Here is a 115,343-nt window from a genome sequence, read left to right on the forward strand (position 1 = left end):
GGTGACGGTGGTGCGTGAGCGGGGGGACGGCAGCGTGCAGCGAGAGGAGTTCTCGCGTGCCGGCGCATGACGCGTCCCCCACTTACGGGGGAAAGACGTCCCGTTCCTTGTGAGCGGAGGGACTACCGGCAACCCTAGAGAAGCGGTTCGTCCGCCACGAGGTGACTCTCCTCCCCAGAGTCCCTCTCAAGCTGCGGGGGCGACGTCACCCCCGCAGCTGTACTGCAGCGTGAAACGGGGTGTCGGCGCATCTACTGGGGACTCGCGCCGAGGAAAGTGGTGTGAATTAGTGGGGACCGGAGTGAACTCGATCGTTCGCGTGGGGATTGTGGACGATCATCGGGTCATGCAGCTCGGAACGACGGCGATCATCAACGGGCATCCGGGCCTGCACGTGGTCGCGGTGGGGACGACCGTGGCCGAGCTGCTGGCGCTCCAGCAGCGCATGGACGTCATCCTGCTCGACCTCACGCTGTCAGACGGGTCGACGCCGTCGCAGAACATGGCGGCGCTGTCGCGCACGGGAGCGCGGATCCTGGCCTTCGTCGCCGAGGAGCCGCCGCCGATGCTGAGACAGGCGGCGCGTGCGGGCGCCGTCGGGCTGATCAGGAAGTCGGCCGACGCCCCGCAGATCATCGCCACGATCCGCGCGGCCGCCCGCGGGCAGGTCGTCGCCGGGGCCGAGTGGTTGGCGGAGATGAGCCGCGCGGTGCCCGAGGTGGCCGACGCCGGTCTCTCCGTGCGAGAGGCCGAGGTGCTCGCGCTCTACGCGGCGGGCAACACGGCCGAGAGCGTCGCCCAGGGTCTCTACGTCTCGCGCGCCACCGTGCTCGACCATATCCGCCGGATTCGTGCGAAGTACGCCGCGGCAGGACGTCCCGCGCCGACGAAGGTCGACCTCTTCCGCCGCGCGGTGGAAGACGGGCTCGTCCAGTCCGAGTCCTGACCCGCGCCGTGGCGGCCATCGCGGGGAGAGAATGGAGCCATGAGCACGCGCAGCGAAGCCGTCCTGATCGATGTCGTCCGCACTCCCGTCGGCCGGGGCAAGCCAGGGGGAGCGCTCTCGGGCGTGCACCCGGTCGACCTCGCCGCCGGCGTCCTCTCCGCGCTCCTGGAGCGCACCGGGCTGGAGTCCGCGCAGATCGACGATGTGCTGCTCGGCTGCGTGAGTCAGGTCGGAGATCAGTCGTCGAACATCGCGCGCCAGGCTCTCCTCGCCGCCGGATTCGATGAGTCGGTACCAGGGGCCACCATCGATCGGCAGTGCGGATCCAGTCAGCAGGCGGTGCACTTCGCGGCGCAGGGCGTGATGGCGGGGGCCTACGACGCCGTGATCGTCGGCGGGGTCGAGTCGATGAGCCGAGTGCCGCTCGGCGCCGCACTCGCCGGAGGATCGCCGATGTCGCCGCGGTTGCGCGCACGCTACCCGGAGGGTCTGGTCAACCAGGGCGTGAGCGCCGAGCTCATCGCACAGCGCTGGGGCCTCGACCGCGACACGCTCGACGCCTATGCCGCGGAGTCGCATCGGCGTGCGGCATCCGCCTGGTCGGAGGGCTTCTTCGACAGGACGATCGTCGCGGTCGACGAGGTGCCGGATGCGGTGACCGATGAGACCGTCCGGCCGGGGACGACGGCCGAGGGGCTGGCCGGCCTGAATCCGGCGTTCCGCACGAACGCGCTCGCCGCGCGCTTCCCCGAGCTCGGGTGGCGGATCACACCGGGCAACTCGTCCCCCCTGACCGACGGCGCCTCCGCCGCGCTGATCATGAGCGCCGACCGCGCCGCCGCGCTCGGGCTGACGCCGCGCGCACGGTTCCATGCGTTCGCCGCTGTCGGCGACGACCCGCTCCTCATGCTCACCGGGCCCATCCCGGCCACCCGTCGCATCCTCGAACGGTCGGGCCTCGGCATCGACGACCTCGACGCCTACGAGGTCAACGAAGCATTCGCCTCGGTGCCGCTCGCCTGGGCCGCCGAGGTCGGGGCGGATGCCGCCAGGCTCAACCCGCGCGGCGGGGCGATCGCCCTCGGGCACGCGCTCGGCTCGTCCGGCACGAGGCTGCTCGGCACCCTCGTCGATCATCTCGACGCCGTCGGCGGGCGCTACGGACTGCAGACGATGTGCGAGGGCGGCGGCATGGCCAACGCCACGATCATCGAGAGGCTGTAGCCGCGGCGACCCGTTCCGGAGCGCGCCGCAGAACGGAGAAGACCCCCGCCGACCCGATTCGGCGGGGGTCTTTCGCGGTGTGGGCACCGCGACGGGAGCAGACGCTCACCGTTGGCGCGGAAGCTGTGACTACCCGATCCGGTCTGAGTCTCTGTCCGCGCATCTGCAGTTGTAGCCGGTGGAGGTGACCGGACGGTGAACGAGGGGAGAACTCGCGGATCGGGGGAGGGGCGTCTCCTGAAAGCGCTTGCGTTATCGGCTTATTCGGCCGGACGAGGCTGGAATATTACGCGACAGAAGTGCTGGAAGCGCTTGCAGTTTCTCCCAGCGGACTGATAGCTTCGCACGCACAGCATCCGGGCACGCCGTCGTGTCCTCTCCATCCCCAGGGAGCATCCGTGTCGAAGACGACCACCGCACGCCGTACCGCACTCCTCGCCGTCACCGCGCTCATCACCGCGGGGCTCGCGGCCGTGGCCGCACCCGCGGCATCCGCCGCAGAGCGCACCGCGGCGCTCGTGGGTGACCTGCAGTCCGAGCTCGGCTGCGCCGCCGACTGGGCGCCCGACTGCGCCGCGACCGAGCTCACCCCCACGGGTGCGCCGGGCATCTACAGCGCCGAGTTCGAGGTGCCCGCCGGCAGTTACGAGTACAAGGTCGCTCTCAACGACGGGTGGGATGAGGCGTACGGACTCGACGGCGGAGCGGACAACATCCCGCTGACGGTCGCGGGCCCGGCGACCCTCCGGTTCACCTACGACGACATCCGCCACCGCATCGGCGTCGAGGTCGAAGACCTTCGCGGCGGCTACACGAGCGACGACGATGCGCTCATCGCGGCACCGGTGCGGCAGCCGGGCGCGGGGGAGCAGTTCTACTTCGTGATGACGGACCGCTTCGCGAACGGCGATCCGTCGAACGACAGGGGCGGTCTGGACGGCGACCGGCTCACGACCGGATTCGACCCCACCGATAAGGGCTTCTACCAGGGCGGCGACATCGCCGGCATCCGGAACGAGCTCGACTACATCGAGGGACTGGGGACCACCGCGATCTGGCTCACCCCCAGCTTCGCGAACAAGCCCGTGCAGGGCGAGGGGGCGAACGCGAGCGCCGGCTATCACGGCTACTGGGTCACCGACTTCACCCGCATCGATCCGCATCTCGGCACGAACGAGGAGTTGCAGGCGCTGATCGCCGAGGCGCACGATCGCGGCATAAAGGTCTACTTCGACATCATCACCAACCACACCGCCGACGTCATCGACTACACGCAGCAGAAGTACGACTACATCGACCAGGCGACGAGCCCGTACCGGGACGCCGACGGAAAGGCGTTCGACCCCGGCGACTATGCCGGCACCGGCGACTTCCCCGCCCTGGACCCCGCCACGAGCTTCCCGTACACGCCCGTGGTGGCGGATGCCGAGAAGGACGTGAAGGTCCCGTCCTGGCTCAACGACCCCACGCTGTACCACAACCGCGGAGACTCGACCTGGTCCGGGGAGTCCGTGACCTACGGGGACTTCAGCGGCCTCGACGACCTCATGACCGAGCATCCGACCGTCGTCAACGGCTTCGTGCAGGTCTACGACAAGTGGATCGACCTCGGCATCGACGGATTCCGCATCGACACCGTCAAGCACGTGAACTTCGAGTTCTGGCAGCGGTTCACGACGGACGTGCTCGACTACGCCCATGCGAAGGGCAAGAAGGACTTCTTCATGTTCGGCGAGGTCTACGACGCCGATCCGGTGAAGCTCGCCCCCTACGTGCGCGACACCGACATGAACTCGATCCTCGACTTCACATTCCAGTCCTCGGCCGTCAGCTACGCCTCGGGCAACTCCGCGAAGGGGCTGCAGTCGCTGTTCGCTGGCGATGACCGCTACACGACCTCCGACTCCTCGGCCACGGCACTGCCGACCTTCCTCGGCAACCACGACATGGGCCGGGTGGGGAGCTTCCTGCGGAACACGGACTCCGCGGTGCAGCGCGACGAGCTCGCGCACGAGCTGATGTTCCTCACCCGCGGGCAGCCCGTCGTCTACTACGGCGACGAGCAGGGCTTCGCCGGCACCGGCGGCGACAAGGACGCACGCCAGTCGCTCTTCGCCACGCAGGTGGCGGAGTACGCAAACCAGAACCTCATCACGGGAGAGCAGGTCGGCTCCACGGACCGCTACGGCACCGACGGCGAGCTGTACCGCAGCATCGCGGCGCTGTCCGATCTCCGCGGGGCCCACCCCGCGCTCGTCGACGGCGCGCAGATCGAGCGGTACACGGCATCCGGTGCGGGCGTGTACGCGTTCTCCCGGGTGGATGCCGACGACAGGGTCGAGTACCTCGTCGCCGTCAACAACGCCTCCTCGGCGCAGACCGTCGACCTGAAGACGCTCACCGCCGACGCCGGCTACAGCGCCGTCTACGGCGACGGCGCGGCGCTGACGACGGATGCCGGTGCGGCGACGAGCATCACGGTGCCCGCACTGTCTGCGGTGGTGTGGAAGGCGGATCGCAAGGTCACCGCTCCCGCCGAGGCCGCGCCGGTCACCCTGAGCGTTCCCGCCGCGGGCGCCGGCCTCGCCGGGCAGTCCGCCGTGCAGGCGACCATCGCCGACCAGTGGGCGCAGACGAGCTTCGCGTACCGCGTCGTCGGGTCCGACGAGTGGCACGCGCTCGGCACGGCGGAGGACACCGATCCCCGCGTCTTCCACGACATCCGGGGCCTGGCGAAGGGAACGCTGGTCGAGTACCGGGCGGTGACGACGGATGCCGCAGGCCACCACTCCGCGGCATCCACCTACGCCTCGGTCGGCAACGCCGTGACGCTCGAGCAGGCCGAGGAGCCGGAGTCCCCGATCGACATGGTGACCGTCCCCGGCAGCCTCAACTCCGAGATGGGATGCGCGGGCGACTGGGATCCGGCGTGCGAGAAGGCCGCGCTCACGCTCCGTGCAGACGGGGTGTGGGCCGGTACGTTCGACCTCCCCGCCGGCGACTACGAGTACAAGGCGGCGATCAACGGCAGCTGGGCGATCAACTACGGCGCCAACGGCGCACCCGACGGCTCGAACATCGCCGTGCACCACGCGGGCGGACCGATCACGTTCTACTTCGATCCGCGCACGAACATCGTGCAGTCCACGTCGGAGGGCCCCATCGTCACGCTCCCCGGCTCGCAGCAGTCGGAGCTCGGCTGTGCGGCCGACTGGTCGCCCGACTGCCTCGCGACCCTCATGGCCGACGGCGACCGCGACGGCGTCTACGAGTTCGCGACGGACGAGCTGCCGACCGGCGCCTATGAGCTGAAGGTCGCGCACGGCCTGAGCTGGACGGAGAACTACGGAGCGGACGGAGCGCCTGGAGGGGCGAACATCTCGTTCAGCGCCACCGAGGGCAAGGTCACGACCTTCCGCTACACGCTCGCCACGCACATCCTCGAGGTCGTGAGCGTCGACCCGCCGCTCCCCGGCACGGGCGAACTGCGTGCGTACTGGATCGACGCCACGACCATCGCGTGGCCCGCGACGCTCGGGAAGACCGACAGGGCCGCGTACCAGCTGTACTCGGCATCCGACGCCGCGCTCGTCGTGGCCGACGGCGATGTCTCGGGCGCGGATCCGATCGCCCTGACCGTGATCGACGGCGGTCTCACCGACGCTCAGCTCGCGCGCTTCCCCGCTCTCCAGGGCTACCTCGCGCTGAGGGTGAAGGATGCGGATGCCGCGGCGCTCGTGCGCACGCAGCTCGCCGTCGCCCAGCGCGACACGGCAGGCGCCCTCACCGCTTTCACGGGCGTGCAGATCCCCGGGGTGCTCGACGACCTCTACGCCGCAGCACTCGACGAGGTCGACCTCGGTGTCACCTTCAGCGGCAAGAAGCCGACCTTCCGGCTGTGGGCGCCGACGGCGCAGAGCGCGGCCCTCCTGACCTGGAACGCCGGGGCGAGCGGCGATCCCGTGCGTCACGACGCGGCATGGGACGCGGCATCCGGCACCTGGACCGTGAAGGGCGGCAAAGACCTCAAGGGCGATGAATTCCTGTGGGAGGTGAAGGTCTACGCGCCGACCACGGGGAAGATCGAGACCAACCTGGTCACCGATCCGTACTCGACGGCCCTCACACTGAACTCGGAGCGCTCCGTCGCGATCGACCTCGACGACAAGGCATGGCAGCCCAAGATCTGGCAGAAGACGAAGTCCCCCGTCGTGGAGAAGTCGGTCGATCGCGCGATCTACGAGCTGCACATCCGCGACTTCTCGATCAGCGACGAGACCGTGCCCGCGGAAGAACGGGGCACCTACCTCGCCTTCGACGAGAAGAGCGCGGGCACCGATCAGCTCCGCCAGCTCGCGGATGCCGGCATCAACACCGTGCACCTGCTGCCGTCGTTCGATCTCGCCACGATCGAGGAGGACCGCGCGGCCCAGGCCGTGCCGGACTGCGACCTCGTATCCTTCGGCCCCGCGTCCGATCAGCAGCAGGCGTGCGTGCAGGCCGTGGCCGATGCGGACGGCTTCAACTGGGGCTATGACCCGTACCACTTCTCGACGCCCGAGGGCTCGTACGCGGTCGATGCGAACGGCGGGGCGCGCGTGGGCGAGTTCCGCACCATGGTCGGCTCGCTGCACGACATGGGGCTGCAGGTCGTGCTCGACCAGGTGTTCAACCACACCGCGGCATCCGGTCAGGCGGGCACATCGGTGCTCGATCAGGTCGTGCCCGGCTACTACCAGCGGCTGAACGCGGCGGGAGCGGTCGAGACCTCGACCTGCTGCCAGAACGTCGCGACCGAGCATCTCGCCGCGCAGAAGCTCATGGTCGACTCGATCGTGACGTGGGCGCGCGACTACAGGGTCGACGGCTTCCGGTTCGACCTGATGGGGCACCACTCCACGACCAACATGCGGGCGATCCGCGATGCGCTCGACGCGCTGACCCTCAAGAAGGACGGCGTCGACGGCACGGCGATCTACCTCTACGGCGAGGGCTGGAACTTCGGCGAGGTCGCGAACAACGCGCTGTTCGAGCAGGCGACGCAGGGCCAGCTCGGCGGCACCGGCATCGGCACGTTCAACGACAGGCTGCGGGATGCCGTGCACGGCGGCAGCCCGGTCGACGGCTCCTCGACGTTCCGTCAGGGCTTCGGCACCGGTCTCGGCACGGACCCGAACGGGAACCCGATCAACGGCACGACCGAGCAGGCGCTCGCCGACCTCGGCCATGAGACGGATCTCGTCAAGCTGGGGCTCGCGGGCAACCTGCGCGACTTCACGTTCGTGACGAGCGACGGGAAGGTCACCGCCGGTTCCGGCATCGACTACCGCGGCTCGGCCGCAGGCTATGCCCAGGAGCCCGACGAGGTCATCAACTACGTCGACGCCCACGACAACGAGACGCTGTACGACCTGTCGGTGTTCAAGCTGCCGGTGGGCACGTCGATGGCCGACCGGGTGCGCATGAACACGCTCGAACTGGCGACCGTGACGCTCTCGCAGTCGCCGTCGTTCTGGCACGCGGGCACCGAGCTGCTGCGCTCCAAGTCGCTCGACCGCAACAGCTACAACTCGGGCGACTGGTTCAACCGCATCGACTGGACCGGCCAGGAGTCGACCTTCGGCTCCGGCCTGCCGACCGCCGCGGACAACCAGGAGAAGTGGCCGATCATGGCGCCGCTGCTGGAGAACCCGGCGCTCAAGCCCGGAGCCTCGGACATGGCGTCGGCCGAGGCATCGGCCCTCGATCTGCTGCGGGTGCGCGACGAGGTCGACCTGCTGCGGCTCGGCTCGGCGGATCTCATCGAGCAGAAGGTGACGTTCCCGAACAGCGGAGCGGAGGCCGCGCCCGGCGTGATCCTCATGCAGATCGACGATCTGGTGGGGGCCGACGTCGACCCCGAGCTCGACGGAGCCCTGGTGGTGTTCAACGCGTCGCCCGCACCCGTCACGCAGACGGTGGCGGGGCTCGCCGGTCGCTCGTTCGCTCTGACGCCCGCGCAGGCGAACGGAGCGGATGCGGTGGTCAAGGGCACGACGTGGGATGCCGCGAGCGGCACGGTGACGGTGCCAGCGCGGTCGGTCGCCGTGCTGGTCGACGACCAGGTGCAGCCGATCGACACGTCCGTGCGGCTGAGCTCGTCCGACGTCGTCGTGAAGGCGGGCCGGAACGCGATCGTGAAGGTTACGGTCACCGCCAACGACCGCAGCGCCGCCGTCGGCACCGTCACGGTGCGCGACAACGGCAAGGTCGTCGCGACGGTCGAGCTGACCGCCGCCGATCGGGGCAAGGTCGCGGTGACCGTGCCCCGGGTGACCCGCGGCATCCACCTGATCACGGCGCGGTTCGAGGGAACAGAGCCGTACACGGACTCACGTTCCTGGCTCCCGCTCCCCGTGATCGCCTACTGAGTCCTGACGGCCCGCCCCGCCGCCGAGTGCACGGGTTGCCGCCGAGTGCACGGGTCGTCCACGTCGACGACCCGTGCACTCGGCGCGATGCGGTGCACTCGGCGGCCGGCCCTCTGTTCGTCCCCAGGGGGTGGTGGGGGAGAAGTTGTCCACGGTGCCGCGGAAGTCCGGGGGATGCCGCGGAACGAGGGGTGGCGATCGCGCCAGTATCAGGGGCATGACCGATCAGAACACCCCCAAGAACGACCGCCCGCTGCGCGATGACGACGACCTCCGCGCCCTCCTCGAAAGAACGCTCGAACGCGCCAGTCGGCGCCAGGTGTGGCTCATGTTCATCGATGCGCGCGGATGCCTCGGTGAGCCCCTCATCCCGATGGAGGGGTATCCCGAAGATCCGAACGCGCTGACGCGCACGGAGGATCTCGGCGAGCTCACCGAGGCCCAGCTGCTCGTGCAGCGCGCGGACCTCCTGCGCGAGGTGACCTCCAGCGAGTCCGTCGTCATCGTCTGGGAGCGCATCGGCCCGCCGGTCGTTGGCGTCGACGACCGCGAGTGGGCGCGGGCGATGCGCGATGCGGCGTTCGCGCTCAGGGTGCCGCTGCGTGCGCAGTTCATCCTGCACGACCGGGGAGTGCGTCTGCTCCACCTCGACGACATCCTGTGAGCGACAGTTACAAGGACGTCCTAGTAAATATCCGGAGACCCGAGTAACATCGACAATGTGCCAACGAAGGCGCGAAGGGATGTCACACAATGACTCGTACCATTCCGCATTTTGTAGGCGGATCGCTTCTCACCCCTGAAGACGGGCGCTTCGCCGACGTGTTCGATCCGAGCACGGGAGCAGTGCAGGCCAGGGTGCCGCTCGCCTCCACCGACGAGGTGCGCAACGTGATCGCCGATGCTGAGGCTGCTCAGGTCGGATGGGCGGCGACGAATCCGCAGAAGCGCGCCCGTGTGCTGCTGCGCTTCCTCGACCTCGTGCAGCGCGAGATGCAGTCGCTCGCGGAGCTGCTCGCCAGAGAGCACGGCAAGACGGTCGACGACGCGAAGGGCGACATCCAGCGCGGACTCGAGGTCATCGAGTTCGCCGCAGGGGCGCCGCACCTCCTGAAGGGCGAGTACTCCACGGGCGCCGGCGCGGGGATCGACGTGTACTCGATGCGCCAGCCCCTCGGCGTCGTGGCTGCGATCACTCCGTTCAACTTCCCCGCGATGATCCCGCTGTGGAAGGCGGGTCCCGCCCTCGCCGCAGGCAACGCCGTCGTCCTCAAGCCCAGCGAGCGCGACCCGTCCGTGCCGGTGCGTCTCGCCGAGCTGTTCCTGGAGGCGGGTCTCCCCGCCGGAGTCCTCAACGTCGTCCACGGCGACAAGGAGGCGGTCGACACGCTGCTGACCGATGACCGCATCCGTGCCGTCGGCTTCGTCGGCTCGACGCCGATCGCCGAGTACATCTACGCGACCGCCGCCGCCCACGGCAAGAGGGCCCAGTGCTTCGGCGGAGCGAAGAACCACATGATCGTGATGCCGGATGCCGACCTCGATCAGGCCGTCGACGCGCTGATCGGCGCAGGATACGGCTCCGCGGGCGAGCGCTGCATGGCGATCTCCGTCGCGGTGCCTGTGGGGCAGGAGACGGCGGATGCTCTCGCCGCGAAGCTCACCGAACGCGTCGCACAGCTCCGCATCGGCCCCTCCCTCGCAGCCGACGTCGACTACGGCCCGCTTGTCACGCGGGCCGCGGTCGAGCGAGTCGCGGGCTACATCCAGCAGGGCGTCGACGAGGGCGCCACGCTCCTCGCCGACGGTCGCGGCTTCACGGTCCCCGGCCACGAGGAGGGCTTCTACCTCGGTCCGACCCTGTTCGACCACGTCACGACCGACATGGCGATCTACCGCGAGGAGATCTTCGGCCCCGTGCTCGTGATCGCCCGTGCGGCGGACTATGAGGAGGCGCTCCGCATGGCGAACGAGCACGAGTACGGCAACGGCGTCGCGATCTTCACGCGCGACGGCGACTCCGCGCGTGACTTCGCGGCGCGAGTCGACGTCGGCATGGTCGGCGTCAACGTGCCGATCCCCGTGCCGATCGCCTACTTCACGTTCGGCGGCTGGAAGCGCAGCGGTTTCGGAGACCTCAACCAGCACGGTGCCGATGCGTTCCGCTTCTACACGAAGACCAAGACGGTGACGAGCCGCTGGCCCAGCGGGATCCGCCAGTCGGGCGCCGAGCAACCAGCAGAGGGTGCGAGCTTCGTCATCCCGACCATGCACTGAGCAGCGACTGCCCCACCATGCGCTGAGCAGCGACTGCCCCCATCCCACAAGGAGTCCCCATGACACTCACCACCGTCACCACCACCGCCGAGGAGCGCGAGGCGATCCTCGACGCCGTCCGCGAGTTCGCCGACACCGAGCTGGCCCCATACGCCCTCGAGCGGGACGAGAAGCACCTGTTCCCGCGTGAGAGCCTCGGCCGCGCCGGCGAGCTCGGACTCGGCGGCATCTACGTGCGCGAGGAGTTCGGCGGCACGGGGCTCAGCCGCACCGACACCGTCGCGATCTTCGAAGAGCTCGCGAAGGCCGATCCCGCGGTCGCGGCCTACATCTCGATCCACAACATGGTCGTCTGGATGATCGACACCTACGGCGACGACGCCCAGAGGGGCGAGTGGCTTCCCGCGCTCACCGCGATGGAGCAGTTCGGCGGGTACTGCCTCACCGAGCCGGGAGCGGGATCGGATGCCGCGAACATCGCCACCAGCGCGGTCCGCGACGGCGACGCCTACGTGCTCACCGGCGTCAAGCAGTTCATCTCCGGAGCAGGCGAGGCGGGCGTGTACGTCGTCATGGCGCGCACCGGCGAACCCGGGGCCCGCGGCATCAGCGCCTTCCTCGTGGCGGGCGACGCCGAAGGACTGAGCTTCGGCGCACCCGAGAAGAAGATGGGCTGGCACGCGCAGCCCACGCGCCAGGTCATCTTCGACGGGGTGCGGGTGCCGGCCTCGGCCATGCTGGGCGACGAGGGCAAGGGCTTCGCGATCGCGATGTCCGCCCTCAACGGAGGTCGGCTGAACATCGCCGCCTGCTCCCTCGGCGGAGCGCAGTGGGCGCTCGACCGGGCTGTGCAGTACGTGCACGAGCGTGTGGCGTTCGGCGAGCCGCTCGCCGAGAAGCAGTCGATCCTCTTCGCCATCGCCGACATGCGCACCGACCTGCAGGCCGCGCGGCTCATGGTCCGCGACGGAGCTCAGGCCGTCGACGAGCACGCGCCCGACGCCACGATGCGCTGCGCCATGGCCAAGCGCTTCGCCACCGACGCCGGCTTCGACGTCGCCAACAGGGCCCTTCAACTGCACGGCGGGTACGGGTACCTTCAGGACTACGGGATCGAGAAGGTCGTCCGTGATCTGCGGGTGCACCAGATCCTGGAAGGGACGAACGAGATCATGAGACTCATCGTCGGGCGGGAGATGCTGCGCCCCGCAGGGTCGGCCTCGCTTCAGCGCAGCGGCGGAAGCCAGACGCGGAGCGCGTCATGAGCAGGGTCGCCTTCCTCGGGCTGGGGCACATGGGCCTCCCGATGGCCGTCAACCTCGTGAAGGCCGGGCACGAGGTGCACGGCTTCGACCTGGTGCCTGCGGCCATCGACGCCGCGCGGGCCGCCGGCATCCCGGTCGCCGCGAGCGGATCGGATGCCGTCGCCGATGCGGATGTCGTCATCACGATGTTCCCCGCCGGACGCCACGTGATCTCCGCCTACCAGGACGAGCTGCTGGCCGCGGCGCGCCCCGGCACACTGTTCATCGAGTCCTCGACGATCGCGGTCGACGAGGCTCGCACGGCCCACGAGCTCGCGATCGCCGCGGGGCACCGCAACGTCGACGCGCCCGTGTCGGGCGGAGTGGTCGGCGCGGAGAACGGCACCCTCGCCTTCATGGTGGGAGGGGCCGACGAGGACTTCGCTGCGGCGCTCCCTCTGCTCGAGGCGATGGGCAGGCGGATCGTGCACTGCGGAGGGCCGGGACTCGGCCAGGCCGCGAAGGTGTGCAACAACATGGTCCTCGCGGTCTCGCAGATCGCCGTGGCGGAGGCCTTCGTGCTGGGCGAGCGGCTGGGCCTCGAGCATCAGGCCCTGTTCGACGTGGTCTCCCAGGCCTCCGGCCAGTGCTGGTCGATCACGACCAACTGCCCCGTGCCGGGCCCGGTTCCGACGAGCCCCGCCAACCGCGACTATCAGCCGGGGTTCGCGGGGGCGCTCATGGCCAAGGACCTCGGGCTCGCGCTGCAGGCCATCGAGCAGACATCCACCGACGCGAAGATGGGCAGGCTCGCGCAGCAGCTGTACGCGGCCTTCGCCGAGGGAGACGGCGCGACGCGCGACTTCTCCGGCATCATCACCGACATCCGCGACGATCGCGTCTGAGGACGCGGGACATACTGAGAAGACCACGACGGAGAGGGCCTTCACGATGACCGAGTACGAGACGATCCTGGTCGAGCAGCGCGGAAGGGTCGGCTGGATCACGCTGAACCGCCCGCAGGCGCTCAACGCTCTGAACAGCCGCCTCGCCGAGGAGGTCACGGCGGCGGCCGTCGCCTTCGACGCCGACGAGGGCGTGGGCACCATCGTCCTGACCGGCTCCGAGAAGGCGTTCGCCGCCGGAGCCGACATCAAGGAGATGGAGGCGATGTCGGCCGCCGAGATGCTCGAGACCGACCACTTCGGCATCTGGTACGACTTCGCCGCGGTGCGCACCCCGGTGATCGCCGCGGTGTCCGGCTTCGCCCTCGGCGGGGGCTGCGAGCTGGCGATGATGTGCGACATCATCCTCGCCGCCGACACCGCGAAGTTCGGTCAGCCCGAGATCAATCTCGGCGTCATCCCCGGCATGGGCGGCACGCAGCGGCTGATCCGCGCGGTCGGCTACTACAAGGCGGCGGAGCTCGTGCTCACCGGGCGCTTCATGGGCGCCGAGGAGGCGGAGCGCTCCGGTCTCGTGTCGCGCGTCGTGCCGGCATCCGACCTGCTCACCGAGGCCGAGAAGCTGGCCGAGACCATCGCGTCGAAGTCGCTGCCATCGGTCTACGCCGCGAAGGCCGCCCTGGACGCCGCGATGGAGACGACACTCGCCGAAGGACTCGCGCACGAGAAGGCCGCGTTCGCCGCGCTGTTCGACACGGAGGACCAGAAGGAGGGCATGTCGGCCTTCCGGGAGAAGCGTGCGCCCGACTTCCGGAACAGGTGAGCTCTCAGCCGCGCATCGCCTCGACGACCTTGGCGATGCGGCGGTCGCGCGTGGCCTCCTGCTTCGCCTCGGCGACGGAGCGGGCATGCTCCTTGCGGTGCGTGTAGGGGAGCTTCTCGAAGGCGGCGCGCAGGGCGGGCTCCGCGTCGAGGGCGGCCGTGAGCTCGGGAGGCTCTTCGACCGTGCGCTCGGCGGTGTCCACGGCGATGACGGCGTCGACCTCCTGGTCGATCTCGACGCCGAGCTCGGCGCGCGTGGCCTTGCTGAAGCCGATCATGTTCTTCCCGCCCATGCGGGAGAGACGCAGACGGGCGGTCCGCCCGCCGATCGTGACGGCGACGGGGAAAGCCTTGCCCGCGCCGAAGGCGGCGACCTGCTCATCGGTGAGCACGATGGCAGCCGCGGGCCCGGACCCCGCGAGGACGGTGTGCAGGTGCAGTTCGGTCATCCCGACAGCGTACGCCCGGGCGGTGCGCGCGGTCACGCCGAGGCAGCCCCGGTGCGGGGTCGTCCGGACCTCGGCATCGGATGCACCGCGCCCCGTGCCCCGGGCGGCCGTCACTCCGGCGGCGTCGCCTCGATCTCGGAGGCGGGCAGGTCGTTGCGCTCGGAGATCAGCCGCCGCATGTACTCGCGCATGAACAGGCGGTCGACGATCCGGCCGATCGGGCCGAACGGGGAGCGGAACGTGATCGTGTCGCGCATCAGCGTGCCCCGCGGATGCTCCTCGAACACATGCTCGTGGAGGAAGTCCCTGAAGGGCCCCGACAGCTGTCGGTCGCTGAAGCCATGCGGAGGGTCGATGTCGAACACGACGGATCGCAGCCGGAAAGGGATGCCGAAGTGCCGCGCCCGCCAGGTGACCGTCGATCCCTCGGTGAAGGCTCCGCCCGCGGGCGCCTCGACCATCGTCTCCCCGTATCGCGCCATCGAGCGCACGTGCAGGCCGGGGTCGAGGGAGGCCGCGAACACGGCAGACGGCGGCGCCGCGATCACCCGTTCGAGCACGAACGCCGCCATGTCAGAGCGGTTCGGGCTGGGGGCGCGGGTCGGTGAAGTCGCCCGCGGCCTTGCGCATGCGCGCGACGATCGCGACGAGCTCCGCGGCGTCGTCGGCGCTGAGGCCGGGGTTCGCGAACACGTCGGCGTTCAGGGCAGTGGTCGCGCGATCGACGAGGTCGCGCCCGGCCGGCGTGAGCGCGAGGAGCGCGGCCCTGCCGTCGTGCGGATGCGGCTCGCGGATCACGAGACCGTCGCGGACCAGACGCTCGGACGTGCTCGTGATCGTCGTCGCGTGCACCTGGAGACGGGCCACCACGCTCGACAGCGGCAGACGCCCTGCGCGGCTGAACGCGAGCAGCCGCAGCACCTCGTAGCGCGCGAAGGACAGCGAGAAGGGCTTGAGCGCGGCGTCGACGCGGGCGAGCAGCAACTGCTGCGCACGCATCACCGAGGTGACGACGGTCATCCCGTCTGCGGCATCCGACCACCCGTGCGCGAGCCACTGCCGCTTCGCCTCGGCGAGCGGATCCACGGGCAACGGGCGGGACGGGGTCACAGGTTCTACGGTAGGCCATCGGATGCTCTGAGTCTCAGTTGCAGAAAAGTTGGCACTCAGTTTCAAGGGACTAGAATCGAGCCAGTCGTGAGGAGCAATCGATGAAGATCTTCGTCCTGGTCAAAGAGGTGCCGGACACCTATGGCGATCGCAAGCTGAATCTCGAGACGGGTCTGGCCGACCGCGCCGCCGGAGACGTGGTGCTCGATGAGATCACGGAGCGCGCGCTCGAGGTCGCACTGAGCTACGCCGACAAGAACGAGGGCACCGAGGTGGTCGCCCTCTCGATGGCGCCCGAGGGGTCCACGGCATCCGTCCGTCGCGCGCTCGCGATCGGTGCCGCATCCGCCGTGCACGTCGCCGACGAGCAGCTCGCCGGCGCCGACCTCACCTTGACCGCCGAGGTGCTGGCCGCCGCGATCCGTCGCGGAGAGCCCGACCTCGTCATCACCGGCAACCTCTCGACCGACGGCTCGGGCGGTGTGATCCCGGCGATGCTCGCGGAGCACCTGGGCTGGGCGCAGGCGACCGCGCTCTCCTCGGTGGAGATCAGCGCGGATGCCGTCGCGGGCACGCGGGCGGCCGACGCGGGATCCCAGCCGGTGTCGGCGAGCCTGCCGGCGGTGATCTCGATCACGGAAGCACTGCCGGATGCGCGCTTCCCGAACTTCAAGGGCATCATGGCGGCGAAGAAGAAGCCGCTCGAGGTGCTCTCCCTCGCAGACCTCGGCGTCTCCGCCGACCCGTCCCTCGCGCCGCGGACCATCATGACGACGGTCGCGGAGAAGCCCCCGCGCGCAGCGGGCGTGAAGATCGTCGATGAGGGAGACGCCGCCGACAAGCTGGTGGAGTACCTCGTGCAGAACAGGCTGGTGTGAGATGAGCTCGTCCGAGAACCCGATCCTCGTCCTCGTGGACGTCGACCCCGCAGGAGACGTCGCGTCCAGCACCGCTGCGCTGATCGGCGCGGCATCGACCATCGGCAGGCCGGTCGCGCTGATCGTCGGCGGCTCTGCGGATGCCGCGGAGCAGGCCGCCCAGGCCGGCGCGGCGGAGATCATCTCCGAGGAGGGCGACGCCGCGCTGCTCACCGTGCCGATCGTCGACGCGCTCCAGCGGGCATACGAGCGGGTGCGGCCGGATGCCGTGCTCATCTCGAACTCGATCGCCGGCCGCGATGTCGCCGGCCGTTTCGCCGTGCGTGCGAAGCTCGCGCTCTCAGTCGACGCGGTCGGCGTCTCCCGTGACGACGAGGGCATCGTCGCACACCACTCCGTCTACGGCGGCGCCTACCTGACCGACTCCGCCCCGACCTTCGGGACTCCTGTCATCACCGTGCGGCAGGGCGCGATCGACGCACGCGCGGAGCGCATCGACGACGCCGTGTTCACGGGGGCCACCGGAGCATTCCCGGTGAGCGGAGTCGCCGCGACCGCCGGGACGATCGACGCCGTCGAGCAGGCGTCCTCGCGCCCGGAGCTCCGCGGCGCCGCACGCGTCGTGTCGGGCGGACGCGGGCTCGCGTCGAAGGAGAAGTTCGTGCTCGTCGAAGAGCTCGCCGATGCGCTCGGTGCAGCCGTGGGCGCATCCAGGGCCGCCGTCGATGCGGGGTACATCCCGCAGTCGCACCAGGTCGGCCAGACCGGCGTCTCGGTGTCGCCGCAGCTCTACGTCGCGCTCGGCATCTCCGGCGCCATCCAGCACCGCGCGGGCATGCAGACCTCGAAGACGATCGTCGCGATCAACAAGGACGCCGAGGCTCCCATCTTCGACGTCGCCGACTTCGGCATCGTGGGCGACCTGTTCACCATCGTGCCGCAGGTCATCGCCGCTCTCGAGGCGCGGAAGAAGTAGGCATGGCCACGCTGCGACGCGGACTCCCGCGGGTACCGGGCGGAGAGCCCTGGCCTCCCGCGGGTGTGAGCGACGGCGCCGATGCGGAGGCGATGGCGGATGCTGCGACGGATCCGGGTGCGGAGTCCGGAGCTGCGGCGCAGGCGAGTGTTTCGGGCGCCGCCGCGGGCGCATCGGGAGACGCGGCGGCCGCTTCGGGAGATGCGGCTGTCGGTTCCGGTGTTTCGGCTGTTGCGTCGGTCGAGTGGGCAGAACGAGACGAGGCGCGCGCTGCCAATTCGGCCGCCGCTGCCTCTGTCGCCGCTGCTGCCTCCGCCGCTGCGGTTCGCATCCGTCGCGGACTCCCGCGTGTGCCGGGCGGTGAGCCGTGGCCCCCGGCGGATGTCGCGCCGAACACTTCGTCTACCGCCTCAACCGTCGCGCCGATGGACTCCTCGTCTGTCGCGCCGTCGTCCGTCTCGTCCGTCGCGCCGACCACCGTCCCGAGCGCGGTCGCAGCACCGGAGCGGGCGCAGTCGTCCGAGTCGGCGCCCGACGGAGCGCGCGCATCGACGGGGCCGTCCGCGCAGAGCGAGGGCGCGACTGCCGACGGCGTCATGCGCCGAGGACTTCCGAGAACCGCGGGTGGCGAGCCCTGGCCGCCGGCGGGACTCGTGCCGGCAGCCGTGTCGCCGGTCGGAGCGACGACTCAGGCCGGGGCGCCATCCTCGCCCGATGACCGGGCGACCGCCGCGCCGTCTGCCCCCGGCGGTCTGGGCGTCGACTCCGCATCTGCGGCGGCATCCGTCTCTGCGGCATCCGCCCTCGGCGACGGGGGCACCGTCTCCGCGGCATCCGCTGTCGCTCCGTTCGCGGCATCCGCCGTCGTGCCTGGCGCCGACCTCAGCGTCCCCCTGCGGGGCGCGCGCACGGTGTGGAACGGCAGTGCGCCCCGGCATCTCCCTGCCGCACCGGCATCCGACCGCCGTCGTCCGACGTGGACGCAGGGGATCGCCGCGCTCATGGCCGCCGCCGGTCTCGGAGTGCTGGCCGGTGCCGCCGTCGCTCTCGTCCGGACGCTGTTGAGCCTGGATCCGCTGCAGGACTTCCTCGCGGCCTTCCCCGGGGAGTATGCGCCGGCGGTGCACGTGGAGCCGGGCTTCGCGCCGTGGATCGGATGGCAGCACTTCTTCAACATGTTCCTGATGGTGCTGATCATCCGATCGGGGCTCACCATCCGGCGCGAGAAGCGGCCGACCGCGTTCTGGACACCCAAGAACAACCCGAAGGGCAAGGTCAGCCTGACGATCTGGTTCCACCAGGCCCTCGACATCCTGTGGCTCGTCAACGGCGTGATCTTCGTCGTCCTGCTGTTCGTCACCGGGCACTGGGCGCGGATCGTGCCGACGAGCTGGGAGGTCTTCCCGAACGCGCTGTCGGCGGCTCTGCAGTACGTCTCGTTCAACTGGCCGCACGAGAACGGCTGGAACAACTACAACAGCCTGCAGCAGCTGGCCTACTTCGTCACCGTTTTCCTCGCGGCGCCGCTGGCCGCGGTCACTGGGTTCCGGATGTCGGGGCTGTGGCCGAAGAAGGCGGAGCGGCTGTCGAAGGCCTACCCGATCGAGTGGGCCCGCGCCGTGCACTTCCCGGTGATGCTGTACTTCGTGCTGTTCATCATCGCGCACGTCGCACTGGTGTTCCTCACCGGCTTCCTCGCGAACCTCAACCACATGTTCGCGTCTTCTGACGCGGTCACGTGGACGGGTTTCTGGGTGTTCGTCGCGGCCGTCGCCGTGATCGCCGCCGGCTGGGCAGCCGCCCGCCCGCTGGTGATCGCCCCGATCGCCAAGCTCTTCGGGACCGTCTCCGGCCGCTGAGTCGCGCGGGCTCCGCATCGCCCGCTGAGTCGCGCGGGTTCTGCGCCGCCCCTGGGCCGTGCGGGTTACGCGCTACCTCCTGGTCGCGCGGGTTCCGCGCTGTCCCTGGGGCGTGCGGGCTCCGCGCCGCCGAACCCTGAGGCGAGGGTTCTACGTTCACAACTCCTCATGAACCGGGTGATCCGGCGCAGATCCGGCCGTGTGGGCGGCTCGCGGGCCGATCTGTGCGGAGTTGTGAACGCGGTGCTGCTCGGCCGTGCTCCAGAACCCCGGAGATCTGCCGCGTGCGGATGCAGAAGAGGCCGCCATCCGTGGATGGCGACCTCTTCTCCGGAGTTCTGGAGCCGACGGAGCGGCTCAGCTCGAGCAGGTCAGCCCGAGAGAGCGGCTCAGCCGAAGAGGGCTCAGCGCGTGAAGCGGACCTCGGTCAGCGTCTCGCCGAGGAACGGCTCGGTGTGGCTGGCGCCGTCGAGGGTGAAGCCGTTGCGGGTGTAGAAGCGGTGCGCGCGGGGGTTGTCCTCGGCGACCCAGAGGTACAGCGGCTCGTCCTTCTCGACGGCGGCGTCGAACAGCTTCTGTCCGATGCCGGTGCCGTGGTACGCGTCGAGCAGGTAGATGAAGTAGAGCTCGCGGAACGCCGGAGCATCCTTGTCGCGGGCGGGACCCGAACCGACGAAGCCGACGATCTCGCCATCGACGAGGGCCGCGTTCATCTTGAACTCCGGCCCCTGCGAGGCCCAGTGCGTCCACAGCTCGGCCATGCGGCGGGGCGACACCTTCTCGAGGGCGGCCTTGCTGATCAGGTGGTCGTAGGTCTCGTGCCAGCACTGCGCGTGCACGCGGCCTAGGGCTTCCGCATCCACGTCGCGGACCGGACGAACGGAGATCTGGGGCTGGGCTTCGGCGCTCATGCCGCGACTCTACGCGCGGCGTCGGCGAACCGGAAATCGAGTGGATGTCGTCAACAGGGCATCCGACGCCGATGGAGGATCCGTACAACGATGTTCGCGGATCGTTCGCGAATGGCTACGATCGGACATCGTGAACGTGATCTGGCGCACCCTCCTCGTGATCCTCGGCGCCCGCCGCCGCGTGCGGCAGGGCAAGACCCTCGAACCGTCTGCCGTCGGCACCATCCGTCTGACGACGCTGCCGACCGACATCGACATCCTCCGCCACATGAACAACGGCCGTTACCTGTCGCTGTTCGACCTCGGACGCTGGGACCAGCTGATCCGCACCGGCCTCTTCGACGCCATGAAGGAGCGCGGCTGGTACGCCGTCGTGTCGAGCGAGACGATCACCTTCCGCAAGTCGCTGCAGTTGTGGCAGCGGTTCGAGGTGCAGTCGCGCTTCATCGGCCACGACGACAAGGCCGTGTTCATGGAGCACCGCGCCGTCGTCGACGGCGAGATCTACGCGAGGGCGATCGTGAGGGCCCGGATGCTGCGTCGCACCGGCGGCACGGTCAGCAACGAGGAGCTGTTCGCCGCGGTCGGCAAGCCCGAGGGCGTGCCGGAGATCGACGAGTGGGTGCACGACTGGGCCGCGGCATCCGCTCTCCCGCCGGTGCGCAAGAGCGCGCCGAGCCTCTGGACCTGAGAACGGATCGCTCGGCCCGGAGGGGGATGCAGCGACGCGACCTCGCCCGGTGTCGGTGCGACGCGCTATTTTGGGGGCGTGGGGGACATTCTGACGACCGCCGGCCGGGTGCTGTGGCGGCACTGGCCGGCGATGCTCGCGTGGTATCTCGGCGGCATCCTCGTGCATTACGTCATCCTCCAGTTCGCCGGTTTCGTCGGCGCCTACACGGCGACCGTCGGGTTCCTCGTGCTGCCCGTCGCGATTCTCGCGAAGCTCATCAGCTACGTCGCCATGTTCCTCGTGCTGCGCGACGGCCTGCGCAATCTGCAGGAGGTCGCTCCTCTGCCGGAGTCCCCGGCCGAGCGGCGGCGCACGTTCCTCTCGGCGCTGCTCGCCGGCATCCTCCCCTTCTTCGCGGTGTACTGGGCGCAGAAGCTCCTGCGGGACGACGTGATCGACTACTCGGCTCGCGCGCTGCAGGTGCGCGACGGTCTTCGATGGGTGGCCGCGGCGAACGGCGACGGGCCGCTGAGCAGCGAGGACTCCGTGCAGAACCTCCCGTTCAACGTGTGGACCGTCTCGATCATCGTGCTCGCCTTCGCCGGCCGCTGGGCGTGGTCGAAGTGGTCGGACCGGCTCGCCGCGTGGCTCTCGCCGGTCGCGGTGTACTTCGAGGTCGTCTGGGTCTTCTTCTCGGTGATCCTGCTCGGCGATCTCTTCGAGTCCGTCCGCGCGTGGGTGGACGGCCGCGCCGTGATGGTGCTCCTCGACGACATGCGCGAGCAGATCCTCGCCGCGGTCGCGCCGCTGCGCTGGCTGTGGGACGGCATCGGCTGGGTGCTCTCGGAGGCAGGGCCGGTGCTGCTCGCGCCGCTCGCGTGGCTGACCATCGCCGGCGTCGTGTTCGGCCAGGCGATCGTCGCGGAGAAGCTGCGCGTGGAGAGCGAGCTGATCACCCGCATCCGCGAGCACGCGAAGGCCATCCCCAACCCGCTGGTGCGTCGGCTGAAGGATCTGGGCGATGAGCTCGGCGCCCGGTTCCGCCCCATCGGCCGCGCTCTCCTGTTGATGTGGCGGGCGGGCCCCGTGCTCGTGGCCTCCTATGCGCTTCTCTTCGTGGCGGTGAAGGCGCTGGGCTCCTACCTCGACCTGGGCGTCACCCGTCTGATCGGACCGCACGAGTTCGATTTCTGGTCGATCGCGCTGCCGGTGGCCACGCTCATCCCGATGCTGATCGTCGAGCCGCTGCGGATCGCGGTGATCAGCGGGGCCTACGACGCCACGCTGGGCCGGCTGCGCCGCAGGCAGCAGGACCTCCGGTCGGAAGGGACCACGTCGGAGGAGGCGGAGATCCGTGCGGTGGCGGATGCGGCGGGTCTTCTGCCGAGTTCTGCGGATGCCGTCGCCGCGGCGGTCGTGTCGGCATCCGACCGCGACGTCCTCGGGGGTCAGGGGTCGATCGAGAACCTCAGGAACGTCCCGCCGGAGTCCTGAGGCCAGACGTCCAGCCAGAACGGGCCCTCCACGTCATCGGGGAGGACGAACGGCGCGATGAGCTCGTAGTCGCCGAGCTCGTCCGACGAGCAGAACTCGGGTTCGTCGGCGTTGTCGGGGACGCCGATCTCCGATCTCTGCAGCGCCCACTGCCGCCCCGACGACTGCTGCGTCAGAGTGGGGCGCCGACACGACACCCCCTCCGGACCGGGCTCGACGGGGACCGCTGCGGCGATGACCCGCGTGCCGTCGGGGACGTCCAGACCGCTGAGATCTTCGATGACCGCGCTGCGCACGGGGCCGAAGGACGCGCCCGCCAGCTCGGCGCTGTCATCCTCCGCCACGATGATCGGGTCGACGGGGCGCGCGCCGAAGTCGTAGATCAGGTGCCAGTGCTGCCATCCGACGGCGAACAGCGTCGCGGGCAGGAGCACCGCGGTCGCGGCGAGGCCCAGTCGGTTGCGCCGCCACCACGAGGGCGACGCCGCCGATACGGGGCGAGCCGCATCGCCTGCGGGATCCGCGGATGGCGTGGGGACCGGGGGAATGCCCGACGGTGCGGGAGCCCCGGAGTTCGCGGAGGAGGAAGAAGGTCGGGGCGGTTCGGGGATCGTCATCGCGCCCAGCCGTTCTCTTCGAAGGAGACCTCGGGCTCGAAGGGCAGGTCGGAGAGGTCGATGCCCATCTCGATCACACCGTCGAGAACGGGGGTCCCCAGCCCGAGCCGGAGCGTCGCGTGCTCCGTCCATGCGTCGTCGGGGAGCTGGAAGGCGAGGCTCCCCGAGCGCGGTACCCCGGTCACGAGAGCCTGGTTGAGGAACGTCGTCCCGCGCTCGGTCGCGGTGAACGTGCGGTCCCCGACGACCAGCGTCGCGGTGCGGAGCGACGCCGCCTCCTGGGTCACCTGCGCCGCGGCCTCGAGGTCGATCACGAGCCAGTCGCCGTCTGCCGACCAGCCCGTGGCATCGGTCACGGAGCGTGCGGCGTGCACATCTGTCACCGTGGTGACGAGGTTGCGGGCGGATGCCGCCTCGCCGAGCGTCGCCGTGGTCACGAACGGCTCCTGAGCGGCGTCGACCGGGAGGGTGGCCTTCACGATCACCCAGGCGCCGGCCAGCAGCACCGCGGTGAGCAGCCACGGCAGGATCTTCGACCCCACGGCATCCGACCTCACGGCGCGCTCACCTGCTCGACGGTCGCGGTCATCGTCGCGCCGACGCGGGGGTCCTCCCAGAGGTCCGTTCCGCGCAGCACGTTGTCGCCGACCCGGTGCGTCGACGCCGGCAGCGTCAGCGTCACGGCGTCGCCGTCGTGGAAGTCATCGGGGCCGACGCTCCAGGCCAGCAGCAGCCGAACGGGGACGTCGGGCTGCAGCGTCGTGGCCGTGCCGCCGTCGTCGGCGTAGGTGAGGAACGGGGCGTCCTCCAGCTCGCCGACCCGGATGGCGCCCGCAGACCCCTCGTCGAACTCGCTGCCCGAGGCCAAGCGCGGCTTCTCGAACCTGTTCGTGACATCGACCGTCACGACCAGGACCTTCTCGCCGCTCTCCGGATCGGGATAGATGGCGGTATTGCCCTGGTCATCGCGCAGCTCGACACCGACGACCGACAGCTCGAGATCCGAGCCGGTGTAGAGGTCTCCCACGGCGAGTTCGGGAACGGGGGCGACGGGTGCGGTCGCGAGCCCTCCGAACGCGGCGGTCGTGGTGAGCAGCACGGCGCCGGCGCCCGTGATCAGCCATCCGGTGGGGATGAGGTCGACGGTGCGCCGCGCCCACCCAAGCACCTTCGCCCTGGCGCTCGCGTTCGCGCGCGCCTCGGCGGCTCCTGACGCCTTCTCTTCCCCCACGCAGACAGCATAGAACGGTCATCGGCGCTCGATCGTGGCCCCTTTGCGGAGACCGCGCGGTTTATCGCCTCGACGCGGCCGGACCGTCCGGGAAACGCGCCACCGTCCGACCGGGTTGCCGCCCCTGCCGCGCCTAGGCTGAAGCCATGCCAGAGCCGTTGTCGTCCGATTCCCCCACGCTCGCCGAGCGGGCGGTGGAGCTCGCGCGGCGATGGGTGTCCGAAGCCGCGGCGGCGGACGTCGATCCCGCGGCCGAGCGCCTCGCCGGCGTCCTGCAGGACGCGAACGGGCTCCCGTTCACCCTCGGCTTCGTCGACGGCGTGATGAGGCCGGAGAGCCTCGGCGCCGCGGCTTCCCGACTGCACCGGATCGCGCCCCTCGTGCCCGAGTTCCTGCCCTGGTATCTGCGCGGAGCCGTGCGCGTCGGCGGCGGCGTCGCTCCGATCCTCCCGTCGCCGGTGGTGCCGATCGCCCGGCGGATGCTGCGCGACATGGTGGGTCATCTCGTGGTGGACGCCCGGCCGGCGAGACTCGGGGCCGCGGTCGCGCGCATCCGCGAGACCGGCGCGAGGCTCAACCTCAACCTGCTCGGCGAGGCGGTGCTCGGCGAGACGGAGGCGAAGCGGCGGCTCGACGGCATCCACGAGCTGATCCGCCGTGATGATGTGGACTACGTCTCGGTGAAGGTGTCGTCGATCATCAGCCACATCTCCATGTGGGCGTTCGACGAGGTCGTCGACAGCGTGGTCGAGCGTCTGCTGCCCCTCTACCTCACGGCGTCCGCCGACGGCACGTTCATCAACCTCGACATGGAGGAGTACCGCGACCTCGACCTCACCATCGCGGTGTTCACGCGCATCCTGGAGGAGCCGCGCTTGAAGGGGCTGCAGGCCGGGATCGTCCTGCAGACCTATCTGCCCGATGCCCTCCCCGCTCTGCAGGAGCTCAGCGCCTGGGCGCAGGACAGGGTGCTGCACGGCGGCGCGGCCATCAAGGTGCGCCTCGTGAAGGGCGCCAATCTCGCCATGGAGCGCGTGGACGCGACCATGCACGGCTGGACGCCCGCGACCTACGACACCAAGCTCGACACCGACGCGAACTACCTGCGCTGCCTGGACTGGGCGCTGCACCCCGACCGCACCCACGCTGTGCGGATCGGCGTCGCCGGGCACAACCTCTTCGGCATCGCCCACGCGTGGCTGCTTGCGGGGGAGCGCGGCGTGCGAGACGGCGTCGAGTTCGAGATGCTGCTCGGCATGGCGCAGGGGCAGGTGCAGGCCGTGTCGCGCGAGGTCGGACCGGTGCTGCTGTACGTCCCCGTCGTGAAGCCCGCCGAGTTCGACGTCGCGATCAGCTACCTGGTCCGCCGTCTCGAGGAGAACGCGTCGTCGGACAACTTCCTCTCCGCCGCGTTCCGCCTCGACGAGGACCCGGCGCTCTTCGACCGCGAACGGGATCGCTTCCTCGATGCGCTGCGCCGTTCGACGTCGCCGACGTTGCGGACCGGTCCGCGGCGCTCGCAGAACCGCCTCTCTCCCGTGCACGAGTCGGCGCGGCCCGCACCGGCCGCTCCCCGCGAGGAGGAGGAGCTGACCAAGGCGGTGCTCGGCATCACCCGGGGCTCGGACGATGAGGCCTTCCTCGAGACCGCCGTCTACTCCGACCGGGAGCTGGCCGCCGCGGAGGTCGGTGCGGATGCCGGCGGAGCCCCCGGCTTCGTGAACACCGCGGACAGCGACCCCTCCCTGCCGGCCAACCGCGACTGGGCGCGCTCCGTGATCGGCCGCATCGGCTCCACGGAGCACGCCGTTCCTCCTCGAGTCAGCGACCCCGATGAGCTCGATCGCGTGATCGCCGGGGTGCAGGAGGCCGGTGCGCGCTGGGGGTCGCGGTCGGCGGCGGAACGCGCCGAGGTCCTGCTGCGTGCCGCGGCCGCTCTGGAGGGGCGTCGGGGCGAGCTCATCGAGATCGCGGCATCCGAGACCGGCAAGGTCTTCGCCGAGGGCGACGTCGAGGTCAGCGAGGCGGTCGACTTCGCCCGCTACTACGCCGCCAAGGCCAGGGAGCTGGATGCCGTCTCCGGCGCCGCCTTCGAGCCCGCTCGCGTGACGGTCGTCACGCCCCCGTGGAACTTCCCCCTCGCGATCCCGGCCGGGGGAGTGCTCGCCGCGCTCGCCGCGGGCTCCGGTGTCGTCTTCAAGCCGGCGCCGCAGGCCCGCCGCTGCGCCGCCGCCATCGCCGAGGTGCTGTGGCAGGTGGGGGTGCCGCGCGACGCGCTCGCCCTCATCGACATCGACGAGGACGGTCTCGGTCAGCGGCTCATCGCGCACGAGGCCGTCGACCGCGTCATCCTCACCGGGTCGTGGGAGACCGCCGCCCTGTTCCGATCGTGGCGCCCCGACCTGCCGCTGCTCGCCGAGACGAGCGGCAAGAACGCGATGATCATCACCCCATCGGCCGATCTCGATCAGGCGGCATCCGACCTGGTCCGCAGCGCCTTCGGGCACGCGGGGCAGAAGTGCTCGGCGGCATCCCTCGCGATCCTCGTCGGTCCCGTGGGGCGGTCGAAGCGGTTCGCGCGGCAGCTGGCGGATGCCGCGCGGTCGCTGCACGTCGGCTGGCCGTCCGACCCGCTCGCCGAGGTCGGTCCGGTGATCGAGAAGCCGCAGGGCAAGCTGGCCTGGGCGCTGAGCGAACTGGAGGCCGACGAGGAATGGCTGATCCGCCCCCGGCTGGTCGGCGGAGATCCGTCCGGGAGGCTGTGGAGCCCCGGCATCCGGGTCGGCGTGCAGCCGGGCTCGCGCTTCCACCGGGAGGAGTTCTTCGGGCCGGTGCTCGGCGTCATGCACGCGCCGACGCTGGAGAAGGCGATCGAGCTGCAGAACGCGGTCGCCTACGGCCTCACCGCCGGGCTGCACACGCAGGACCCCGACGATCTCGCGCTGTGGCTGGACCGAGTCGAGGCGGGCAACCTCTACGTCAATCGAGGCATCACCGGCGCGATCGTGCAACGGCAGCCCTTCGGCGGCTGGAAGCGCTCGTCGGTCGGACCCGGTGCCAAGGCGGGAGGCCCGAACTACCTCATCGGCCTCGGCTCCTGGCGTGCTCAGCAGGCGGGCGCCGTGTCGAGCACACTCCACCTCCGCGGTCTCGACGCCCGGATCACTGCTCTCATCGAGGCCGCCCAGCCGTCGCTCGACTACGAGGCCTTCGAGTGGCTGCGGCGAGCGGCGCTGTCCGACGCCCTCGCCTGGGATCGCGAGTTCGGCAGGGTGCGCGACGTGTCGAGGCTCGGCGTCGAGCGCAACCTGTTCCGCTACCGCCCGGTGCCCGTCGCGATCAGGGCGACGGGGGATGCCGGATGGCAGGAGCTGCTGCGGGTCGTCATCGCCGCGGTGCGTGCGGGGGCCGGCTTCACCCTGTCGACCCCGGTGGGCCTGCCGTCGGCCGTTCGTCACGCCCTGGGCGACCTCGGCGCGGTCGTGTTCATGGAGACCGACGAGGAGTGGATCGAGCGGATGAGGGTGCGCGATGCGACGGAGGCGGACCCGTTCGCCGACGCGGCGCCGCGCCCCGACCGCGTGCGGCTCGTCGGGCAGCGCGCGTCGGTGGCGGCGCTTCATCGAGCGCTGGCCGTCGCCGTGGAGGGCGACCCCGACCTCGCGGTCTACGCCGGCGAGGTCACGTCTGCCGGTCGCATCGAGCTGCTCACGTTCGTGCACGAGCAGTCCATCACGATCACCGCGCACCGCTACGGCAACCCCGACTCCACGTTCAGCGACGTCATCTGAGCCTCCGCCTTCGAGGCTGAGCGGAGAGGCAACGGTGGGAGTGTAAAGAATTCTTGACATGGGGTGGGAGGGCGGCGTACGCTCATGTCAAGAATCTTTTACATGGAGGCTGACATGGTCTATCACGAGCGCTTCGCCTGGTCGGGGCTCATCACCTCGGTCGTCACGATGGTCGCCTATGTCGTGCTCGTGCTGCGGGATGCCGCGGGCGGACCTCTGGAGCAGGTCGACTGGCTCCCGCTGATGCTGTGGACCATCGGCGGCGGCATCGTGCTCAGCATCGTGCTCACGATCGCGTGGGGCCTCATCGGCAGCCGCGGCGATCGCGAGTCGGCGATGGCGTCGGACATCCGCGACCGCGACATCAGCCAGCTGGGCGGACGGGTCGAACAGGGCTTCGTCACGATCGCCGGGCTCGGCGTGATCGCCCTCTGCGCGGTCGGAGCCGACGTGTTCTGGATCGCCAACACGATGTTCGCGGGCTTCGCGATCGCGGCGTTCGTCGGCGGCATCGCCAGGGTGGTCGCCTACCGCAGGGGGCTCGTCTGATGGTCAAGCCGACGCTGGTGTCCAACAGCATCCGCTCTCATCGCGAGGCTGCGGGGTTCACGCAGGCCGAGCTCGCCCGCACGGTCGGCGTGACGCGGCAGACCCTCATCGCGATCGAACAGCAGAAGTACTCCCCGACTCTCGAGCTGGCGTTCCAGATCGCACGCGCGTTCGGCGTCGGGCTCGACGAACTCTTCCAGTACCCGGAGGTGCGCAATGACTGAATCGATGAGGGCCTGGCGTCGTGAGACGTACGGGCCGGCCGCGGGCGTGGCGCTGGAGCAGGTGCCGATCCCCGAGCCCGGCGCCGGCGAGGTGCTGCTTCGTGCGCGTGCGACGTCCCTCAACGCGGGCGACGTGCGGCTCCTGCTCGGAGATCCGCTCCTGGTGCGTCCGGTGTTCGGGCTCACCCGCCCGAAGTATCCGATCCGCGGGATGGATGCCGTGGGCGAGGTCGTCGCGGCGGGCCCCGGTGTCATCGGCGTCGAAGTCGGCGACGTCGTCCTGGGCGAGATGCAGGGCGGCGGAGGGCTCGGGGAGTACGTGAGCGTTCCGGCCACCCGGGTGCAGCCGCTGCCGCCGGGGATCGACGAACGCATCGCGGTCACGCTCCCGGTCGCCGGTGGCACCGCGTGGCAGGCGCTCGACCTCGCCGGGGTGGGCCTCGGCGAACGCCCCGCGCGGGTGCTGATCATCGGCGCCTCGGGCGGGGTCGGCACCTTCGCCGTGCAGTTCGCCGCCCTGCGCGGCGCCGAGGTGTGGGCCAGCTGCTCCGAGCGCAACGCGTCGTTCGTGCAGGGCCTCGGAGCGGTGCGGACTCTCGATCACCGTCGCGAGCCGCTCTCGGCGATCCCCGGCGGCCACTTCGACGCGGTCGTCGACATCGCCGGAGGCATCGACCTGCGCGACCTGCAGCGGCTCGTCGCGCGCGACGGCGTGATCGTGCTCGTCACCGGAGACGGAGGTCACGTGATGGGGCCGATCCCGCGCATGATCAGGGCGGCCCTGCTGTCGATCGGGTCGGGGCCGCGCATCCGCTCGCTCGCGGCGAGCAACCGTCCGGAGGTGCTCACGAAGATGCTCGAACTGCTGGCCGCCGGACGCTTCGCGCCCGTGATCGCGCAGGAGTACGACTTCGTGGATGCCGGTGCGGCGCTGGAGCGGCTCGAAGCGGGGCACGTCGTGGGCAAGCTCGTGGTCCGCGGCTCCTGAGCCGCGGGCGGCCGCGGCATCCCTGGCGACGCCCAGCCAGCGGTGACAGAATGGATGCTGGCGTGCCCGAGTCGCATCTTCCCCGGGCGCCGACTCTGACAGAGCGGCGTGGGTCGAAGGACCGCCGGGCCCCTGGACAGCGTCCGCCGCACCTGTGTCCCCAAGGAGCACCATGTCGACGCCTGAGACCGCCGTCACGTCCACTCGCACCGCGCATCACCGCCGCTACCTGATGTGCAAGCCGGAGCACTTCACGGTGAACTACTCGATCAACCCGTGGATGGAGCCGGCCAACCCGACCGACACGGCCAAGGCCGTCGCGCAGTGGCAGAAGCTGTACGACCTCTACATCGAGCTCGGCCACGAGGTGGAGCTCATCGAGCCGCTCCCCGGCTACCCCGACATGGTCTACACCGCCAACGGCGGCTTCCTCATCGGCGGACGCGCGTACGTGCCCTCGTTCTACTACGAGCAGCGCCAGGGCGAGTCCCCCGCGTTCGCCGACTGGTTCCGCGCGCACGGCTTCGACACCGTGATGCCGAAGGAGATCAACGAGGGCGAGGGCGACTTCCTGCTCGCGGGCGATGTGATCCTCGCCGGCACCGGTTTCCGCTCCGCCGGCGACAGCCACCGTGAGGTGAGCGAGGTCTTCGGCCGCGAGGTCGTGACGCTGACCCTCGTCGACCCGCGCTTCTACCACCTCGACACCGCGCTCACCGTGCTCGACCCCGTGGTCGACGAAGGACGGACCGCTGGTATCGCGTACCTGCCGCACGCCTTCGACGAGGCCTCGCAGAAGGTGCTCGCCGAGCGCTTCCCCGACGCCATCCTGGTCTCCGACGAGGACGGCGCCGTCTTCGGGCTGAACTCGGCCAGCGACGGCTACAACGTCGTCATCTCGCCGCGGGCGAAGGGCTTCGAGAAGCAGCTGCGCGAGCGCGGCTACAACCCGATCCTCATCGACCTGTCCGAGCTGCTGCTCGGCGGCGGCGGCATCAAGTGCTGCACCCTCGAACTGCGCGGTGCCGAGTGACCTCCGCGGGCGTCGACGTCGCGGCCGAGCCGCACGTCGCGCACAACTACCACCCGCTGCCCGTCAACATCGCCCGCGGTGAGGGCGCCTGGGTGACGGACGTCGAGGGCAAGCGCTACCTCGATCTGCTGGCGGCCTACTCCGCGGTGAACTTCGGGCACCGGCATCCGGCCCTCGTCGCCGCGCTCACCGAGCAGCTCGGCAGGGTCACGCTCACGAGCCGCGCGTTCATGAGCGATCGGCTCGAGCCGTTCGCCGCGGCGCTCGCGAAGCTCGCGGGCAAGGACATGGTCCTGCCGATGAACACCGGGGCCGAGGCGGTGGAGACCGGCATCAAGGTCGCACGCGCCTGGGGCTACCGGGTCAAGGGCATCGCCGACGGGCGGGCCCGGATCATCGTCGCGGCGGGCAACTTCCACGGTCGCACCACCACGATCGTGAGCTTCAGCGACGACGAGTCGGCGCGCGAGGGCTTCGGCCCGTACACGCCCGGCTTCGACGTCGTCCCGTACGGAGATGCGGATGCCGTGGCCGCCGCGATCACGCCGGACACCGCCGCCGTGCTGATCGAGCCGATCCAGGGCGAGGCGGGAGTCGTCATCCCGCCGGAGGGCTACCTCCGACGCATCCGCGAGATCTGCGATGAGAACAACGTGCTGTTCATCGCCGACGAGATCCAGGCCGGTCTCGGCCGCGTGGGCGAGACGTTCGCGTGCGACCGCGAGGAGGTCGTGCCCGACCTGTACCTGCTCGGCAAGGCGCTCGGCGGCGGCATCCTTCCGGTCTCGGCTGTCGTCGGGAACGCCGACGTGCTGGGCGTCATCCAGCCCGGCGAGCACGGCTCGACCTTCGGCGGCAACCCGCTCGCGGCGGCAGTCGGGCTCCGCGTCGTCGAGATGCTCGAGTCGGGTGAGTTCCAGGAGCGCGCCCGCGCTCTCGGCGCCCACCTCGCGCAGGCCCTCGAGCCGCTGATCGGGCACGGCGTCACCGCGGTGCGCATCGCGGGCCTGTGGGCCGGCGTCGACATCGACCCCGCTCGCGGAACGGGTCGTGAGATCTCCGAGAAGCTGATGCACCGCGGCGTGCTCGTGAAGGACACGCACGGCCAGACGATCCGCATCGCACCGCCCCTGGTGATCCGCGCGACGGAGCTCGACTGGGCCGTCGAGCAGCTCCGTCTCGTGCTCGGCGAGTAGTCCATCGCATCGAACCGCTCCCCGCCGCGCACCGGGGAGCGGTTCGCGTGCGGAGCCGTGGCTTCGGGCTAGGCTGACCACCCAGGGGGTGGTCCGCATAGAGCAGCGAACGGACATGCGCGTCGGCATCGACGCCTTCTCCGCGTCGCCTCCCGGCCGCGGCGGACCGACCGGGATCCTCGGCTTCGTCTGGGCGGTCTGGCCGTGGATGAACTGGATCCTGCCGGTGTTCCTCGTGCTGCACGGATTCATCGGCAGCGTCGGCGGCTGGGAGTCGCTGATGCTCCTTGTCGGCTCGCCCGTGATCGTCCCGGCGTTCGGACTCCTCGGCTCCCTGCCCCGCTTCATCCTCCGCAGGCGCGGCCACCGCACGGCGCCCGGTGTCATCGTTCCGCTGCTCTTCCTCAACTGGTGGGGGTGGGTGACGTTCACCCTCACGATGGAGGGATCCGGAGACAACGGCGCACTGCCCTCGATGCTCCGGATGTTCGTCACGGCCCCGCTGGCGCGTGACTACGAGGGGACTCTCTTCGGCGGAGCCGTTCTGACCGCGGTGGCCGCCTGGGTGGTGGTCCTCGTGCTCGCGTGCGTGCTGAAGCCGCACCCGTCGCAGCAGACCCGCACGTGGAGCATCGCGGCGTGGGCATCCGCCGTCGTCGTCCCTGCCCTGCTCATCGGGGTGATCGTGCTCGGCGTCTCGCTGACCCCGCAGCAGTGGGACTCCGCGGGGTTCACGGTCGCGGAGGTCGCGGCGATGCCCTTGCGGGAGCAGACCGATCGCGCGCGGGAGAACTTCACCGCGACGCAGGAGCGGGCATCGGCGGTGCGCGAGCTGATCGCTCCGGACGGGTGGACCGTGAGGGCGAGCGGCTTCACCGGAACCCCGAACGCGTGCCGCATCGCGGATGCCGAGTGCTACGCGTTCGCCGCGGAGTTCGCGGTCCCCTCGACGTCGGGGGCGTCGGACCTGGAGTCGATCGTCGAGTCGCTGCGTGCTCAGGGCTGGGATGTCGAGGCGACAAGCCGCCTCGAGGCGACCGACGCGCAGGGATACACGCTGCGCGTCGAGGTCGTGCGAGACGACATCATCGTCGAGGTCACGAGCCCGCACTGGTGGGGCTACGACTACGACATCGGCGAGGCCATCGGAGACCGGGAGCCGCTCGATCCCGCTCGCGTCTACCGGTTCGACGAGTGGCCGGAGCTCGGGGCGTAGAGACCGCCTGGGCTGTTCTTCGCCGCGCTCGTGCGTGCCCGGACGCGGTTTCGAGGTTAACAAGACACCGTATCGGCGGTTTCATTACGCGACTGTGAGAAGTTCCCCTGAACGGGGGATTTTTCCGTCTTCGGGGTTGCAGCGGGCCTGTGTATGCCGCCATTCTGGGTGGCAGTGTCGGCGCCTGTGAGGCGCCTGTGAGCGTCCGGGGGGATCGCTGTGGCTGGTCGTGGTGTGAGGCGAGCGGTGGCTCGTATGGTGCTCGGTGTCGTGGCTGTGCTGTCGATGATGCTGGTGCCGCAGGTGGCGTCGGCCGGAGTGCTGCCGGCCGGTCCGGAGGTCGGAGTGCAGGCTCTGGCGGCTCCGGCGGGCGTGCTGGTGCCGCTGGCGGCGTCGGAGAAGGATGTCGATGGCGACACGATCCCCGACGTGGTGGAGCGGGAGGTGTGCGGCACGGCGACGTGCGCGGTGGGCACCGAGGATCGGGACACCGACGGCATCCCCGACTGGACCGAGGTGCTGTCGTGCGATTCGACGACGTGCGCGAAGGTGACGGCCGACCGTGACAAGGACGGCATCCCCGACTTCGCGGAGCGTCTGGTGTGCGGGACCGACACGTGTTCGAATTCGAAGGAGGATGCCGACGGCGACCGCATCGGCGACTGGGTCGAGTTCGTGATCTGCGGGACGCGGACGTGCGCGGACGGCAGTGAGGACTTCGACGGCAACGGCGTCTCGGATGCGGCGGAGCTCGCGGCGTGCGTGGTGCGCATCGATGATCTCGCCATCACGGGCGGGCAGATCGCCTGGGGGCTGATCATCCTCGCGGTGGTCCTCCTCGGTGGTGGCGGAGGACTGTGGTGGTGGCGTCGGCGCCGGGCTGCCGCTGAGGTGGCGGATGCCGACTCGACCGAGGCTGTTCTCTGATGTGGTTCCGTTCGCTGGCCGCCTCGACGGCGGCGGTGCTCGTGCTCGGTGTCGGCGCGGTCGCGCCGGCTCCGATGACCGCGGCCGAGTTGATGGAGGCTGCGCGTGATGAGGTGCTGCAGCGTGTCTACGCCGCTGCGGGACTGAACGCGGAGGGGGAGCCGGAGGCGACGGCCACGCCCGAGCCGGAGTCGACGCCCGCTGTTCCGGGCGGGTTGTCGTCGGTGCCGGTGGCAGGCGCGAAGATCGCGGCCGCGACGGATGCCGACCTGAGCCCCGGTGAGCAGGCGACGGTGTCGTCCGATGCGCTGGGAGTGGAGGCGGTGTTCTCCGGGCATGAGGTGACGGCGCCGGTGACGCTGAGTCTCACGGAGGCGCCGGCGGAGGCGCAGGCGCGCCGGTCGGCCGTGGTGGACACCTCCGGGGTCGTGGTGAGCGACCCGGTGGAGATCATCGCCCGCAACGGCGACGGCGACAAGGTCACGTCGTTCCCCGCGGAGCTCATCGACGTTCCCGACGAGGACCCCGAGCACGGCCCGGTGGTCAAGGACGTCATCCCGGGCATCAGCCTCTCGTTCGATGTCGACATGGGCCGGGTGAAGGATGCCGGTGTGGCGACGTCGACGCTGCGGATCTACACGCGGTCGACGCCGGATGAGGAGTGGACGGAGCTGCCGTCGTACTTCGACGCGAAGACGAAGACGGTCAAGGGCGAGTCGGATCACCTGTCGCAGTTCGTCGTCATCGGCACCCCGTTCCCCGTTCCCCCTGGCCCGGTGGTCGTTCTCGACCCGGACAACGACGAGGGCATCGTCACGACTCCGTCGCCGGCGACGGAGTTCCCGTACAACTGGAATCTCGTGCAGGGGCTGAGCGCGTACCTGGCCCTCCAGTGCAACGCGCAGGTCGTCGTCACCCGCCCGGCAGGGGTTCCGTTCGTGTCCCGCGCGACTCGTGCGGGGGTCGCCGCGGCGGCGAACCCGGTCGCGACGGTGGGGTTCGGTTTCGCGACGAACCAGGGGCACGCGTGGGGGACGGTGTCGGAAGGCGGCACGATGGGCTTCTCCCGGGGCGGGGCTGCGGACAATGCGCTGCGGGATTCGTTCCTGACGTACATGCCGACGTACACAGGCCGGCCGGCGAATGCGGAGCCGTCGAACGCGAACTTCCCGTTCTCCCAGTACGCGGGTCTTCCCGGGGCGTACGCGCACATCGAGACGTTGTTCCTGGACGGCAACTTCGACCGCCCGGTCATCGACAACGGGTTCCCGTCCATCGTCGACGGGGCGTTCCGGAGCCTGGGCGGGTATCTGGAGGGTGCGGGGTTCGACTGCACCGACCCGGTGGTCGGCGGCTGGCCGTCGCCGCCGTCGCAGGCGGAGCTCGCCCGGTGGCGGCAGCTCGGCTACCAGAACTACCAGACCTACGGGGCTGACCCGGTGTCGTTCTCGACGGGCAACCTCGTCGAGTCCTTCCCGCTCTTCGACCTCACGGGCCCCGGCGAGAGCAGCATCGGCGCATCGCTGGTCTACAACTCGCAGGACGGTCGGCTGTCGCGCGTCGGGGCGGGGTGGACGTTCGGGCTGGGAGCTCGGGCGCAGCGCTTCGACGACGACTCGGTCATGGTCGTGCGCGGTGACGGGGCGTCGTTCGTGTTCGCTCCCGACGGGAACGGCGGATACACGGGTGAAGATGGCCTGGGGCTGACGTTGACCGAGGCCGGCGCCGGGCAGCTGCGGCTGGACAGTGACACGGGTGAGACGTGGGTGTTCGACGCGGCGGATGTCTGGGGCATCGGCGAGCTCGTCCGCCATGTCGACCGGCAGGGCAATGCGACGACGCTGACCTATGGGCCAGCCGACCGGAACGTCCACCAGTTCACCCCGCTGACCTCCATCACGGATGCCGCGGGGCAGACCGTCTCCGCCAGCAGCGACGGCGTCGGACGTGTGACAGGGTTCACGCTCCCGGACGGTCGCACGTGGGGGCTGGCGTACAACGCGGCGGGCGACCTGACGTCACTCTCGTACCCGGATGGGACGACCCGGTCGTTCACGTACGACGCGGCGCATCGGATGCTGACCGCCGTCGACCCGAACGGCGTCACGTACCTCGTCAACGAGTACGACGACGCGGGTCGTGTGACGAAGCAGCTGGATGCGGAGAGCAACGTCCGCACGTTCGAGTACGGCGACGGGGAGACCACGTACACCGACAACGAGGGCCAGGACACGGTCTTCGCGTTCGACGACAAGTCCCGCATCACCGGCATCACGAACGCCGCCGGTGAGACGGCGAAGTGGACGTTCACGTCCACGGGCGAAGTGAAGTCTCACACCGATGAGGCCGGCCGCACCTGGACCTACACGTACGACGGCGACGGGAACCTCCTCACGGAGACTGACCCCACCGGCGCAATCGTGGAGTACACGTACACCGCCGAGGGGGATGTCGCGACGGTCACCGACCTCGACGGCGACCGCACGGAGACGACCGTGTACGACGCGCGGGGTCTGGTGACCGAGGTGCAGCAGGCCGATGGCACGACCGTGCGGTTCGAGTACGACGCCGCGGGTGACCTGACCCGCAGCATCCTGCCCTCAGGGTCTGCGACCACGTACGTGTACGACGCCCGGGGCAACCTCGTCACGTCCACGGACCCGCTCGGACGGGTCACGACGTTCGTCTACGACGCGGGCAACAGGCTCACGTCGGTGACCGACCCGGCGGGCGGCGTCACCTCGTTCGCGTGGGATGCCGCTGACCGACTCACCGCGTCGACGGATGCCGAGGGCGGGGTCACGACGTACGCGTATGACGCGAACGGGCAGCTCACGTCTGCAACCGACCCGACCGGTGCGGTCACCGCGTATGCGTGGGACTCGATGGCACGTCTGGTGACGGTCACCGACCCTGAGGGTGGGGAGTCGTCGTTCTCCTACGATGCGGAAGACAACCTCACCGGGACGGTCGACCCGGAGGGCGGGACGACGACGTTCCTTCTCGACGATACGTACCGCACGGTCGGGGTCGTCGACCCCAACGGCGGGGAGTGGAAGCGGACCTACGATCCGACCGGCATCCTGACCGGCTCGACCGACCCGCTCGGCGCCTCCACGACGTTCGCGGTGGACGATGCCGGCCGTCCCACGACGACGACCGATGCGACCGGCGCCTCCTCGAAGGTGGCGTACGACAGCGCGGGCCGAGTCGTGTCGGAGACCGACGCCGCGGGTGGGAAGACGACCTACACGTACGACCTGATGGACCGGGTCACGAAGGTCACCGACCCGGCCGGCTTCGAGACCACGTACCTGTACGACGTGGACGGGTTCCTCATCGGGATGGTGGACCGCAACGGCAACCCGACGCTGTACGAGGTGGATGCCGCGGGGCAGGTGCTGACCGAGACGGATGCGACCGGGGCGGTCACGACATTCGAGTACGACCCCGCCGGGCGCATCGTCTCCATCACCGATGCCGACGGACGAGTCACGGGCATCGAGTACGACCGCAACGGCCAGGAGACCGCGATCGTCGCTCCGGGTGGGGCGCGCACGGAGTACGCCTATGACGCGGCGGGGCGGATGCTGTCGATGACCGACCCGATGGGCGCCACCACGACGTATGCGTATGACAGGGCGTCGCGTGTCGTGTCGGCGACCGACGCGCTCGGCGCGGTGTCGTCGTTCGCGTACGACAGGGCGGGGCGGCAGACGTCCGTCACAGATCCGCGGGAGGAGACCACGCGTTTCGGGTACGACTCTGCCGGTCAGCTCACGAGCGTGATCGAGGGGTATGCATCCGGGGAGCCGGTGTCGGCGGACACGAACGTGAAGACCGCGTACGCGTACACGCCGACCGGGCTGCTGGAGAGCATCACGAATCCGCTGGATGCGGTGACGTCGTTCGCGTATGACGCGGCGGGTCGTCCGACGTCGGAGACGGGTCCGACCGGTATCACCACGACGACCGCGTATGACGCGGCGGGGCGGGTGGCGCGGGTCACGAATCCTGCGGGTCTTGTCGCGGCGTACGCGTATGACGTGCGCAGTGACGTGAAGTCCCTGTCGCGGTCGGATGGGGAGGTGTCGTTCGAGTATGACGGGGAGCAGCAGCCCATCGTGATGGACGACCCGACCGGCACCACCGGGTGGGTGTACGACAAGGTCGGCCGGCTGGTGGAGCAGACGGACACGCACGGCCAGACCCTGACCTCGACGTATACGGCGGCGGGGTTGCGGGAGTCGTTGGCGTATCCGGATGGGGCGACGACGGCGTACACGTTCGATGCGGCGGGGAACCCGGTGACTCAGTCGACCCCGGATGGGGACCTGGGGTACACGTGGGATGCCGCGAATCGGTTGACCGGGGTGACGCGCCCGAATCAGGTGACGACGTCTGTCACGTATGACGTGACGGGTCGGGTCACGCAGGTGCGGCACGAGACCCCGCAGCCTGCCACGGTCGCCCCGCCGGCGGTGGAGCCGGTGGTGCCGTTGCAGATGGCGGCCGAGCAGTGCGCGGCATCCGATTACTACAAGGATCGGGATATCCCCGCGGCGGGTGGGCAGAAGCCGTGTGTGAAGACGTGGGACTATCTGAATCGTCGCACGCTCCCGGAGCCGGTGTCTCCGGTTCCGGCGGGTGCGTCGTTGCAGTACGACTACGAGTACCACCCTACGGGGAACGTCACCGACACGGTCCGCACCATCGACGGCCCCGAGATCACCGACCCGGAGGGCACGGTGACTCCGGGAGCACCGGAGGTTCCGGACGCCGGTGTGCCTGCCGTGGATGCTCCGGTGGTTCCGGCGCCTGCGGCCGTGGTGCCGGAGGTTCTCGAGCATGCGTATACATATGACCGGGTCGGGAGGCTGTCGTCGTCGATGGCGTCGGATGGGGAGGTCAACGAGTACGGGTATGACCCGGCGGGCAACCGCACCCGTGTGAGCACCTCGGGCACTCCGGCGGGGGAGTCGGAGGTGGTGGCGCAGTTCAACGCGGCGGGGCAGTTGACCGGCACGACCACGACGGGTGCTGGTGCAGGGTCTGCGTCGTATGCGTTCGACGGGGCGGGGAACCGGTCGTCACAGGCGGTGAACGGCCAGTCGACGTCGTTCTCCCACGACCCCGCGGGACGGTTGTTGTCGACCCAGGCGGATGGGCGGTCGACGTCGTATGCGTATGACGGTCTCGACCGGCGTGTGACGACGGCAGAGCAAACCGAGTTCGGGACGAACACGACCGGCACGGTCTGGGACGGGTTCGACCCGGCCGCGACGTCCAGTGACCTGCACGGGGCGACCGACCTGTTCCGCGACCCATACGGGGCCGTCGCGTTCCAGGGCGGCCCGTACGGGAACGAGTGGGTTCTCGGTGACCAGCGCAACGCGACCGCGACCGCGGGAGCCGACGGCGCCATCACCGACCTCGTCGACTACGCCGACTTCGGCGGCGCGGACTACGAATCCACAGGATGGTCCAGCCTGGTCGGCAACGACCAGCAACCCGGCGACCCCACCCTCGGACTCGACAACTACTACGCCCGCGACTACGACACCACCACAGGCTCCTGGGTGCAGCCCGATGAATGGCGCGGACTCCTCCAGCGCCCCCAGTCGTTGAACCGGTACGCCTACATCGAGAACACCCCCGTCGCCTTCAGCGACGACCTCGGCTACGTCATCAAAGCGATGGCGATGTCGGACGGAGGCAGATCCGTCACGGCCAAGGTCGTCGGCAAGGCGCTGGCGAAGGCCGGTGCCGCGACTGCAACGACGAACCTGAACACGACGGTGTCGAAGGCGGCGGGGTCAAAGTTCAGCAAGCCTGACTCGAAGCGCACGATCAAAGCTCCCGTGCTTCGATCAGGCGGATACATGTCGGCGGTCCACGACAGTAGCGGGATTCCGCACATCGGGTCCAGATTCTCGGGCACCTCCTCTGCGGCGCCTGTAACCGCGAAGACGTGGGAGGGCATCCTCCTGCTGGGCGCGGCGACGGCCGCAGCGGTGCTAGGAATTGCTTGCATCTACGCCAGCGGGGGACTCTGCGGGTTTGCCCTTGCCACTCTCGGTGGAGGGACGCTTTCTGCGGTGGGATTCGGAACCGTCGCGGTGGGGACGTCTACGATCACGGCTGGCACGGTCATCGGTGGAAGTCTTGCGGTTGCCGGTGCGACCGGTGTCGTCAACGGAACCGGGATGTTGCTCAATGAGTCTGGCAGCAGCTCGGGTGACAATGCGCCGACCACTCTGGACGACGCATTGCGGCAGAACAACGTGAACCACTACTTTCAAGAGAAGCACAAGCTCGATCCGCTTCTCGACGTGTACGGGAGCAAGGAGAGCGTGGTCCAGGCAATTGTGCGAAGTCTAAACGGCGGGTTGCCTTCATCGGGCGCATTTGAAGTTACTAGAACCATTGCCGGTCAGAATGTGACCATTAGGGGAGCAGTTGTGAACGGAGTGGCACGGATTGGAACGTTCTTTATCCCATGATGCTAAGTATTGGTGAACCACTTTCTGCGGACATCATTGAGCTGGTTGAGTTCGTTACATCTCGCCTCGGTGAGGCTTCTCGTGCAGTTTCTGCGCAGAGTCGCGCCGCGACCGTTACGAGCTATTCAAGCACGAACATCGACGTGACTGTCCCAGCGCATGTCCCCGCCATTGGCCTACCGAACGGGCCAACTCCGGGGAGAGCAATTGTCTACGTCGATGGCGTCGTGGCAAGCGAAGTCATGGTCTGGATCCGTGATGGCTGCCTCATCGGACTCGAGCAACCCTGGTACACAGAGGACACACCGGACTCCTGGCCCAGGCCTGAAGCCGTAGAGCTGGAACCGTGAACTGCCCTATGTTTCGTATTGCGTGGTGTCTGTGAGCAAACCGCTCGAGACCAGGAACTAGTCAGGGCGGAATCATCGATCATCTTACAGGCCAAACAATCCCTAGCTCGCATCCCAACGCGCACAGACCGTTGCCATGATCTGACAGTTCTCGATACACGAGAAAAGGGGATGTGATGTTCGAGTTGATCTTGGGGTTTAGTGGGGGCTGCCGCGGGTGTCGCTAGTGCGGTGTACGCGGTCATCGCTGTTGCTCAGAGCAGAAGGGCGAACAAGCGCAGCGTCGAGACGGAACAGTTTGCGATCGAGGCGGCGAAGCCCCGGGCGATGCTGGTGGGCGGTGTGGGGACCATCCCCCAGATCTATCTCGCGCAGCGGGTCGCTATCTGGAATGAAGGGGGTTCAGATCTAGCCGTAACTCGTATTGATATCACCGTGTTTCCCTTCGTCTTTATCGATGTGCCAGGCGATGTCGGACGGAGGCAGATCCGTCACGGCCAAGGTCGTCGGCAAGGCGCTGGCGAAAACCGTGATCGCGAGGACCGGAACCAAGTTGAACCAGGACGCCGCGAGAAGCGCGGGTTCCAAATTCTCGAAGTCGCTACCGAAGCAGGGCGTGAAGTCACCCGCCACGCGCTCACGGTCTCTTCTTTCTGCTGTGCATAGGGCCGGAATCACAGACAAGTGCTCAGTCTTCGAACCCATATGCATCCGACCCGGCGGACGCGACACTGTCTACTGCTCGGACCTCACCCTCGGCACCATTGCACAGGCAACCTGCACGATGGACTACCGCCCTACGACGCTCTTGTCGAAAGCGATCGACATCCTCCTGGCAGGCATACCCGTCGGCTGGATTTTCACACGAGGACTCCGCCTGCTCCTCGAAGCGAAGGCAGCGGCCGCGGCTACTAAGACCGCAGTGTCTGCAGGGACCAAAGTCGACAACGCGGTCTCCACGATTCCGTCGGAGTCTGCAGAAGTCATCCGGAGTATTCAGTCATCAGGCGTGATCTCGCAGAGCGGTGTCAAAGGTCCGGCCGTGCCTAAGCCGTTCGTCAACGACGGTCGTGGTGGGGGACAGGTGCTCCCTCTCGTGGATGACGCAGGAAACTCCATAATCTATCGTGAGTGGGGTACGGTTCCGAACGCTGAAAATCTCAAGCCTGGCGGAGAGAGGATTGTCACGGGGTCAGATGGCTCGGTCTACTACTCGCCAGATCACTATCAAACTTTCGTGAGGTGGAGTGAGTGAAAATCTGGGAAGCGCTTGAAAGCACAGCCGGTCCATGGGTCCACGACGCCGCGGGTCGGCAAGCCGTGGTGTTACGGGAAGTTCCTAGAAGCTGGGGCGGGCTGCTATTGAGGCTTGACGGCAGACAGTTACGGGATCTCGACTCTCTCTTCTCGACTTACGCGCGCGTGTTCAAGTTTCCCGACTACTTCGGATCCAATTGGGCGGCATTCAACGAATGCATGACTACGTTGGAGTCTCTCCCTGCGCACGGTTATGCGACCGTAATCGAGAATGGGGACCAAGTGCTGCTGAACGATGCAACTGACTACCCTACCTTTATCCGCCAGCTCAGCGACGTCGGCAGCTACTGGGCGCGATCATTCGGTCTAGGCCCAGAGTGGAATGGGGGGGAGGTGCCGTTTCATACGGTGCTAGTTCATGAATGGATCGACGGATAGCCATGCAACGTGAGGATCTGGAGAAGCCTTGAGGACCGCCCCGCAGTCTTGCGTATCAGTCTGCGGACGCGACTCGGAGGCGCCGCCTACGTTCCTCCGTCATGTATCCGGATGGGGCGACGACGGGGTACACGTTCGATGCGGCGGGGAACCCGGTGACCCAGTCGACCCCGGACGGGGATCTGGGGTACACGTGGGATGCCGCTAACACGCGACGTACAGTCGAGGTCTCCGGGGCAAGGGACTTCTGATGAAAGCTGGGCGCCGCCGGTGCCCATGGGAGTAGGGGGACTCCCGAAGATGCAGCCATTGGATCTAGGTGACGCCCGGCGGCGCGAACAAGCACGGGCGGAGGACGAGCAGTGGCGTGCCGAGTTCACAGCTCAACGCGTGGAGGCCTTTGCGGAGGCTCGGCGCCTCGCTTCAAGACTGTGGATTCTCGGAGCAGTACTTCTCGGTGTGATCGTCGTCGGCTGCGCTATCGAACTATTGATCGGACGCGCGCACGGGGCAGAGGGTGAATCTGCTCACACGACCATGGTTGTGGGCATCCACGGCAATGTTGTGCCTGCTGTGGGGCCGTGCGCTGTGGATGGGTATCACGGCCGCGAGAGTGCGCCGCACTCTCGCGAGATCAGATGACCGGAGATAGGCCCGGCGCGGTCGCGGTGACGCTGGCTATGCGGTAGCTGCTACGCGAAGCTCTTCGCCTGAGGTCACGAGAACGAAGCCGCCAGCGACGAGTTCAGCAGGAAGTTCCAGAGCATGTCGCGGATCGACGATGCATGTGTCGCCTCCGACCGGCACGACCGCCCAGGAGCCGGCGACGGCCGCACTGTAGATGACGTCCCATGCGGCATGGCCATCAACGTGCGTGAACATGACGCTCTTGATCGGGCGGGTTTCAAGCCCGTACACCTCCGCCCCGCCGTCAGCGGTTGCGAGGCGCATCTCGCCAGCGACGAGATACGGACGAAGCGAATCAAGAGTCGCGTTGGTTGGATCGGATCCATTGTCGCCCGCTTGCAGAAGATGAACGTCGAAACTCACTAGTCTCGTCCCTCCGCTTTTGGCGCCTCGGCGAATCCGCCGCGTCGAGGATTCGAATCAACAGAAGTCTGGCATGCGCGCCCAAGGCGTGTGGCGCGATGCTGCTATCACTGGCTGATTCCCGCCCCTCTTCCGGTGACTCCGTGACACCACGGGGTAGCCTATGCCCGGGGGGGCGATGGCAGATCGGCAGGGGCTCGAACCGCGGGTGAGACACGGCATCCATGCGGTCACCTGGTGGATGTGGTGGCCGATGAGCTGGCTGCTGCCGGTGCTCTTCTGCTTCCACGGCGTGTTCGCGCCCGGAACGTTCATGGCCGCCGTGCTGATGGTCGGATCCGTGGTCATCGTGCCGCTGGTGGGGTTTCTCGGGATGCTCCCCCGCAAGATCCTGCAGGATCGTGGCGTCGACTCGACGCCGGCGCCGATCACCGGACTGCTGATCCTGCACTGGTGGAGCGCGGTGACGGTGACGCTCGTGGCGACCGACTTCACGTGGGCGGGGGAGCCGACATCGGTGCTGCGCACGGCGTTGAGGGTGCCGATCTCCGAGGCGTCCGCGCATGCGATGTTCGTCGTCGCGGTGATCGTCACGGTCGTGACCTGGGGTGCGATGGTGGCGTTCGCGCTCGCCGCCACCCCGGTCTCCGCCACTCACCGGATCTGGGGCGTGGTGGCGTGGATCGTGGTCTTCGCCGCCCCGGCGATCGTCGTGGCGGCGGTCGCCTCCGGGGCCGCGGCATCCGCGGAAGAGCAGGACGCGGCCGGCGACAGCCGCTCCGTCGCGAGCTCGCGCACGCTCGACGAAGAGCGCGCACTCGTGCAGGAGTGGTACGAGCAGCAGCAGGAGCGGCTGTCGGCGGTGCGTCAGGCGATCGTCGGCGGGGTCTGGCAGGCGCAGCCGACCGTGATCGACGACTGCTACGGCACCGCAGGGGAGTGCTATCGGATCACGATCGGCTACGTCTACACGCCCGACGGTCCGGTCGACGTCGACGATGTGCGCAGGGTGCTCGCCGATGCCGGCTGGGATATCGCCGACTCCGAGGATGAGGCCTTCGGGCCGGATCGGATCGAGGCGTCCGACGAGGCCGGGCGGATGCTCGTGTTCGACGCGTTCACGAACGGCAGTTTCACGCTCGAGCTGCACTCCGAATCCTGGTGGATCGCGCCGGAGTCCTTCCGGGCGATCGCGACCGGTGAAGAGCTGCCGCCGCCCGGAGAGCTCTACGCGCCCGACGACTGGCCCGAACTGGAACCCCGCTGACGCGGCCCGCGCTCGGCGGGGTCAGCTCGACTTCTTCGCTGTGCGGATCGGCGTGGTCGCCGCCGCCTCGTCGCTGAACTCCACCGGGTCGACCTCGTCGATCACGCTCAGCGGACGCGTCTCGTCGAGCGTCATCAGGAACCGCCGGTTCTCGTCGCGGTGCAGACGCCCGCTCGTGAGCACCCAGGTCACCCCGATCGCGCACGCGACGAGTCCGGCCACACCGCCGAGCATGATCGCGGTGCGCGGCCCGAACGTGTCGGCCACCCATCCGGCGATCGGCGCGCCGATCGGAGTCGCCCCCATGATGACCGCCATGTACAGCGCGAGCACCCGTCCGCGCAGCGCCGGATCGGTGGTGGTCTGCACGTAGCCGTTCGCGGTGGTGAGCAGGGTCACGATCGTGAACCCGGTGAACATGAGCGTCACGGCGTACGCCGCATACGTCGGCATCGCCGCGGAGACGAACGCGAACACGCCGAACCCGCCGGCGGCGAAGATCACCACCCGCACCCTGGCGCGGTCACGGCGTGCGGCCAGCAGCGCACCGGTGAGCGAACCGATCGCGAGGATCGAGCTCAGGATGCCGTAGCCGTCGGCGCCCGCGCCGAACTCGATCGCCATGGTCGACGCGAAGATCGGGAAGTTCATGCCGAAGGCGCCGATGAGGAACACCGTCACGAACACGACGCGCAGATCGCTGCGCCCCCACACGTAGCGGAAGCCCGCGGCGAGGCCACCGCGGTTACGGTGCTTGGGGCGCGGTGCGAGCTGGCTCCTGCGCATGAGCATCAGTGCGACGATCATGGCGAGGAACGTGGCGGCGTTCACGATGAACACCCACCCGGAGCCGATCGCGACGATGAGCAGACCCCCCACGGCGGGGCCGATCATGCGCGCCAGGTTGAACGACGCCGAGTTGAGCGCGACGGCGTTGGAGGTCTCGCTCGCCGACACCATGTCGGACACGAAGGTCTGCCTGGCCGGGGCGTCGAACGCGTTCACGACACCGAACCCCGCCGCGAAGCAGAACATCATCGGCAGCGTCATCACGCCAAGCAGCAGCAGCGTTCCCACCGCGACCGCCAGGGCGAGCAGGGCGGTCTGGGTGGTGAGCAGGATGCGTCGGCGGTCGAAGCGGTCGGCGACCCAGCCGGTGAGGCTCACCAGCACCAGGGGAGGCCCGAACTGCAGCGCCATCGTGGCGCCCATCGCCGCGGCGTCATTGTTCGTCAGCTCGGTGAGCACGACCCAGTCCTGGGCAGTGGCCTGCATCCATCCGCCGACGTTCGAGACGAGAGCCCCGCCGAACCAGATGCGGTAGTTGACATTGGAGAAGGAACGGAACATCGCGCTCATCGCTCGGCCACCCTCCGCATCAGCACGCTGGCATCGTGCAGGATCTTCAGCTCGTCCTCCGTGAACTCGAGCTCGCGCATCGCGTCGAACAGCAGCTCGTCTCGGCGCTGGATCGTCTCGGCGACGATCTCGACCCCGGCATCCGTGATGTCGACCTGCACGCGTCGGCGGTCCTCGTCGTCGGGGGTGCGGGTCACGAACCCCTGTTCTTCGAGGCCGTTGATCATGCTCGTCATCGACGGGGCGGTCACGCGCTCGCGCTCGGCGAGAGACGTGATCGTGCGCCGGCCGTACATGCGCAGGGTGGACAGGACGGCGAGCTGCGCATCGCTCATGGCATCGATCGCGCGAGCGCACCGCAGGCGCCTCGCCAACCGGAACGTGGCCATGCGCAGTTCTGTCGCCGTGAGGTGGAGGGATTCATCAGACGCAGACATTACTTAGATAGTCTAAGTAATTCTTCGGCCGGAGGGAAGCGCGGATGCCGGCTCGGCGCGCGAGAATGGACGGATGCCGCAGAACCTCGCCCTCGAGATCGCCGTACAAGACCCCGCCGGAGTGCGCGTCGCCGGAGCCGTCGGCGCCGCCCGCGTCGAGCTCGCCCAGGCCCTCGCCCTCGGCGGACTCACGCCGTCACCCGCCACCCTGGAGCTCTCGATCGAGGCCGCCCGAGAGGCGGGGCCCGAGGTGCACGTCCTGATCCGCCCTCGCGCCGGCGGCTTCCACTACGACGCCGACGAGCTCGCCGTCTCCGAGCGCGACGTCCGCCGTGCCGTCGACGCGGGGGCGCACGGCGTCGTGATCGGCGCCCTCGACGCGTCCGGCGTCCTCGACCTCGACGCGATGGCGCGGCTGCGCGACGCCGCGGGCGGAGCATCCGTCACCCTGCACCGCGCCATCGACGTGACACCCGACCCGCTCGCGACCCTCCGTGCCGCCCGCGAACTCGGGCTGCGGCGGGTGCTCACCTCCGGCGGCGCCTCGGCGGCCGTCGACGGCATCGACACCCTGCGCGCCCTCGTCGCCGAGGCTGAGGGGGCGATCGAGATCATGGCCGGAAGCGGGGTGACCGCGGCATCCGCCAGAGCGCTCGCCGCCACCGGAGTCGACGCCCTGCACTTCTCCGCCAAGCGCAGCGTCGTCGAAGACGGCGGCGTGCGCATGGGGTCGGCGGCCGACGGCGTCGGCGGCTACGAGGTGACCGACCTCGCCACCGCTCGCGCCCTCGTCGCCGCTCTCGCCTGAGCCATCGCCCTCGCGGCCTCCGCACCCCGTGGGTAGGGTGGGGGCGTGACGGATACGCGTGAGTTCACGGATGCCCACGGCATCGCCATCGTCTACGACGTGCACCCCGCGGCGGGTGTCGCGCGAGGGGTGGTGCAGCTGCTCCACGGAGTCGGCGAGCACGCGGGCCGCTACGGCGCGCTGATCGCCGCCCTCACCGACGCCGGATTCATCGTCTACGCCGACGACCACCGAGGCCACGGGCGCACCGGCATCCGTCAGCACGACGGACCTGCAGGGCTCGGCCACCTCGGCAAGGGCGGCATCCGTGCGACGAAGGAGGCGATCTGGCAGCTCACGGGCATCATCCGCGAGGAGAACCCCGATCTCCCCCTCGTGCTCCTCGGGCACTCGTGGGGATCGTTCCTCGCGCAGATGCTCGTCAACGACCACCCGGAGGCGTGGGATGCCGTCATCCTCTCCGGCTCCGCCCTGCGCACACCGACCTCGCTGAACGCCGCCCCGCTGAACGCCCGGTGGGCAGGGGAGGGTGCGACGGGACTCGAGTGGCTCAGCCGCGACCCCGCGGTGTGGAAGGAGTTCGACGAGGACCCCCTCACCACCGACGTCCCGCTGCTGAAGCTGTTCGGCCCCATCGAGGCCGCGAAGCTCTACGGCCGCCCGCGCAAGGACCTCGGCCGCGACATCCCGATGCTGCTCCTCGTCGGCCGCGACGACCCGGTCGGCGGCCCCCGCAGCGTGCACAAGCTCGCCGACGAGTACCGCTCGCGCTCTGGTCTGACCGATGTCACGACGCTCGTCTACCCCGACGCCCGGCACGAGATCTTCAACGAGCTGCAGCAGGACGAGGTGCGCGCCGACCTCCTCGCCTGGCTCGACGCGCACATCGCCCGACGCTGAGCCGCGCATTCCCTCGGCCCCGAAACATTTCGCTCGGAGTCGTGACGTTACGCCGGGTGTAACCGGATGACGATGCGCGCGCGCCACCCCTCTGCCTCCCCGTAGATTCGCGGCGAGAGGGAGGTTCTCCGATGGGCTTCGAGGATGACTGGCGCAGCTGGCACGCGTCGCGGGAGAGCTACGCGGGCGCCGAGTACGGGCCGTCCGCGCTGGAATCGACGAACTGGCTGATCACCGAACCCGCCGCGGTCGACGGGGTCCCGGGGCTCTGGGCGCTCACCGGCGACGGCGGCATCCGGGGCAGCGACCTCGGAACGGCGGGGGCCAGCGTCACCCTGCGCGGAACCGAGACGATCAGGTTCGGCAGGCGCGAGCTGCGCGTGTTCGAGCGCAACGGCACGATCGGCCTGCGGGTGTTCAACCCGCAGCGGCCGCAGCGGCAGCGCTTCAGCGCGATCGACGCCTACCCGCCGCGGGAGGGCTGGCGGGTGCCCGCCGTCTTCGAGGAGACGCCGGGGGAGAGCATCACCATCACCGCGGTCGACGGCGAGGAGCAGGATTCTCCCGTCGCCGGGCGGCTGCACTTCACGCTCGACGGCATCCCTCTCTCCCTCACGGTGACGCGCGGCGCGCAGGGGGCGCTGAGCGCCGTGTTCGCCGACGCCACGAACGGCATCGAGACGTACCGGTTCCGGTTCCTGCCGATCGACGAGCCCGCGGCGGACGGGAGCGCCTGGATCGACTTCAACAGGGCGTATCTGCCGCCGTGCGCGTTCTCCGACCAGTTCGTGTGCCCGCTGCCCCCGGCCGGCAACCGCTACACGGCATCGATCCGCGCGGGCGAGCGGGCGGTGATCCTCGGCCGGTGAGGCTCCTCGCGCCTTAAGCTGGAGGGGTGCACGGTGAATACAAGGTCCCCGGAGGAAAGCTCGTCGTCGTCGACGTCGAGGTAGAGGACGGCAGGCTCGCGGGATTCCGCCTCGCCGGCGACTTCTTCCTCGAACCGGACTCGGCGCTCGACGACATCAACGCCGCGGTGAACGGCCTCCCCGCAGAGGCTGATGCCACGGCCATCGCCGCCGCCGTGCGCGCCGCGCTGCCCGACGGCGCGCAGCTGCTCGGGTTCACCCCCGATGCGGTCGGCACCGCGGTGCGTCGTGCGCTCGTCACGGCCCCCGGATGGCGCGACTTCGACTGGGAGATCCTGCACGAGAAGGCCGTCTCCCCGCGCATGAACCTGGCGCTCGACGAGGTGCTCACCTCGCGCGTGGGCGAAGGCCGCCGGCGCCCCACGCTGCGCATCTGGGAGTGGGACCAGTCGGCCGTGGTGATCGGCTCGTTCCAGTCGTACCGCAACGAGGTCGACCCCGAGGGCGCAGCTCAGCACGGCTTCGACGTCGTCCGCCGCATCTCCGGCGGCGGGGCCATGCTCATGGCCGCCGGGCAGATCATCACGTACTCGCTCTACGTGCCGGCATCCCTCGTCGCCGGGATGACCTTCGCCGACTCCTACGCGTTCCTCGACGACTGGGTGCTGCAGGCGCTGCGCTCGCTCGGCATCGACGCGGTCTATCAGCCCCTCAACGACATCGCCTCCTCGTCGGGCAAGATCGGCGGCGCCGCGCAGAAGCGCCTCGCCAACGGCGGGGTGCTGCACCACGCGACCCTGTCGTACGACATCGACGGACAGGTCATGACCGAGGTGCTGCGCATCGGCCGCGAGAAGCTCAGCGACAAGGGCACGACGTCCGCCGCCAAGCGCGTCGACCCGCTGCGCAGCCAGACCGGCCTGCCCCGCGCCGAGATCATCGAGCGCTTCAAGGACACCTTCCGCTCGCTCACGTCCGCGGAGGACGGTGCGATCACGGCCGACGAGTACGCCGACGCCGAGGCCCTCGTCGCGTCGAAGTTCGCGACGGACGCGTGGCTGCACAGGGTTCCGTGACCGACCCCTCGGAGGACCCCGGGGCGGCAGCCGCTCCAGGAATTCGGACGGATGCAGGAATCTCGGAAGATTCTGCGGCATCCATCCGAAAAACGGACCAGTCTCCGGAAAACGGTGCGGCGACCGTGGGTGCGGTGACCGTGATCGAGGGCGACAATCTGGTGGCCGCCGCCACGCTCCCCTCCGGATCGTTCACGCTCGTGTACCTCGATCCGCCGTTCAACACGGGGCGCACGCGCGAACGCCGGGTGATGACCGCCACGCGGATGTCCACAACTCCTCAAGAATCCGGTGCCGACGATGACGGTGCCACGGAATCCCGCGAGGGCGGCCCGGCGGAGGCTGCGGATGTGAGGAGTTCTGAACCGGCGAGACCGGAGCCCGAGCCCGAGACCGAGGTGCGGCACGGCTTCCACGGTCACCGGTACGAGCGGGTGCGCGGGATGCTCCGCGCCTACGACGACCGCTTCGACGACTACGGCGACTTCCTCATGCCGCGGCTCGAGGAGGCCTGGCGGCTGCTCGCCGACGACGGCACGCTCTACCTGCATCTCGACTACCGCGAGGCGCACTACGCCAAGGTGATGCTCGACGCGGTCTTCGGACGGGACTGCTTCCTCAACGAGCTGATCTGGGCCTACGACTACGGCGCCAAGTCGCGCCGCCGCTGGCCCACCAAGCACGACACGATCCTCGTCTACGTGAAGAACCCGCGCGAGTACGTGTTCAACTCCGACGACGTCGACCGGGAGCCGTACATGGCCCCCGGGCTGGTCACGGCCGAGAAGGCCGCACGGGGCAAGCTCCCCACCGACGTGTGGTGGCACACCATCGTGCCGACGACGGGGCGAGAGAAGACCGGGTATCCGACGCAGAAGCCCGCCGGCATCCTGCGCCGTATCGTGACGGCGTCGAGTCGTCCGGGAGACAGGGTCCTCGACCTCTTCGCCGGATCCGGCACGACGGGGGCCGTGGCGTCGGCCCTGGGGCGCGACGCTGTGCTCGTCGACGACAACCCCGAGGCGATCCGGGTCATGAGCGAGCGGATGCCGCACGCCGAGGTGACGCGGGTCGACTGAGTCAGGCCGATCGTTCTGCCGGCGGAGAGTTCGGTTCGTCGGCCGAAACAGGCAGATCCGACCGGCAGCGCGAACTTCGCACCGACATGTCGACCTGCAGAGCTGGTAGGTAGACAGGCAGGCAGGCGGGGCGGCCGTGTCTGCGCCGACGCCACCGGGCTACGGGCGCAGCAGCGCGATGAACCGTTCGATGTCGGCGGCCATGTCGAGCGTCGGGTCGAGCATCCACGCGGACTGGAGGCCGTCGGCGAGGGCGTGCAGCGAGCGGACGACCCAGGCGGGGTCGAGGTCGGCGCGGATGTCGCCGGCATCCTGCGCCTCGATGACCCCGGCGATCGCGGCGCTCTCGACGGTGGCGGTGCGGGCGCGGAAGTAGGCGTGCGCCGGGTGCTCCGGGTCTCCGGCCTCGGCCGCGAGCTGGGAGTAGAGCTGGACCAGGCCGGGCACCGAGGCGTTGTGTCGGATCACGGCGAGGAATGCCTCGGTGGTGTCCTCCCCGACGTACTCCAGCTCGTCGCGCTCGTCGCGGGCGCGGAGGATGGCCACGAACAGCTCCTCCTTGGTGCCGAAGTAGTGCAGGAGTCCGGCGGGGCTCAGGCCTGCGGCATCCGCGATCTCCCGCACCGACGCCTTGCGGTATCCATGCGCCGCGACGACGGACAGCGCCGCTTCGAGGATCTCCTCGCGCTTGATGACGCCCTTCGCGTATGCCCCTCGAGTCGCCATGACCCCAGCGTAAACCGGCGGCGCCGATCGCGAAAACCGAACGAAGTTCGTGAATGGCTTGCGAGGTCGACATCCGATCTGCGAGCATGTCTCATGAATACCGAATGATGTTTGGTATTGGTCCTGAAACCGCTCAACGAGGAGCCCCCATGTCTCTCTCCCCGCTCGACCCGGCCGCCGAGATCGCGGCCACCGGCGTCATCGCCACCGAACCGCCGTCCGCAGGCTCTCCCGCCGCGAGTCCGCCCGCGAATCGGCGGCTGCTGCCCAGCATGCTGATCTCGTCGCTCACCCTGTTCGCCGCCTACGGCGGCCTCATCGCGATCCTGCTGCCCTCGCAGATCGCGCTGCTGGACGAGAAGAACAAGGTCGCGAATCTCGCGATCGTCACGACCGTGTCGTTCGTCTTCACGCTGTTCGCGCAGCCCCTCGCCGGCGCCTTCAGCGACAGGACGCGCTCGCGGTTCGGCCGCCGAGCGCCGTGGATGGTCATGGGCGCGATCGTCGGAGGCATCTTCCTCTTCGGCCTGGGGTCGCTGACCGACATCCTGTGGATCACGGTGTTCTGGGTAGTCATCCAGGTCGCGCTGAACTTCCTCCAGGCGCCGCTGACGACGATCACCGCCGACCGGTTCCCGCGGTCGAAGCGCGGCGGCGCGAGCGCGATGATCGGACTCGGCACGCAGCTCGGGATGACGGTCGGCGTCATGATCGCGGCCGCACTCGGCTCGCAGATCGGGATCGGCTACTCCACCTTCGGCATCGCGGTGATCGTGGTGACGGTCCTGTTCGTCCTCCTCAACCGTGACTGGTCGTCCAAGAGCGCTCTGGTCGAGCCCTTCAGCTGGGGCGCCTTCTTCAAGGGCTTCTGGATCAACCCGCGCAAGCACCCCGATTTCGCCTGGGCGTTCGGGGCGAGGTTCCTCCTCATCCTCGGCTACTTCGTGGTCGCGACCTACCAGCTCTACCTGCTCACCGACTACATCGGCATGTCGCTCGTGGAGGCGCAGGGAGCGACCCTCACCCTGACGCTGATCCCGCTGGTGCCGACGCTGATCGCGATCGTGCTCTCCGGGTGGCTGAGCGACAGGCTCGGACGCCGCAAGGTGTTCATCTACGTCGCCTCCGTCGTCATGGTGGCGGGGCTCTCCGTACCGATCTTCCTGCCGAACATGACGGGCATGATCATCATGAGCGTCGTGAACGGCATCGGGTTCGGTCTGTACATGTCGGTGGACGCCGCGCTGATGACCGAGGTCCTGCCGAGCGAGGGCACCGCGGCGGGCAAGGATCTCGGCATCCTCAACGTCGCGACCAACATCCCGCAGGCGATGAGCCCCGCGATCGCCGCGGTGATCATCACGTCCTTCGGTGGCTACGCCATGCTCTTCGGCTTCGCGATCGTCTTCGTGATCCTCGCCGCCATCGCCACCGCACCGATCAAGGGAGTCCGCTGATGACCGAGAATACGACCATGACCGATTTCGTAGAGGTGGACACCGCGGCAGGGCGGGTGCGCGGACGCTGGCGCCCGACGACGGGGACCGGGCGGATGCCGCGGTCGGCGGCGTTCCTCGGCATCCCGTTCGCCGAGGCCCCCGTCGGGCCGCTGCGATTCCAGGCGCCCGTGCCCAAGGCTCCGTGGGAGGGCGTGCGCGACGCGCTCGAGTTCGCCGCCACCGCGCAGCGTGGCGACCCCGGTGTGACGCTGATCCCCGAGCCGTCCGTGCCGGGGGAGTCCACCCTGAACGTGAACGTCTTCACGCCCGATCCCGACGCGGCCGGCCTGCCCGTGCTCGTGTGGATCCACGGCGGAGGCTACTTCGCCGGGTCCCCCGCGAGCGCCTGGTACGACGGCCGCAACTTCAACCGCGACGGCGTGGTCACCGTGTCGATCTCGTACCGGCTCGGCTTCGACGGCTTCGGGTGGATCGAGGACGCCCCGTCGAACCGCGGCATCCGCGACTGGCTGCTCGCCCTGGAGTGGGTGCAGCAGAACATCGCGGCCTTCGGCGGCGACCCCTCGCGCGTCACGATCGCCGGGCAGTCCGCCGGCGGCGGCGCGGTGCTCACCCTGCTCGGGATGGAGAAGGCGCAGCACCTGTTCCACGGCGTCTACGCGATCTCGGGTGCGCTCGCCGACGTCTCGGCGGAGCGCGCCGAGAAGTTCGGCCGAGGGCTGGCTTCGGCCGGAGGGGTCGCGCCGACCGTCGCCGGCTTCTCCTCTCTGGACGAGGAGCGCGTGATCGCGCTCCAGAAGAAGGCGACGGAGCTGGGCCCGAGCTCTCTCGGCAGCATCGTCGAAGAGGGGCTTCCGCTCGGCCCGTCCGTCGACGGCGACCTTCTCGTGCGTCCGACGCGGGAGTCGCTGCGGGCGGGCGTCGGCGCCGACAAGCCGCTGGTGATGGGCGCGACCGACGACGAGTTCACGATGGCCTTCTCGGGGGTCGCGAAGAAGCTGCGCTGGGTGCCCAAGGCGTTCCTGCTGAACAGGCTCGGGATGCCGAAGGGCGCGATGAGCCCGTACCTGGCCGCCAACCAGGACGCCCTGGAGCGCGGCACCGCGGGCATCGCCGGGCGCCTGCTCACCGACAGGATGTTCCGCACCGCCGTGCTGAACATCGCCGAGGACCGCGGGGACGCTCCGACCTGGCTGTACCGGTTCTCCTGGCCGTCCGGCACGTTCGGGTTCGCCGAGCACTGCCTCGACGTGCCCTTCTTCTTCGACTGCCTCGACGGCCCCGCGATGGTGCCGCTCGCCGGCTCGAACCCACCGCAGGCCCTCGCCGATCAGGTGCACGCGGCCGCGACCTCGTTCATCGAGACGGGCGACCCCGGTTGGCCCGTCCACGAGGGCGATCGCGGCGTCGTCCGCGTGTGGGACACGCCGGTCAGCGACGTGGTCGACGGGTACGCGTCGGTGCGTGCGCTGCTGGATCCGGTGTCGTGACCGCGGCATCCGTGCGGGAGGGGCAGGCCCCTCCCGCCAGTCCGTCGCGCCCGCGTGCTCTGCTGTGGACCTCCGTCGCCCTGTTCGTCGTGTTCGTGCTGCTCGGTGTCGGCGTGCTCGCCTCGCCGTCGTCTCCGTGGACGCAGGGGCTCGACGACGCGTGGCGGGCGCTGCTCGGAGCGGGGCCGGGGTCGGCGCTGCCGGCCGGTCCGGTGGCACAGCTGTTCCAGAACCTCGGCGCCCTGCCCGGCTTCGCGCTCATGATGGTCGTGCTGCCGCTCGCGCTCGTCGCGATCGGGCGCTGGCGCTCCGCGCTCTTCGTGATCGCCGTGCAGCTCGCCGGCCCCGGACTGCTCTCGCAGCTCACGAAGAACCTCGTCGATCGACCCCGCCCCGCCGCCGACGAGGCCGCGGGTCTCTTCGGGCCGCTCGTCATGGTCGACCACGGATCGTTCCCCTCGGGGCACGCCGTGAGCACGGCGACGGTGATCGTCACGGTGTTCGCGCTGATTCCGGCATCCGCGGTGTGGATGCGCCGGATCTGGACGGTCGTCGGCGTGCTGCTCGCGATCGGCATCGTCTGGCAGCGCACGCTCATCAACGCGCACTGGTTCAGCGACACGCTCGCCGGACTCATCGGAGGCGCGGCGGTCGCGCTGCTGCTCTGGTGGGCGTTCGAGCCCTGGCTGCGTCGGGATCGGGCCCGGAAGGCGACCTTCCTCGGCCGCTGAGCGCTGAGCCCCGGTACGGCGTGGGGTGGCGCCGCGCGGCGCTACCCCACGCGGTACGCGCGGTAGTGCACGGCGCTGGCCAGGCGCTGCGCCGACGCGAGGAAGAGACTCCGCTGCAGGTGGGCGAGCGCCGGGGCCGAGGTCTCGACCGTCACCGTCGTGCGGAAGGAGTACAGCGCCGGATCGACGTCCTCCCCGCGGCCCAGCCGGGCGAGCACCTCGTGTGGTCCCGTGCGCAGCCCGCGGGCGTGGAGCAGCAGGAGGTCGCCGGATGCCGTGCGCGCCGAGTACCTGCTGTCGATCTCGATCGTGCCGTCGGGGCGGACGAGCTGCCAGTCGGCGCCGCCGGGCAGGACCTCCGCGTCGACCTCTCCGCTCACCCGTCCGCCGAGGATCGGCACGACCCTGCGGTGGCCGGCGCTGGTGCCGAGGTGGTCCTCCAGCGGGCCGAGCGCGACCTCGACGTCGAAGGCGGGGGTGAGCGTGGGGACGGGCAGGGTCATCGGTCGTCCTTCGGATCGTGGGGAGCGGATGCCGCGGCATCCGCTCCGGTGAGCACGGTGCACAGCCTCTCGAGCACCGGAACCGCCGCGGAGAGCACCGCGCGCTCCTCCTCGTCGAGGGCATCGGCCGCGCGTGCCACGAGCGCGGAGTGGGCGGCGTCGAAGCGGTCGAACAGATCGAGCGCGTGCGCCGAGGCGCGGACGACGACGCGGCGACCGTCGGCCGGGTCGGGTGTGCGCTCGACGAGACCATCGGCCTGCATGGCTCCGAGCAGGTTGCTCACCGTCGGACGGCTCAGACGCAGCGTCGACGCGATCTCGGCCGGACCCTTCGCGACACCGCGCGGGAGAGTGCGGAGCACGTCGATCTGCGCCTCGGAGAGCTCGGGGAGGCGGGCCTCGGCACGGGTCGCCGCGAGCAGCGCCCGCCGCAGCGGGGAGATCACGCCGGCGAGGCGGGCGGCGTCGAGAGCGCTCATCGGTCCGCCCTCGCGCTCAGCGACGGACGCTCGTTGAGCGTCTCCGGGAGGAAGCCCGCCGCGCTCTTGTAGTCGGCGGCGATCCGCTCGCGCTCGGCGCGCGGCACCACGTCGTCGATGTCGGCGAACCCCTCGGGCGCGCGCTCGGCGGCGACGAGCATCACCCGCTCGGGGCCGGTGGCCCTGGTGCCGGCGAGCAGGGCGGTCATCGCGGGGCGGCGGTCGTCCTCGTAGCGGGTGAGCGCCTCGTCGATCGAGTCGGCCGTGGCGAGGTGGAACGCGAGGGTGCGCGCGTCGAGGATCGCCTGTGAGCCGCCGTTCGAGCCGTTCGGGTACATCGCGTGTGCGGCGTCGCCGAGGAGCGTCGTGCGGCCGAAGGTCCACCGGGGCAGTGCGTCGCGGTCGACCATCGGATACTCCAGGATCTCCTCGGCTGCGGCGATCGCCCCCGGAACATCGAGCCAGTCGAAGCTCCAGTCGCGGAACAGCTCCGCGATCGGCGCCGGGTCGATCGCCCGGTTCCAGTCGGCGTCGCCCGAGCCCCCGACGCGCTTCTCGGCGATGAAGTTCACGAGCACCCGGCCGTCGGCATCCGCCTCCTGCAGCGGGTACGCCACGAACTTCTGCTCGCCGTCACCGGCCATGATCATGGTGCGACCGTCGAGGAACGCCGGGATGCGGGTGACCCCCCGCCACAGCGTCAGGCCGCTCCAGGGCGGAGCGCCCTCCGCGGGATAGCGCAGGGCGCGCAGGGCGGAGTGGATGCCGTCGGCCCCGACGACCACGTCGGCCGTCGCCTCGACCTCGCCGTCGGCCGTCGCGAATCGCGCGGTCTCGGTGCCGTCGGCGTTCGAGCGGATGCCGATGAGGCGGTGGCCGAGACGGCTCGGCTCGGCCAGCCGCGCGTCGGCGAGATCGCGCAGGGCCAGCTGCAGCCGCCCGCGGTGCACCGACAGCTGCGGCCAGCGGTACCCCGCGGCGACGCCGCGCGGCTCGTCCCAGATCGCCTGCCCGAAGCGCGTGAAGTACGCGAGCGTGCGCGGCTCGACCCCGAGCGCGGCGATCGTCTCGGCGACGCCCAGTTCGGTGAGCTCGCGCACCGCATGCGGGAGCAGGTTGATGCCGACCCCGAGTCCGCGGATGCCGGTGCTGCGCTCGTAGACGGTGACGTCCGTGAGGCCGGCCTCATGCAGGCTGATCGCGGCGGCGAGCCCGCCGATGCCCGCGCCGACGACGATGATCTTCATCGATCTCTCCCTCTCGCGCCCGCCGTGGGCGCCGGGGATAGTTTTGCAACAAAACTAGTTTGGGCGCAAGAGGGGCTTCAGTCCTGGGCGGCCGTGCGGGCGGCGGACTCGAGGATGACGTCGACCCCGAGCAGGAAGAGCTCCCGATCCTGCAGGTCCGACAGCAGGACGCTGTGCTCCGCGATCAGCGGGAACTGCCGCGGATCGGCGAGGAGGGGGGAGTCGATCCACGGGCTGTCCGCGCCGTCGTCCTCGGCGACCGCGCGCGCCCTGGCGATGCCGGCTGCGACCGACAGGACGTGCGAGGCGAGCAGCGCGTAGTGATGCACGAGAGTCTGTCCGCGGAGCCCCGCCTGATGCAGAGCCTCGAGCATGAGCTCGATGGCGGCGAGCTCGCCGGGACCGTGGGTGGTCAGCGTGGTCGCCTCGGTGCCGATCGCGGGGTGGCGGACGTACAGCGCGAGCGTCTCCTCGGCGAGTGCGCGCAGGCGGCCGGCCCACTCCTCGACGGGCAGGGAGACGGATGCGGCGGCGCGGCCGTTCAGCTCGTCGAGGAGCGCGCCCATCAGCGCCTCCTTGCTCGCGAAGTGCCGGTAGATCGCCGTGGGGTCCGCACCGAGCCGTGCGCCGAGGTCGCGGACCGAGATCGACGCGACTCCGGTCGCCGCGAGCTCCATGCCGGCCTCGATGATCACCGCGCGATCCAGCCGCACGCGGGTTGATGCCTTGTCGTTCGCCATCGTCTCTCCGGTCTTCCTCGCTCCATCGTGCCATGGCGCGGCGCGATCTCCTCAGCAGGCTACGGCCGCGCAACGGCCATGACAACAGTGTTGACATTGCCGATGACGACGGATAGCTTTATCGCGATCCTGCAGCTTCGACGACGAAGAAAGGCGCGCGATGACGAGCGACATCATCTTCCACGGAGGTCCCGTGTTCACCGGAAGCGGTGCACCCCTCGAGAACCACGCGGTCATCGTCCGCGGCGGACGCATCGCGGCCGTGGTCCCCGAGGCCGACCTCGCCGCCGCATCCGATGCCCGCCGCATCGACCTGCGCGGAGCCCTGCTCAGCCCGGGGTTCCAGGACGCGCACATCCATCCGGTCGGCGGCGGCATCGAGCTGCTGCAGTGCAACCTCACGGATGCCGAGAACGCCGAGGAGACCGCGGCCCTCATCCGCGCCTACGTCGCGGAGAACCCCGAGGTCGAATGGGTTCTCGGCGGCGGCTGGGGCATGGACCACTACCCGGGCGGCAACCCGCCCCGGCAGCTGCTCGACGAGGCGGCGGGCGGACGGCCCGTGCTGCTGCAGAGCCGCGACCACCACAGCACCTGGGCCAGCACCGCGGCCATCGAGCGCGCCGGCATCACCGCCGAGACGGCGGATCCCGAAGACGGCCGCATCGTCCGCGAAGCCGACGGGTACCCCGCCGGGACCTTCCACGAGGGCGCGGGCGACCTGTTCGCCCATGTGCGCCCCGCGACCTCGGACGAGCTCGCCTACCAGGGGCTGCTGCGCGCGCAGGACGAGCTCATCGCCCTCGGCATCACCGGCTGGCAGGACGCGATGGTCGGCGCCGGGGTCGCCGGCATCGCCGATCCGCTCGGCGCCTACGAGCGGGCCATCGAGGAGGGAACCCTCAAGGTGCACGTGGTCGGAGCCCAGTGGTGGGTGCGCGACGGAGGCATCGAGCAGGTCGAACGGATGATCGCCCGGCGCGAGGCGGCAGCCGCGGCTCATCCCGACCGCCGCCTCGATCTCGGCACCACGAAGATCATGGTCGACGGCGTCGCCGAGAACCAGACGGCCGCGATGCTCACGCCGTACCGCGACGGCTCGGGGCACGACACCTGCAACCACGGCCTCAGCTTCATCGCCCCCGAGAACCTGCGCCGCTACGTCACTGCCCTGGATGCCGCAGGGCAGCAGGTGCACATGCACGCGCTCGGCGACCGGGCGGTGCGCGAGGCGCTCGACGCCCTCCAGGATGCTCACGACGTGAACGGCGCGACCGACGGCCGGCACCACCTCGCCCACCTGCAGATCGTCGCGGAGGACGACGTCCCCCGCTTCGCGGAGCTCGACGCCATCGCGAACATCCAGGCACTGTGGGCCACGCACGAGGACCAGCTCGACGAGCTCACCCTCCCTTTCCTCCAGGACGGGCAGGAGGCCAGGCAGTACCCGTTCGGGGACTTCGCACGCGAGGGCGTCCGCTTCGCCGCCGGCAGCGACTGGCCGGTGTCGACCGCCGACCCGATCGCGGCCATCCACATCGCCGTGAACCGCACCGTGCCCGGCTCCGCCCGCGGCCCGCTCGGCGGCGAGCACCAGCGTCTCGACCTGGAGACCGCGCTCGCCGCGTACACGTCCGGCACCGCGTACGTGAACCGTCGAGAGGGCGACACCGGCAGCATCCGCGAGGGCTATCTCGCCAACCTCGTCGTGCTCGACCCGAACCCGTTCGCCGGTCCGACATCCGAGATCCACCGCACCCGCGTCGCCTCGACCTGGATCGAGGGGCAGCCCGTGTACGAAGCCGAATCCGCCACCACCCGCAAGGAGTCCTGATGTCGCGCATGTTCCTCCGTGGCGGCGCCGTCGCCGTCGCCGGCATCCTCTCGGTCGCCGCCCTGGCCGCCTGCTCGCCCGCAGCCGGGGGAGGAGGCGCCGACGAGCCGATCGACTGGAAGATCACCTCGACGACCGCCGCCCCCAGCGGCGACATCGACTCGTTCACCTTCGCGAGCTACTCCGAGCCGTACTCGCTCGACTACGCCTACGCCTTCGACTACTCCGACAACCAGGTGCTCGCGAACGTCTGCGAGTCGCTCCTGCGGCTGAACCCCGACTTCTCGCTCACGCCGGCCCTCGCCGAGTCCGTCGACCACCCGACGCCGGAGACGTGGGTCTACACCATCCGCCAGGGCGTGACGTTCCACGACGGCACGCCGTTGACCGCCGCCGACGTCGTCGCCTCCATGTCGCGCCACCTCGACCCCGCGGTCGGATCGTCGTGGTTCTCGGTGTACCAGAACGTCGTCGACATCTCGCAGACGGGCGAGAACCAGGTCACCGTGACCATGTCGGGTCCCGACTCGCAGTTCAACCTCTCGATGGGCGGCTCGGCGGGTGTGATCGAATCCGCGGCGACCCTCGCCGAGAAGGGCGCCGACTACGGCAACTCGACCGGAGGGGTCAACTGCACCGGGCCGTTCTCCTTCACGACGTGGGAGTCGGGGGAGTCGATCACCCTCACGCGCTACGACGGATACTGGGACGAGGATCTCCGGGCACGCTCGGGCGAGGTGACGTTCGTCTTCATGGGCGACTCCACGGCGCGGGTGAACGCGATGAAGTCGGGCAGCGTCGACGGCGGCTGGATGATCCCGATGGAGGCCGTGCCGCAGCTGCGCGCCTCCGGCAAGGGCGACGTGCTGTTCGGCCCCTCCACCGCCGTCGGCAACATCGTGATCAGCGACCTCGACGGCCCGCTCGGCGACCTCAGGGTGCGCAAGGCGCTGCTGCTGGCGATGGACCGCCAGGGCATCGTGCAGGCCGCGGCCCGAGGCGTAGGCGAGGTCACCGACGTCATGACCACCGAGTCGGTCTGGCGAGACGGATCGGATGCCGCCCGCACCACAGCTTTCGACGACATCACCCACTACGAGCAGAACCTCGAGGAGGCGAAGAAGCTCATCGCCGAAGCGGGAGTCGAAGGGGAGACCCTCACGTACGTCACGGCGCCGATCGGCAACGACTTCGCCGTCATCTCGCAGGCCACGGCCGCGGCCGCGCAGTCGATCGGCCTGAAGGTGAAGGTCGAGTCCGTGAGCCCCGCCGCGTACACGGCGCTGTTCTCCGACCCGAGCGCCAGGGAAGGGGTCGACCTCTTCTACACGAGCTGGTACCTCTCCAGCCCCGACGCGCTCGAGATGTACTCGGTGCTGCGCACCGGCGAGTTCAGCAACTACGGCGGCTGGTCCGACCCCGAGTTCGACGAGGTCGTGAACCAGGCGATCGCCACCGACGACCCTGCCGCCCGCAGCGAACTCACCGCGAAGGCGCAGCAGATCGCGAACGCCGAGCTGCCGTGGCTGCCGCTGTCGACCGGCCCGCTGTCGCTCTTCCAGGGCGAGCGCATCAGCGGGATCTCCCCGTCGATGGCCTTCCTCTACTACCCCTGGGCCGCCGAGGTCGGGGCTCGCTGAGGTCGGATGCCGCGCATCGCCCGGTGCGCGGCATCCACCCCTCTCCCGACGCTGACGCCCTTCACCCCTGAACCCTGAGGAGATCACCCGATGCATGCCGCTCGACGCGTCGCCGGGAAGCTCGGCGGACTGCTGCTGACGCTGTTCCTCGCCTCGCTGCTCGTCTTCTTCTCGCGCTTCCTCGTGCCGGGGGATCCCGTGAGCTTCCTGCTGCGGGGCCGCAAACCCAGCCCCGAGGCCGTGGCGCAGGTCACCGCCCAGTACGGCCTCGACCGCTCGCCGATCGAGCAGTACCTCCGCTGGATCGGCGGCGCGGTGCGGGGCGACTTCGGCCGCTCGCTGCAGTTCCGGCAGGACGTGAGCGTCGTGCTCGGGGAGCGGCTGCCCGTCACGCTCACCCTGGTGGTGATGGCGGGCGCGATCATCGCGGTCGTCGGGCTCGTGCTCGGAGCCGTGGCCGCCCTGAACAGGGGCCGGCTCCTGGACCGCGTCGTACTGATCGGACTCACCGTGCTCGGGGCGATCCCGTCGTTCGTCGGCTCGATCATGCTCATCGCGGTGTTCTCGGTGCAGCTCGGCTGGTTCCCCTCGTTCGGGTCCGGGGAGGGCTTCCTCGACACCGTCCACCACCTGGTGCTGCCCTCCATCGCGCTGGCGATCGTGTTTATCGTGCTCGTCGGAAAGGTGACGCGCTCCGCGATGGTCGAGCAGCTGAGCCGGGAGCACGTCGAGGTCTCCACGAGCCGCGGCGTGAAGCGCTCGATCGTCGTGCGCCGACACGTGCTGCGCAACGCGCTGGGCCCCATCCTCACGGTCAGCGGCGTGCTCGTCGCCGGACTCATCGTCGCGAGCTCGATCGTGGAGGCCGCGTTCGGCCTCTCGGGCGTGGGCTCGCTGCTCGTCCAGTCGGTCGACCGCCTGGACTTCCCCGTCGTCCAGGCGATCGTGCTGCTGGTGGTGGCGGCGTTCGTCGTCATCAACGCGATCGTCGACATCCTCGAACCCTGGATCGACCCCCGATCCGCCGCAGGAGCTGGTGCCCGATGACCTCCTCGACCCCCACGCTGGCGGTGCGCGTGCTGCGTGCGCCGCGCATTCCCCGGCCGCCGATCCTCTTCGCGATCAGCGCCGTCGTGCTCGTCGTCGTCACGCTGGCCGCGGTCCTCGCCCCGTGGATCTCCCCCTACGACCCGGATGCCGTCGACTTCACCGCGTTCTACGCCCCGCCGTCCGCCGCGCACTGGCTCGGCACCGACGCGCTCGGCCGCGACATCCTCAGCCGCATCATCTGGGGCGGGCGCACCGCGCTGATCGGCCCGCTCGCCGTCGTGCTGTTCTCCACGGTGCTCGGCATCCTGCTCGGCCTCCTCGCGGGGTGGCGCGGCGGGTGGATCGACGCCGTCCTCGGCCGTGTGTTCGACGTGCTCTTCGCGTTCCCCTCGCTGCTGATCGCGATCATGGCCGTCGCGCTGTTCGGCAAGGGGCTGCTCGCCCCGGTGATCGCGATGAGCATCGCCTACGCGCCGTTCGTCGCGCGGCTGACGCGATCGCTCGTCGCCGCCGAGCGCACCAGACCCTATGTCTCGGCCTATCGGGTGCAGGGGTTCGGCGGCGCGTGGATCGCACTGCGCCGCGTGCTGCCCAACATCACCCCCATCGTCGGCGCGCAGTCGACGCTGAACTTCGGCTACGTGCTCGCCGAGCTCGCCGGCCTCTCCTTCCTCGGCCTCGGCGTGCAGCCGCCAACGGCCGACTGGGGCGGCATGATCAACGAGGCCCAGTCGGGCGTCGCCTCAGGACAGTTCCTCCCCGCCATCGCCCCGGCCGTGATCGTCGTGATCGTGGTCGTCGCGGTGAACATCATCGGCGAGGAACTGTCGGACCGCATCGGCGGATCGGAGTTCGCATGACCCTTCTCGACATCCGCGACCTGACGCTCGACCTGCCGAACGGCATCCGCCTGCTCCACGGCATCTCGCTGAGCGTCGCGCCGGGGGAGACCGTCGGACTCGTGGGCGAGTCCGGCTCCGGCAAGTCCCTCACCGCGCGCTCCGTGCTCGGTCTGCTGCCCGACGGCGCCGTGGTCGGAGGCTCCGTGACGGTCGACGGCCGCTCGCCGCTCCGGGCAGGGGCCGATCGGCAGGAGATCCGTCGGCACGAGGCGGCGATGGTCTTCCAGGACCCCCGCGCAGGCATCAATCCCATGCGCACGGTCGGCGATCACGTCACCGAGGCGCTGCGGCTGTGCGAGGGCTGGCCCGCGGGGAAGGCGCGCGACCGCGCCGTCGAGCTGCTGACCGCCGTGCGGCTGCCCGCGCCGAGCGAGCACCTGGAGCAGCATCCCCACGAGCTCTCCGGAGGCATGCTGCAGCGGGTGATGATCGCGGGGGCGCTGAGCGCGTCACCGAAGCTGCTGGTGTGCGACGAGCCCACCACCGCGCTCGACGTCACCACCCAGGCCGAGATCGTGCAGGTGCTGCGCGACCTCTGCGCGCAGACCGGGATGGGGATGCTGTTCATCACCCACGATCTCAACCTCGCCGGATCCCTGTGCGACCGTCTCGTCGTGATGAAGGACGGCGCCGTCGTGGAGGAGGGCCCGGCCCGATCCGTGCTGACCGCGCCCGCGGCGGACTACACGCGCAGGCTGGTCGCGGCGACGCCGAAGCTCACCGGCGCGGTGACGGTGGCGCCCGAGACCTCCGCCGACGCCCAGCTCGTGGTCACCGGGGTGGGGAAGACCTATCGTCGGCGGGGGCGCAGCGACGTCGCCGCCGTGGTCGACGCCGAGCTCGTGATCCCCCGAGGCGGTTCGCTCGCCGTCGTGGGCGAGTCGGGCTCGGGCAAGTCGACGCTCGCGCGCATGATCGTCGGGCTGGAGGAGCCGGATGCCGGGGAGATCCGCATCGGCGGCCGCTCGATGGCCGGCATCCCCCGCACCCGCGCGGAGCGGCTGGAGCGCGCCAAGAGCGTGCAGATGGTGTTCCAGGACCCGTACCTGTCACTCGACCCCCGCATCCCGGCCGGGCGCGCGATCGAAGACGTGCTGACGCTGCACACGGGGCGCACCGGCGCCTCGGCGCGCGCACGGGCGCTGGAACTCCTCGTCGCGGTCGGGCTCTCCGAGGAGCACCTGACCGCGCGACCCCGCACCCTCTCCGGGGGCCAGCGCCAGCGCGTCGCGATCGCCAGGGCGCTCGCGGTGGAGCCGGAGCTGCTCGTGATGGACGAGGCCACCAGCGCGCTCGACGTCTCGGTGCAGGCGCAGGTGCTCGACCTCGTCGCCGGCATCCGTCAGCAGCAGAGACTCACGCTGCTGTTCATCAGCCATGACCTCGCCGTGGTGCGCCGCGTGTGCGCCGAGACGATCGTGATGAAGCGCGGGCGCATCGTCGAAGCCGGACCCACGTCGCAGCTGCTCGATGATCCGCAGCATGAGTACACCCGCCTGCTCATCGACTCGGTGCCCGTCCCCGTCGTGTGAGGATCAGGGCCGCGGCCGTCACTTTGTCGGCGCCATGGACGCTGAGCCGGCTGACGCGCCGGGGCTGCGCCGGCATCCGGTGTCTCGCGCCGACAGGACGACGACGGATGCCGGGACGAGGTCAGTACAACCGGCCCGCCACGGCGGCTCAGGCCACGTACACCTTGCGGAGCGTCTCGGTCACGGTCCACACGGTCTGCATGCCCTCGGCCAGACGCACGAGAGAGCCGGGGCCCACCTCCAGCGGCGGCAGAGGAGGCGACACGAACTCGATCACGGCGTGACCCGACAGCACGACGAAGACCTCGTCGGCCTCGGTGTCGGATGCCGTGCCGGGGGTCATCTCCCAGATGCCGACCTCGGTGTCCCCGACGGTCGCGAGGGGCAGCAGCGCCGCGGTCGGCGCCCCGGACACGACCGTCGCCGCGGGCAGCGCCTCGTGCGGGAGATCGACGGCGCGCGCATCGAGCCCGGACCCCGCGTCGATCCCTGACCCGGCGTCGAGCGCGCTCACGAGTCGAACCCCATGCCCACGGCGTCGAGCGCCTTGAGGAAGAGGTTGCGCTTCCCGTCGTTGTGGTCGGCCTGGTTCATCGCGGCTCGGACCAGGTTGATGCCGATCGCGGCGGCGGGCTCCGGCGGGAACGGGATCGGCTTCTCGTGCACCATCTTCAGCTCGGTGCGCTCGGTCTCCTCACCCGACAGCTTGTCGAGCATGACGTCGGCCGCGAAGCGCGCGGCGCCGACGCCCAGTCCGGTGAAGCCGGTCGCGTACGCCACGCGGCCCTTTCGCGCGGTGCCGAAGAACGCGCAGAAGCGGCTGGACGAGTCGATCGCCCCCGCCCAGCGGTGCGTGAACGTCAGCCCCTCCAGCTGCGGGAACGTCGTGAAGAAGTGCGAGGCGAGCTTGCGGTGGCTCTCCATGCGGTCCTCGTACTCCGGGCGCACCTTGCCGCCGAAGTGGTAGATCGCGTCGTACCCGCCGAACAGGATGCGGTTGTCGGCGGTGAGCCGGTAGTAGTGGAACTGGTTCGCGCTGTCGGCGAGGCCTTGACGGTTCGACCAGCCGATCGACGAGAGCTGCTCGTCGCTCAGCGGCTCCGTCATCAGCACGTAGTCGTACACGGGAACGGTCATGAGGCGGTTGCGCTTCAGCAGCGACGGGAACACGTTGGTCGCGAGCGCCACGGCATCCGCCGTCACCCGCCCGCCGGGGGTGATCAGAGTGATCGGACCAGCTCCGTCGCCCTCGACGCCGCGCACGATGGAGTGCTCGTAGATCTCCACGCCGAGCTCGACGGCGACGCGGGCCAGCTCCATCCCGAGCTTCGCGGGGTGCACCATCGCGCAGCCCTCGCGGTCCCAGTCTCCGGCGAGGAACGTGGGGGAGTGCACCTCGGCCTGCACCGCGGACTCGTCGAGGTATCCATGCTCCTCCCGGTACCACTCGACCTGGTGCGGCTCGACCGCGACGGCGAGCTGCCCCGTGCGCTCGAAGTCGACCTTCATGTCGTACTTCGCGACCGTGGCCTCGATCGCGTCGAGGTTCTCGAGCCCCAGCTCCTCGAGCCGGTCGATCTCCTCAGGCCAGCGGTTCACGCCGTTCTCGTGCCCGTGGGTGAGGCTGGCCTCGCAGAAGCCGCCGTTGCGACCCGACGCCGCCCAGGCGATGCGCGAGGCCTCCAGCAGCACCACGCGCCGCTCGGGATCGCGCTCCTTGGCGCGGACGGCCGTCCACAGGCCGGCGTATCCGCCTCCGACGATGGCCAGGTCGGCCGTGATGTCGGCGGAGAGCGTCGGGTGCTCGACGCGTTCGACGTCGTCGAGCCAGAACACCCCGAGCGCGGTGTCGCGCAGGGAGGCGTCGATGACCGACTCGGCGGGCTTCTGGCGTTCGAAGACGGTGGTTCCCATGATCACTCCGTTGCGATCGGGGCGCGCGTCAGCGCGTGCCCCAGTTGTAGAGGTCCTTGTAGAGGCCCGCGTAGAGCAGGCTCTCGGTGTGCACGACGCCGGGGATGGTGCGGATGCGGGTCGCGATGAGGTCGATGAGGTCCTCGTCGCTCTCGCACACGGCCTCGACGAGGATGTCGAAGGTGCCGAGCGTGACGACGACGTAGGCCAGCTCGGTGATCTTGGTGAGCTCCTGCGCGATCGACCGCGGATCCTTGTCGACGCGGATGCCGATCATCGACATGCGGTGGAAGCCGAGCTGCATCGGATCGGTCACGGCGACGATCTGGATGATGCCCGCCTCCGTCATCCGCTGCACCCGCTGGCGTGCGGCGGCCTCGCTGAGCCCGACCGCGCGGCCGATCTCGGCGTAGGGGCGGCGGCCGTCCTCCTGGAGGAGCTCGACGATCCTCTTCGAGACGTCGTCCAGGGCGGGGTGCTTCGGAGTGCTGCTCATGTGTCGATATTGACAGGTTGAACACGCCCATGCAACTGATTCAGTTGTTTCGAGGGAGAATGAGCTTCAGAATCCGCACGGATGCCGGTACGATATCGCCATGTCCTCAGAGAAGAACTCCGCGACGCTGCAGAACTTCATCGGCGGCCGCTACGTGCCCGTGAACGGAGCGGGTCACCTGCCGCTCATCGACCCCGCGACCGAGGAGGTCTACGGGCAGCTGCCCCTGTCGGATGCGAGCGACGTCGACGCGGCCTACGCCGCGGCATCCGCCGCCTTCCCGCTCTGGCGCGACACCACGCCCGCCGACCGTCAGCTGGCGCTGTTCCGCATCGCCGATGAGATGGAGGCACGTGCGGAGGAGTTCGCCGACCTGGAGTCGCAGGACACCGGCAAGCCGCGCGCGAGCCTCGTGGCCGATGAGATCGTGCAGTCGATCGACCAGCTGCGCTTCTTCGCCGGAGCAGCCCGCAGCCTCGAGGGGCGCGCCGCCGCGGAGTACATGGCCGGCCACACGTCCTTCGTGCGGCGCGAGCCCGTCGGCGTGATCGGTCAGGTCACCCCGTGGAACTACCCGCTCAACATGGCGGTGTGGAAGATCGCCCCCGCGCTCGCCGCGGGCAACACCGTCGTGCTCAAGCCTGCAGAGTCGACCCCGCTCACCACGCTGCTGCTCGCCGAGATCGTGGCGATGCACACCCCCGGCGGCACCCTCAACGTCGTGCTGGGCGACCGTGACACCGGTGTGGCCCTGGTCGAGCATCCTGTTCCGCAGATGGTCGCGATCACGGGCTCGGTGCGCGCGGGCATGGCCGTCGCACGGTCGGCCGCGAACGACGTCAAGCGCGTGCACCTGGAGCTCGGCGGCAAGGCCCCGGCGATCGTGTTCCCCGGCGCCGACATCGCGAAGGCGGCAGCCGGCATCGTCACGGGCGCCTTCTTCAACGCCGGGCAGGACTGCACCGCCGCGACCCGCGTGCTCGTGCACTCGTCGATCCACGACGAGCTCGTCGCCGCCCTGGTGGAGAAGACGAAGACGGATGCCCGCACCGGGGGTCCGCGCGAGGAGGGCGTGCTCTACGGGCCGCTGTCGAGCGCGGCGCAGCTCGCGCAGGTGCAGGGCTTCGTCGACCGGCTCCCCGCGCACGCGAAGATCGAGGTCGGCGGCAAGCGGCAGGGGGATGCCGGGTACTTCTTCGAGGCCACGATCGTGTCGGGGATGCAGCAGGACGACGAGGCCGTGCAGGGAGAGATCTTCGGCCCCGTGCTGACGGTGCAGTCCTTCGAGACCGACGAGGAGGCGCTCGCGCTGGCGAACGGCGTGGACTACGCGCTCGCGTCCTCGGTGTGGACGACCGATCACGCGCGGGCCATGCGGTTCTCGCGTGACCTCGACTTCGGCTGCGTGTGGATCAACACGCACATCCCGTTCGTGTCGGACATGCCGCACGGCGGCTTCAAGCACTCCGGCTACGGCAAGGACCTGTCGCAGTACGGCTTCGACGACTACACGCGCATCAAGCACGTCATGACCGCGCTCGACTGATCCCGCGCCCGCGGGTCGTTGAGCGAGCGGAGCGAGACGAAACGGGGTGAGGTGTGCGCGGCTTCGGCTGGAGTCGTGCGGATCATGAAGCGTTTCGTCACTTCGACTCGCTGCGCTCGCTCAGTACGGCGCTCGGTCGCTGCGCGTCCTCGCTCAACGACCGGGTGGCGGTACCCCGACCGGGCGGCGGTGACCCGCGGGTGTGGTGGCCCCGCGGGTCGTTGAGCGAGCGGAGCGAGACGAAACGCGGTGAGGTGCGAGCGGGTCAGTCGTTCGACGACTGGCGCAGTGCGCGGGTGGTCTGCTCCATCGCCTCCGCGGATTCGGCGACGATCGCCCGCATGGCCGACTCGGCGCGCTCGGCATCCCTCGATTGCACTCCGGCGGCGACCTCGCCGTGCAGGCGCAGCGCCTCCGGATCCGCGACGTCCGGCATCAGGTCGTGGTGCGTCCTGCCCTCGAGGACCGCGACGACGATCGGCGACAGGCTGCTGAGCATGACGTTGTGCGAGGCCTGGAGCAGCGTGGTGTGGAAGTCGATGTCGTGGGCGAGGTACTCGTCGGTGTCGGCGGCGCGTGAGGTCGACGACATCCCGATGACCGCGGCGGTCAGCGCACCGCACTGCGCCGGGGTCGCGTGCAACGCGGCGAGCCGGGCGGCGACGGGCTCGACGGCGCTGCGGAGCTCGCTGAGGCTCTGCAGCAGCTCGGCGCGCCGCGGTCCGTCGAGCCGCCACCGCAGCACGCGCTGGTCGTAGGGGCTCCACGTCTCCGGCGGCTGCACGATGATGCCGACGCGCTGGCGCGACGCGACCATGCCGAGCGATTCGAGCACGCGCACCGCCTCGCGGATCGCGCTGCGTGAGGCGCCGAACTCGGCCACGGCGTCGTCCATGATGATCCGGCTGCCGGGGGTGCGGCGCTCGGCGCCGATGTCCGCACCCCAGCGCTCGACGATCACATCGTGCAGAGCGTTCTGAGGCATGGCCTCATGGTAGGGGAAAGACCCGATGTTTGCATCCGCTCGCGCCAGCGGAGCAGACAATCCCGCACAGATCTTGAAATAGTCTGATTATTTAGGTACCGTACTCGTAAATATCAGACGGAAGCGCCGTGGCTCTCGGACAGTGCTTCCCCCATGGGAGGAACAATGATGGTTCCCTTGACACTGCTGAAGACGGCGGACCCTGCCCCGATCGTCCCCGTCGGCTCGGACGCCCAGCTCATCACCGCCGCACTGATCGGCTTCGCCGTGATCATCGTCCTGATCACCTGGCTGAAGGTGCATCCCTTCCTCGCCCTGACGATCGGCGCCCTCGGTGTCGGCATCGGCGCGGGTATGGCCACCGGCCAGGCGCTCACCAGCTTCTCCAACGGCTTCGGCTCGACGATGGGCGGCGTCGGCGTGCTGATCGCCCTCGGCGCGATGTTCGGCAAGCTGCTCGCCGACTCCGGCGGCGCGGATCGCGTCGTCGACACCCTCGTCTCGCGGTCGAGCAAGAGGGCACTGCCGTGGACGATGGGCGTCGTCGGCGCCGTGATCGGTCTGCCGATGTTCTTCGAGATCGGCCTCGTGCTGCTCATCCCGGTGATCATCCTCGTCGCCCGCCGCTCGGGCGTCGCGCTGATGAAGATCGCCATCCCCACCCTCGCCGGCCTCTCCGCGATGCACGGCCTCGTGCCCCCGCACCCCGGACCGCTGATCGCGATCGACGCCCTCGGCGCGAACCTCGGCCTCACCCTCGCCTTCGGCGTGATCATCGCGATCCCGACGATCATCATCGCGGGCCCCGTCTTCAGCGGGTTCGCCGCGAAGTGGGCTCCCGTGCCCGTGCCCGACATGTTCCTCACCGCCGAGGACAAGGGCGAGGACGTCACGCAGCGCCCGCGCCCCTCGTTCGCCGCCGCGCTCTCCAGCATCCTGCTCCCGGTCGTGCTCATGATGGGCAAGGCGCTCGCCGCGGTCATCGCGCCCGATTCGACGGATGCGTGGAAGGTCGTGCTCGACTTCGCCGGCACCCCTGCGATCGCGCTGCTCATCACGCTGATCTTCGGCATCTTCGTGCTCGGCGCCGGCGGGAAGATGAACCGCACCACGGTCGCGCACTCCCTGGAGAGCAGCCTCCCGCCGATCGCCGGCATCCTCCTCATCGTGGGTGCGGGCGGCGCCTTCAAGCAGGTCCTCATCGACACCGGCATCGGCGAGGTCATCACCAGGGCCGTGCTCGAGAGCGGGGTCTCGGTGCTGCTGCTCGGCTGGCTCGTCGCCGTGCTCGTGCGCATCGCCACGGGCTCAGCCACCATCGCCACGATCACGGCGGCCGGTCTCATGACGTCGGCCGCGTCGACGCTCCCCGGCCCGGAGGTCGCCCTCCTCGTGCTCGCGATCGGCTCCGGCTCGGTGTTCCTCTCGCACGTGAACGACGCCGGGTTCTGGCTCGTCAAGCAGTACCTCGGAACGAGCCTGCCGCAGACGTTCAAGACCTGGACGGTGCTGGAGTGCCTGATCTCGGTCGTCGGCCTCGCCGGCGTGCTGCTCCTGGATCTGGTGGTCTGATCATGACGTCGACGAACGGACAGGACGCCGTGCAGACCCCGCCGGACCCGCCCATCGTGCTGGTCGTGATGGGGGTCTCCGGATCGGGCAAGTCCACCGTGGCCGGCATGCTGGCCGGACGGCTGGGCTGGGACCTCGAAGAGGGAGACGATCTCCACCCCGCGGCGAACGTCGCCAAGATGGCCGCCGGGGTGCCCCTCACAGACGAGGACCGGTGGCCGTGGCTGGAGCGGATCGCCGCGTGGATCCAGCTGCACACGGCATCCGGAACCCCCGGGATCGTGACCTGCTCGGCGCTGCGCCGCGTCTACCGGGACCGGCTCAGCGGACCGGGCGTCGCCTTCGTCCATCTCGACGGCACGCGCGAGACGATCGCGAACAGACTCAGCACCCGCTTCGACCACTTCATGCCGCAGAGCCTGCTGGGCTCGCAGTTCGCGACCCTGGAGCCGCTCGAGCCCGACGAGGAGGGCATCGTCGTCGACCTCGGCCGCGGCCCGAAGGACGAGGTCAAGGAGATCATGCGGCGCCTTCAGCTGTCGGCGCTCCCCGCGCCGGAGTACACCGACGAGGGGATGCTGGCCGACTGAGGCCCGCTCCGACGGCACCGACGAGTCTCGCACGGGCGCCGTGACCGACGCCCGTGCGAGACTGTCGGTCGTGGCGGAACGCCGGCCGAGAGCACCCGCCGGCCGGCGAGGAGGGGGACGCGTCGACATGGGGATCTTCAGCCTGCTTGAAGAGGCGCGAGCGCGCATCGACGAGGGCGAGCAGGGGGCGGCGCGCGCCCTGCTGGTCGAAGGACTCGCAGGGGCGACATCCGCGACCGGCGCCGACGAGGCGTGCGCTCTCGCCGAGGCGACGGGGCTGCTCATCGGACTCGACGTGGAGATCGAGCAGCCGGAGACGATCGATCGTCACCTGGAACGCCTGGCCGCTCTCACCGATGGCGTCGACGACGAGCGCACGGCGGAGGCGCTGGCGTACGCGGAGCTCCCGCGGATCGAGTTCGTGCACGGTTTGGACGACGTCGATCCGGTGCTGCACGTGGAGGTGCTCCAGCGCGCCGTCGCCCTCGACGCCCGCTGGCGAGACTCCCCGCATGCGGGCGTCCGGCGGGCAGCCGCCGAGGCCGCGCTCACCGCGCAGATGATCCGCAAATGGCTGGGGCAGTCGCCCTCGTCCATCGCCGTGGCTCTCGACGAGCTCGCCCTCCGCCTCGGCGGAGAGGCCGACCCGCGGTCGGCGTCGATCAGGCTCGAGGCGATGTTCACCGCCTCGCGGCTGCGCGTCGAGAACGACCTCGACCTCTCCGGTGTTCCCGAGGTGCTCGATCTGGTCGTACGAGAGGCGCGCTCCGGTCCCGGCTCCGCGGGATTCGCCCTCGACGCCGCGCTGCTCCTCGCCGACATCGCGATCGCCGAGGGCGCCCCGGCGCTCGAGGCCGTCGCCCCCGTGAGGCGGCTGCTGGCAGACGGGCTCGGGGAACCAGGCGTGCAGCGCGCGCGACGCGAGACCCGGCACCTGGAGGAGATCCTCGATCGTCTCGACGGAGCGGATCGGGATGCCGTCGCCGCCGAGGAGTGGTCTGCTCTCCTCGGGCGGTACGCAGCGGACGCCGACGCCGATGCGCGCGCCCTCGTCCTCTCCGATCTCCTTCGCCACGTCGGCGCCACCGCGTACGCGACGGCATCCGGCCTTGCGCTGCTGCGCGAGGCCGACCGGGTGTTCCTGTCGGACGATGATCCGCGGTCGGCCCTCGCCCGGTTCGGCGTCGCGGCGCGCATCGCGAGCGTGCTCGGCCATCCCGATGGAGCGACGGCGGCGCGCGAGCCCTCGTCTCCCGAGCGAGACCCCGTGGCGGCCGTGGCCGCGTCCCTCGCCGTGGAGGAGAGGTTCGCCGCCTTCTGGGACGACGTCGAGACGGTGCCGAAGATGGCCGCGCTGCTCCTCGACAGGGCGCTCCGGCAGTCCGATCTCGGAGGGCGGGACGATGCGCTGTCGACGCTCGCCCGACTCTCCGCGAACGTGCGGGCGACGGGGCGCGACATCGCCAGGTCGGAGCGCGTGCAGGCGGGGTACTGGGAGAGCAGGTTCCTCCGTGAGGCCGGACGGCAGGACGCATCCCGGAAGGCGATCGACGAGGTTCTCGCCGAGTTCTCCGCGGACCCGTCCGGCGACGTGCGCCGGTGGGCGGCGAACGCGCTGTGGTCGGCGTGGCGCTCCGATCTCACAGGGCAGACCGAATCGAGGGAGCTGCGGCGCCTCTTCGCCGAACGATTCGCCGACGACCCCGACGTGAGGATCCGCCGACTCGACGCGACCAGGATGCTCGGCGACGCGGTGGAGTCGCATGAGCAGGGGAGCACAGGCGCGGCGATCGACCTGCTCCGTGCGCTCGACGCCCGCTTCGGCGACGCCGACGACGACGACACCCAGGACACGGTCCGCCGTGCCCGCGAGAACCTCCGGATCCTCTCGCTGCTGCCGGGGGCGGATGCCGCGTCCGGTGATGCGGCGACCGAACGGTACCGGTCGCTGCGAGATCGTCTCTACGCCGCCGACGAGCTCGCCGAGAAGGGGCGGGTCGCCGAGGCGGAGGGCCTCTGGAGGGGCGTCGTCGAGGAGAGCGCCGGAACAGACGACGTCGATGTCGCGATGCTGCGGCTCGCGGCGCTGGACGCCTGGGCGGGCTGGCTCCAGGACGCCAAGTACTGGGAGCAGGTCGCGACGCTGGCGCGCCAGGCGACCGTCATCCGGGCAGGGAGCGACCTCCGCGCCGAGCGCGTGCAGGCCCGCGCGTACCTCCGGCTGGGCATGGCGCTCGGCGCTCTCGGGGATCCTCGAGGGGCGATCGCGGCGTACGAGGCGCTCGATGCGCTCGCCGAGGGGGAGACAGACGGAGAGCTGGCGACGACGCGCCAGCAGGGCGTCTACAACCGCGCCATCATGATCGACGAGATCGGCGACGTCGCCGGCGCTCTCGCCGCCTACGAGCACGTCGTCGCCGTGCACGGGCAGTCGGTCGACACGGCATCCGGTCGGCTCCGCTGTGCGAAGGCGCTCCGCAACCAGGCGATCCTCTTCGGAGGGCTCGGGCGCACGGCGGAGGCCGCCGGAGCACACCGCCGAGTGCTCGACATCGGTGCGGGCACCGCCGACGCCGACCTGGAGGTGCGCGTCAGGGCGTCGGCGTTCGATCTCGCCGGGTGCTTCGCGGCGCTCGGCGATCACGCCTCGGAGGCCGCGACCTACGCGTGGATCCGCTCCGCTCCGCACCTCGGCCTCTCCGCGGCGGAGGTCCGTTCCGCGGCGCGTGCGGAGAAGGTCGCGCGGCGACGAGCCCGCTGACGCCGGTCGTCTGACGCCGGCGTCGTCCGCTCAGCGCAGCGGGTCCTTCACGCGGCGGTGCTCCGCGAACGACGCGTACGGACGCTCGTCGACCTTGGTCGCGCCGTCGGCGATCCAGCCGTGGGCCGCGTAGAAGGCGTCTGCCCTGTCGTTGCCGTCGAGCACCCACAGGTAGGCGCGGGTGTGCCCGGCATCCGCGATGACCTTCTCCGCGGCGGTGAGCAGGGCGTGACCGACACCGGTCGACCATGCGGAGGGGTCGGCGTAGATGCCGTACACCTCGCCGTCGGCCAGCCCATCGTCGTCGCGCCCCGAGCCGAACGAGGTCCAGCCGATGACGGCGCCGTCGCGGACGGCGACGAGGATGCCGAGGCCGGTCGGCAGCGGATCGGCGACGATGCGTCGCCATCCCTCCGCTCGCTCCTCGATGGAGAGGCCGTCGAGGAGCTCCTGCGGCATGAGCCCTCGGTACGCGACCTGCCAGGAGCGCACGTGCACGGCGGCGACCTCGTCGGCGTCGTCGATCTGAGCCTCGCGGATCACCAGCTGCGTCATCCGTCCACCCTAAATGGAGGCCGGATCGGGCGGGCGCAACACCCGTCGACAAGTACGACGCGATGTGTCAGGCTGGGCGAAGTCGACTCCCGGGGGATCACCATGGCCAGGCCGATCGCAGGTCCGCAGTCTCTGCTCCGCACGCTCAACGGGCGGGCCATCCTCGAGACCCTCGGGCGCAGAGGGCCGCAGACCCGCGCCGAGCTCATGGCCGCGACCGGCCTCTCGCGCACCGCCGTCACCCAGGTGCTGCGGATGCTCGAGGGTGCGGGCGCCGTCGTCCCCGCCGGTGTCGACCGTGAGACCCGCGGACCCGCGGCGAGCAGGGTGGCGCTGCATCCCCGACTCGGCGTGGCCGCCGCCGTCCACGTCGACCGCCATGCCGCGCACGTCGCGCTCGTCGACCCGATGGGCGTCGTCAGAGCGGAGCAGCACGCGCCCTTCCCGCTCCGCGGCGACCGGGTCGAGCACATCACGAGCCTCATCGACGAGTGCCTGCTGGCGGTGCAGGCGCCGCTGCGCCTCGTCGTCGTCGGGGTGCCGGGCATCGTCACGGCCGACGGCGGCATCCGCGACGACCAGGGCCCAGACGGCGGCGCGTTCAAGGCGGCCCTGATCTCCCGGCTCGACTGCCCCGTGCGGGTGGAGAACGACGTCAACCTCGCCGCTCTCGCCGAGCTCACCTCGGGAGCGGGCGCCGAGCTCTCCAGCTTCGCGCTGCTGCTGCTCGACGACGGCCTCGGCGGGGGCATCGTGATCGACGGCATGCTGCACAGAGGCTTCTCCGGTGTCGCGGGAGAGGTCATGTACCTGCCGCAGACCCCGCTGCCGATCGGCGCGCCCGTGCTGGGCGACGCGGTCGTGGGCGACCTGGCGCTGACGAACGGGCGCGACCCCTCGCTCACGCTCGACCAGCACCTCGACGCGGCGGCCGCCGGTGATGAGGCCGCGCTCGCGATGGCCGCCGAGATGGGTCGGCGCATCACCCTCGTCGCGGGCAGCGTCGCCCTCGTGCTCGACCCCGAGGCGTTCGTGCTGAGCGGATCGGCGGCGCATCCCGTGCTCGTCGACGCCGTGCAGTCCGTGGCCGACGCCTATGCCGCGCAGCTGCCCATGCGCTTCCTGGTCTCGTCGTTCGGGCCGGAGGCGCCGCTGGTCGGCGCGATCGGCGAGGCGGCATCCGCCCTCCGCACCACCGTGTTCAGCAGCGTCCTCCCCGACAGGAGCAGTCGATGATCTCCGACCTCGCCGATCGGCTCGGCCTCGCCCCCGGAGCACGGGCGATCATCCTCAACGCCGACGACTTCGGCATGTGCCACGCGGCGAACCTCGCGATCACCGAGCTGCTGGATGCCGGACGCATCGACTCCACGACGGTGATGGTGCCGTGCCCGTGGTCGCCGGAGGCGCTGGCGTTCGCGGCATCCCGCACCGACCTCGACGTGGGCGTGCACCTCGTGCTGACCAGCGAGTGGACCCGGTACCGCTGGCGGCCGCTGACCGGCGTGGGCACGACGCTCGTCGACGCCGACGGATTCTTCCCCTCGGAGGTGCGGCCGGTCGAGGAGAACGCGGCCGAAGACGACGTCGCCGCCGAGATCGCCGCGCAGCTGCAGGCCGCGCTCGACGCCGGGGTCGACGTCACCCACCTCGATAACCACATGGGCTCGGTCTACGGACTCCTCACCGGCCGCGACTTCCTCGCACCGGTGTTCGCGCTCGCCGCACGCCACGGTCTGCCCTTCCGGCTGCCGCGCAGCATGGACGGCGCAGACGCGGACGTCGAGCTGCAGCGCACCCTCGACCGGGCGGCCGCTGCGGCGGACTCCCTCGGCGTCGAGATCATCGACCGGCTCTGGTCGCACCCCTTCGAGATCGTCGGCGAGGGCACGGATGCCGAGGAGGGGTACGAGCAGGTGCGCGACGGCTTCATCGCGCTGCTGCGCGCCGTCCCCGCCGGAGTCACCGAGATCTACCTGCATCCGATGATCGACGACGCGGAGCTCAGGGCGGCGGTCGACTTCGCCGCCGCCAAGCGCGGCTACGAGCACCGGCTGCTCGCCGACCCCGCGGTGCTGCAGGCGATCGAGGACGAGGGTCTCGTGCGCATCGGCTGGCGTGCGCTGCGCGAGCTGCAGCGGAGTGCGGCGCGGTGACCCTGCTCGGCGCGCTCCGCGACCGCCGCATCGACGCGGCGCCCCCGCGCGCCCAGACGATCGCCTTCGGCGCCTCCGGGTTCCCGACCCAGCTGATGGCGCAGACCTTCTCGGCCTTCGTCGTCTACTTCTACGTCACGCACCTGGGCGTGCCGCCGGGGTGGGTCGCCGCGGCCATGATCGCCCACGGCATCCTCAACGCCGTGCTCAACCCCGTCGTCGGTGCACTGTCCGACCGGATCCGCACGCCGTGGGGGCGCCGGGTGCCCTGGATCGGGCTCGGCATCGTGCCGCTGGTCGTGGCCTTCGCGCTGGTGTGGATGCCGCCTGAACTCCCCGTCGCCGGGCTGATCGCCTGGTTCCTCGTGGTCGTCGCGGTGTACGACATCGCCTTCGTCGTGGTCGTGCTCAACATCTCCGCCCTGTTCCCCGAGATCTTCCGCACCACGGAGGAGCGCGCCCGCGGCAACGTCCCGCGGCAGATCTTCGCGATCCTCGGAATGGTGCTGGGCACGGCAGGAGCCCCGGCGCTGTACGGCTCGATGGGCTGGCCTGGCATGGCGCTCGTGCTCGGCGGAGTCTGCCTCGTCCTCCTCGTGTGGTCGTTCCTCGGCGGCATGGTCGAGCGCACCGTGCCGGAGGCGGCATCCGAAGCCATGACCTGGCGGCGCCAGCTGACGCTCACCTTCGCCAACCGCGCCTTCGTGCCCTACGTGCTCGGGTCGCTGTGCGTGCAGACGTCGATCGCGATCATCCTCGCCGCCCTCCCGTTCTACGTGCGGTACTCGCTGCACGCGGCCGAGGGAGAGGGCAGCGTGCTGCTCGGCGCCATCTTCGTGACGGCCATCCCGTCGATCGTGCTGTGGAGCGCGGTCGTGCGGCGCACCTCGCCGCGCACGGCTCTGCTGTGGAGCGTCGGCGTCTTCGGCGTCGCCGTGCTCGGCTACCTGCTCCCGACGACGGTGCTCGCCGCGGCTCTCGTCGGCATCGCGGTCGGGGTCGGCATCGGAGGCCTCCTCCAGCTGCTCGAGGTGATGCTGGCGCAGATCATCGACGACGACGCCGTGCGCACGGGGCATCGGCGCGAAGGCGCGTACTTCGGCGTGAACGGCTTCGTCGTGCGCGGGGCCGTGGTGGTGCAGGCGATCGTCGCCGCCGCCGTGCTGACGGCATCCGGGTTCGACGCGACGCTGGGCGACGGCCAGCCGGATGCCGTGGACGGCGGCATCCGCGTGATGGTCGCGGTGATCCCGCTCGTCTTCACGGCCCTGGCCTGGGTGTGCTTCTGGTTCTACCCGATCCGCACCCGCGACCTCTGACCCTTCCGAGCACCCCGAGGGCGTCGCCCGACCGCGACGCGAGGCGGAGGGATCGCCCGTCCGGGCGAATCGGGGAAGGGGTACCCGTTCTTCGCCCGGACGGGCGATCCCGGAGCCGTCCCGACTAGACTGCCGCGCGACGAGCCTCCCAGCCGGTGCGGACCATCTCGTCGACCGTGTAGCGCATCCGCCAGTCGAGGTCGCGGGCGGCGAGCTCGCCGGTCGCGACGATGCGGTCGGGGTCGCCGGGGCGCCGGGGGCCGACCTCGGGGATGAAGTCGATGCCGGTCACGCGAGCCACGGCATCCATGATCTGCGTCACGCTGAGACCGTCACCCGAGCCCAGGTTGTAGGCGGGCTCGATCGGCGCGCCCGCCGACAGGCGTCGCGCGGCGGCGACGTGCGCGGCGGCGATGTCGCCCACGTGCACGTAGTCGCGCACGTTCGTGCCGTCGGGGGTGGCGTAGTCGTCCCCGAAGATCTTCGGGGTCCTGCCCGCGATCAGCGCCTCGAACACGATGGGGAAGAGGTTGTGCGGGCTCACGTCGTAGACCGTGGGGTCGGCCGAGCCGACGACGTTGAAGTAGCGCAGCGACGTGTGCCGGAGCGGATGCGCGGAGTCGGCGGTCGCGGTGGCCTGGTCGCGCAGCAGCCATTCGCCGATGAGCTTCGACTCGCCGTAGGGGCTGGCCGGCCGCTTCGCCGTGTCTTCGACGACCAGGTCACCGTCGGGGGTGCCGAACACCGCGGCCGACGACGAGAACACGATGTTCGCGACACCCGCGGCCGCCATGGCCTCCAGCACCACGCGCGTGCCCTCGACGTTCTGGGCGTAGGTGTGCAGCGGGCGCTGCACCGAGACGCCCGCGTACTTGAAGCCGGCGACGTGGATCACTCCCTCGGCGTCGTGCTCGCGCAGCGTGCGCTCGACGAGCTCCCGATCGAGGATGCTGCCGCGGACGAACGTCACGCCCTCCGGCACGAACGACGCGACCCCGCTGGAGAGGTCGTCGATCACGACCGGAGTGAGCCCGGCATCCGACAGTGCCCGCACGACGTGCGATCCGATGTAGCCGGCGCCGCCGGTGACGATCCAGGACATGGTTCTCCTTCAGGGTCGGGGGGCTCAGTGTTTCAGTGCGACCTGCGTGCTCACCGCACGGGCGCACGTCCTCAGGCGTCGCGACCGGCGCCGGCGGACGGCACGACGGTGAACAGATGGGGCGCGGAGAACCCGGATGCCGCGAACGCGGAGGCCACGGCGTCCGACACCTCAGCGACGGCGTCGGCCTCGATCAGCGCGATCGCGGCTCCGCCGAAGCCGCCGCCCGTCATCCGTGCGCCGAGCGCCCCGGCCGCGAGGGCCGCCTCGACCGCCGTGTCGAGCTCGGGAACGGAGATCTCGAAGTCGTCGCGCATCGAGGCGTGCGAGGCGACGAGCAGGTCGCCGATCGCCCTGGCGCCGGACTCGCGCAGCACGCGGACGGTGTCGAGCACACGCTGGTTCTCGGTCACGACGTGGCGCACGCGGCGGAACGTGACGTCGTCCATGAGCGCCTCTGCCCTGGGCAGGTCGGCGACCGTCACGTCGCGCAGCGAAGGGACGCCCATGATCGCGGCTCCGCGCTCGCACGCGGCACGGCGCTCTCCATAGCCACCGGTGGAGTGCGCGTGCTTCACGCGGGTGTCCATGACGAGGATCGCGAGACCGGCCTCGGCCACGCCGAGCGGCACGAGCTGCGCCTCCAGCGAGCGGCAGTCGAGGAAGGTCGCGGCATCCGGCTCGCCGAGCATGGAGGCCATCTGGTCCATGATCCCGGTGGGCGCTCCCACGGCCTCGTTCTCTGCCCTGCGGCCCACGCGGGCGAGGGCGACCCGGTCGAGGCCGGCTCCCCACAGGTCGTTCAGGGCGGATGCCGTGGCGCCCTCGATCGCAGCGGACGAGGAGAGCCCGGCGCCGACGGGGACGTCGGAGGCGATCGCGATGTCGACGCCCGATCCGGCGACAGACGCGGCCTGAGCCAGAGCCCAGGCGACCCCCAGCGGGTAGGCCGCCCACTCCGGGACGGCGGGCTCCGCGCCGGCCGCCGTCGGGAACAGGCCGTCGAGCTCGTCGAGGGCGACCTCGACCGGCTCTGTGGCGAACGTCGAGGCGACACGCACACGGCCGACGCCGTCATCGCGTCGACCGACGGCCGCGACCGTGCGGTGCGGGATCGCGAACGGCAGCACGAATCCGTCGTTGTAGTCGGTGTGCTCGCCGATGAGGTTCACCCGGCCGGGAGCCGACCAGAGGCCCTCGGGCTCGCGGCCGGTGAGCTCGAGGAACAGCGCCGTCGCGGCATCCTGGGTGGTGGTCATGCGGACGCCTCCTCTGCGCGTGCGATGGCTTCGCGGATGCGGGCGGCGCCCTGCTCGGGTGCGACCTCGGCGGCCCACGCCCACATGGCGGCCTCGGATCCGGCGAGGAACTTGAGCTTGTCGGCGGCGCGGCGGGGGCTGGTGAGCTGCAGGTGCAGGCGCACGCTGTCGCGGCCGGTGTTGACCGGAGCCTGGTGCCACGCGGCGATGTACGGGGTCGGGGTCTCGTACAGCGCGTCGACGCCGCGGAGCAGACGCAGGTAGAGCGGGGCGAGCTCGTCGCGCTCGGCATCCGTCGTCTCGGCGAAGTCGGGGACGTGACGGTGCGGCATCAGGTGCACCTCCAGCGGCCAGCGGGCGGCGAAGGGCACGAAGGCCGTCCAGTGCTCGCCGCGGAAGACGACCCGCTCCGACGACTGCTCGAATTCGAGGATGCGCTGGAAAAGGTCGGGCGCCGTGCGGTCGATGCTCTCCAGCACGCGGGTGGTGCGCGGGGTGACGTAGGGGTAGGCGTAGATCTGGCCGTGCGGGTGGGGCAGGGTCACGCCGATCGCCTCGCCGCGGTTCTCGAAGGGGAAGACCTGCTCGATGCCGGGCAGCTGCGACAGAGCGGCGGTGCGGTCGGCCCAGGCCTCGATCACGGTGCGGGCGCGGGTGACGCTCTGGGTGCCGAAGGATCCGGTGTGCTCCGGGCTGAAGCACACGACCTCGCAGCGGCCGACCGAGGTGCGGGTGCGTCCGAGTCCGAGGGCGGCGAGGTCGTCGAGTCCGCGCGGAGGGTTGGATGCTCCGGGAGCGTCGCCCGTGGCCTCGGCGAGGGCGGGTCCGAACGCGGGGGACTTGTTCTCGAACACCGCGACGTCGTAGCGCGAGGGGACCTCCGACGGATTGGTCGGAGTCTGCGGCGCCAGCGGGTCGGCGTCGGCGCTCGGCATCATGACGCGGTTCTGGCGGTTCGCGGCGACCGTGATCCAGTCACCGGTGAGCACGTCGAGCCGCATCGTGGCCGTGTCGGGGCGCGGGTCGAGGGTGCGGGCGTCGATCGAGCGCTCCGCGGGGAGCGCGGTGTCGGGGTCGTCGTAGTAGATGAGGTCGCGGCCGTCGGCGAGCGTCGTCGCGCGCTTGGTGACGCCGGCGGAGAGGGTCGCCGTTCGGAACTCCGGAGATTCGTGCGTGTTCACGTAAACATGGTACGTCCGACGGCGTGGTAACGTCAACATTGAGGAGTTGCGAACGGAGGATGCCGGTGACCCGCAGCGAACTCGGACTCCCCGGCGAGCGGATGCCGCGCCGTCGCCCGGCATCGGGGCGCGTGTCGATGGCCCTCGTCGCCGCCCGCGCCGGAGTCTCCGGCCAGACCGTCTCCCGCGTCGTCAACGACAGCCCCCGGGTCGACCCCGCCACGCGCGAACGCGTCGAGAAGGCGATGGCCGAGCTCGGCTACCGCCCGCACCGCGCCGCCAGGGCTCTGCGCACCGGCCGCTCGCAGACCATCGGCCTCGTCGTGACGACCCTCGCCACCGTCGGCAACTCGCGGATGCTGCAGGCCACAGCCGAGGCCGCGGCGGAGCGCGGATACGCCCTCACGCTCGTCACCGCGTCCGGTGGCGTCGCCGAGGCGTTCGAGCACCTCGCCGAGCAGGAGGTCGACGGTGCGATCGTGCTGAACGAGGCCTCCGCGCAGGTGCCGACCGCTCAGCGTCCGGCCGGGCTGCGGCTCGTCGTGGTCGATGCGGCCACCGACGACGGTTTCATCTCCGTGCACAGCGACCACGCCGGAGGCGCGGCACTGGCCACCGCACGACTCCTTGAGGCCGGGCACCCGATCGTCCACCACCTCGCGGGCCCCGCCGACTCCTTCGCGGCGGCCGAGCGCGAGCGCGGGTGGCGGGACTCCCTCGCCGCGGCCGGGATCGGCGCCCCCGAGGTGGTCAGGGGCGACTGGAGCGCCGAGTCGGGATACGCCGCGGGGGCCGCCCTCTCCGCGGCATCCGCCGTCTTCTGCGCGAACGACCAGATGGCGCTGGGGCTCCTGCGCGCGCTCGCCGAGTCGGGGCGCCGTGTGCCGGAGGACGTCGCCGTGGTGGGCTTCGACGACGTCCCGGATGCCGCGAACTACCGGCCCCCGCTGACGACGATCCGCCAGGACTTCACGGCCCTCGCTCACCGTGCGGTCGCCGCGCTGGTCGCCGACATCGAGGGCGAAGGCCCGGCATCTGGCCCCTCGATCATCCCGACGCTGCTGATCGAGCGCTCCAGCACCCGCTGACCCCGCCGCCGGCCTGCCGTCCGCAGCGGGGCGCCTTCGGATGCGCTTGTGGTCGAGCGTGAAGAGAGCCTGGGAACTGGAATGCGCTTTCCCGAAAGGGTTGCGAGAGCGTGATGTGGCATGGGAAGCTATCGGAAAGCGCTTACCCACAATGATGGACGCGCACCCACTTCCCACAGAACGGACGATTGATGTCACAGGCGACCACCCGCGAGATCGGGATCATCATGAACGGCGTCTCCGGACGCATGGGCTACCGGCAGCACCTGGTGCGCTCGATCCTCGCGATCCGCGAAGAGGGCGGCATCGAGCTGCCCGACGGCTCGCGCCTCACCGTCAAGCCGATCCTCGTCGGCCGCAGCGAGGCGAAGCTCGCCGAGCTCGCCGAGAAGCACGGCATCGAGGACTACACCACTGATCTGGATGCCGCGCTCGCCGACCCGCGGTGGGAGATCTACGCCGACTTCCTCGTGACCAAGGCCAGGGCATCCGCGATCCGCAAGGCCATCGCCGCCGGGAAGGCGATCTACACCGAGAAGCCCACCGCGGAGTCCCTCGACGAGGCGCTCGAACTCGCCCGGCTGGCGAAGGCCGCCGGCGTCAAGACCGGCGTCGTGCACGACAAGCTGTACCTGCCCGGCCTGCAGAAGCTCAAGCGCCTCATCGACTCGGGGTTCTTCGGACGCATCCTGTCGGTGCGGGGCGAGTTCGGCTACTGGGTCTTCGAGGGGGACTGGCAGCCCGCGCAGCGCCCGAGCTGGAACTACCGCACCGAAGACGGCGGCGGCATCATCTCCGACATGTTCCCGCACTGGAACTACGTGCTCGAGAACCTGTTCGGCGAGGTCACGAGCGTGTACGCGCAGGCCGCCGTGCACATCGCCGACCGGTGGGACGAGAAGGGCGAGCACTACACCGCCACCGCCGAGGACGCCGCGTACGGCATCTTCGAGATCGAGGGCGGCATCATCGCCGAGATCAACTCCAGCTGGACCGTGCGCGTGAACCGCGACGAGCTCGTCGAGTTCCAGGTCGACGGCACGCACGGCTCCGCCGTGGTCGGACTGTTCGGCGCGAAGATCCAGCCGCGCAACGCCACGCCGAAGCCGGTGTGGAACCCCGACCTCGAAGACACCCGCGACTACGACGCCGACTGGCAGAAGGTCCCGACCAACGACGTGTTCCTCAACGGCTTCCGCCAGCAGTGGGAGGAGTACCTCGTCTCCTACGTCGAGGGCACCGAGTACCCGTTCGACCTGCTCGCGGGCGCCAAGGGCGTGCAGTTCGCCGAGGCCGGCCTCACCTCCAGCGCCGAGGGCCGCAAGATCGCCATCGAACCGCTGGCGCTCTGATGTCCGCCCTGACGCTCCTCGCGCCCGACGGCACGGTGTCGCACGCGGCGCTGAACGACTCCGGAGGCTACGCGCGCCCGGCATCCGCTCTGCGCAGCCGCGTCGCGTACGCCGCGGCGCACGTCGTGCCGAAGGCGCACGCCGACAACACTCCCGGTCGTCCCGCCGACATCGACTGGGACTCCACCCTCGCGTTCCGCCGCAACGTGTACTCGTGGGGCCTCGGCGTCGCCGACGCCATGGACACGGCGCAGCGCAACATGGGACTGGATGCCGCGGCCACCCGCGAGCTCATCGCCCGCAGCGCCGAGGTGGCGCGCGAGGAGGGCGGCTCTGTCGTCGTCGGCGTCAACACCGATCACGTCGACGAGCAGCGCATCTCGCTCGATCGGGTGATCGACGCCTACCGGGAGCAGCTGCACTTCACCGAGGAGCAGGGGGCGGGGCCGGTGCTCATGGCCTCCCGCCACCTCGCACGCGTGGCCGCGGATGCCGACGACTACCGCCGCGTGTACCGTGCGGTGCTGGAGAGCGCGACCGTCCCGGTGGTGCTGCACTGGCTGGGCACGGCCTTCGACCCGGAGCTCGCCGGGTATTTCGGCGCGGACGACTGGCAGACGGCATCCGCCGTGCTCCTCGACATCATCTCGGAGAACCCGGGCAAGGTCGCGGGCGTGAAGATGAGCCTGCTGAACGCCGAGAGCGAGATCGCCGTGCGCTCGCAGCTGCCCGACGGCGTGCGCATGTTCACCGGCGACGACTTCAACTACGTGGGTCTCATCGGCGGCGACCCGGCCACCGCCACCCGGTCGTTGAGCGAGGAGCGGAGCGACGAGACGAAACGCTCCATGCCGGAGTCGACGTCGGATGCGGGCGTTTCGTCTCGCTCCGCTCGCTCAACGACCGGCGCGGGGGGTGCTCGCCCGACGACCGGCGCGGGGGCGGCATCGACAGGCGCGGGGCACTCCGATGCGCTGCTCGGCGCGTTCGCCGCGATCACCCCGGTCGCATCGGCAGCGATCCAGGCGCTGGACGCAGGGGATCCGGCGCGCTACCGGGAGATCCTGGGCCCGACCGAGGAACTCAGTCGGCAGGTCTTCGCCGCGCCGACGTTCTACTACAAGACCGGTGTCGCCTTCCTGTCCTGGCTGAACGGTCACCAGCCCGCGTTCCAGATGGTCGCGGGGCTCCACTCGGCCCGCAGCCTCCCGCACCTCAGCCGCATCGTCGAGCTCGCGAACGCCTCGCTCGCGCTGGAGCATCCGGAGCTCGCGCGAGAGCGCTGGCACGGGATGCTGCGTCTGAACGGAGTCGACGCATGAGCATCCAGGCCGGAACGTCAGCAGGAAACCCGAATGTCGCTCGACACGGCATCCCTTCGACCGACATTCGGGATCTGAGCCGACAGAGCGACGGCGCCCCCGATCCTCGCCTGTCGATCAATCAGGCCACGATCAAGCACGCCGACCTCGCGACGGCGCTGCGGGTGACGGCGGATGCCGGCATCCAGGCCATCGGGCTCTGGCGCGAGCCCGTGAACGAGGTCGGACTCGACGTCGCCGCACGGATGCTGGCCGACGCTGGTCTGCGGTTCACGACGCACTGCCGCGGAGGGTTCTTCACCCTGCCCGACGGACCGGAGCGCACCGCAGCGCTCGACGACAACCGTCGCGCGATCGAGGAGACCGCGACGCTCGCCGCGGCCGGCGCCGACGGTTCGACGGCCGTGCTCGTGCTCGTCGCCGGCGGTCTTCCCGAGGGCTCACGCGATCTCGTGGGCGCGCGGGAACGAGTGCGTGATGCGATCGGTGTGCTCGCCGACGACGCGAGGGCCGCGGGGGTGACGCTCGCGATCGAGCCGCTGCATCCGATGTACGCGTCCGACCGGGCGGTCGTCTCGACCCTCGGGCAGGCGCTCGACATCGCGGCGGACTTCGAGCCTGCGGTCGTCGGCGCGGCGGTCGACACCTTCCACATCTGGTGGGATCCGCAGGTGCTCGACCAGATCGCCCGCGCAGGGCGGGAGGGCCGCCTCGCGACGTACCAGGTGTGCGACTGGAAGACCCCGCTCGCCGCCGATGTGCTGCTGTCGCGGCACTACACGGGCGACGGGGTGATCGACTTCGGGTCGCTCACCCGTGCCGTCGTCCAGGCCGGCTACAACCGCGACATCGAGGTCGAGATCTTCAACGCCGACATCTGGGCGGATGCTCCGGATGCCGTCGTGCGCCGCACCGCGGAGACCTTCGCCGCCGCGGTGTCACCGCACCTGGGCTGAGGCCACTCCTCCCTTCGGTCGTTGAGCGAGGGAGCGGAGCGACCGAGACGAAACGGGGTTCCGGCGAGACGAAGCTGCGGCACTGCAGGAGAGAACACGAGAGGATGAGCACATGACCAGGATCCGCGCAGGGCTCTGCTCGGTGACCTTCCGAGCGCTCGGGCCGGAGGAGATCGTCGCGCTCGCCGCCGATGCCGGGCTCGAGGCGATCGAGTGGGGCGGCGACGTGCACGTGCCTGCGGGTGACACCGTCCGGGCGCAGCGGGTCGCGCGGGCGACGAGGGATGCGGGCCTCGCGGTGGCATCGTACGGGTCGTACTTCCGGGCGGGCTCGGGGGAGGACATCGCCCCCGTCCTCGACAGCGCGGAGGCCCTCGGCGCCGACCGCGTGCGGATCTGGGCGGGTTCCGTCGATGCCGCGGAAGCGACGGATGCCGAGTGGACTCGGGCCGTCGAGCGGCTGCGGGCCGCGGCATCCGAAGCCGGAGAGCGGGACATGGAGCTGGCGCTGGAGTTCCACTCCGGCACCCTCGCCGCCACCGCCCCCTCGACGCTGCGGCTCCTCGCCGAGGTCGGGAGTCCGCACCTGCGCACCTACTGGCAGCCGACGGTCGCAGCATCCGTCGATGACGCCATCGACGAGTACCGACAGATCGCGGCCCACACGAGCGCCGCCCACGTCTTCTCCTGGTGGCCGGTGAAGGAGCGCCTCCCGCTCCGCGAGCGCGCAGATCTGTGGACGCGCTTCTTCTCCGATGCGCGCGCCGCCGCGCAGCCGCCGCGCGACGCGCTGCTGGAGTTCGTGCCCGGCGATGACCCGTCGCTCCTCGCGTCCGAGGCGGCGACGCTGCGCTCCTACCTCGCCGTCTGACGTCGGGCGCCGCGCTCACGGCGGGGAAGCGACTCCCTCGATCCGACACCGGATGTCGCTGCGCCCGCCGTGTACCGGCGCGAGGTGCCGATTGCGCGTGAGCATTCGTGCTGGCTCGGGAGCGGTCCCGTGTCGTAGAGTGGTGTCGTCCGGCTGGCAAACGTTTGCCAAAAACACTGGCGTACACCGGCCGACTAATGGTAAGAAGTTTTACGAACGGGGCTGACCGGCTCCGACGGATGCTCTTCCGAACGCGCAGGAGACGACGATGTCACACGCACGATCCACTTCCTTCCGCAGGCGCCTCTTCACGGCCTGCGTCGCCGCCGCGGTCGCGCTGCCACTCGGCGTCGCCACAGCGGCCTCCGCCTCCACGGGCGCCGCATCGCCGGCGGCCTCGGCATCCGTGACCACGGGCGCCACTCCGGCAGCAGCGTCCGCGGCCACCGCGGCCATGACTCAGGTCGCGGCTCAGCCGGCGGCCTCCGTCACCGCGGCGACCCTGATCTCGCAGGGGCGTCCGGCCACGGCGTCGTCCGTGGAGACATCGGCATTCCCGGCATCCGCCGCGGTGGACGGGTCGGGAACGACGCGCTGGGCGAGCGTGGAGGGCGTCGACCCGCAGTGGATCCAGATCGACCTGGGCGCCGGGGCGTCCGTATCGCGGGTGCTGCTGAACTGGGAGGCCGCGTACGCGTCCAAGTACCGAGTGCAGATCTCCGCCGACGGGGCGTCGTGGACGACGCTGAAGGACGAGACGGCGGGCAACGGCGGCACCGACGACATCACGGGGCTGAACGGCACCGGACGCTATCTGCGCATCCACGGCACCGCCCGCGGCACCTCGTACGGATACTCGCTGTACGAGGTCCAGGTGTACGGCACGGCCGGCACCGGCACACCGGGCGGCGGCACGATCGTCGACGTCTCCACGGCGGCGCAGCTCACGTCGGCCCTCGCGGCCGCGACCCCCGGCCAGACCATCCGCCTCGCGCCGGGGACCTACCAGGGCAGCTTCGTCGCCACGACGCCGGGCACGGCATCCGCTCCCATCACGCTCACCGGGCCGCGCACGGCCGTCATCACGAATGACGGCCCCAGCGGCACCCTGAACGGATGCCCGCACCCCGGCGACGGCTGGGACTCCGGATACGGTCTCTGGCTGTACGGCGCCTCCTACTGGAACGTCTCGGGCCTCACCGTCGCCGACGCGAAGAAGGGCATCGTGCTCGACACGGCGACCCACGTCACGATCGACGGGGTGCTCGTGCGCGACATCGACGACGAGGGAGTGCACTTCCGGAAGTCCTCCGCCGACGGCGTCATCAAGAACTCGCAGATCATGCGCACCGGACTCGCCCAGCCCGGGTACGGCGAGGGCCTCTACCTCGGCTCCGCGAACTCCAACTTCACCTGCTACGCCGATTCGTCCGGGCGTGACCGCTCCGACCGCGTCCAGGTGCTCGACAACGCCTTCGGCCCCGGGATCGCCGCCGAGCACATCGACGTCAAGGAGGGCACCGAGGGCGGCGTCGTCCGCGGCAACACCTTCGACGGCACCGGGCTCTCCGGGCAGAACTCGGCCGACTCCTGGATCGACGTCAAGGGCAACGGGTACCTCTTCGAGGACAACACCGGAACCTTCTCCTCTCCCGGCGTCTTCGCGAACGGCTACGAGACCCACAATCCGCTCACCGGCTGGGGATGCGGCAACATCTGGCGCGGCAACGACTCCGACCTCGGGGGCGTCGGCCGCTACGCGGTGTTCGTCTCCTCGACCTCGAAGTGCTCAGCCAACCCCAACAAGGTCTACGCCTCGAACACCGTGACAGGCGCCACCTCCGGGCTCACCAACGTCGCGGTCACCCCCTGACCGCGTCTCCCCATCGATGAAGATCGGAAGCTGCATATGAAGACCACCCATCGGGTCATCGCGGTGCTCGCCGCCGCGACCCTGTCGCTGACCTGTGTGCCGGCTGCGGCCGGCGCCGCGGAGATCACACCCCAGTCCGCCGCACCGGCGTCGCCGGCAGGCCAGGCGGGCCCGCTGACCTCCACCGAGGTCGGCCCCCTCGCCGAGACGCTCATCTCGCAGGGGCGTCCGGCGACGGCATCCTCTGTGGAGACGTCCGCGTTCCCCGCATCCGCCGCTCTGGACGGATCCTCGACCACCCGCTGGGCGAGCCAGGAGGGCGTCGATCCGCAGTGGATCACGGTCGACCTGGGCGCCGGAGCCTCGGTGTCTCGGGTGCTGCTGAACTGGGAGGACGCGTACGCATCGAAATACACGGTGCAGATCTCGGACGACGGCACGACCTGGACCACGCTCAAGAACGAGACGGCGGGCGACGGCGGCACCGATGACATCACAGGGCTCAACGGCACCGGCCGCTACCTGCGGGTGCACGGCACCGCGCGCGGCACCGCCTACGGCTACTCGCTCTGGGAGCTGCAGGTCTACGGCACGCCGGGCACCCCGGGCGGCGGCAGCAGCAGCGGTTCGACCACCACGGTCACCTCGATCTCGGCGCTGCAGACGGCCATCAACAACTCCGATCCCGGTGACACGATCGTGCTGAAGAACGGCAGCTACAGCGTCTCCTCCGCGGTGAGCCTCGGCTCCGGCGCCTCCGGGACCTCGTCCGAGCCGGTGACCATCAAGGCCGAGACCGTCGGCGGGGTGACGCTGACCGGATCATCGAGCTTCTCCTTCTCCGGCGTGCACGACGTCAGCATCCAGGGCTTCAGGTTCACGCAGTCGACCACGATCGACGTGGGCTCGAGCAGCAAGGCGGTGGACTTCATCCGCAACGAGTTCCTCTTCGCCCAGTCGGCCGAGCACAACCTGATCGTCCGCTCGGACGACTCGGAGATCGCCTACAACTGGTTCCACGGCAAGAGCACGATCGGCGTCTACCTCGGCATCGAGGGACCGGGGACGGACACCGTCGCCAAGAACTCCCACATCCACCACAACTACTTCTCCGACCAGACCTTCGCCGGAGCCAACGGCGGCGAGTCGATCAGGCTCGGCACCAGCCCGAAGGCCCTCTCCAGCGGAGGTGCGATCGTGGAGTACAACCTGTTCGAGAACGCGAACGGCGACCCCGAGGCGATCTCGGTCAAGTCCAGCGGGCACACCATCCGCTACAACACGATCCGCGACAGCAAGGGCGGCATCGTGCTGCGCCACGGCAACAACAACAAGGTGCTGTCGAACTACATCCTGAACGGTGAGAACGGCATCCGCATCTACGGCAACGACCACGTGATCATGAACAACTACGTGAGCGGCATCAGCAACGTCGATGGGGCGATCATCGTCGGCTCCGGCACGGTGCGCGACCACTTCGTGGGGGAGAGCGCCGACTCGCGCAAGAAGTACGACGCTCCCGACCGCATCCGCATCGGACTGAACACCGTCGTGAACAACGTCAACGGCCTGGCCGGCGAGACGCACCGCACGGTGGAGCCGCGGAACGTGACGATCGTCGACAACATCTTCCAGGGCAGCACGAACAAGCTCGCCGACGTCCCGCTCATGCAGGACTTCTACTGGCGCGGCAACATCCTGTGGGGGTCGGCCGCCAACGGCAACATCCCCACGGTGGGCTACACGCGGGTCAACCCGCAGCTCGCCCAGGATGCCACGGGCGTGTGGAAGATCGGCTCGTCGAGCCCCGCGGTGAACGCGGCGTTCATGGCCGACCACGGCACGTGGGTGACGGATGACATCGAGGGTCGTCAGCGTGCGGGCGTCTACGACGTCGGCGCCCATGAGGCGACCAGCAACGCGGCGACCCGTGCTCCGCTGACCACCTCGAAGGTCGGCCCGAGCGCCCCGTAGCCCGCCGATCGGAACGGCCGTCCCTCTCGCGAGGGGCGGTCGTTTCGCGTGCGGGGCGCGGGTCGTTGAGCGAGCGGAGCGAGACGAAACGCGGTGAGGGTCGTGCGACTTCGGTCGGGGTCGCGCGGATCGGGGCGTTTCGTCTCGTCGCTGCGCTCCTCGCTCAACGACCGGGTGAGGGGGCGCCCTCGCCGGCGTGACCGGGTGAGGGAGTGGCCCTCGCCTCAGCGGGTCGTTGAGCGAGCGGAGCGAGACGAAACGCGGTGAGGTGCGGACGACCTCGGTCGGGGTCGCGCGAACGGGGCGCCAGAGCTCAGCGCGGGATGCGGAATGTGTCGTAGGGGATGCGCTGCACGAGGTCGAGCGCGATCTCCGCGGCATCCGCCTCGGTCAGCCGGTGCGTGGCGACGAGCGACGCGAGGTACGAGGCATCGGCCCTGCGTGCCATGTCGTGACGCGCGGGGATCGAGCAGAACGCCCTCGTGTCGTCGATGAAGCCCGAGGTCTTCGCGAAGCCCGCGCTGTCGGTGATGGCGCGGCGGTAGCGCTCCATCGCGTCGGGGGTGTCGAGGAACCACCACGGGGCGCCGACGTACACGCTGGGGTAGAAGCCGGCGAGGGGGGCGAGCTCGCGCGAGAACGCGGTCTCGTCGACCGTGAACAGCACGAGCCGAAGCGCGGTGCCTGTGCCGAAGTCGTTCAGCGCCTGACGCAGCGGCTCGGTGTACGTGGTGGGCAGCGGCAGGTCATGGCCGGTGTCGGCGCCGTGGCGCGCGAGCGTCGGCGCGTGGTGGTTGCGATGCACCCCCGGGTGCAGCTGCATCACCATGCCGTCGTCGGCCGACATCTCGATGAGCCGGTAGAGGATGTCGCGGCGGTACGCGACCCCCTCCGCGGCGGTCGCACGGCCGCGGAAGCCGGCGACGTGGATGCGCGCGGCCTCGGCGGGGTCGAGCGGAACGGCCCATGCGTCGGCCACCCCCGTGTCGGTCGCGGTGCCGCCGACCGAGCGGAAGTACGCGCGTCGGGCGCGCAGCGCCGCCAGCATCCCCTCGTAGGTGCCGCAGGGGATGCCGGATGCCGCGGCCAGCCGATCGACGGCGGCGAGCCATCCGGGCGCGGACGGGTCCATCACCCGATCCGCGCGGAACGTGGGCAGCACTCTGCCGTGGAAGCTGGGGTCGGCGGCGAGGGCGCGGTGCGCGGCGAGGTCGTCTGCGGGGTCGTCGGTGGTGGCGAGCACGTCGACGCCGAAGCGCTCGAACAGCGCACGGGGGCGGAACTCGTCTTCGCGCAGGAGCTCGGCGACCTCGTCGTAGATCGCGTCCGCCGTGTCGGCGCTCAACCGTGCGGTGACCCCGAAGACCTCGCTGAGCTGGTACTCGAGCCAGTACTGCACGGGCGTCGCCCGGAAGAGGCGCCAGTGCGCGGCGAGCACGCGCCAGGCCTCCCGAGGGTCGACGGCGGGCTCGCCGGAGGGCGCCTGCACGCGGCCGAGGGGGATGCCGGCCCCGTGCAGCACGCGGGTGACGTAGTGGTCGCCCGTGATGAGCAGGTCGGTGGGCGAGGCGAACGGCTCGTTCTCGGCGAGCAGGGCGGCGGGGACGTGACCGTGCGGGGAGCAGATCGGGGCGTCGGCGACGGAGGCGTAGAGCTCGCGGGCGATGTCTCGGGTGGCGGGATCGCTGGGGAACAGTCGATCCGGATGCATCTTCGTGGTCGGCATGCTGTCCTTCGGCGGTCGTGCGGGGGGATACGGGGATCCCCTCATCGACGGTACCTGTTCTCCCGTGCGGTTGGCAACCGTTTGCCATAGAATGTCGGAAGTCGACGCCGTCGTCGGCATCCGACCGGAGGAGAACGCATGCCGCACGGGCAGTCAGAGACCGAGGCGCCCACCATCGCGCACCTGGGCGTCGGCGCCTTCCACCGTGCCCATCAGGCCTGGTACACCGACCGCGCGGCTGAGGTCGGAGAGCCCTGGCGGATCGTCGCCTTCACCGGGCGCTCGGCGACCCAGGCCCGCCTCCTCGAGGCGAGGGGCGGCCGGTACACGCTCGTCACCAGGGGCACGGAGGGAGACGGCTTCAGCGAGGTGCGCAGCATCCGCGCCGTCCACGACGGCGCCGAGAGAGCCCTCTGGGAGCAGGCGCTCGCCGCCCCTGAGACCCACATCGTCACCCTCACCGTCACCGAGGCGGGCTACCTGCCCGGCGGCACCGCGTCGACGAGGCTCGCCGGCGGTCTCGCGGCCCGGCGCGCCTCGGGCGCGGGGGCGCTCACCGTCATCAGCTGCGACAACCTCGGCAGCAACGGAGACGTCGCCCGGGACGCCGTGTTCGACGCGGCGATGAGGATCGACCACACCCTCGCCGACTGGATCGACGAGCACGTCGTGTTCCTCTCCTCGATGGTCGATCGCATCACCCCCCGGACGACGGATGCCGACATCGACGAGGTCGAGCGCGCCACCGGCATCCGCGACGAGGGCACGGTCGTCACCGAGCCCTTCTCGGAATGGGTGATCGAAGACGGCTTCGCCGGGCCGCGTCCTGCGTGGGAACGCGTCGGCGTGCGGTTCACGCGCGACCTCGCACCGTACGAGCAGCGCAAGCTGCGGCTGCTCAACGGCGCGCACTCCCTGCTCGCCTACCACGGGCTGCTGCGCGGCATCGACGACGTGGCCTCCGCCTTCGGCGACCCCGCCCTGCGCGACCTCGTGGAGGAGTACTGGACCGTCGCCGCGGAGAGCTGCGTGCTGCCCCGCGGCGAGGTCGAGGACGCGATCGCCGCGACGCGCGTCCGGTTCGCCAACCCGCGCATCCGTCACCTGCTCGCGCAGATCGCGACGGACGGCGCCCACAAGCTGCCCGTCCGCATCGTCCCCGTGATCGACCACGCGCTGCGATCGGGAGCGGATGCCGCGGCCCCGGCATCCGTCATCGCGGCCTGGGCCATCGCCGGCGGCCACTCGCCCGCCGAGATCGACACTCTCCTGGACGGGGCGGGGGGAACCGCCGCCGCAATGCGCGCGGCGATCGGACGAGAACTCCGTAGGCTGGAAGAAGATCCCGTCGCAGCGGCGACGCGGGTCGAACCAGTGAGGAGCTAGGCATGGCAGACGACATCGCGGTCGGATCGCCCGCCGAGTCGGAGGCCGTGCGTGCGTCCGAGAGCGTGACGATCTACGACGTCGCCAAGCTCGCCGGCGTCAATCCGTCGACCGTGTCTCGTGCGCTCAACCGGCCCGGTCGCGTGAACGCCGTGACCGAGCGCCGCATCCGCGCAGCAGCCGAGACCCTCAACTACCACGTCAACCCGATGGCGCGGGCGCTGCCGACCGGGCGCACCTCGATCGTCGGCCTCGTGGTCTCCGACATCACGAACCCGGTGTTCTTCGACGTCATCCGCGGTGCGGAGGCGGCGGCCACCCGGTCGGGCTACACGCTGGTTCTCACCGAGTCCGAGGAGTCGGACGAGCGCGAGTACGAGCGCGCCCAGCGGATGCTGCGCATGGTCGACGGGATGCTGCTGGCCACCCCGCGCATGTCGGACGAGCAGATCACGGCCCTCGCGCGGCAGAAGCCGGTCGCGGTCGTGAACCGCCTCGTCGACGATGTGCTGTCGGTGATCCCCGACGTGCAGCACGGCATCGCCGAGGCGGTCCGTCACCTCCGCGGGCTCGGCCACAGCCGCATCGCGTACGTACCGGGTCCTCCGCTGTCGTGGATGGCCCGGCGCCGCGGCGAGCTGCTCGCCCAGCGCTGCGAGTGGGCGCACATCGAGCTCGCGACGCTCGACTCCGTCGCACCGACCGTCGCCGGGGGCCGCAGCGCCGCGGTGGCCGTGCGCGACAGCGGCGCCACCGCCGTGATCGCCTACAACGACCTCATCGCCATCGGCCTCATGCAGGAGCTCGTCGAGACCGGCATCCGCATCCCCGCCGACATCAGCGTCGTCGGCTTCGACGACATCTTCGGGGCCGACTTCACCTCGCCGCCCCTCACGACGATCAAGTCGCCGCTGCGCGAGGGTGGCGACCACGCCATGGCGGCGCTTCTCGGACGTGTGACGGACACCGAGGTCTCGGCCGATGGCTTCGACCTCGCGACCACGCTCGTCGTGCGCGGGTCGACGGGCCCCGCCGCCCGCTGATCCGTCACCCGCGAGGGAGACGCAGGAGGGGCGGATGCCGACGGCATCCGCCCCTCCTGCGTGCTCAGCAGGCGAGGGGGCCGACGTCCTCGGGGGTGAGGGGCTCGCGCTTCGCGTGGCCCCAGCCGAGCTCGTGCGCGCCCACGTCGGCCGCACCGGTGCGCTTGCGACCGTCGATGTCGTCTCGCACGAACGCCGAGTGGTCCTGGGTCCCCGCGTTCACGGCGGGGCTGCCGCTGCCGATGCGCAGCACGTCGGCGGCGTCGCGGGCGAGCAGCGGATCGACGCGCGTGAAGCCGGACGCAGGCAGGTCGCCGTCGGGCGCCGCACCCCACAGGATGTTGCCCGCCCACGTGAAGCCGGTGCCGGTGGGCACGCTCGCGAGGGTTCCGGCATCCCCCTGGATGATGTTGTCGACGATCACGCAGTCGGCCGGGGGGATCGGGCGATGCGTCTCACCGGAGATGCCGCCCGCGTTGCCCACGATCGTGTTGAGCGCGACGCGCACGCGGTCGACCGCGTCGTTCTTGTTGCGGGAGTTCGCAGGCTCCCCCTCGTAGTGGTCGCGCACGGTGCCCGCGCCGAGCACGACGGCGGTGTCGGCGGTCTCGCCGATGTAGTTGTTCACGATGACGTGGTCGTTGCCGTAGATGCGGATGCCGCGCTGGCCGCGGATGATGTGGTTCGACTCCACGCGCGTGCGGTTGCCGTGCCGCAGCACGATGCCGCCGCCGCTGTCGCGGAAGGTGTTGAAGCGCACGGTGTTGTCGCTGGACTTCACCGAGATCGCCTCAGGGTCGCCGTTCGTGCGCTCGAAGAGGTTGTACTCGACGATCGCGTAGGCGCTGCTCAGCGCGCGGGGGCTGACGCCGAGGCGGATCGGCTCGCCGCCGTTGTCTCCGGGGAAGGAGTGGTCGGAGAAGTAGTTGTGGTGGATGTGCACGTTCTCGGCCATCTCGGTCGAGTTCGCGCCCTCGATGCCGAGGAACAGCCCCAGCGTCGACTTGCTGTGGAAGTGGTTGTACTCGATCACCGTGTTGTCGGCGCGCACCATCATGAAGTGCATGCCCTCGATGTCGGCCAGGCGGAACTCGTTGCGGCTGAACGTGACGGCGTTGCAGGTCGGCAGGACCTCGATCATCGTCGACTGCGTGAACACGAAGCCGCTGATGACGAGGTCGTGCGTGCCGTCGAAGACGAAGCTCTGCGCTCCGGTGAGGGTGACGCCCCCGACGGTCGCCGCCATGATCGTGAGCGGCTTGTTGCCGCGTCCGCCCACCCCGGTGAGGTCGATGGGGGCGCCGTCCGGCACGGCGTAGGTGCCGTCGGCGACGATGATCGTGCCGCCCTTGGTCATCGCGCGCACCGCGGTCTGCAGCTCGGCGATGCTCGACACGTGCGAGTACGGCCCGCGGCCGGGCAGCATCGGCGCGATGCGATCGCGGGCGGATGCCGCGGACGGCCGGCCGAGCACGGCGGCGCCCGCCTGCTGCGGGATGGTGACCGCCGCAGCGGCGCCGGCCACGGCGGACAGGATGAAGGTTCGGCGTTTCATTTTTTCCTCCTCGTCGAGGGATGGGGGGTGGAGGGTCGGGCCCCTCGGCGCGCGATCCCGAGGGGCGGAAGCGTGAGGGGTGAGGGGCCCGACCGGCTCAGGGGGCGTCGGTGAGGAACAGCTCGATCACCGGCACGGGGGAGTCGGGGCGCTGCACCGGCAGCTGCAGGGTGAGCGTCCCGTCGGGGAGGCCGCCCATGAGCGTGTTCTGCGCGACCCGGTTCGGGTCGACGTGCAGCGGCACCAGCTCGGAGGCATCAGCCATCAGCTGCGCGTAGCCCACCTTGCCGGCGAGGCCGGGCAGGTGCAGGTGCTTGAACGGCCAGGAGAACAGGTGCACGTACAGGCGGTCGCCGCGGAGCGTGTACCGGGTGTCGCCGGGCGCCTGCCACGGGGCGGGGCCGGCGCCGTGCACGGAGCGGGCGTGATCGTCCATCCAGGAGGCGATCTCGTCGAAGGTGCGCTGCGCCGTCGCGTCGAGGCGCCCTCGGCCGTCGGGTCCGACGTTGAGCAGCAGGTTGCCGTCTTTCGAGACACCGTCGATGAGCAGCTTGATCAGCGACTCCGGGCTCTTCGCGTCGAGGTTGTCGCGGTCGTACCCCCAGCTGCCGTCGAGGGTCTGGCAGGCCTCCCACGCGACGGGGACGCCGTTGCGCTCCATCGGCTTCAGGGGCTGGTACTGCTCGGGGGTGACGATGTCGCCGGGGATGCCGAGGCGGTCGTTCACGATGATGTTCGGCTGCAGCGCCCTGACCATGCTCAGCAGGTTCTCGGCATCCCAGTCCGCCGCCCCCTTGCCGCCCCAGTAGTCGGGGCGGTGGCTGTAGGAGAAGTCGAAGAACAGGTAGTCGATCTGCCCGTACCCGGTGAGGAGCTCGCGGACCTGCCCGTGCAGGTAGCGCTGGTAGTCGCGGATGTCGCGGTCGGCGGCTGCGGCCTTGAACTCCTCGTCGTCGCGCTGCGGGTGCGTGCCGTCGACGGGGAACGAGGGGTGGTGCCAGTCGATGAGGGAGTAGTAGAGGCCCACGCGGAGCCCCTCGGCCCGGCAGGCGTCGACGAACTCGGCGACGGCGTCGCGACCGAACGGCGTGTTCATCGAGGTGTAGTCGGTGAGCGCGGAGTCCCACAGGCAGAAGCCGTCGTGGTGCTTCGCGGTGAGCACGACGTAGCCGGCGCCCGCGGCCTTCGCCGTGCGCGCCCAGGCCCGCGGGTCGTAGCGGTCGGGATCGAAGTGCGCGAAGTACGGCTCGTACTCGGCATCCGTCATGCGCTCGCGGTTCTTGACCCACTCGTGCCTGGCGGCCAGCGAGTACAGGCCCCAGTGCACGAACATCCCGAGGCGCGCCTCGGTGAACCAGGCGAGGTCGGCGGATGCCGTCATGACGATGCTCCTTCTGAGGGGTCTGCGGGGGAGACGAGGGCGTCGCGGAGCGCGGCGAGCTCGTCGGATGTGACGCCGTGGGCGCGGAGGTAGTCGGCGGCCGATCCCCACTCCGCGTCGAGGGCGGCGAGGGTGTCGCGCATGACCTCGGCGGGGGACTCGGTCGCGAGCATCCACGCGTGGCGGGACTCGGGGTACTTCTCGGCGAGCCGCGCGGAGGTGGCCCTGCGGTGCTCGGCGGGGATGAGGCCGGCGGTGAGCGCGTAGTCGGCGACGACGGCCTCGCGGTCGGCGCCGACGGCCGAGAGCGCGAGCGCGATCGTGACTCCGGTGCGGTCCTTGCCTGCGGTGCAGTGCACGAGCGTCGGCTCGCCCGCGGCGATGATGCGCACGGCCTCAACGAGCTGCACCGATGAGCGGGAGAGCAGGTGCGCGTAGATCTCGCCGAGGCTGTAGTCCTCGACGAAGAAGGAGCGGGTCGAGCCGAGGTAGAGCGGGAGCCGGGTGATCGCGACGCCGTCGACGGCGGTGGCGTCCTCGGAGACCTCGTCGTCGGCGCGGAGGTCGACGATGCGGCGGACGCGGGAGCGCACGACATCCGCCCCACCCGCGTCGACCGCGGCGAGGTGACCCGAGCGGAACAGGCGCCCGGTGCGGATCACCCCGCCGGATGCCGGGATGCCGCCGACGTCCCGGAAATCGGGCACGCCGTCGACCACGATCACGCCCACGGGTCAGCCCTTCAGAGCGCCGGACGTGAGTCCGCGGGCGAAGGAGCGCTGGAACAGCAGGAACACGATCACCGACGGCGCGAGCGCGAGCAGCGACGCGGCCATGACCACGCCGGGAGTGACCTCCGGCTCGATGCGCAGCGTGCGCAGCGCGAGGGGGAGCGTGTAGGTGTCGCTCGACGTCGAGACGAGCAGCGGCAGCAGGTACTGGTCCCAGATCATCGTGAAGCCGAACACGCCGATGACGCCGAGGGCGGGCTTGCACAGCGGGACGATGATCTGCGCGAAGACCCGCAGCTCGCTGGCGCCGTCGATGCGTGCGGCCTCCTCCAGCTCGAGCGGCACGTCCTTCATGAACTCCGTCATGACGAGGATCGAGAACGCCCAGGCGCCGATCGGGACGATCATGCCCGCGAGCGTGCCCATCAGGTTGATGTGCACGAGGGGGAGGTCGGCCAGGAGGATCGACAGCGGCAGGGCGAGGATCTCATCGGGCAGCATCATCGTGGCGAGGATCGCGACCATCGCCAGCGCCGAGAAGCGGAACTTCTTGCGGGCGAGGGCGTAGCCGGCGAGCACCGACACGACGACCTGCAGCAGCAGGCCGAAGCCGACCACGAAGAACGAGTTCATGAGGTAGCCGAGCACGCCGAAGTCGAAGGCGACCGCGAAGTTGTCCAGCGTGGGCCGGTTGGGGATGACGCTGAGCTCCGTCGGGTCAGAGACCTCGCTGAAGGCGCCGGAGAGCAGCGCGACGAGGGGGCCTGCGAACAGGACGACCACGACGGCGTACAGCAGCACCTTCACGCCGATTCCGACGACGGTGCGGCTCTCGGTGAGTCCGAGAGCGGTATCGGTTCCGGCGCTCATGCGTCCTTCTTCTTCCGCAGCAGCAGCTGCACGGTGAGCGTCAGCACGAGGGTCGCGAGGAACAGCAGCACTGCGCCCGCCGATCCGACCCCGAGCTTCTGCTGCTCCAGTCCGAGCTTGTAGAGGAGGGTCATGACGACCTCGGTGGCGCCGTTCGGGCCGCCGTTGGTCATCAGGTAGACCTCGGTGAACACCCGGAAGCCGCGGATGGCGGCGAGGATGAACAGGATCGTGAACACCGGGCGGAGTCCGGGGAGGGTCACGTGGACGATCCGCTGCCAGCGGTTCGCGCCGTCGACCGTCGCGGCCTCGTACAGCCCGCGGTCGATGCCGGCGAGACCGGCGAGGATGATCATCATGTCGTAGGGGCCGCCGCGCCAGATGCCCATCAGCATGATCGACCACATGGCCGAGTCCGGGCTGTTGATGTACTCGCTGGGGGCGATGCCCATGATGTCGATGATCGAGTTCAGGAACCCGTCGGGAGACGGGTGGTACATGATGCGCCACAGCTCGGCGACCACGGCCATCGGGACGACCACGGGCAGGAACGCCGCGGATCGGATGAAGGAGAGCTTGCGGGTCTGGCCCTCCAGCAGGAGCGCGAGGAGGAAGCCGAGGATGAGGCAGCCCGCGGTCTGCCCGAGGGCGAGCACGAGCGTGTTGATCGTCGCGTCGCGGAAGGCCGCGTCGGTGAGGATCGTCTCGTAGTTCTTGAACCCCACGAACTCGTTGCCGAGGTAGGGGCGGACGTTCTCGACGGACATGCCCACGGCCTGGAACATCGGGATGTAGCGGAAGATCAGGAACAGCAGCAGGGCGGGGGCGAGGAAGGCCCACGGGACCCACCACTGGCCCTGCACTCGATGGCGGCGGCGGCGCCGCCGGGCGGGCGGCGGGGACGCGATGGCCCCCGCCGCTGCCTGGGGTGCGTCGGCCGCGGTCGCGGCGTCGGCTGTGTGGATGGTCACTGCTTGAGGATTCCCTGCGTCAGGAGCTCGGCCGTCAGCTTGCCGTCGAGCTTGGTGAGTTCTTCTTCGACGTCGAGCGAGCAGTCGGCGAGCAGCGCGTTGATGGTGTCGGCGCTCATCTGGCGGACCGGGGTCCAGCTCGGGATGGTCGGCGCGTAGTGGCCGCTCTCCTGGTAGGCGGTCGCGAAGGTCTGCCAGCGGGGGTCGTCGCGCACGTCGGCGATGTCGACCTTCTCGTTCACCGGGAGCTGGATCGCGAAGGCATCCGTACCCTCCATGCCGAACTTCTGGGCGTCGGGGCTGACGTACCAGTCTGCGAAGGCCGTCTGGCCCTTCTCGTTCTCGGAGCCGGCCATCAGGTAGACCGTGCCGCCCTCGGCGAGCACGGAGGAGTCCTTCGGACCCTTGGGGGCGGGGACGACGGTGTACTTGTCGGCGCCCAGCACCTTGTCGAAGCGGGGCATCATGTACGGGCCGGTCAGGTACATGCCCGCGACGCCGGACTCGAACGCCTCGTTGGTCGGCGGCGTGTCCATGCTGGGAGCGCCCGGCTGGACGACCCCGGCCTTGCACTGCAGGTCGCGGAACCAGGTCGCGGCCTCGATCGCCTCGTCGGAGCTCATCGACGGCAGCCATTCGTCGCCGGAGCCCGTGATGAAGTCGCCGCCCGCGGCCCACAGGAAGTTGGAGAAGTACCAGGAGGCGTAGCCGCGCTTGGTCGATCCGGGAACCGCGAGGCCGTAGGTGTCGGCCTGGCCGTTGCCGTCGGGGTCCTTCTCAGTGAAGGCCGTGGTGACCTCGAGCATCTCGTCCCAGTCGGTCGGCGCCTCGAGGCCGAGGTTCTGCAGCCAGTCGCTCCGGATCATGAGCGCGTTCGCCTGTGCTGAGTACGGGATGCCGTAGGTCTTGCCGTCGACGGCCTTGCCGGCCTCGAGCGCCTGCGCCGTCATGTCCTTGGAGTTCTTGATGTCCTTGAGGTCGATCTCGCGGAGGATGCCCTGGGACTGCATGGTGCCGAGCTGGCTGACGTCGTTGAGCACGATGTCGGGCAGGTCCTTCTGCCCTGCACGCTGGGCGAGCTTGATCTCGAAGTCGTCGAAGATCGCGGTGACCTCGGCCTTGTAGCCGGTGGCCTCCGTGAACGCCTCGACCTGCCGGATCGTCGCCGCCTCGCTGGGGCTTCCGGGGGTCGTGCGGGTCCAGATCTCGAGGACGGCATCCTCGTCCTGCGTGACGCCGGAACCGCCTTCGGGGGCGGCCGTGCTGGAGCAGCCGGCAAGGGCGAGCGTCACGACGCCCAGGATTGCGGCTGCTTTCATCTTTGTGTGCATGGGTTCTCCAGGGTTTGGCAAACGCTTGCCACTTTGCAAGACGTCGTTGGCGAATCTAACCTAGGGACGCGAGCACTGTCAATCATTGATCGGATGTTTCGCCTTCGAAGGAGAGCACATGGAGCGCATGCGAGCGCGGCTGGTGATGGAGGAGCGACGTCGAGACGACGTCTATCCGGCAGAGGTTCTGGCAGGTATCGACCGTACCGTGGACCTGGTCCGACCGTTCCTCACCGCAGAGGAGTTGGCGGCGGACCCCGAGGCGCTGCGTGACGTCGACGTGCTGCTCACGGGGTGGGGGGCTCCGGTGATCGACGCGCCCCTGCTGGAGCGCGCTCCGCGGCTGACGGCGGTGCTGCACGCGGCCGGATCGGTCAAGCACATCGTCACCGATGCCGCCTGGGCGCGAGGGATCACGGTGGTCTCGGCGGCCGCGGCGAACGCCGAGCCCGTCGCCGAGATGACGGCGGCGCAGATCGTGCTCGCCGCCCGCGGAGTGCCCGCAGCGCGGCGGGCCTACCGCGAGCTGCGGTCGAAGGATGCCGCGGCGCAGTTCGCCTCCGGAACGCGGAGCAGCGTGGTCGGGCTGGTGGCGCTCGGCGCGATCGGCCGCCGTGTCGCGGAGCGGCTGCAGGGCACCGGCGTGTGTCTGCTCGCCGCCGATCCCTACGCCTCCCCCGCGGCGGCTGCGGAGCTGGGGATCGAGCTCGTCTCGATCGAGGAGCTGTTCTCGCGCTCGGAGGTCGTGAGTCTGCACGCCCCGCTGCTGCCGGCGACGACGGGCATGATCGGCGCTGCGCTGCTCGAGCGGATGCCGCAGGGCGCGACGCTCGTCAACACCGCTCGGGGCGGGCTGATCGACGAGGCCGCACTGGTCTCGGTGCTCTCGCGCCGGACCGACCTCACGGCGCTCCTGGACGTGACGGTCGACGAGCCGCCCGCGCCCGATTCGCCGCTCTGGGAGCTCGAGAACGTCGAGCTGACACCGCACGTCGCGGGCTCCATGGGCGCCGACCGCGGGGCGATGGGCGAGCTCGTGGGAGAGGAGCTGGAGCGCCTCGTCGCAGGGGAGCCCCTGCTGCACGCGATCGACGAGAGCGCTCTCGCGAGGATGGCCTGAACCGGCAAGCGGTTGCCAGGCTGCGACACCTCTCGGAGTCTGTCGGTCATCCCAGTATGCTCGGGTCATGAGCACGCCGGAAAGCCTTTCCCCGGTCCGCCGGCCGCGGCATGCGCGCGGAGCGGCCCCGACCCTGCACGACGTCGCGCGCGAGGCCGGCGTCTCACTCGCCACCGCATCCCGTGTCCTCAACGGCTCGGAGCGCAAGGTCGCCGAGTCGTTCCGCGAGCGCGTCGAGCGGGCGGCATCGGAACTCGGGTACACGGCGAACGTCTCCGCGCAGTCGACCGCCAGGGGAACCTCTCCCGTGATCGCCCTGCTCGTCGCCGACATCGCCGACCCGTACTTCGGACTCATCGCCTCCGGCGTCGCGCGCGGAGCGGACGAGCACGGTCTCGTCGTCACGATCGCGATCACCGAACGGGACCCCGAGCGCGAGGCCCGCATCGTGAGGGCGCTCCGCGGACAGCGCCCTCAGGGGCTCATCCTCGCGGCCTCCCGCACCACGGGGCCGCCCGACACGGGAACGGCGCGCGAGCTCGCAGAGTTCTCGCGCCTGGGCGGGCGGATCGTGACCTTCGGCGCCGGCGAGGGCGACGGACGCCACGTCGAGATCGACAACCGCAGCGGTGCGCGGGCGCTGGGCGAGCGCATGGCCCAGCTCGGCTACCGGTCAGCGATCCTGATCGGGGCCGCGGAGGGCGTGCTGACCTCCGACGAGCGTCTCGCGGGCTTCGAGACCGGGTTCGCCGCGGGTGGTGGCTCGGTCGACCGCGTGCTGCGCGGTGACTTCCGCCGCGAGTCGGGCACGGCCCTGATGGCCGCCCAGCTCGCCGCGGGCGTCGAACCCGGCACCCTGGTGTTCGGGATGAGCGACATCGTCGCGATAGGAGCGATGTCGGCGATCCGCGACGCCGGACGCGCCGTGGGCGAGGACATCGCGGTGTGCGGCTTCGACGACGTGCCGTCCAGCAGCGACGTCGCGCCAGCCCTCACGACGGTCCGGGTGCCGCTCAGCGAGGTCGGCTACCAGGCGTTCCGGGCGACCGTCGACGCGGACTGGCAGCAGGCGCCGCTCCCGCTCGAGGTGATCGTGCGCGCGAGCACTCCCGGTCTCGCATGACCTCCGTCGTCCTGGCGCCCGACAGCTTCAAGGGCACGATCACGGCCGCGGACGCCGCGGACGCGCTCGCCGCGGGATGGGCCTCCGTCGACCCCGCCGCCTCCTTCGTGCATCGACCCATGGCCGACGGGGGAGAGGGCACGGTCGCCGCGTTCGCCGCGGCGGTGCCGGGCGCAGAGCGGATGCCGGTCACCGTCGACGGACACGCGGGCGAACCGATCGGCACGGCCTGGCTGCTGCTGCCACCCACAGACGAGGCACCCGGCGGCACCGCGGTCGTCGACCTCGCCTCCACGTCGGGCATCGAGCTCCTCGCGACGCTGCGCCCGTGGGATGCCGACACCACCGGACTCGGACAGGCGATCGACGCGGCGCTCGACCACGGCGTCTCGCGGCTCGTCGTCGGGATCGGGTCCAGTGCGTCGACCGACGGCGGGATGGGCATGCTGACCGCTCTCGGAGCGCGGTTCCTCGACGCCGCGGGAGCACCCGTCGCCCGCGGGGCTCGGGGACTCGCCGACCTCGCCTCCGTCGACCTCGCGGGTCTGCGGTCGGCGCCATCGACGCTCGTGCTCACCGACGTGACCAACCCGCTGACCGGTCCACGCGGCGCCGCCGCCGTGTTCGGCCCGCAGAAGGGGCTCACGGCATCCGACGTCCCCGTCGTGGACGCAGGGCTCGCACGTCTCGCCGGGCTGCTGGGCCTCGACGCGTCCATGCCCGGTGCGGGCGCGGCCGGAGGAACCGGCGCCGCACTCGTGGTGTGGGGCGCGGCCCTCGCCCCCGGTGCGGCGGAGGTCGCATCGCTCATCGGGCTCGCCGACGCGATCGCCCGCGCCGACGTGGTGATCACGGGCGAGGGGTCGTACGACGGGCAGTCCGGCGACGGCAAGGTGCCCTCGTACATCTCCGCCCTGGCCGCCGACGCGGGGGTTCGCGCGCTGCTCGCGGCCGGCCGCATCACCCCGGATGCCGACACCTCGCCGTTCGCGGCATCCGCCTCGTTGGCGGCGCTCGCCGGATCGTCGGAGGCCGCTCTCGCCGACCCCGCTCGCTGGCTCGTCGAGGCCGGCGCCGCGCTCGCCCGCAGCATCCGCTGAGGCGTTCGTCTCGTCGCTGCGCTCCTCGCTCAGCGGCCGGGGGCAACAGAGCGGGTCGTCGAGCGAGCGGAGCGAGACGAGACGCGGTGAGATCCGCGCGCCCTAGCCCCCGAGCGCGGCGGACACCACGGCGCGGGCCTCCGACTGCACCTCGGCGAGGTGCTCGGGGCCCAGGAGGCTCTCGGCGTACAGCTTATAGACGTCTTCCGTGCCCGAGGGGCGGGCAGCGAACCAGGCGTGCTCGGTCTGCACCTTGAGGCCGCCGATCGCCGCGCCATTGCCCGGTGCGTGCGACAGCTTCGCGGTGATGGGCTCGCCGGCGAGAGTCGACGCCGACACCGCCTCGGGGGCGAGCTTCGCCAGCGCGGCCTTCTGCTCGGGCGAGGCCGGCGCATCGACGCGCTGGTACGCGGACGACCCGAACGCCTCCTCCAGCTCGCGGTACCGCTCCGACGGGGTCTTGCCCGTCACGGCGATGATCTCGGCGGCGAGCAGGCACAGCAGGATGCCGTCCTTGTCGGTCGACCAGACGGTGCCGTCCTTGCGCAGGAACGAGGCGCCGGCCGACTCCTCCCCGCCGAACGCGACGGAGCCGTCGAGCAGGCCGGGCACGAACCACTTGAACCCGACCGGCACCTCCAGCAGGCGGCGACCCAGCGACTCGGCGACGCGGTCGATGATCATCGACGACACGAGCGTCTTGCCGATCGCGGCATCCCGCGGCCACTCGGCGCGGTGCGAGAACAGGTAGTCGATCGCGACCGCGAGGTAGTGGTTGGGGTTCATGAGACCGGCATCCGGGGTCACGATGCCGTGGCGGTCGGCATCCGCGTCGTTGCCCGTGAGCACGTCGTAGTCGCCCTTCTTGGCGACCAGGGAGGCCATGGCCGAGGGGGAGGACGGATCCATGCGGATCTTCTCGTCCCAGTCCAACGTCATGAAACGCCAGGTCGGGTCGACCTCAGGGTTCACGACGGTGAGGTCGAGGTCGTGCACCTCCTTGATGAGCGCCCAGTACTCGACGGATGCTCCGCCCAGCGGGTCCGCGCCGATCCGCACGCCCGCGCGGCGGATGGCGTCGACGTCGATGATGGTGGAGAGGTCGCGCACGTACGCGTCGCGGAAGTCGTACTCGCCGATCGTGTCCCCGTCGACGTCGGCGTAGCGGATGCGCTTGACGCCGTCGAGGCCGTTGGCGATGAGCTGGTTGGCGCGGTCGGCGATCCAGCCGGTCGCATCCGTGTCGGCGGGGCCGCCGTGCGGAGGGTTGTACTTGAAGCCGCCGTCGCGGGGCGGGTTGTGGCTCGGGGTGACCACGATGCCGTCGGCGCGGCCCGCGGCATCCGGAGCCAGGTCGCGGTTGTAGGTGAGGATCGCGTGGCTCAGCGCCGGCGTCGGCACCCAGGAGTCGCGGGAGTCGACGCGCACGTCCACCCCGTTGGCGATGAGCACCTCGATGGCGCTGCGCTCGGCGGGGAGGGACAGTGCGTGGGTGTCGCGTCCGAGGAAGAGCGGGCCGGTGATGCCCTGGCCGGTGCGATAGTCGACGATCGCCTGGGTGGTCGCGAGGATGTGATTCTCGTTGAAGCTGTTCGACAGCGAGGAGCCGCGGTGGCCGCTGGTGCCGAACACGACGCGCTCGGCGGCGACGCCGGGGTCCGGTACGCGGTCGTAGTAGGCGGCGATCAGCTCGTCGACGTCGATGAGGTCACTTTCCTCCGCGGGGAGGCCGGCACGGCTCGTCATGCAGACAGTCTGCACCGAGCGGGCCGTTCGCGCACGTCTCATTTCCAGAGGTGTGAAGGTTTTCGTCGGCGGGAGTCTCACGTGCGACGCGGACGGCTAAGGTGAAACGCGTGACTGAACGCCGCACCTACAGCTACCTCGGCCCCGCAGGAACGTTCACCGAAGCGGCGCTCGACCAGGTCCCCGAGGCGCGCGGCCAGGAATGGCGCCCCGTGCACAACGTCGGGGAAGCGCTCGACGACGTGCTGTCGGGGGTGTCGGATGCCGCGATGATCGCGATCGAGAACTCGATCGAGGGCGGCGTCTCCACCACGCAGGACGCGCTGGCCACGCTGCCAGGACTGCGGATCATCGGCGAGTACCTCGTCAGGGTGAACTTCGTGCTGGTGGCGCCCCGGGGCACCCGGCTCGAGGACGTCTCCGTCATCGCCGCCCACCCCGTCGCCTACGCCCAGTGCCACGGCTGGCTCGGCGAGCACCTGCCGCAGCACTCCCACGTGCCGGCCGCGAGCAACGTCGCCTCCGCGATCGGCGTGCTCGACGGCTCGCTCCCCGCCCAGGCGGCGATCGCGCCCCCCGGCATCGTGAAGCACTACGACGTGGACGTGCTCGCCGATGGCATCGGCGACAACGCCCAGGCGGTCACCCGCTTCGTGCTCGTGACCCGCACGACGCGCTCGCCGGAACCCACCGGGGCCGACAAGACCTCGCTCATCGTCGAGCTGCCCCACGACCGCCCCGGTTCGCTGCTCGAGATGCTCGAGCAGTTCTCGACCCGCGGCATCAACCTGTCGCTGATCGAATCCCGCCCCATCGGCGACGCGCTCGGTCGCTACCGGTTCGTCATCGACGCCGACGGTCACATCGAGCACGAGCGCATGGCCGACGCGCTGCTCGGCATCCGCCGGTTCAGCCCCCGAGTGGTGTTCCTCGGCTCCTACCCCCGCGCCGACAGGCAGATCGTGCAGTACCCGGAGCGCTACTCCGACGACGTGTTCGTCGAGGCGCGCGACTGGCTGCGCGGCATCCTTTCCGGAGAGCCCGACGCCTGACCGCCCTCGCGTGCGGGCACGCGACGATGGATCAGAAATGCCGGGGAGAGACTCCCCGGAGCGTCATTCCTGACCCATCCTGCGGACCCGGGCGGGGTCAGTGCTCGCGGAACAGCGGCCAGGCGCTGCCCGGCGTCATGCGGGAGTGCAGAGCGCCCTTCGCCGACGCCAGGCTGGGGTAGCTGCCTGTTGCGGCATCCGACCCTGCCATCACGACCGTGTAGCCGTCGTCGTCGTGGCGGATGCTGCCGACGACTCCGTTCGTGCCGTAGGCGACCCAGAGAGCGAGGGTCTTCGTGGTACTCATCATCGAACTCCTTCCGTTGCGGGCGACGCTACGCCTGTCCCGCACAGAAGACCACCCTCGTGCGGCGATTCACATCGCGGCGGCGATGAGCTCCAGCGTCTGCGCGCGGCCGGGGGAGGAGTCGCGGGGCTCCGCGTCGTACGACGCGGCGACCGGAGACAGCATGACCTCGTCGACGCCGTACCGCTCCGCGAACCCGCGCACCTCGGCGGCGACCGACTCCCCGGTGCCGACGAACCAGCGCTCGCGGGCGGCCGACACGACCTGCTCGGTGGCGGCATCCGCCTCCGCCGAGGCGGCGACGGCCTGCTCGACCGTCTCCAGCGCGACCAGCGGCTTGTTCAGACGCAGTCGCGCCATCATGCGGAGCTGGGGGAGAGCGCGGGCCTCCGCCTCGTCCTGCGTCGGCGCGGCCACGGCGTTCACGGTGAGGAAGGTGCGCGGCTCTGGGTGCTCCTCGCTCGGGCGGTAGCCGGTGCGGTACAGGTCGAGGGCGCGCTCCAGCCCCTGGCCGGAGAAGTGGTTGGCGAACACGTACGGCAGGCCGTGGGATGCCGCGAGCTGCGCCGAGTAGTCGCTCGAGCCGAGCAGCCACACCTCGGGAGAGCTGGTGGCGGCGGGCGTCGCGTGCACCGTGTACTCGCCGCCGGACGTGAAGCGGACGGTGGCGCCGTCTCCGGAGAGGAGCGCCGCGATGTCCTGCACGTGCCGGGGGAACTGCTCGACGTCGCTCGTGGTGCCGGAGCCGCGGAGCAGCTGGGTGATGACGGGGTCGCTGCCCGGCGCCCGGCCGAGACCGAGGTCGATGCGTCCGGGGGCGATGGCCTCCAGTGCGGCGAACTGCTCCGCGACGATCAGCGGGGCGTGGTTCGGGAGCATCACGCCGCCGGAGCCCAGCCGGATGCTCGTGGTGCGGGTCGCGGCGGCGGCGATCAGCACCGGCGGAGTCGTGGATGCCACGGCCGGCATGTTGTGGTGCTCGGCGAACCAGTAGCGGCGGTACCCCAGCCGATCGGCGGTCTGCGCGAGGCTGAGGGAGGCGGCGATGGCCTCCGCGCTGGTCTGCCCGGAGCGGACCGGGACGAGGTCGAGGACGGAGAGAGCGGTGGAAGTCATCCCCATCCGTAACAGGAGGACGGGGCGGGGAATTCCCCGCCCCGTCCTCCTGCGCGGCGCCTGTCAGGCGTGGGCCGGTTCGCCAGGAGAGAAGATGCCGGCCAGGGCCTGCCGGGCGAGTCGGTAGCGGACGTGCCAGGCGGCGCCGTAGCTCTGCTCCGGCAGAGCATCGAGCACGGCCCTGTCCTCGGCGGACAGGCCTTCGCGCGCGGCTTCGCGTAGCAGATCGTCCCGCACCGCCGGATACTCCATTCCGGCGAGGAAGCGGTCGAGGTCGGTCGAGAGCGCCATGGCGTTCCCCCTTTCCTTGAGGTGGTGGACGAGCGGGGCGGTGATCACCGGTCGCGGGGTCGCGACGGGGTCCGCCGGCGCGACCCCGCGAGGGATCAGGCGTCGATCGCCTGCCGCTGGTCGCCGGACTCGACCTCGATGCGACGCGGCTTGGCGCGCTCGCTGACCGGGATGATCACCGACAGCACCCCGCTCTCGTACGAGGCGCTGATGCGATCGAGGTCGACCCCATCGCCGAGCGTGAACTGGCGCAGGAACTGGCCGGCGCCGCGTTCGCGGGCGAGCCAACGGACGCCCTCAAGGCTGTCCGCCGTGCGCTGGGCGCGGATCGTGAGCTGGGATCCGTCGACGTCGACGTCGATCGAACCGGGGTCCACGCCCGGGAGATCGGCGTGGAGCAGGTAACGGTCGCCGTCGCGGTAGAGGTCGACGGGCATCAGCCGGGGTGCCCGAACGGAGTCCAGAACGCTCGCAGCGAAGCGATCGAGCTGACTGAACGGGTCGAATGACAGTGCCATGAGTTTCTCCTTTCGTGCGCGCCCTCTCGGGCGAAGGTCCACGAGATTATCTGCATCTCGCGCTATAGATTTTTTATAGATCAGATTGCCGCTAGAATGCAAGTCGTTGAGAAGGAAATCTGCCGATGACCGAGCGTGACCCGCGAACCCCCCTCTACGGCATCGCCGTCGCCGCGCAATTGAGCGGGCTCCCCGAGGCCAGCCTGCGTCTCTTCGAGGCCAAGGGGCTCCTCACCCCCGCGCGCAGCGACGGAGGCACACGCCGATACAGCGACGACGACGTCGCCCGCCTGCAGCGCGTTACCGATTTGCGCGGTGAGGGCATCAACCTCGCCGGGATCAGGCGGGTGCTCGATCTGGAGGACGAGAACGCCGGGCTTCGCGAACAGGTGTCGGGGCGCCGGGACGACGAGGCGGACTGAGGTCGACGGCATCCGGCGCGCCGCTCGCCCTGTCGAGACGGCGACCGATCGCCGCCGCCCACGTCCTCCACGACGACGGTCCTTCCTCCCAGTACCGTGGTGGGCATGGGCGTCGAATTCTTCTACATCCTCGTCGGCAGCGTCGTCGTGGCGGCGATCGCGCGATGGCGGGGGTGGCCGGCGCCGCTGCTGGTCACGGTGGTCGCGCTCGCGGCATCCTTCCTCCCGTTCGTCCCCGATCTGCAGACCGACGGCCACCTGCTGCTGAACCTCGTGCTGCCGCCGCTGCTGTACTCGGCGGCGCTCGATGTCTCGTTCGTGGGCTTCAAGCGCAGCCTGCCGCAGATCCAGCGCCTCGGGATCTGGCTCGTGCTGCTCACGACGCTCGCGGTCGGCGCGGTGGCGTGGCTGATCCTGCCCTCGCTGACCCTTCCTGGCGCGCTGCTGCTCGGCGCGATCGTCGCCCCGCCCGACGCGGTGTCGGCCGCGGCGATCGGCCGCAAGCTCGGACTGCCCCGGCGCATCATGAACGTGCTCTCCGGCGAGAGCCTCATCAACGACGCCACCTCGCTCACCCTGTACCGGGTGTTCGCCTCGCTCCTCGTCAGCGCCACCGTCACCATCACCGTGTGGGACGGCATCTGGCAGTTCATCGTCGCCGTCGCGGTCGGCGTCGTCATCGGCCTGATCTTCGGCATCGTGCTGCACCAGCTGCGGATGCGGATCGACGACGCGGTCGTGATCGGCACCTTCGGGCTGCTCGCCCCGTTCGGCGCGTACGCGATCGCGGAGCACCTCGGTGGTTCCGGCGTGCTCGCCGTCGTGGCGATGGGCATCTACGTCGGCTTCAACGCCCCGCGCACCGACTACACCACGCGGCAGCAGGAGAAGCCCCTGTGGCTCTCGGCCGACCTGCTGCTGGAGAGCTTCGTGTTCGCCTACATCGGGCTGCAGTTCCCCCGTGTGCTTCGAGACCTCAGCGGAGAGTCTGTCGGACACATCCTGTGGCTGTCGGCGGCGGTGCTGGTGGTCGTGCTGCTGGTGCGTCCGCTCTACGTGTACCCCGCGAACGCGTGGGCGAACCGCCTCGACCGCAAACGCCTCGAGCGGTGGGACCGCGGGGTCGAGTCCGGCGAGTTCGAGAAGCGGCGAGGCCGCTCGCGGCGGTGGCGCGATCAGGATCCCGATGAGCTGCGGGAGCAGATCGTGAAGGAGCGGATGGCGGGGCTCCAGCTCACCTGGAAGGACAACGCCGTCATCTCCTGGGCGGGCATGCGCGGCGTCGTCACGCTGGCGACCGCCCTCGCGGCGGCCGACCTCGCGACGCTCGCCCCCGAGGCCTCGCACGCGATCGTCGTCGTCGCCTTCATCGTCACCGTCGGCACGCTCCTGCTGCAGGGGCTCACGCTGCCGGTGCTGATCCGGCGCCTCGGCATCGGGAGCGACTCGGAGCACGAGGAGGACGCGCAGGCGCTCGCCGCCGTGCAGGCGAAGACCCGCGAGGCGGGCAAGGAGTTCATCGCCGCCAAGCGCGTGGAGTGGGAGGCGAAGCACGGCTCCCTCGACCTCAGCGTCTTCGACGCCTTCGCCAAGCGGATGACCCGCGTGGAGAAGGACGCCGATGAGGCGCAGCAGGTGGAGGATGCCGCGGCCCGCCCCTCGTACGAGGACCTCGTCTCCCTGTTCAGGGGGTGGCTGCACGTGCGTCGGGAGATCGTTCTCGCCGAGCGCGACGCCGGCAACCTCGACGAGGAGGTCATGCGCGAGCTGCTCGCGGCGATGGATGCCGAGGAGCTGGCGCTCGACACCCGCGGCGCGATGCGCCAGCAGGAGCGGTAGCGCGGCGGCATCCGCTCTTCCCGTTCACAACTCCTCAAAGAACGGGTTCGCGCCCGAGGACGGCCCTGTGGTTCTGGGGCGGGCGCTTGCGTGGTCTGCGGTTCGTGAGGAGTTGTGAACCGCTCAGACGCGAGAGCGCCCCACCCCGCGGACGGGATGGGGCGCTCTCGCGTGCGGTGGGCGAGCGGTCAGCTCGCGGCGACCGGCTGCTTGTCCGACGCGGCGTCCGCCTCGGGGGAGTCGTCGCCCGAGTCGTCGGCGAAGGGCAGGCCCTCGCGCGGCGCGTTGTAGAGCTCCTCGTCGAGGATGCCCTCGCGCTTGGCGACGATGGTCGGCACGAGCGCCTGACCGGCGACGTTCACCGCGGTGCGTCCCATGTCGAGGATCGGGTCGATCGCGATGAGCAGGCCGACGCCGGCGAGCGGCAGGCCGAGCGTGGAGAGCGTCAGCGTGAGCATCACGATGGCGCCGGTGGTCCCTGCGGTCGCGGCCGAGCCCACCACCGAGACGACGATGATCATGATGTACTGCCACCACTCCAGCTGGATGCCGAAGAACTGCGCCACGAAGATCGCGGCGATGGCCGGGTAGATCGCGGCGCAGCCGTCCATCTTGGTGGTCGCACCCAGCGGCACGGCGAAGGACGCGTAGGAGCGCGGCACGCCGAGGTTGCGCTCGGTCACGCGCTCGGTGAGCGGGAGGGTGCCGATCGACGAGCGGCTGACGAAGGCCAGCTGCACGGCCGGCCACACGCCCGAGAAGTACTGCCTGATCGACAGGCCGTTGGTCTTGACGATGATCGGGTAGACCACGAAGAGCACGAGGGCGAGGCCGATGTAGATCGCGATGGCGAACCAGCCGAGCGAGGCCAGCTTCTCCCAGCCGTACTTGACGACGGCGGCGCCGATGAGGCCGAAGGTGCCGAGCGGGGCGATGCGGATGATCCACCACAGCACGCGCTGGATGACCTTGAGCAGCGACTCGGTGAAGGCGAGGAAGGGCTCTGCCTTCTTGCCCGCCTTGAGCGCGGCGATGCCCACGGCCACGGCGACGACGATGATCTGCAGCACGTTGAAGCCGATGCTGGACGTCGCGCTGCCCGACTCCGCGTCGACCGAGGTGCTCACGGTGAGGCCGAGGAAGTTCTGCGGGATGAGGCCTGTGAG

Annotated in this window: 97 protein-coding genes (2 of these 97 cut by a window edge); 61 read left to right on the forward strand and 36 right to left on the reverse strand. The window is 70.2% G+C overall.

The window, feature by feature from the left end:
- From MRBLWH10_RS00215 to MRBLWH10_RS00255, 9 genes are all read left to right on the forward strand, one after another.
- On the forward strand, positions 1-70 hold the final stretch of the coding sequence (locus MRBLWH10_RS00215) for an ATP-binding protein (protein ID WP_341941188.1). It extends 2,090 nt beyond the left edge of the window; only the last 70 of its 2,160 coding nucleotides appear in the window; the start codon falls outside the window, past its left edge; the stop codon is at positions 68-70.
- A 258-nt stretch (positions 71-328) separates the two neighbouring features.
- Positions 329-946, forward strand: coding sequence for a response regulator transcription factor (locus MRBLWH10_RS00220; RefSeq protein ID WP_223587443.1), 618 nt, complete (start codon positions 329-331; stop codon positions 944-946).
- Between the two features lie 39 nt (positions 947-985).
- Entirely contained in the window at positions 986-2,170 is a 1,185-nt protein-coding gene (locus MRBLWH10_RS00225; RefSeq protein WP_341941189.1) for a thiolase family protein, read from the forward strand.
- Between the two features lie 398 nt (positions 2,171-2,568).
- Entirely contained in the window at positions 2,569-8,580 is a 6,012-nt protein-coding gene (gene pulA / locus MRBLWH10_RS00230; protein ID WP_341941190.1) for a pullulanase-type alpha-1,6-glucosidase, read from the forward strand.
- 217 nt (positions 8,581-8,797) lie between these two features.
- Complete coding sequence (locus MRBLWH10_RS00235; protein WP_341941191.1) at positions 8,798-9,244, forward strand: hypothetical protein; 447 nt, start codon at positions 8,798-8,800, stop codon at positions 9,242-9,244.
- Positions 9,245-9,333: 89 nt separating this feature from the next.
- Positions 9,334-10,857, forward strand: a complete 1,524-nt coding sequence (locus tag MRBLWH10_RS00240; protein ID WP_341941192.1) for a CoA-acylating methylmalonate-semialdehyde dehydrogenase — start codon at positions 9,334-9,336, stop codon at positions 10,855-10,857.
- 59 nt (positions 10,858-10,916) lie between these two features.
- Entirely contained in the window at positions 10,917-12,122 is a 1,206-nt protein-coding gene (locus MRBLWH10_RS00245) for an acyl-CoA dehydrogenase family protein (protein ID WP_341941193.1), read from the forward strand.
- On the forward strand, positions 12,119-13,006 hold the full coding sequence (gene mmsB, locus MRBLWH10_RS00250; protein ID WP_341941194.1) for a 3-hydroxyisobutyrate dehydrogenase: 888 nt from the start codon (positions 12,119-12,121) through the stop codon (positions 13,004-13,006). Before MRBLWH10_RS00245 ends, mmsB begins: the two co-directional genes overlap by 4 nt.
- A 46-nt stretch (positions 13,007-13,052) precedes the next feature.
- Positions 13,053-13,829: an enoyl-CoA hydratase gene (locus tag MRBLWH10_RS00255; protein WP_341941195.1), complete on the forward strand. Its 777-nt coding sequence runs from the start codon at positions 13,053-13,055 to the stop codon at positions 13,827-13,829.
- Between the two features lie 4 nt (positions 13,830-13,833).
- Here the strand turns inward: MRBLWH10_RS00255 and MRBLWH10_RS00260 are convergent, their stop codons facing one another.
- The 3 genes from MRBLWH10_RS00260 to MRBLWH10_RS00270 form a co-directional block, all read right to left on the reverse strand.
- Entirely contained in the window at positions 13,834-14,277 is a 444-nt protein-coding gene (locus MRBLWH10_RS00260) for a YdeI/OmpD-associated family protein (protein WP_105675209.1), read from the reverse strand.
- A gap of 110 nt (positions 14,278-14,387) precedes the next feature.
- Positions 14,388-14,849, reverse strand: coding sequence for an SRPBCC family protein (locus MRBLWH10_RS00265; RefSeq protein WP_341941196.1), 462 nt, complete (start codon positions 14,847-14,849; stop codon positions 14,388-14,390).
- Between the two features lies 1 nt (position 14,850).
- Positions 14,851-15,387 carry a MarR family transcriptional regulator gene (locus tag MRBLWH10_RS00270; RefSeq protein ID WP_105675088.1) on the reverse strand — a complete coding sequence of 179 codons (537 nt, stop codon included), beginning with the start codon at positions 15,385-15,387 and terminating at the stop codon, positions 14,851-14,853.
- 101 nt (positions 15,388-15,488) lie between these two features.
- On the opposite strand from MRBLWH10_RS00270, the gene MRBLWH10_RS00275 reads away from it, so the two are divergent.
- The 3 genes from MRBLWH10_RS00275 to MRBLWH10_RS00285 all read left to right on the forward strand — a co-directional run bounded on the left by MRBLWH10_RS00275 (position 15,489) and on the right by MRBLWH10_RS00285 (position 19,100).
- Positions 15,489-16,265 (forward strand): electron transfer flavoprotein subunit beta/FixA family protein, encoded by a 777-nt coding sequence (locus MRBLWH10_RS00275; protein WP_105675090.1) that lies wholly within the window; start codon positions 15,489-15,491, stop codon positions 16,263-16,265.
- Position 16,266: 1 nt separating this feature from the next.
- Positions 16,267-17,241 (forward strand): electron transfer flavoprotein subunit alpha/FixB family protein, encoded by a 975-nt coding sequence (locus MRBLWH10_RS00280; RefSeq protein ID WP_105675092.1) that lies wholly within the window; start codon positions 16,267-16,269, stop codon positions 17,239-17,241.
- A gap of 425 nt (positions 17,242-17,666) precedes the next feature.
- A complete protein-coding gene (locus tag MRBLWH10_RS00285) occupies positions 17,667-19,100 on the forward strand; it encodes a cytochrome b/b6 domain-containing protein (protein WP_341941197.1) in 1,434 nt (477 codons plus the stop codon).
- A gap of 404 nt (positions 19,101-19,504) precedes the next feature.
- Here the strand turns inward: MRBLWH10_RS00285 and MRBLWH10_RS00290 are convergent, their stop codons facing one another.
- Positions 19,505-20,011: a GNAT family N-acetyltransferase gene (locus MRBLWH10_RS00290; RefSeq protein WP_341941198.1), complete on the reverse strand. Its 507-nt coding sequence runs from the start codon at positions 20,009-20,011 to the stop codon at positions 19,505-19,507.
- Positions 20,012-20,141: 130 nt separating this feature from the next.
- Between MRBLWH10_RS00290 and MRBLWH10_RS00295 the strand changes: the two genes are divergently transcribed.
- Both MRBLWH10_RS00295 and MRBLWH10_RS00300 read left to right on the forward strand, forming a co-directional pair.
- Positions 20,142-20,702: an acyl-CoA thioesterase gene (locus tag MRBLWH10_RS00295; RefSeq protein WP_341941199.1), complete on the forward strand. Its 561-nt coding sequence runs from the start codon at positions 20,142-20,144 to the stop codon at positions 20,700-20,702.
- Between the two features lie 78 nt (positions 20,703-20,780).
- Positions 20,781-22,178 carry a hypothetical protein gene (locus MRBLWH10_RS00300; RefSeq protein ID WP_341941200.1) on the forward strand — a complete coding sequence of 466 codons (1,398 nt, stop codon included), beginning with the start codon at positions 20,781-20,783 and terminating at the stop codon, positions 22,176-22,178.
- On the opposite strand, the gene MRBLWH10_RS00305 is transcribed toward MRBLWH10_RS00300, so the two are convergent.
- Genes MRBLWH10_RS00305 through MRBLWH10_RS00315 form a run of 3 tightly spaced genes read right to left on the reverse strand, consistent with a single transcriptional unit; the run spans position 22,133 to position 24,026 of the window.
- Positions 22,133-22,795, reverse strand: a complete 663-nt coding sequence (locus MRBLWH10_RS00305; RefSeq protein ID WP_341941201.1) for a hypothetical protein — start codon at positions 22,793-22,795, stop codon at positions 22,133-22,135. The two genes, MRBLWH10_RS00300 and MRBLWH10_RS00305, sit on opposite strands and share 46 nt — an antisense overlap.
- Positions 22,792-23,337 carry a hypothetical protein gene (locus tag MRBLWH10_RS00310; protein WP_341941202.1) on the reverse strand — a complete coding sequence of 182 codons (546 nt, stop codon included), beginning with the start codon at positions 23,335-23,337 and terminating at the stop codon, positions 22,792-22,794. The genes MRBLWH10_RS00305 and MRBLWH10_RS00310 overlap by 4 nt, the downstream gene beginning before the upstream one ends.
- Before the next feature lie 11 nt (positions 23,338-23,348).
- Positions 23,349-24,026: a hypothetical protein gene (locus tag MRBLWH10_RS00315; RefSeq protein WP_341941203.1), complete on the reverse strand. Its 678-nt coding sequence runs from the start codon at positions 24,024-24,026 to the stop codon at positions 23,349-23,351.
- 146 nt (positions 24,027-24,172) lie between these two features.
- Here MRBLWH10_RS00315 and MRBLWH10_RS00320 point away from each other — a divergent pair, with 146 nt between their 5' ends.
- The 11 genes from MRBLWH10_RS00320 to MRBLWH10_RS00370 all read left to right on the forward strand — a co-directional run bounded on the left by MRBLWH10_RS00320 (position 24,173) and on the right by MRBLWH10_RS00370 (position 42,058).
- On the forward strand, positions 24,173-27,817 hold the full coding sequence (locus MRBLWH10_RS00320; RefSeq protein WP_341941204.1) for a proline dehydrogenase family protein: 3,645 nt from the start codon (positions 24,173-24,175) through the stop codon (positions 27,815-27,817).
- A gap of 102 nt (positions 27,818-27,919) precedes the next feature.
- Positions 27,920-28,366 (forward strand): hypothetical protein, encoded by a 447-nt coding sequence (locus MRBLWH10_RS00325; protein WP_341941205.1) that lies wholly within the window; start codon positions 27,920-27,922, stop codon positions 28,364-28,366.
- Positions 28,366-28,590 (forward strand): helix-turn-helix transcriptional regulator, encoded by a 225-nt coding sequence (locus MRBLWH10_RS00330; RefSeq protein ID WP_105675110.1) that lies wholly within the window; start codon positions 28,366-28,368, stop codon positions 28,588-28,590. The genes MRBLWH10_RS00325 and MRBLWH10_RS00330 overlap by 1 nt, the downstream gene beginning before the upstream one ends.
- Entirely contained in the window at positions 28,583-29,578 is a 996-nt protein-coding gene (locus MRBLWH10_RS00335; protein WP_341941206.1) for an NAD(P)-dependent alcohol dehydrogenase, read from the forward strand. Before MRBLWH10_RS00330 ends, MRBLWH10_RS00335 begins: the two co-directional genes overlap by 8 nt.
- Before the next feature lie 172 nt (positions 29,579-29,750).
- On the forward strand, positions 29,751-30,611 hold the full coding sequence (gene ddaH, locus MRBLWH10_RS00340; protein WP_341941207.1) for a dimethylargininase: 861 nt from the start codon (positions 29,751-29,753) through the stop codon (positions 30,609-30,611).
- Positions 30,608-31,807, forward strand: a complete 1,200-nt coding sequence (gene rocD, locus MRBLWH10_RS00345) for an ornithine--oxo-acid transaminase (protein WP_341941208.1) — start codon at positions 30,608-30,610, stop codon at positions 31,805-31,807. The genes ddaH and rocD overlap by 4 nt, the downstream gene beginning before the upstream one ends.
- A gap of 115 nt (positions 31,808-31,922) precedes the next feature.
- On the forward strand, positions 31,923-33,023 hold the full coding sequence (locus tag MRBLWH10_RS00350) for a hypothetical protein (protein WP_341941209.1): 1,101 nt from the start codon (positions 31,923-31,925) through the stop codon (positions 33,021-33,023).
- Positions 33,024-33,269: 246 nt separating this feature from the next.
- Positions 33,270-33,950, forward strand: coding sequence for an LPXTG cell wall anchor domain-containing protein (locus tag MRBLWH10_RS00355; protein WP_341941210.1), 681 nt, complete (start codon positions 33,270-33,272; stop codon positions 33,948-33,950).
- Positions 33,950-40,453 carry a DUF6531 domain-containing protein gene (locus MRBLWH10_RS00360; RefSeq protein ID WP_341941211.1) on the forward strand — a complete coding sequence of 2,168 codons (6,504 nt, stop codon included), beginning with the start codon at positions 33,950-33,952 and terminating at the stop codon, positions 40,451-40,453. Before MRBLWH10_RS00355 ends, MRBLWH10_RS00360 begins: the two co-directional genes overlap by 1 nt.
- A gap of 581 nt (positions 40,454-41,034) precedes the next feature.
- Positions 41,035-41,469, forward strand: coding sequence for a hypothetical protein (locus MRBLWH10_RS00365; protein ID WP_341941212.1), 435 nt, complete (start codon positions 41,035-41,037; stop codon positions 41,467-41,469).
- The gene (locus tag MRBLWH10_RS00370) at positions 41,420-42,058 is read left to right on the forward strand and encodes a ribonuclease domain-containing protein (RefSeq protein ID WP_341941213.1); all 639 of its coding nucleotides are present in this window, start codon (positions 41,420-41,422) and stop codon (positions 42,056-42,058) included. Before MRBLWH10_RS00365 ends, MRBLWH10_RS00370 begins: the two co-directional genes overlap by 50 nt.
- Positions 42,059-43,176: 1,118 nt before the next feature.
- Here the strand turns inward: MRBLWH10_RS00370 and MRBLWH10_RS00375 are convergent.
- Complete coding sequence (locus MRBLWH10_RS00375) at positions 43,177-43,548, reverse strand: hypothetical protein (RefSeq protein ID WP_341941214.1); 372 nt, start codon at positions 43,546-43,548, stop codon at positions 43,177-43,179.
- Between the two features lie 178 nt (positions 43,549-43,726).
- Between MRBLWH10_RS00375 and MRBLWH10_RS00380 the strand changes: the two genes are divergently transcribed.
- Positions 43,727-44,815, forward strand: a complete 1,089-nt coding sequence (locus tag MRBLWH10_RS00380) for a hypothetical protein (RefSeq protein WP_341941215.1) — start codon at positions 43,727-43,729, stop codon at positions 44,813-44,815.
- A 21-nt stretch (positions 44,816-44,836) separates the two neighbouring features.
- Here the strand turns inward: MRBLWH10_RS00380 and MRBLWH10_RS00385 are convergent, their stop codons facing one another.
- Together MRBLWH10_RS00385 and MRBLWH10_RS00390 are read right to left on the reverse strand one after the other, a co-directional pair.
- Positions 44,837-46,165 carry an MFS transporter gene (locus MRBLWH10_RS00385; RefSeq protein ID WP_105675213.1) on the reverse strand — a complete coding sequence of 443 codons (1,329 nt, stop codon included), beginning with the start codon at positions 46,163-46,165 and terminating at the stop codon, positions 44,837-44,839.
- Between the two features lie 5 nt (positions 46,166-46,170).
- The gene (locus tag MRBLWH10_RS00390; protein WP_341941216.1) at positions 46,171-46,509 is read right to left on the reverse strand and encodes a MarR family transcriptional regulator; all 339 of its coding nucleotides are present in this window, start codon (positions 46,507-46,509) and stop codon (positions 46,171-46,173) included.
- A gap of 175 nt (positions 46,510-46,684) precedes the next feature.
- Between MRBLWH10_RS00390 and MRBLWH10_RS00395 the strand changes: the two genes are divergently transcribed.
- The 5 genes from MRBLWH10_RS00395 (at position 46,685) to MRBLWH10_RS00415 (ending at position 51,343) form a co-directional block, all read left to right on the forward strand.
- Positions 46,685-47,419 carry a copper homeostasis protein CutC gene (locus MRBLWH10_RS00395; protein ID WP_223585824.1) on the forward strand — a complete coding sequence of 245 codons (735 nt, stop codon included), beginning with the start codon at positions 46,685-46,687 and terminating at the stop codon, positions 47,417-47,419.
- Between the two features lie 45 nt (positions 47,420-47,464).
- Entirely contained in the window at positions 47,465-48,319 is an 855-nt protein-coding gene (locus tag MRBLWH10_RS00400) for an alpha/beta fold hydrolase (RefSeq protein ID WP_341941217.1), read from the forward strand.
- A gap of 131 nt (positions 48,320-48,450) precedes the next feature.
- A complete protein-coding gene (locus MRBLWH10_RS00405; RefSeq protein ID WP_341941218.1) occupies positions 48,451-49,188 on the forward strand; it encodes a DUF1684 domain-containing protein in 738 nt (245 codons plus the stop codon).
- A gap of 26 nt (positions 49,189-49,214) precedes the next feature.
- The gene (locus tag MRBLWH10_RS00410) at positions 49,215-50,264 is read left to right on the forward strand and encodes a biotin/lipoate A/B protein ligase family protein (protein WP_341941219.1); all 1,050 of its coding nucleotides are present in this window, start codon (positions 49,215-49,217) and stop codon (positions 50,262-50,264) included.
- Between the two features lie 134 nt (positions 50,265-50,398).
- Positions 50,399-51,343 (forward strand): site-specific DNA-methyltransferase, encoded by a 945-nt coding sequence (locus MRBLWH10_RS00415; protein WP_341941220.1) that lies wholly within the window; start codon positions 50,399-50,401, stop codon positions 51,341-51,343.
- 159 nt (positions 51,344-51,502) lie between these two features.
- Here the strand turns inward: MRBLWH10_RS00415 and MRBLWH10_RS00420 are convergent, their stop codons facing one another.
- Positions 51,503-52,069, reverse strand: coding sequence for a helix-turn-helix domain-containing protein (locus tag MRBLWH10_RS00420; RefSeq protein ID WP_341941221.1), 567 nt, complete (start codon positions 52,067-52,069; stop codon positions 51,503-51,505).
- A gap of 149 nt (positions 52,070-52,218) precedes the next feature.
- Here MRBLWH10_RS00420 and MRBLWH10_RS00425 point away from each other — a divergent pair, with 149 nt between their 5' ends.
- From MRBLWH10_RS00425 to MRBLWH10_RS00435, 3 genes are read left to right on the forward strand one after another with little or no spacing between them, the layout of a single operon-like run.
- Entirely contained in the window at positions 52,219-53,526 is a 1,308-nt protein-coding gene (locus MRBLWH10_RS00425; RefSeq protein WP_341941222.1) for an MFS transporter, read from the forward strand.
- A gap of 17 nt (positions 53,527-53,543) precedes the next feature.
- Positions 53,544-55,019, forward strand: a complete 1,476-nt coding sequence (locus MRBLWH10_RS00430; protein WP_341941223.1) for a carboxylesterase family protein — start codon at positions 53,544-53,546, stop codon at positions 55,017-55,019.
- Positions 55,016-55,750, forward strand: coding sequence for a phosphatase PAP2 family protein (locus tag MRBLWH10_RS00435; RefSeq protein WP_341941224.1), 735 nt, complete (start codon positions 55,016-55,018; stop codon positions 55,748-55,750). The genes MRBLWH10_RS00430 and MRBLWH10_RS00435 overlap by 4 nt, the downstream gene beginning before the upstream one ends.
- Positions 55,751-55,791: 41 nt before the next feature.
- Here the strand turns inward: MRBLWH10_RS00435 and MRBLWH10_RS00440 are convergent, their stop codons facing one another.
- The 4 genes from MRBLWH10_RS00440 to MRBLWH10_RS00455 form a co-directional block, all read right to left on the reverse strand.
- Positions 55,792-56,253, reverse strand: a complete 462-nt coding sequence (locus tag MRBLWH10_RS00440) for a DUF3237 domain-containing protein (RefSeq protein WP_341941225.1) — start codon at positions 56,251-56,253, stop codon at positions 55,792-55,794.
- The gene (locus MRBLWH10_RS00445) at positions 56,250-56,732 is read right to left on the reverse strand and encodes a MarR family transcriptional regulator (protein ID WP_341941226.1); all 483 of its coding nucleotides are present in this window, start codon (positions 56,730-56,732) and stop codon (positions 56,250-56,252) included. The genes MRBLWH10_RS00440 and MRBLWH10_RS00445 overlap by 4 nt, the downstream gene beginning before the upstream one ends.
- Entirely contained in the window at positions 56,729-57,979 is a 1,251-nt protein-coding gene (locus MRBLWH10_RS00450; RefSeq protein ID WP_341941227.1) for a flavin-dependent oxidoreductase, read from the reverse strand. The genes MRBLWH10_RS00445 and MRBLWH10_RS00450 overlap by 4 nt, the downstream gene beginning before the upstream one ends.
- Before the next feature lie 77 nt (positions 57,980-58,056).
- On the reverse strand, positions 58,057-58,719 hold the full coding sequence (locus MRBLWH10_RS00455) for a helix-turn-helix domain-containing protein (RefSeq protein ID WP_341941228.1): 663 nt from the start codon (positions 58,717-58,719) through the stop codon (positions 58,057-58,059).
- Between the two features lie 160 nt (positions 58,720-58,879).
- On the opposite strand from MRBLWH10_RS00455, the gene MRBLWH10_RS00460 reads away from it, so the two are divergent.
- The 5 genes from MRBLWH10_RS00460 to MRBLWH10_RS00480 all read left to right on the forward strand — a co-directional run bounded on the left by MRBLWH10_RS00460 (position 58,880) and on the right by MRBLWH10_RS00480 (position 65,677).
- A complete protein-coding gene (locus MRBLWH10_RS00460; protein WP_341941229.1) occupies positions 58,880-60,553 on the forward strand; it encodes an amidohydrolase in 1,674 nt (557 codons plus the stop codon).
- Positions 60,553-62,193, forward strand: coding sequence for an ABC transporter substrate-binding protein (locus tag MRBLWH10_RS00465; protein WP_105675167.1), 1,641 nt, complete (start codon positions 60,553-60,555; stop codon positions 62,191-62,193). The genes MRBLWH10_RS00460 and MRBLWH10_RS00465 overlap by 1 nt, the downstream gene beginning before the upstream one ends.
- A 90-nt stretch (positions 62,194-62,283) precedes the next feature.
- Positions 62,284-63,240 (forward strand): ABC transporter permease, encoded by a 957-nt coding sequence (locus MRBLWH10_RS00470; RefSeq protein ID WP_341941230.1) that lies wholly within the window; start codon positions 62,284-62,286, stop codon positions 63,238-63,240.
- Positions 63,237-64,103, forward strand: a complete 867-nt coding sequence (locus MRBLWH10_RS00475; RefSeq protein WP_341941231.1) for an ABC transporter permease — start codon at positions 63,237-63,239, stop codon at positions 64,101-64,103. Before MRBLWH10_RS00470 ends, MRBLWH10_RS00475 begins: the two co-directional genes overlap by 4 nt.
- Positions 64,100-65,677 (forward strand): ABC transporter ATP-binding protein, encoded by a 1,578-nt coding sequence (locus MRBLWH10_RS00480; protein ID WP_341941232.1) that lies wholly within the window; start codon positions 64,100-64,102, stop codon positions 65,675-65,677. Before MRBLWH10_RS00475 ends, MRBLWH10_RS00480 begins: the two co-directional genes overlap by 4 nt.
- A gap of 148 nt (positions 65,678-65,825) precedes the next feature.
- Here MRBLWH10_RS00480 and MRBLWH10_RS00485 read toward each other — a convergent pair whose 3' ends face one another.
- The 3 genes from MRBLWH10_RS00485 to MRBLWH10_RS00495 are packed head-to-tail and all read right to left on the reverse strand — an operon-like array spanning position 65,826 to position 68,087.
- Positions 65,826-66,191 (reverse strand): cupin domain-containing protein, encoded by a 366-nt coding sequence (locus tag MRBLWH10_RS00485; protein WP_341941233.1) that lies wholly within the window; start codon positions 66,189-66,191, stop codon positions 65,826-65,828.
- Entirely contained in the window at positions 66,188-67,591 is a 1,404-nt protein-coding gene (locus tag MRBLWH10_RS00490) for an FAD-dependent oxidoreductase (RefSeq protein WP_341941234.1), read from the reverse strand. The genes MRBLWH10_RS00485 and MRBLWH10_RS00490 overlap by 4 nt, the downstream gene beginning before the upstream one ends.
- 28 nt (positions 67,592-67,619) lie before the next feature.
- Entirely contained in the window at positions 67,620-68,087 is a 468-nt protein-coding gene (locus MRBLWH10_RS00495) for an Lrp/AsnC family transcriptional regulator (RefSeq protein ID WP_105675177.1), read from the reverse strand.
- Positions 68,088-68,187: 100 nt separating this feature from the next.
- Here MRBLWH10_RS00495 and MRBLWH10_RS00500 point away from each other — a divergent pair, with 100 nt between their 5' ends.
- Positions 68,188-69,633 carry a gamma-aminobutyraldehyde dehydrogenase gene (locus MRBLWH10_RS00500; protein ID WP_341941235.1) on the forward strand — a complete coding sequence of 482 codons (1,446 nt, stop codon included), beginning with the start codon at positions 68,188-68,190 and terminating at the stop codon, positions 69,631-69,633.
- Between the two features lie 265 nt (positions 69,634-69,898).
- Here the strand turns inward: MRBLWH10_RS00500 and MRBLWH10_RS00505 are convergent, their stop codons facing one another.
- The gene (locus MRBLWH10_RS00505) at positions 69,899-70,618 is read right to left on the reverse strand and encodes an FCD domain-containing protein (protein ID WP_341941236.1); all 720 of its coding nucleotides are present in this window, start codon (positions 70,616-70,618) and stop codon (positions 69,899-69,901) included.
- A gap of 168 nt (positions 70,619-70,786) precedes the next feature.
- On the opposite strand from MRBLWH10_RS00505, the gene MRBLWH10_RS00510 reads away from it, so the two are divergent.
- From MRBLWH10_RS00510 to MRBLWH10_RS00520, 3 genes are all read left to right on the forward strand, one after another.
- On the forward strand, positions 70,787-72,190 hold the full coding sequence (locus MRBLWH10_RS00510) for a gluconate:H+ symporter (RefSeq protein WP_341941237.1): 1,404 nt from the start codon (positions 70,787-70,789) through the stop codon (positions 72,188-72,190).
- A gap of 2 nt (positions 72,191-72,192) precedes the next feature.
- Entirely contained in the window at positions 72,193-72,780 is a 588-nt protein-coding gene (locus MRBLWH10_RS00515; RefSeq protein ID WP_341941238.1) for a gluconokinase, read from the forward strand.
- 127 nt (positions 72,781-72,907) lie between these two features.
- Positions 72,908-75,541 (forward strand): hypothetical protein, encoded by a 2,634-nt coding sequence (locus tag MRBLWH10_RS00520; RefSeq protein ID WP_341941239.1) that lies wholly within the window; start codon positions 72,908-72,910, stop codon positions 75,539-75,541.
- A gap of 30 nt (positions 75,542-75,571) precedes the next feature.
- Here MRBLWH10_RS00520 and MRBLWH10_RS00525 read toward each other — a convergent pair whose 3' ends face one another.
- Positions 75,572-76,096, reverse strand: coding sequence for a GNAT family N-acetyltransferase (locus MRBLWH10_RS00525; protein WP_341941240.1), 525 nt, complete (start codon positions 76,094-76,096; stop codon positions 75,572-75,574).
- A gap of 102 nt (positions 76,097-76,198) precedes the next feature.
- Between MRBLWH10_RS00525 and MRBLWH10_RS00530 the strand changes: the two genes are divergently transcribed.
- Genes MRBLWH10_RS00530 through MRBLWH10_RS00540 form a run of 3 tightly spaced genes read left to right on the forward strand, consistent with a single transcriptional unit; the run spans position 76,199 to position 79,571 of the window.
- Positions 76,199-77,332, forward strand: a complete 1,134-nt coding sequence (locus tag MRBLWH10_RS00530; protein ID WP_341941241.1) for an ROK family transcriptional regulator — start codon at positions 76,199-76,201, stop codon at positions 77,330-77,332.
- Positions 77,329-78,252, forward strand: a complete 924-nt coding sequence (locus tag MRBLWH10_RS00535) for a polysaccharide deacetylase family protein (protein ID WP_223585845.1) — start codon at positions 77,329-77,331, stop codon at positions 78,250-78,252. Before MRBLWH10_RS00530 ends, MRBLWH10_RS00535 begins: the two co-directional genes overlap by 4 nt.
- Positions 78,249-79,571 (forward strand): MFS transporter, encoded by a 1,323-nt coding sequence (locus tag MRBLWH10_RS00540; protein ID WP_341941242.1) that lies wholly within the window; start codon positions 78,249-78,251, stop codon positions 79,569-79,571. The genes MRBLWH10_RS00535 and MRBLWH10_RS00540 overlap by 4 nt, the downstream gene beginning before the upstream one ends.
- 124 nt (positions 79,572-79,695) lie before the next feature.
- Here MRBLWH10_RS00540 and galE read toward each other — a convergent pair whose 3' ends face one another.
- The 3 genes from galE to galT all read right to left on the reverse strand — a co-directional run bounded on the left by galE (position 79,696) and on the right by galT (position 83,113).
- Positions 79,696-80,673 (reverse strand): UDP-glucose 4-epimerase GalE, encoded by a 978-nt coding sequence (gene galE / locus MRBLWH10_RS00545; protein ID WP_341941243.1) that lies wholly within the window; start codon positions 80,671-80,673, stop codon positions 79,696-79,698.
- A 71-nt stretch (positions 80,674-80,744) separates the two neighbouring features.
- The gene (galK, locus tag MRBLWH10_RS00550; protein WP_341941244.1) at positions 80,745-81,932 is read right to left on the reverse strand and encodes a galactokinase; all 1,188 of its coding nucleotides are present in this window, start codon (positions 81,930-81,932) and stop codon (positions 80,745-80,747) included.
- Positions 81,929-83,113, reverse strand: a complete 1,185-nt coding sequence (galT, locus tag MRBLWH10_RS00555; protein ID WP_223585848.1) for a galactose-1-phosphate uridylyltransferase — start codon at positions 83,111-83,113, stop codon at positions 81,929-81,931. Before galT ends, galK begins: the two co-directional genes overlap by 4 nt.
- 137 nt (positions 83,114-83,250) lie before the next feature.
- Between galT and MRBLWH10_RS00560 the strand changes: the two genes are divergently transcribed.
- The 7 genes from MRBLWH10_RS00560 to MRBLWH10_RS00590 all read left to right on the forward strand — a co-directional run bounded on the left by MRBLWH10_RS00560 (position 83,251) and on the right by MRBLWH10_RS00590 (position 92,549).
- The gene (locus MRBLWH10_RS00560; protein ID WP_341942614.1) at positions 83,251-84,201 is read left to right on the forward strand and encodes a LacI family DNA-binding transcriptional regulator; all 951 of its coding nucleotides are present in this window, start codon (positions 83,251-83,253) and stop codon (positions 84,199-84,201) included.
- Positions 84,202-84,392: 191 nt separating this feature from the next.
- The gene (locus MRBLWH10_RS00565) at positions 84,393-85,553 is read left to right on the forward strand and encodes a Gfo/Idh/MocA family oxidoreductase (protein WP_341941245.1); all 1,161 of its coding nucleotides are present in this window, start codon (positions 84,393-84,395) and stop codon (positions 85,551-85,553) included.
- Positions 85,553-86,875, forward strand: coding sequence for a DUF993 family protein (locus MRBLWH10_RS00570; protein ID WP_341941246.1), 1,323 nt, complete (start codon positions 85,553-85,555; stop codon positions 86,873-86,875). The genes MRBLWH10_RS00565 and MRBLWH10_RS00570 overlap by 1 nt, the downstream gene beginning before the upstream one ends.
- The gene (locus tag MRBLWH10_RS00575; protein WP_341941247.1) at positions 86,872-87,831 is read left to right on the forward strand and encodes a sugar phosphate isomerase/epimerase family protein; all 960 of its coding nucleotides are present in this window, start codon (positions 86,872-86,874) and stop codon (positions 87,829-87,831) included. Before MRBLWH10_RS00570 ends, MRBLWH10_RS00575 begins: the two co-directional genes overlap by 4 nt.
- A gap of 112 nt (positions 87,832-87,943) precedes the next feature.
- Positions 87,944-88,702: a TIM barrel protein gene (locus MRBLWH10_RS00580; RefSeq protein WP_341941249.1), complete on the forward strand. Its 759-nt coding sequence runs from the start codon at positions 87,944-87,946 to the stop codon at positions 88,700-88,702.
- Between the two features lie 268 nt (positions 88,703-88,970).
- Complete coding sequence (locus MRBLWH10_RS00585; RefSeq protein ID WP_341941250.1) at positions 88,971-90,575, forward strand: discoidin domain-containing protein; 1,605 nt, start codon at positions 88,971-88,973, stop codon at positions 90,573-90,575.
- 36 nt (positions 90,576-90,611) lie between these two features.
- Positions 90,612-92,549 carry a chondroitinase-B domain-containing protein gene (locus MRBLWH10_RS00590; RefSeq protein WP_341941251.1) on the forward strand — a complete coding sequence of 646 codons (1,938 nt, stop codon included), beginning with the start codon at positions 90,612-90,614 and terminating at the stop codon, positions 92,547-92,549.
- Positions 92,550-92,862: 313 nt separating this feature from the next.
- On the opposite strand, the gene uxaC is transcribed toward MRBLWH10_RS00590, so the two are convergent.
- The gene (gene uxaC / locus MRBLWH10_RS00595; RefSeq protein ID WP_105672936.1) at positions 92,863-94,275 is read right to left on the reverse strand and encodes a glucuronate isomerase; all 1,413 of its coding nucleotides are present in this window, start codon (positions 94,273-94,275) and stop codon (positions 92,863-92,865) included.
- Positions 94,276-94,413: 138 nt separating this feature from the next.
- On the opposite strand from uxaC, the gene MRBLWH10_RS00600 reads away from it, so the two are divergent.
- Positions 94,414-95,661, forward strand: coding sequence for a mannitol dehydrogenase family protein (locus MRBLWH10_RS00600; RefSeq protein ID WP_341941252.1), 1,248 nt, complete (start codon positions 94,414-94,416; stop codon positions 95,659-95,661).
- A gap of 2 nt (positions 95,662-95,663) precedes the next feature.
- Positions 95,664-96,704 (forward strand): LacI family DNA-binding transcriptional regulator, encoded by a 1,041-nt coding sequence (locus tag MRBLWH10_RS00605; RefSeq protein ID WP_341941253.1) that lies wholly within the window; start codon positions 95,664-95,666, stop codon positions 96,702-96,704.
- Between the two features lie 64 nt (positions 96,705-96,768).
- Here the strand turns inward: MRBLWH10_RS00605 and MRBLWH10_RS00610 are convergent, their stop codons facing one another.
- The 6 genes from MRBLWH10_RS00610 to MRBLWH10_RS00635 all read right to left on the reverse strand — a co-directional run bounded on the left by MRBLWH10_RS00610 (position 96,769) and on the right by MRBLWH10_RS00635 (position 103,531).
- Positions 96,769-98,259, reverse strand: coding sequence for a polysaccharide lyase 6 family protein (locus MRBLWH10_RS00610; protein ID WP_341941254.1), 1,491 nt, complete (start codon positions 98,257-98,259; stop codon positions 96,769-96,771).
- 97 nt (positions 98,260-98,356) lie between these two features.
- A complete protein-coding gene (locus MRBLWH10_RS00615; RefSeq protein WP_341941255.1) occupies positions 98,357-99,640 on the reverse strand; it encodes an alpha-L-fucosidase in 1,284 nt (427 codons plus the stop codon).
- Positions 99,637-100,371: a tyrosine-protein phosphatase gene (locus MRBLWH10_RS00620; RefSeq protein WP_341941256.1), complete on the reverse strand. Its 735-nt coding sequence runs from the start codon at positions 100,369-100,371 to the stop codon at positions 99,637-99,639. The genes MRBLWH10_RS00615 and MRBLWH10_RS00620 overlap by 4 nt, the downstream gene beginning before the upstream one ends.
- A gap of 3 nt (positions 100,372-100,374) precedes the next feature.
- Entirely contained in the window at positions 100,375-101,241 is an 867-nt protein-coding gene (locus MRBLWH10_RS00625; protein WP_105672930.1) for a carbohydrate ABC transporter permease, read from the reverse strand.
- Positions 101,238-102,212 carry a sugar ABC transporter permease gene (locus tag MRBLWH10_RS00630; RefSeq protein WP_341941257.1) on the reverse strand — a complete coding sequence of 325 codons (975 nt, stop codon included), beginning with the start codon at positions 102,210-102,212 and terminating at the stop codon, positions 101,238-101,240. Before MRBLWH10_RS00630 ends, MRBLWH10_RS00625 begins: the two co-directional genes overlap by 4 nt.
- Complete coding sequence (locus MRBLWH10_RS00635; protein WP_341941258.1) at positions 102,209-103,531, reverse strand: sugar ABC transporter substrate-binding protein; 1,323 nt, start codon at positions 103,529-103,531, stop codon at positions 102,209-102,211. Before MRBLWH10_RS00635 ends, MRBLWH10_RS00630 begins: the two co-directional genes overlap by 4 nt.
- 130 nt (positions 103,532-103,661) lie before the next feature.
- Between MRBLWH10_RS00635 and MRBLWH10_RS00640 the strand changes: the two genes are divergently transcribed.
- The 3 genes from MRBLWH10_RS00640 to MRBLWH10_RS00650 all read left to right on the forward strand — a co-directional run bounded on the left by MRBLWH10_RS00640 (position 103,662) and on the right by MRBLWH10_RS00650 (position 106,886).
- Complete coding sequence (locus MRBLWH10_RS00640; RefSeq protein ID WP_341941259.1) at positions 103,662-104,663, forward strand: hydroxyacid dehydrogenase; 1,002 nt, start codon at positions 103,662-103,664, stop codon at positions 104,661-104,663.
- A 67-nt stretch (positions 104,664-104,730) separates the two neighbouring features.
- Positions 104,731-105,786, forward strand: coding sequence for a LacI family DNA-binding transcriptional regulator (locus MRBLWH10_RS00645; RefSeq protein WP_223585861.1), 1,056 nt, complete (start codon positions 104,731-104,733; stop codon positions 105,784-105,786).
- The gene (locus MRBLWH10_RS00650) at positions 105,783-106,886 is read left to right on the forward strand and encodes a glycerate kinase (protein ID WP_341941261.1); all 1,104 of its coding nucleotides are present in this window, start codon (positions 105,783-105,785) and stop codon (positions 106,884-106,886) included. The genes MRBLWH10_RS00645 and MRBLWH10_RS00650 overlap by 4 nt, the downstream gene beginning before the upstream one ends.
- A 102-nt stretch (positions 106,887-106,988) precedes the next feature.
- On the opposite strand, the gene pgm is transcribed toward MRBLWH10_RS00650, so the two are convergent.
- Positions 106,989-108,632 carry a phosphoglucomutase (alpha-D-glucose-1,6-bisphosphate-dependent) gene (gene pgm, locus MRBLWH10_RS00655; RefSeq protein ID WP_341941262.1) on the reverse strand — a complete coding sequence of 548 codons (1,644 nt, stop codon included), beginning with the start codon at positions 108,630-108,632 and terminating at the stop codon, positions 106,989-106,991.
- Positions 108,633-108,733: 101 nt separating this feature from the next.
- Between pgm and pheA the strand changes: the two genes are divergently transcribed.
- Complete coding sequence (gene pheA / locus MRBLWH10_RS00660; protein ID WP_341941263.1) at positions 108,734-109,684, forward strand: prephenate dehydratase; 951 nt, start codon at positions 108,734-108,736, stop codon at positions 109,682-109,684.
- 97 nt (positions 109,685-109,781) lie between these two features.
- On the opposite strand, the gene MRBLWH10_RS00665 is transcribed toward pheA, so the two are convergent.
- The 4 genes from MRBLWH10_RS00665 to MRBLWH10_RS00680 all read right to left on the reverse strand — a co-directional run bounded on the left by MRBLWH10_RS00665 (position 109,782) and on the right by MRBLWH10_RS00680 (position 111,916).
- Positions 109,782-109,991 carry a methyltransferase gene (locus MRBLWH10_RS00665; RefSeq protein ID WP_341941264.1) on the reverse strand — a complete coding sequence of 70 codons (210 nt, stop codon included), beginning with the start codon at positions 109,989-109,991 and terminating at the stop codon, positions 109,782-109,784.
- A gap of 69 nt (positions 109,992-110,060) precedes the next feature.
- On the reverse strand, positions 110,061-111,107 hold the full coding sequence (locus MRBLWH10_RS00670; RefSeq protein ID WP_341941265.1) for an LLM class flavin-dependent oxidoreductase: 1,047 nt from the start codon (positions 111,105-111,107) through the stop codon (positions 110,061-110,063).
- A 63-nt stretch (positions 111,108-111,170) separates the two neighbouring features.
- Complete coding sequence (locus MRBLWH10_RS00675) at positions 111,171-111,398, reverse strand: DUF2795 domain-containing protein (protein WP_341941266.1); 228 nt, start codon at positions 111,396-111,398, stop codon at positions 111,171-111,173.
- Between the two features lie 95 nt (positions 111,399-111,493).
- The gene (locus tag MRBLWH10_RS00680) at positions 111,494-111,916 is read right to left on the reverse strand and encodes an Hsp20/alpha crystallin family protein (protein WP_341941267.1); all 423 of its coding nucleotides are present in this window, start codon (positions 111,914-111,916) and stop codon (positions 111,494-111,496) included.
- Positions 111,917-112,041: 125 nt separating this feature from the next.
- On the opposite strand from MRBLWH10_RS00680, the gene MRBLWH10_RS00685 reads away from it, so the two are divergent.
- Both MRBLWH10_RS00685 and MRBLWH10_RS00690 read left to right on the forward strand, forming a co-directional pair.
- Positions 112,042-112,338, forward strand: coding sequence for a MerR family transcriptional regulator (locus MRBLWH10_RS00685; protein ID WP_341941268.1), 297 nt, complete (start codon positions 112,042-112,044; stop codon positions 112,336-112,338).
- Between the two features lie 105 nt (positions 112,339-112,443).
- Positions 112,444-114,177 (forward strand): sodium:proton antiporter, encoded by a 1,734-nt coding sequence (locus MRBLWH10_RS00690; protein ID WP_341941269.1) that lies wholly within the window; start codon positions 112,444-112,446, stop codon positions 114,175-114,177.
- A gap of 188 nt (positions 114,178-114,365) precedes the next feature.
- Here the strand turns inward: MRBLWH10_RS00690 and MRBLWH10_RS00695 are convergent, their stop codons facing one another.
- Positions 114,366-115,343, reverse strand: the 3' portion of a protein-coding gene (locus MRBLWH10_RS00695) for a dicarboxylate/amino acid:cation symporter (protein WP_341941270.1). The gene runs 444 nt beyond the window's last position; only the last 978 of its 1,422 coding nucleotides appear in the window; its start codon lies off the right edge, out of view; the stop codon is at positions 114,366-114,368.

This window comes from Microbacterium sp. LWH10-1.2 (assembly GCF_038397765.1).
In the GTDB taxonomy this organism is placed as follows: Bacteria; Actinomycetota; Actinomycetes; order Actinomycetales; family Microbacteriaceae; genus Microbacterium; species Microbacterium natoriense.

Coding starts and splice junctions, on each gene's coding strand:
- MRBLWH10_RS00225 (WP_341941189.1), top strand. CDS start 986: ATGAGCACGCGCAGCGAAGCCGTCCTGATCGATGTCGTCCGCACTCCC.
- MRBLWH10_RS00235 (WP_341941191.1), top strand. CDS start 8,798: ATGACCGATCAGAACACCCCCAAGAACGACCGCCCGCTGCGCGATGAC.
- MRBLWH10_RS00240 (WP_341941192.1), top strand. CDS start 9,334: ATGACTCGTACCATTCCGCATTTTGTAGGCGGATCGCTTCTCACCCCT.
- MRBLWH10_RS00245 (WP_341941193.1), top strand. CDS start 10,917: ATGACACTCACCACCGTCACCACCACCGCCGAGGAGCGCGAGGCGATC.
- mmsB (WP_341941194.1), top strand. CDS start 12,119: ATGAGCAGGGTCGCCTTCCTCGGGCTGGGGCACATGGGCCTCCCGATG.
- MRBLWH10_RS00255 (WP_341941195.1), top strand. CDS start 13,053: ATGACCGAGTACGAGACGATCCTGGTCGAGCAGCGCGGAAGGGTCGGC.
- MRBLWH10_RS00260 (WP_105675209.1), bottom strand. CDS start 14,277: ATGACCGAACTGCACCTGCACACCGTCCTCGCGGGGTCCGGGCCCGCG.
- MRBLWH10_RS00265 (WP_341941196.1), bottom strand. CDS start 14,849: ATGGCGGCGTTCGTGCTCGAACGGGTGATCGCGGCGCCGCCGTCTGCC.
- MRBLWH10_RS00275 (WP_105675090.1), top strand. CDS start 15,489: ATGAAGATCTTCGTCCTGGTCAAAGAGGTGCCGGACACCTATGGCGAT.
- MRBLWH10_RS00280 (WP_105675092.1), top strand. CDS start 16,267: ATGAGCTCGTCCGAGAACCCGATCCTCGTCCTCGTGGACGTCGACCCC.
- MRBLWH10_RS00285 (WP_341941197.1), top strand. CDS start 17,667: ATGGACTCCTCGTCTGTCGCGCCGTCGTCCGTCTCGTCCGTCGCGCCG.
- MRBLWH10_RS00290 (WP_341941198.1), bottom strand. CDS start 20,011: ATGAGCGCCGAAGCCCAGCCCCAGATCTCCGTTCGTCCGGTCCGCGAC.
- MRBLWH10_RS00305 (WP_341941201.1), bottom strand. CDS start 22,795: ATGACGATCCCCGAACCGCCCCGACCTTCTTCCTCCTCCGCGAACTCC.
- MRBLWH10_RS00320 (WP_341941204.1), top strand. CDS start 24,173: ATGCCAGAGCCGTTGTCGTCCGATTCCCCCACGCTCGCCGAGCGGGCG.
- MRBLWH10_RS00325 (WP_341941205.1), top strand. CDS start 27,920: ATGGAGGCTGACATGGTCTATCACGAGCGCTTCGCCTGGTCGGGGCTC.
- MRBLWH10_RS00330 (WP_105675110.1), top strand. CDS start 28,366: ATGGTCAAGCCGACGCTGGTGTCCAACAGCATCCGCTCTCATCGCGAG.
- MRBLWH10_RS00335 (WP_341941206.1), top strand. CDS start 28,583: ATGACTGAATCGATGAGGGCCTGGCGTCGTGAGACGTACGGGCCGGCC.
- ddaH (WP_341941207.1), top strand. CDS start 29,751: ATGTCGACGCCTGAGACCGCCGTCACGTCCACTCGCACCGCGCATCAC.
- MRBLWH10_RS00350 (WP_341941209.1), top strand. CDS start 31,923: ATGCGCGTCGGCATCGACGCCTTCTCCGCGTCGCCTCCCGGCCGCGGC.
- MRBLWH10_RS00360 (WP_341941211.1), top strand. CDS start 33,950: ATGTGGTTCCGTTCGCTGGCCGCCTCGACGGCGGCGGTGCTCGTGCTC.
- MRBLWH10_RS00380 (WP_341941215.1), top strand. CDS start 43,727: ATGGCAGATCGGCAGGGGCTCGAACCGCGGGTGAGACACGGCATCCAT.
- MRBLWH10_RS00385 (WP_105675213.1), bottom strand. CDS start 46,165: ATGTTCCGTTCCTTCTCCAATGTCAACTACCGCATCTGGTTCGGCGGG.
- MRBLWH10_RS00390 (WP_341941216.1), bottom strand. CDS start 46,509: ATGAGCGATGCGCAGCTCGCCGTCCTGTCCACCCTGCGCATGTACGGC.
- MRBLWH10_RS00395 (WP_223585824.1), top strand. CDS start 46,685: ATGCCGCAGAACCTCGCCCTCGAGATCGCCGTACAAGACCCCGCCGGA.
- MRBLWH10_RS00405 (WP_341941218.1), top strand. CDS start 48,451: ATGGGCTTCGAGGATGACTGGCGCAGCTGGCACGCGTCGCGGGAGAGC.
- MRBLWH10_RS00420 (WP_341941221.1), bottom strand. CDS start 52,069: ATGGCGACTCGAGGGGCATACGCGAAGGGCGTCATCAAGCGCGAGGAG.
- MRBLWH10_RS00425 (WP_341941222.1), top strand. CDS start 52,219: ATGTCTCTCTCCCCGCTCGACCCGGCCGCCGAGATCGCGGCCACCGGC.
- MRBLWH10_RS00430 (WP_341941223.1), top strand. CDS start 53,544: ATGACCGATTTCGTAGAGGTGGACACCGCGGCAGGGCGGGTGCGCGGA.
- MRBLWH10_RS00440 (WP_341941225.1), bottom strand. CDS start 56,253: ATGACCCTGCCCGTCCCCACGCTCACCCCCGCCTTCGACGTCGAGGTC.
- MRBLWH10_RS00445 (WP_341941226.1), bottom strand. CDS start 56,732: ATGAGCGCTCTCGACGCCGCCCGCCTCGCCGGCGTGATCTCCCCGCTG.
- MRBLWH10_RS00450 (WP_341941227.1), bottom strand. CDS start 57,979: ATGAAGATCATCGTCGTCGGCGCGGGCATCGGCGGGCTCGCCGCCGCG.
- MRBLWH10_RS00455 (WP_341941228.1), bottom strand. CDS start 58,719: ATGGCGAACGACAAGGCATCAACCCGCGTGCGGCTGGATCGCGCGGTG.
- MRBLWH10_RS00460 (WP_341941229.1), top strand. CDS start 58,880: ATGACGAGCGACATCATCTTCCACGGAGGTCCCGTGTTCACCGGAAGC.
- MRBLWH10_RS00465 (WP_105675167.1), top strand. CDS start 60,553: ATGTCGCGCATGTTCCTCCGTGGCGGCGCCGTCGCCGTCGCCGGCATC.
- MRBLWH10_RS00470 (WP_341941230.1), top strand. CDS start 62,284: ATGCATGCCGCTCGACGCGTCGCCGGGAAGCTCGGCGGACTGCTGCTG.
- MRBLWH10_RS00475 (WP_341941231.1), top strand. CDS start 63,237: ATGACCTCCTCGACCCCCACGCTGGCGGTGCGCGTGCTGCGTGCGCCG.
- MRBLWH10_RS00480 (WP_341941232.1), top strand. CDS start 64,100: ATGACCCTTCTCGACATCCGCGACCTGACGCTCGACCTGCCGAACGGC.
- MRBLWH10_RS00490 (WP_341941234.1), bottom strand. CDS start 67,591: ATGGGAACCACCGTCTTCGAACGCCAGAAGCCCGCCGAGTCGGTCATC.
- MRBLWH10_RS00495 (WP_105675177.1), bottom strand. CDS start 68,087: ATGAGCAGCACTCCGAAGCACCCCGCCCTGGACGACGTCTCGAAGAGG.
- MRBLWH10_RS00500 (WP_341941235.1), top strand. CDS start 68,188: ATGTCCTCAGAGAAGAACTCCGCGACGCTGCAGAACTTCATCGGCGGC.
- MRBLWH10_RS00505 (WP_341941236.1), bottom strand. CDS start 70,618: ATGCCTCAGAACGCTCTGCACGATGTGATCGTCGAGCGCTGGGGTGCG.
- MRBLWH10_RS00510 (WP_341941237.1), top strand. CDS start 70,787: ATGGTTCCCTTGACACTGCTGAAGACGGCGGACCCTGCCCCGATCGTC.
- MRBLWH10_RS00515 (WP_341941238.1), top strand. CDS start 72,193: ATGACGTCGACGAACGGACAGGACGCCGTGCAGACCCCGCCGGACCCG.
- MRBLWH10_RS00520 (WP_341941239.1), top strand. CDS start 72,908: ATGGGGATCTTCAGCCTGCTTGAAGAGGCGCGAGCGCGCATCGACGAG.
- MRBLWH10_RS00525 (WP_341941240.1), bottom strand. CDS start 76,096: ATGACGCAGCTGGTGATCCGCGAGGCTCAGATCGACGACGCCGACGAG.
- MRBLWH10_RS00530 (WP_341941241.1), top strand. CDS start 76,199: ATGGCCAGGCCGATCGCAGGTCCGCAGTCTCTGCTCCGCACGCTCAAC.
- MRBLWH10_RS00535 (WP_223585845.1), top strand. CDS start 77,329: ATGATCTCCGACCTCGCCGATCGGCTCGGCCTCGCCCCCGGAGCACGG.
- galE (WP_341941243.1), bottom strand. CDS start 80,673: ATGTCCTGGATCGTCACCGGCGGCGCCGGCTACATCGGATCGCACGTC.
- galK (WP_341941244.1), bottom strand. CDS start 81,932: ATGACCACCACCCAGGATGCCGCGACGGCGCTGTTCCTCGAGCTCACC.
- MRBLWH10_RS00560 (WP_341942614.1), top strand. CDS start 83,251: ATGGCCCTCGTCGCCGCCCGCGCCGGAGTCTCCGGCCAGACCGTCTCC.
- MRBLWH10_RS00565 (WP_341941245.1), top strand. CDS start 84,393: ATGTCACAGGCGACCACCCGCGAGATCGGGATCATCATGAACGGCGTC.
- MRBLWH10_RS00570 (WP_341941246.1), top strand. CDS start 85,553: ATGTCCGCCCTGACGCTCCTCGCGCCCGACGGCACGGTGTCGCACGCG.
- MRBLWH10_RS00575 (WP_341941247.1), top strand. CDS start 86,872: ATGAGCATCCAGGCCGGAACGTCAGCAGGAAACCCGAATGTCGCTCGA.
- MRBLWH10_RS00580 (WP_341941249.1), top strand. CDS start 87,944: ATGACCAGGATCCGCGCAGGGCTCTGCTCGGTGACCTTCCGAGCGCTC.
- MRBLWH10_RS00585 (WP_341941250.1), top strand. CDS start 88,971: ATGTCACACGCACGATCCACTTCCTTCCGCAGGCGCCTCTTCACGGCC.
- MRBLWH10_RS00590 (WP_341941251.1), top strand. CDS start 90,612: ATGAAGACCACCCATCGGGTCATCGCGGTGCTCGCCGCCGCGACCCTG.
- uxaC (WP_105672936.1), bottom strand. CDS start 94,275: ATGCCGACCACGAAGATGCATCCGGATCGACTGTTCCCCAGCGATCCC.
- MRBLWH10_RS00600 (WP_341941252.1), top strand. CDS start 94,414: ATGCCGCACGGGCAGTCAGAGACCGAGGCGCCCACCATCGCGCACCTG.
- MRBLWH10_RS00605 (WP_341941253.1), top strand. CDS start 95,664: ATGGCAGACGACATCGCGGTCGGATCGCCCGCCGAGTCGGAGGCCGTG.
- MRBLWH10_RS00610 (WP_341941254.1), bottom strand. CDS start 98,259: ATGAAACGCCGAACCTTCATCCTGTCCGCCGTGGCCGGCGCCGCTGCG.
- MRBLWH10_RS00615 (WP_341941255.1), bottom strand. CDS start 99,640: ATGACGGCATCCGCCGACCTCGCCTGGTTCACCGAGGCGCGCCTCGGG.
- MRBLWH10_RS00625 (WP_105672930.1), bottom strand. CDS start 101,241: ATGAGCGCCGGAACCGATACCGCTCTCGGACTCACCGAGAGCCGCACC.
- MRBLWH10_RS00635 (WP_341941258.1), bottom strand. CDS start 103,531: ATGAAAGCAGCCGCAATCCTGGGCGTCGTGACGCTCGCCCTTGCCGGC.
- MRBLWH10_RS00640 (WP_341941259.1), top strand. CDS start 103,662: ATGGAGCGCATGCGAGCGCGGCTGGTGATGGAGGAGCGACGTCGAGAC.
- MRBLWH10_RS00645 (WP_223585861.1), top strand. CDS start 104,731: ATGAGCACGCCGGAAAGCCTTTCCCCGGTCCGCCGGCCGCGGCATGCG.
- MRBLWH10_RS00650 (WP_341941261.1), top strand. CDS start 105,783: ATGACCTCCGTCGTCCTGGCGCCCGACAGCTTCAAGGGCACGATCACG.
- pgm (WP_341941262.1), bottom strand. CDS start 108,632: ATGACGAGCCGTGCCGGCCTCCCCGCGGAGGAAAGTGACCTCATCGAC.
- MRBLWH10_RS00665 (WP_341941264.1), bottom strand. CDS start 109,991: ATGAGTACCACGAAGACCCTCGCTCTCTGGGTCGCCTACGGCACGAAC.
- MRBLWH10_RS00670 (WP_341941265.1), bottom strand. CDS start 111,107: ATGACTTCCACCGCTCTCTCCGTCCTCGACCTCGTCCCGGTCCGCTCC.
- MRBLWH10_RS00675 (WP_341941266.1), bottom strand. CDS start 111,398: ATGGCGCTCTCGACCGACCTCGACCGCTTCCTCGCCGGAATGGAGTAT.
- MRBLWH10_RS00680 (WP_341941267.1), bottom strand. CDS start 111,916: ATGGCACTGTCATTCGACCCGTTCAGTCAGCTCGATCGCTTCGCTGCG.
- MRBLWH10_RS00685 (WP_341941268.1), top strand. CDS start 112,042: ATGACCGAGCGTGACCCGCGAACCCCCCTCTACGGCATCGCCGTCGCC.
- MRBLWH10_RS00690 (WP_341941269.1), top strand. CDS start 112,444: ATGGGCGTCGAATTCTTCTACATCCTCGTCGGCAGCGTCGTCGTGGCG.